The sequence below is a fragment of the Polynucleobacter brandtiae genome (assembly GCF_002797575.1).
GTDB classification, from domain to species: Bacteria; Pseudomonadota; Gammaproteobacteria; order Burkholderiales; family Burkholderiaceae; genus Polynucleobacter; species Polynucleobacter brandtiae.
This window is the reverse complement of sequence record NZ_PGTX01000005.1, coordinates 1-109,446: the sequence shown is the minus strand read 5'-3', so window position 1 is coordinate 109,446 and position 109,446 is coordinate 1. Positions and strand designations below refer to the sequence as shown.

At 45.5% G+C, this 109,446-nt stretch carries 104 protein-coding genes and 3 tRNA genes; 82 read left to right on the top strand and 25 right to left on the bottom strand.

The annotated features are described in order from the left end of the window. Positions 1–74 precede the first annotated feature (74 nt). Together B0G85_RS09285 and B0G85_RS09280 are read right to left on the bottom strand one after the other, a co-directional pair. A complete protein-coding gene (locus B0G85_RS09285) occupies positions 75–311 on the bottom strand; it encodes a hypothetical protein (RefSeq protein WP_100380177.1) in 237 nt (78 codons plus the stop codon). Further along, on the bottom strand, positions 308–961 hold the full coding sequence (locus tag B0G85_RS09280) for a glycosyltransferase family 2 protein (protein ID WP_100380176.1): 654 nt from the start codon (positions 959–961) through the stop codon (positions 308–310). Before B0G85_RS09280 ends, B0G85_RS09285 begins: the two co-directional genes overlap by 4 nt. 246 nt (positions 962–1,207) lie before the next feature. Between B0G85_RS09280 and B0G85_RS09275 the strand changes: the two genes are divergently transcribed. Beyond that, positions 1,208–2,107, top strand: coding sequence for an LpxL/LpxP family acyltransferase (locus B0G85_RS09275; protein WP_157799313.1), 900 nt, complete (start codon positions 1,208–1,210; stop codon positions 2,105–2,107). A 159-nt stretch (positions 2,108–2,266) separates the two neighbouring features. Beyond that, positions 2,267–2,893 carry a carbonic anhydrase gene (locus tag B0G85_RS09270; protein WP_100380174.1) on the top strand — a complete coding sequence of 209 codons (627 nt, stop codon included), beginning with the start codon at positions 2,267–2,269 and terminating at the stop codon, positions 2,891–2,893. Between the two features lie 15 nt (positions 2,894–2,908). Here the strand turns inward: B0G85_RS09270 and B0G85_RS09265 are convergent, their stop codons facing one another. Beyond that, positions 2,909–3,157 (bottom strand): DUF2789 family protein, encoded by a 249-nt coding sequence (locus tag B0G85_RS09265; protein ID WP_100380173.1) that lies wholly within the window; start codon positions 3,155–3,157, stop codon positions 2,909–2,911. A 69-nt stretch (positions 3,158–3,226) separates the two neighbouring features. Then, positions 3,227–3,685, bottom strand: a complete 459-nt coding sequence (locus B0G85_RS09260; RefSeq protein ID WP_100380172.1) for a ferritin-like domain-containing protein — start codon at positions 3,683–3,685, stop codon at positions 3,227–3,229. Positions 3,686–3,826: 141 nt separating this feature from the next. Here B0G85_RS09260 and B0G85_RS09255 point away from each other — a divergent pair, with 141 nt between their 5' ends. From B0G85_RS09255 to B0G85_RS09235, 5 genes are all read left to right on the top strand, one after another. Continuing rightward, positions 3,827–4,381, top strand: coding sequence for an NADPH-dependent FMN reductase (locus B0G85_RS09255; protein WP_100380171.1), 555 nt, complete (start codon positions 3,827–3,829; stop codon positions 4,379–4,381). Positions 4,382–4,460: 79 nt separating this feature from the next. Continuing rightward, on the top strand, positions 4,461–4,895 hold the full coding sequence (locus B0G85_RS09250) for a hypothetical protein (RefSeq protein ID WP_157799312.1): 435 nt from the start codon (positions 4,461–4,463) through the stop codon (positions 4,893–4,895). 43 nt (positions 4,896–4,938) lie between these two features. After that, positions 4,939–6,009 (top strand): flavodoxin family protein, encoded by a 1,071-nt coding sequence (locus B0G85_RS09245; RefSeq protein WP_100380169.1) that lies wholly within the window; start codon positions 4,939–4,941, stop codon positions 6,007–6,009. 172 nt (positions 6,010–6,181) lie between these two features. Further along, on the top strand, positions 6,182–7,054 hold the full coding sequence (locus B0G85_RS09240; RefSeq protein ID WP_100380168.1) for a PAS domain-containing protein: 873 nt from the start codon (positions 6,182–6,184) through the stop codon (positions 7,052–7,054). A 7-nt stretch (positions 7,055–7,061) separates the two neighbouring features. After that, positions 7,062–7,997, top strand: coding sequence for a sensor histidine kinase (locus B0G85_RS09235; RefSeq protein ID WP_100380167.1), 936 nt, complete (start codon positions 7,062–7,064; stop codon positions 7,995–7,997). A 5-nt stretch (positions 7,998–8,002) separates the two neighbouring features. Here B0G85_RS09235 and B0G85_RS09230 read toward each other — a convergent pair whose 3' ends face one another. Next, positions 8,003–8,665, bottom strand: coding sequence for a response regulator (locus B0G85_RS09230; RefSeq protein ID WP_100380166.1), 663 nt, complete (start codon positions 8,663–8,665; stop codon positions 8,003–8,005). A 183-nt stretch (positions 8,666–8,848) separates the two neighbouring features. On the opposite strand from B0G85_RS09230, the gene B0G85_RS09225 reads away from it, so the two are divergent. The 4 genes from B0G85_RS09225 to B0G85_RS09210 all read left to right on the top strand — a co-directional run bounded on the left by B0G85_RS09225 (position 8,849) and on the right by B0G85_RS09210 (position 17,740). Then, a complete protein-coding gene (locus tag B0G85_RS09225; protein ID WP_157799311.1) occupies positions 8,849–10,354 on the top strand; it encodes a FimV/HubP family polar landmark protein in 1,506 nt (501 codons plus the stop codon). Positions 10,355–10,578: 224 nt separating this feature from the next. Then, positions 10,579–12,333: a ShlB/FhaC/HecB family hemolysin secretion/activation protein gene (locus B0G85_RS09220; protein WP_157799310.1), complete on the top strand. Its 1,755-nt coding sequence runs from the start codon at positions 10,579–10,581 to the stop codon at positions 12,331–12,333. 41 nt (positions 12,334–12,374) lie between these two features. Then, positions 12,375–16,826, top strand: a complete 4,452-nt coding sequence (locus B0G85_RS09215; protein ID WP_100380163.1) for a two-partner secretion domain-containing protein — start codon at positions 12,375–12,377, stop codon at positions 16,824–16,826. Between the two features lie 221 nt (positions 16,827–17,047). Continuing rightward, positions 17,048–17,740, top strand: coding sequence for a hypothetical protein (locus B0G85_RS09210; protein ID WP_232726013.1), 693 nt, complete (start codon positions 17,048–17,050; stop codon positions 17,738–17,740). An 11-nt stretch (positions 17,741–17,751) separates the two neighbouring features. Here B0G85_RS09210 and B0G85_RS09205 read toward each other — a convergent pair whose 3' ends face one another. Then, positions 17,752–18,378, bottom strand: coding sequence for a class I SAM-dependent methyltransferase (locus B0G85_RS09205; RefSeq protein ID WP_100380161.1), 627 nt, complete (start codon positions 18,376–18,378; stop codon positions 17,752–17,754). A 485-nt stretch (positions 18,379–18,863) separates the two neighbouring features. Here B0G85_RS09205 and B0G85_RS09200 point away from each other — a divergent pair, with 485 nt between their 5' ends. The 6 genes from B0G85_RS09200 to B0G85_RS09175 are packed head-to-tail and all read left to right on the top strand — an operon-like array spanning position 18,864 to position 25,692. Then, the gene (locus B0G85_RS09200; protein ID WP_100380160.1) at positions 18,864–20,045 is read left to right on the top strand and encodes an ABC transporter permease; all 1,182 of its coding nucleotides are present in this window, start codon (positions 18,864–18,866) and stop codon (positions 20,043–20,045) included. Next, entirely contained in the window at positions 20,045–20,830 is a 786-nt protein-coding gene (locus B0G85_RS09195) for an ABC transporter ATP-binding protein (RefSeq protein ID WP_100380159.1), read from the top strand. The genes B0G85_RS09200 and B0G85_RS09195 overlap by 1 nt, the downstream gene beginning before the upstream one ends. Then, positions 20,827–21,759, top strand: coding sequence for an MlaD family protein (locus tag B0G85_RS09190; RefSeq protein ID WP_100380158.1), 933 nt, complete (start codon positions 20,827–20,829; stop codon positions 21,757–21,759). Before B0G85_RS09195 ends, B0G85_RS09190 begins: the two co-directional genes overlap by 4 nt. After that, positions 21,756–22,382 carry a PqiC family protein gene (locus B0G85_RS09185; protein ID WP_100380157.1) on the top strand — a complete coding sequence of 209 codons (627 nt, stop codon included), beginning with the start codon at positions 21,756–21,758 and terminating at the stop codon, positions 22,380–22,382. Before B0G85_RS09190 ends, B0G85_RS09185 begins: the two co-directional genes overlap by 4 nt. A 14-nt stretch (positions 22,383–22,396) precedes the next feature. Continuing rightward, positions 22,397–23,182, top strand: a complete 786-nt coding sequence (locus tag B0G85_RS09180; protein WP_100380156.1) for an SDR family oxidoreductase — start codon at positions 22,397–22,399, stop codon at positions 23,180–23,182. A gap of 5 nt (positions 23,183–23,187) precedes the next feature. Continuing rightward, entirely contained in the window at positions 23,188–25,692 is a 2,505-nt protein-coding gene (locus B0G85_RS09175) for an ABC transporter permease (protein ID WP_100380155.1), read from the top strand. Between the two features lies 1 nt (position 25,693). Here the strand turns inward: B0G85_RS09175 and B0G85_RS09170 are convergent, their stop codons facing one another. Genes B0G85_RS09170 through B0G85_RS09155 form a run of 4 tightly spaced genes read right to left on the bottom strand, consistent with a single transcriptional unit; the run spans position 25,694 to position 27,953 of the window. Further along, the gene (locus B0G85_RS09170; protein ID WP_232726012.1) at positions 25,694–26,233 is read right to left on the bottom strand and encodes an RDD family protein; all 540 of its coding nucleotides are present in this window, start codon (positions 26,231–26,233) and stop codon (positions 25,694–25,696) included. 25 nt (positions 26,234–26,258) lie between these two features. Then, positions 26,259–26,921, bottom strand: coding sequence for a DUF3106 domain-containing protein (locus B0G85_RS09165; protein WP_232726011.1), 663 nt, complete (start codon positions 26,919–26,921; stop codon positions 26,259–26,261). 1 nt (position 26,922) lies between these two features. Further along, a complete protein-coding gene (locus B0G85_RS09160) occupies positions 26,923–27,387 on the bottom strand; it encodes a DUF3619 family protein (RefSeq protein WP_100380154.1) in 465 nt (154 codons plus the stop codon). Continuing rightward, positions 27,384–27,953 (bottom strand): RNA polymerase sigma factor, encoded by a 570-nt coding sequence (locus tag B0G85_RS09155; protein ID WP_100380153.1) that lies wholly within the window; start codon positions 27,951–27,953, stop codon positions 27,384–27,386. The genes B0G85_RS09160 and B0G85_RS09155 overlap by 4 nt, the downstream gene beginning before the upstream one ends. A 195-nt stretch (positions 27,954–28,148) precedes the next feature. Here B0G85_RS09155 and B0G85_RS09150 point away from each other — a divergent pair, with 195 nt between their 5' ends. The 6 genes from B0G85_RS09150 (at position 28,149) to B0G85_RS09125 (ending at position 34,857) form a co-directional block, all read left to right on the top strand. Continuing rightward, positions 28,149–29,936 carry an acetolactate synthase 3 catalytic subunit gene (locus B0G85_RS09150; protein WP_100380152.1) on the top strand — a complete coding sequence of 596 codons (1,788 nt, stop codon included), beginning with the start codon at positions 28,149–28,151 and terminating at the stop codon, positions 29,934–29,936. After that, complete coding sequence (ilvN, locus tag B0G85_RS09145; RefSeq protein ID WP_100380151.1) at positions 29,936–30,427, top strand: acetolactate synthase small subunit; 492 nt, start codon at positions 29,936–29,938, stop codon at positions 30,425–30,427. The genes B0G85_RS09150 and ilvN overlap by 1 nt, the downstream gene beginning before the upstream one ends. A gap of 55 nt (positions 30,428–30,482) precedes the next feature. Next, the gene (gene ilvC / locus B0G85_RS09140; RefSeq protein ID WP_100380150.1) at positions 30,483–31,499 is read left to right on the top strand and encodes a ketol-acid reductoisomerase; all 1,017 of its coding nucleotides are present in this window, start codon (positions 30,483–30,485) and stop codon (positions 31,497–31,499) included. Between the two features lie 23 nt (positions 31,500–31,522). Next, the gene (locus B0G85_RS09135) at positions 31,523–32,170 is read left to right on the top strand and encodes a phosphatidylserine decarboxylase (protein ID WP_100380149.1); all 648 of its coding nucleotides are present in this window, start codon (positions 31,523–31,525) and stop codon (positions 32,168–32,170) included. Between the two features lie 24 nt (positions 32,171–32,194). Beyond that, positions 32,195–33,058 (top strand): CDP-diacylglycerol--serine O-phosphatidyltransferase, encoded by an 864-nt coding sequence (gene pssA, locus B0G85_RS09130; RefSeq protein WP_100380148.1) that lies wholly within the window; start codon positions 32,195–32,197, stop codon positions 33,056–33,058. 251 nt (positions 33,059–33,309) lie between these two features. Beyond that, positions 33,310–34,857: a 2-isopropylmalate synthase gene (locus B0G85_RS09125; protein ID WP_100380147.1), complete on the top strand. Its 1,548-nt coding sequence runs from the start codon at positions 33,310–33,312 to the stop codon at positions 34,855–34,857. Here the strand turns inward: B0G85_RS09125 and B0G85_RS09120 are convergent, their stop codons facing one another. Then, positions 34,858–35,391: a lipid-binding SYLF domain-containing protein gene (locus tag B0G85_RS09120; RefSeq protein ID WP_100380146.1), complete on the bottom strand. Its 534-nt coding sequence runs from the start codon at positions 35,389–35,391 to the stop codon at positions 34,858–34,860. It abuts the gene before it with no gap. A 417-nt stretch (positions 35,392–35,808) separates the two neighbouring features. Between B0G85_RS09120 and rpsO the strand changes: the two genes are divergently transcribed. From rpsO to B0G85_RS08985, 26 genes are all read left to right on the top strand, one after another. Next, positions 35,809–36,078 carry a 30S ribosomal protein S15 gene (rpsO, locus tag B0G85_RS09115; protein WP_088527783.1) on the top strand — a complete coding sequence of 90 codons (270 nt, stop codon included), beginning with the start codon at positions 35,809–35,811 and terminating at the stop codon, positions 36,076–36,078. Between the two features lie 270 nt (positions 36,079–36,348). After that, the gene (gene pnp, locus B0G85_RS09105) at positions 36,349–38,514 is read left to right on the top strand and encodes a polyribonucleotide nucleotidyltransferase (RefSeq protein WP_100380144.1); all 2,166 of its coding nucleotides are present in this window, start codon (positions 36,349–36,351) and stop codon (positions 38,512–38,514) included. A 34-nt stretch (positions 38,515–38,548) separates the two neighbouring features. Continuing rightward, a complete protein-coding gene (locus B0G85_RS09100) occupies positions 38,549–39,550 on the top strand; it encodes an NAD(P)H-quinone oxidoreductase (protein WP_100380143.1) in 1,002 nt (333 codons plus the stop codon). An 18-nt stretch (positions 39,551–39,568) separates the two neighbouring features. Continuing rightward, positions 39,569–40,327 carry a triose-phosphate isomerase gene (tpiA, locus tag B0G85_RS09095; RefSeq protein WP_100380187.1) on the top strand — a complete coding sequence of 253 codons (759 nt, stop codon included), beginning with the start codon at positions 39,569–39,571 and terminating at the stop codon, positions 40,325–40,327. Positions 40,328–40,349: 22 nt separating this feature from the next. Then, on the top strand, positions 40,350–40,697 hold the full coding sequence (gene secG / locus B0G85_RS09090) for a preprotein translocase subunit SecG (RefSeq protein WP_100380142.1): 348 nt from the start codon (positions 40,350–40,352) through the stop codon (positions 40,695–40,697). 83 nt (positions 40,698–40,780) lie between these two features. Next, a tRNA-Leu gene (locus B0G85_RS09085) sits at positions 40,781–40,865 on the top strand. A 107-nt stretch (positions 40,866–40,972) separates the two neighbouring features. Further along, positions 40,973–41,332 (top strand): NADH-quinone oxidoreductase subunit A, encoded by a 360-nt coding sequence (locus B0G85_RS09080; protein ID WP_100380141.1) that lies wholly within the window; start codon positions 40,973–40,975, stop codon positions 41,330–41,332. A gap of 10 nt (positions 41,333–41,342) precedes the next feature. Next, positions 41,343–41,825 (top strand): NuoB/complex I 20 kDa subunit family protein, encoded by a 483-nt coding sequence (locus B0G85_RS09075; protein WP_011902891.1) that lies wholly within the window; start codon positions 41,343–41,345, stop codon positions 41,823–41,825. Positions 41,826–41,828: 3 nt separating this feature from the next. Then, positions 41,829–42,428 (top strand): NADH-quinone oxidoreductase subunit C, encoded by a 600-nt coding sequence (locus B0G85_RS09070; protein ID WP_100380140.1) that lies wholly within the window; start codon positions 41,829–41,831, stop codon positions 42,426–42,428. 3 nt (positions 42,429–42,431) lie between these two features. Next, a complete protein-coding gene (locus B0G85_RS09065) occupies positions 42,432–43,685 on the top strand; it encodes an NADH-quinone oxidoreductase subunit D (protein ID WP_100380139.1) in 1,254 nt (417 codons plus the stop codon). A gap of 23 nt (positions 43,686–43,708) precedes the next feature. Further along, a complete protein-coding gene (nuoE, locus tag B0G85_RS09060) occupies positions 43,709–44,215 on the top strand; it encodes an NADH-quinone oxidoreductase subunit NuoE (protein ID WP_100380186.1) in 507 nt (168 codons plus the stop codon). Beyond that, positions 44,212–45,510: an NADH-quinone oxidoreductase subunit NuoF gene (nuoF, locus tag B0G85_RS09055; protein WP_100380138.1), complete on the top strand. Its 1,299-nt coding sequence runs from the start codon at positions 44,212–44,214 to the stop codon at positions 45,508–45,510. Before nuoE ends, nuoF begins: the two co-directional genes overlap by 4 nt. A 33-nt stretch (positions 45,511–45,543) precedes the next feature. After that, positions 45,544–47,853 carry an NADH-quinone oxidoreductase subunit NuoG gene (nuoG, locus tag B0G85_RS09050; RefSeq protein ID WP_100380137.1) on the top strand — a complete coding sequence of 770 codons (2,310 nt, stop codon included), beginning with the start codon at positions 45,544–45,546 and terminating at the stop codon, positions 47,851–47,853. A gap of 8 nt (positions 47,854–47,861) precedes the next feature. Continuing rightward, entirely contained in the window at positions 47,862–48,935 is a 1,074-nt protein-coding gene (nuoH, locus tag B0G85_RS09045) for an NADH-quinone oxidoreductase subunit NuoH (RefSeq protein ID WP_100380136.1), read from the top strand. Positions 48,936–48,946: 11 nt separating this feature from the next. Then, positions 48,947–49,438, top strand: coding sequence for an NADH-quinone oxidoreductase subunit NuoI (gene nuoI, locus B0G85_RS09040; protein ID WP_100380135.1), 492 nt, complete (start codon positions 48,947–48,949; stop codon positions 49,436–49,438). Between the two features lie 21 nt (positions 49,439–49,459). Further along, complete coding sequence (locus B0G85_RS09035; protein ID WP_100380134.1) at positions 49,460–50,107, top strand: NADH-quinone oxidoreductase subunit J; 648 nt, start codon at positions 49,460–49,462, stop codon at positions 50,105–50,107. Then, a complete protein-coding gene (nuoK, locus tag B0G85_RS09030; RefSeq protein ID WP_100380133.1) occupies positions 50,104–50,412 on the top strand; it encodes an NADH-quinone oxidoreductase subunit NuoK in 309 nt (102 codons plus the stop codon). Before B0G85_RS09035 ends, nuoK begins: the two co-directional genes overlap by 4 nt. Before the next feature lie 2 nt (positions 50,413–50,414). Then, the gene (gene nuoL / locus B0G85_RS09025; RefSeq protein ID WP_100380132.1) at positions 50,415–52,472 is read left to right on the top strand and encodes an NADH-quinone oxidoreductase subunit L; all 2,058 of its coding nucleotides are present in this window, start codon (positions 50,415–50,417) and stop codon (positions 52,470–52,472) included. Between the two features lie 24 nt (positions 52,473–52,496). Then, positions 52,497–53,963 carry an NADH-quinone oxidoreductase subunit M gene (locus tag B0G85_RS09020; RefSeq protein ID WP_100380131.1) on the top strand — a complete coding sequence of 489 codons (1,467 nt, stop codon included), beginning with the start codon at positions 52,497–52,499 and terminating at the stop codon, positions 53,961–53,963. 10 nt (positions 53,964–53,973) lie between these two features. Then, a complete protein-coding gene (gene nuoN, locus B0G85_RS09015) occupies positions 53,974–55,479 on the top strand; it encodes an NADH-quinone oxidoreductase subunit NuoN (RefSeq protein WP_100380130.1) in 1,506 nt (501 codons plus the stop codon). A 103-nt stretch (positions 55,480–55,582) separates the two neighbouring features. Next, entirely contained in the window at positions 55,583–56,182 is a 600-nt protein-coding gene (locus B0G85_RS09010; RefSeq protein ID WP_100380129.1) for an NUDIX domain-containing protein, read from the top strand. Positions 56,183–56,247: 65 nt separating this feature from the next. Next, a complete protein-coding gene (locus B0G85_RS09005; RefSeq protein WP_100380128.1) occupies positions 56,248–56,781 on the top strand; it encodes a DUF1178 family protein in 534 nt (177 codons plus the stop codon). A gap of 109 nt (positions 56,782–56,890) precedes the next feature. Continuing rightward, on the top strand, positions 56,891–57,643 hold the full coding sequence (locus B0G85_RS09000) for a transporter substrate-binding domain-containing protein (protein ID WP_100380127.1): 753 nt from the start codon (positions 56,891–56,893) through the stop codon (positions 57,641–57,643). 62 nt (positions 57,644–57,705) lie between these two features. After that, entirely contained in the window at positions 57,706–58,350 is a 645-nt protein-coding gene (locus B0G85_RS08995; protein ID WP_232726010.1) for an amino acid ABC transporter permease, read from the top strand. 40 nt (positions 58,351–58,390) lie between these two features. After that, positions 58,391–59,122, top strand: a complete 732-nt coding sequence (locus tag B0G85_RS08990; protein ID WP_100380125.1) for an amino acid ABC transporter ATP-binding protein — start codon at positions 58,391–58,393, stop codon at positions 59,120–59,122. Next, positions 59,122–59,787, top strand: coding sequence for an amino acid ABC transporter permease (locus B0G85_RS08985; protein WP_100380124.1), 666 nt, complete (start codon positions 59,122–59,124; stop codon positions 59,785–59,787). The genes B0G85_RS08990 and B0G85_RS08985 overlap by 1 nt, the downstream gene beginning before the upstream one ends. A gap of 68 nt (positions 59,788–59,855) precedes the next feature. Here the strand turns inward: B0G85_RS08985 and B0G85_RS08980 are convergent, their stop codons facing one another. Further along, on the bottom strand, positions 59,856–61,376 hold the full coding sequence (locus B0G85_RS08980) for a CoA-acylating methylmalonate-semialdehyde dehydrogenase (RefSeq protein ID WP_100380123.1): 1,521 nt from the start codon (positions 61,374–61,376) through the stop codon (positions 59,856–59,858). A 141-nt stretch (positions 61,377–61,517) separates the two neighbouring features. Between B0G85_RS08980 and B0G85_RS08975 the strand changes: the two genes are divergently transcribed. The 4 genes from B0G85_RS08975 (at position 61,518) to B0G85_RS08960 (ending at position 65,570) form a co-directional block, all read left to right on the top strand. Beyond that, positions 61,518–62,639, top strand: coding sequence for an NADH:flavin oxidoreductase/NADH oxidase (locus B0G85_RS08975; RefSeq protein ID WP_100380122.1), 1,122 nt, complete (start codon positions 61,518–61,520; stop codon positions 62,637–62,639). Between the two features lie 87 nt (positions 62,640–62,726). After that, complete coding sequence (locus B0G85_RS08970) at positions 62,727–63,704, top strand: Bug family tripartite tricarboxylate transporter substrate binding protein (protein WP_100380121.1); 978 nt, start codon at positions 62,727–62,729, stop codon at positions 63,702–63,704. Positions 63,705–63,755: 51 nt separating this feature from the next. Continuing rightward, entirely contained in the window at positions 63,756–64,415 is a 660-nt protein-coding gene (locus tag B0G85_RS08965) for a SprT family zinc-dependent metalloprotease (protein ID WP_100380120.1), read from the top strand. Between the two features lie 72 nt (positions 64,416–64,487). After that, complete coding sequence (locus tag B0G85_RS08960; RefSeq protein WP_100380119.1) at positions 64,488–65,570, top strand: tartrate dehydrogenase; 1,083 nt, start codon at positions 64,488–64,490, stop codon at positions 65,568–65,570. Between the two features lie 12 nt (positions 65,571–65,582). On the opposite strand, the gene dnaQ is transcribed toward B0G85_RS08960, so the two are convergent. The 5 genes from dnaQ to B0G85_RS08935 form a co-directional block, all read right to left on the bottom strand. Further along, positions 65,583–66,302, bottom strand: coding sequence for a DNA polymerase III subunit epsilon (gene dnaQ, locus B0G85_RS08955; RefSeq protein ID WP_100380118.1), 720 nt, complete (start codon positions 66,300–66,302; stop codon positions 65,583–65,585). Beyond that, entirely contained in the window at positions 66,302–69,400 is a 3,099-nt protein-coding gene (locus tag B0G85_RS08950; protein ID WP_100380117.1) for an efflux RND transporter permease subunit, read from the bottom strand. Before B0G85_RS08950 ends, dnaQ begins: the two co-directional genes overlap by 1 nt. Then, positions 69,397–70,719, bottom strand: a complete 1,323-nt coding sequence (locus B0G85_RS08945; RefSeq protein WP_100380116.1) for an efflux RND transporter periplasmic adaptor subunit — start codon at positions 70,717–70,719, stop codon at positions 69,397–69,399. The genes B0G85_RS08950 and B0G85_RS08945 overlap by 4 nt, the downstream gene beginning before the upstream one ends. A 116-nt stretch (positions 70,720–70,835) precedes the next feature. Further along, on the bottom strand, positions 70,836–71,291 hold the full coding sequence (gene rnhA, locus B0G85_RS08940) for a ribonuclease HI (protein ID WP_100380115.1): 456 nt from the start codon (positions 71,289–71,291) through the stop codon (positions 70,836–70,838). Between the two features lie 9 nt (positions 71,292–71,300). Beyond that, on the bottom strand, positions 71,301–72,110 hold the full coding sequence (locus B0G85_RS08935) for a class I SAM-dependent methyltransferase (protein WP_100380114.1): 810 nt from the start codon (positions 72,108–72,110) through the stop codon (positions 71,301–71,303). A gap of 6 nt (positions 72,111–72,116) precedes the next feature. Here B0G85_RS08935 and gloB point away from each other — a divergent pair, with 6 nt between their 5' ends. The 7 genes from gloB to B0G85_RS08900 all read left to right on the top strand — a co-directional run bounded on the left by gloB (position 72,117) and on the right by B0G85_RS08900 (position 81,917). Then, positions 72,117–72,926, top strand: coding sequence for a hydroxyacylglutathione hydrolase (gene gloB / locus B0G85_RS08930; protein WP_198508793.1), 810 nt, complete (start codon positions 72,117–72,119; stop codon positions 72,924–72,926). Next, a complete protein-coding gene (locus B0G85_RS08925) occupies positions 72,926–74,329 on the top strand; it encodes a transglycosylase SLT domain-containing protein (protein WP_100380113.1) in 1,404 nt (467 codons plus the stop codon). Before gloB ends, B0G85_RS08925 begins: the two co-directional genes overlap by 1 nt. Before the next feature lie 38 nt (positions 74,330–74,367). Continuing rightward, the gene (locus B0G85_RS08920; RefSeq protein WP_100380112.1) at positions 74,368–76,251 is read left to right on the top strand and encodes a propionate--CoA ligase; all 1,884 of its coding nucleotides are present in this window, start codon (positions 74,368–74,370) and stop codon (positions 76,249–76,251) included. Positions 76,252–76,440: 189 nt separating this feature from the next. After that, the gene (gene carA, locus B0G85_RS08915; RefSeq protein ID WP_100380184.1) at positions 76,441–77,634 is read left to right on the top strand and encodes a glutamine-hydrolyzing carbamoyl-phosphate synthase small subunit; all 1,194 of its coding nucleotides are present in this window, start codon (positions 76,441–76,443) and stop codon (positions 77,632–77,634) included. Continuing rightward, positions 77,634–80,906, top strand: coding sequence for a carbamoyl-phosphate synthase large subunit (gene carB, locus B0G85_RS08910; protein ID WP_100380111.1), 3,273 nt, complete (start codon positions 77,634–77,636; stop codon positions 80,904–80,906). Before carA ends, carB begins: the two co-directional genes overlap by 1 nt. 9 nt (positions 80,907–80,915) lie before the next feature. Next, a complete protein-coding gene (gene greA, locus B0G85_RS08905) occupies positions 80,916–81,392 on the top strand; it encodes a transcription elongation factor GreA (RefSeq protein ID WP_100380110.1) in 477 nt (158 codons plus the stop codon). Between the two features lie 9 nt (positions 81,393–81,401). Further along, positions 81,402–81,917, top strand: coding sequence for a DUF4149 domain-containing protein (locus tag B0G85_RS08900; RefSeq protein WP_100380109.1), 516 nt, complete (start codon positions 81,402–81,404; stop codon positions 81,915–81,917). A 53-nt stretch (positions 81,918–81,970) separates the two neighbouring features. Here the strand turns inward: B0G85_RS08900 and B0G85_RS08895 are convergent, their stop codons facing one another. Then, a complete protein-coding gene (locus B0G85_RS08895; protein WP_100380183.1) occupies positions 81,971–82,621 on the bottom strand; it encodes a YhbY family RNA-binding protein in 651 nt (216 codons plus the stop codon). Positions 82,622–82,769: 148 nt separating this feature from the next. Between B0G85_RS08895 and B0G85_RS08890 the strand changes: the two genes are divergently transcribed. The 12 genes from B0G85_RS08890 to phoR all read left to right on the top strand — a co-directional run bounded on the left by B0G85_RS08890 (position 82,770) and on the right by phoR (position 95,946). Then, positions 82,770–83,444 (top strand): RlmE family RNA methyltransferase, encoded by a 675-nt coding sequence (locus tag B0G85_RS08890; RefSeq protein WP_100380108.1) that lies wholly within the window; start codon positions 82,770–82,772, stop codon positions 83,442–83,444. Positions 83,445–83,571: 127 nt separating this feature from the next. Further along, positions 83,572–85,449, top strand: coding sequence for an ATP-dependent zinc metalloprotease FtsH (gene ftsH, locus B0G85_RS08885; protein WP_198508792.1), 1,878 nt, complete (start codon positions 83,572–83,574; stop codon positions 85,447–85,449). Between the two features lie 27 nt (positions 85,450–85,476). Next, positions 85,477–86,340, top strand: a complete 864-nt coding sequence (folP, locus tag B0G85_RS08880) for a dihydropteroate synthase (protein WP_415836319.1) — start codon at positions 85,477–85,479, stop codon at positions 86,338–86,340. 50 nt (positions 86,341–86,390) lie between these two features. Next, positions 86,391–87,734, top strand: a complete 1,344-nt coding sequence (glmM, locus tag B0G85_RS08875) for a phosphoglucosamine mutase (RefSeq protein ID WP_100380106.1) — start codon at positions 86,391–86,393, stop codon at positions 87,732–87,734. Positions 87,735–87,794: 60 nt separating this feature from the next. After that, positions 87,795–89,228, top strand: a complete 1,434-nt coding sequence (locus tag B0G85_RS08870; RefSeq protein ID WP_157799309.1) for an alkaline phosphatase — start codon at positions 87,795–87,797, stop codon at positions 89,226–89,228. Positions 89,229–89,331: 103 nt separating this feature from the next. Continuing rightward, on the top strand, positions 89,332–90,354 hold the full coding sequence (gene pstS, locus B0G85_RS08865) for a phosphate ABC transporter substrate-binding protein PstS (RefSeq protein ID WP_100380104.1): 1,023 nt from the start codon (positions 89,332–89,334) through the stop codon (positions 90,352–90,354). 87 nt (positions 90,355–90,441) lie between these two features. Then, on the top strand, positions 90,442–91,428 hold the full coding sequence (gene pstC / locus B0G85_RS08860; RefSeq protein WP_198508794.1) for a phosphate ABC transporter permease subunit PstC: 987 nt from the start codon (positions 90,442–90,444) through the stop codon (positions 91,426–91,428). Beyond that, a complete protein-coding gene (gene pstA, locus B0G85_RS08855) occupies positions 91,425–92,291 on the top strand; it encodes a phosphate ABC transporter permease PstA (protein WP_100380102.1) in 867 nt (288 codons plus the stop codon). The genes pstC and pstA overlap by 4 nt, the downstream gene beginning before the upstream one ends. Positions 92,292–92,296: 5 nt before the next feature. Then, positions 92,297–93,136 (top strand): phosphate ABC transporter ATP-binding protein PstB, encoded by an 840-nt coding sequence (gene pstB / locus B0G85_RS08850; RefSeq protein WP_198508791.1) that lies wholly within the window; start codon positions 92,297–92,299, stop codon positions 93,134–93,136. 12 nt (positions 93,137–93,148) lie between these two features. Next, complete coding sequence (phoU, locus tag B0G85_RS08845; RefSeq protein ID WP_100380101.1) at positions 93,149–93,856, top strand: phosphate signaling complex protein PhoU; 708 nt, start codon at positions 93,149–93,151, stop codon at positions 93,854–93,856. Positions 93,857–93,858: 2 nt separating this feature from the next. Beyond that, the gene (gene phoB / locus B0G85_RS08840; protein ID WP_415836320.1) at positions 93,859–94,584 is read left to right on the top strand and encodes a phosphate regulon transcriptional regulator PhoB; all 726 of its coding nucleotides are present in this window, start codon (positions 93,859–93,861) and stop codon (positions 94,582–94,584) included. A 63-nt stretch (positions 94,585–94,647) separates the two neighbouring features. Beyond that, entirely contained in the window at positions 94,648–95,946 is a 1,299-nt protein-coding gene (gene phoR / locus B0G85_RS08835) for a phosphate regulon sensor histidine kinase PhoR (protein WP_100380100.1), read from the top strand. 51 nt (positions 95,947–95,997) lie between these two features. Here phoR and B0G85_RS08830 read toward each other — a convergent pair whose 3' ends face one another. Next, on the bottom strand, positions 95,998–96,207 hold the full coding sequence (locus B0G85_RS08830) for a hypothetical protein (protein ID WP_100380099.1): 210 nt from the start codon (positions 96,205–96,207) through the stop codon (positions 95,998–96,000). A gap of 443 nt (positions 96,208–96,650) precedes the next feature. Here B0G85_RS08830 and ppx point away from each other — a divergent pair, with 443 nt between their 5' ends. After that, positions 96,651–98,216 (top strand): exopolyphosphatase, encoded by a 1,566-nt coding sequence (gene ppx / locus B0G85_RS08825; protein WP_157799308.1) that lies wholly within the window; start codon positions 96,651–96,653, stop codon positions 98,214–98,216. A gap of 8 nt (positions 98,217–98,224) precedes the next feature. Here the strand turns inward: ppx and B0G85_RS08820 are convergent, their stop codons facing one another. Genes B0G85_RS08820 through B0G85_RS08805 form a run of 4 tightly spaced genes read right to left on the bottom strand, consistent with a single transcriptional unit; the run spans position 98,225 to position 101,470 of the window. Continuing rightward, complete coding sequence (locus B0G85_RS08820; protein WP_198508790.1) at positions 98,225–99,178, bottom strand: GNAT family N-acetyltransferase; 954 nt, start codon at positions 99,176–99,178, stop codon at positions 98,225–98,227. 40 nt (positions 99,179–99,218) lie between these two features. Then, on the bottom strand, positions 99,219–99,626 hold the full coding sequence (locus tag B0G85_RS08815; protein ID WP_100380098.1) for a diacylglycerol kinase: 408 nt from the start codon (positions 99,624–99,626) through the stop codon (positions 99,219–99,221). 9 nt (positions 99,627–99,635) lie between these two features. Then, entirely contained in the window at positions 99,636–100,664 is a 1,029-nt protein-coding gene (locus B0G85_RS08810) for a glycosyltransferase family 4 protein (RefSeq protein ID WP_100380097.1), read from the bottom strand. After that, entirely contained in the window at positions 100,661–101,470 is an 810-nt protein-coding gene (locus B0G85_RS08805) for a UDP-2,3-diacylglucosamine diphosphatase (protein WP_100380096.1), read from the bottom strand. Before B0G85_RS08805 ends, B0G85_RS08810 begins: the two co-directional genes overlap by 4 nt. Positions 101,471–101,555: 85 nt before the next feature. Here B0G85_RS08805 and B0G85_RS08800 point away from each other — a divergent pair, with 85 nt between their 5' ends. The 5 genes from B0G85_RS08800 (at position 101,556) to B0G85_RS08780 (ending at position 105,362) form a co-directional block, all read left to right on the top strand. Beyond that, the gene (locus B0G85_RS08800; protein WP_100380095.1) at positions 101,556–102,332 is read left to right on the top strand and encodes a lysophospholipid acyltransferase family protein; all 777 of its coding nucleotides are present in this window, start codon (positions 101,556–101,558) and stop codon (positions 102,330–102,332) included. Between the two features lie 64 nt (positions 102,333–102,396). Then, entirely contained in the window at positions 102,397–103,302 is a 906-nt protein-coding gene (gene ppk2 / locus B0G85_RS08795; protein ID WP_100380094.1) for a polyphosphate kinase 2, read from the top strand. Positions 103,303–103,426: 124 nt separating this feature from the next. Further along, positions 103,427–104,263, top strand: coding sequence for a CYTH domain-containing protein (locus B0G85_RS08790; protein WP_100380093.1), 837 nt, complete (start codon positions 103,427–103,429; stop codon positions 104,261–104,263). Continuing rightward, on the top strand, positions 104,260–104,841 hold the full coding sequence (locus tag B0G85_RS08785) for a chromate transporter (RefSeq protein ID WP_100380092.1): 582 nt from the start codon (positions 104,260–104,262) through the stop codon (positions 104,839–104,841). The genes B0G85_RS08790 and B0G85_RS08785 overlap by 4 nt, the downstream gene beginning before the upstream one ends. Further along, positions 104,838–105,362, top strand: a complete 525-nt coding sequence (locus B0G85_RS08780) for a chromate transporter (RefSeq protein WP_100380091.1) — start codon at positions 104,838–104,840, stop codon at positions 105,360–105,362. The genes B0G85_RS08785 and B0G85_RS08780 overlap by 4 nt, the downstream gene beginning before the upstream one ends. Before the next feature lie 2 nt (positions 105,363–105,364). Here the strand turns inward: B0G85_RS08780 and B0G85_RS08775 are convergent, their stop codons facing one another. Together B0G85_RS08775 and B0G85_RS08770 are read right to left on the bottom strand one after the other, a co-directional pair. Then, on the bottom strand, positions 105,365–107,452 hold the full coding sequence (locus B0G85_RS08775) for a TonB-dependent receptor (protein WP_100380090.1): 2,088 nt from the start codon (positions 107,450–107,452) through the stop codon (positions 105,365–105,367). A gap of 103 nt (positions 107,453–107,555) precedes the next feature. Next, a complete protein-coding gene (locus tag B0G85_RS08770; protein ID WP_157799307.1) occupies positions 107,556–107,894 on the bottom strand; it encodes a hypothetical protein in 339 nt (112 codons plus the stop codon). Between the two features lie 83 nt (positions 107,895–107,977). Between B0G85_RS08770 and B0G85_RS08765 the strand changes: the two genes are divergently transcribed. From B0G85_RS08765 to B0G85_RS08750, 4 genes are all read left to right on the top strand, one after another. Continuing rightward, positions 107,978–108,054 (top strand) — tRNA-Pro (locus B0G85_RS08765). Between the two features lie 33 nt (positions 108,055–108,087). After that, a tRNA-Arg gene (locus B0G85_RS08760) sits at positions 108,088–108,164 on the top strand. Between the two features lie 46 nt (positions 108,165–108,210). Further along, the gene (locus tag B0G85_RS08755) at positions 108,211–108,501 is read left to right on the top strand and encodes a nucleotidyltransferase family protein (RefSeq protein WP_100380088.1); all 291 of its coding nucleotides are present in this window, start codon (positions 108,211–108,213) and stop codon (positions 108,499–108,501) included. Next, the gene (locus B0G85_RS08750; protein ID WP_198508789.1) at positions 108,498–108,854 is read left to right on the top strand and encodes a HepT-like ribonuclease domain-containing protein; all 357 of its coding nucleotides are present in this window, start codon (positions 108,498–108,500) and stop codon (positions 108,852–108,854) included. The genes B0G85_RS08755 and B0G85_RS08750 overlap by 4 nt, the downstream gene beginning before the upstream one ends. Positions 108,855–109,446 lie beyond the last annotated feature (592 nt).

Below are 109,446 nucleotides of genomic sequence, written 5' to 3'. Positions count from 1 at the left end.
ATCTGGGAATCGGTAAATTTAGAACGTTTCATGCAGAACTCCTCTAATTGAGAAAATTCTACCTTCAAGGACGGTTAACCTAGGGGACGATTACCCTGATATGCAGGGCGAATAATTTTGTCATACCAGGGCCCATCACAAATGGCATCTAATACGATGCGTTGAAAACAGTGATCGTTTTGAACTGGCCAGTCAGTTTGGGTTGTTTTAGCCAGTATTGGCATGACATTCTTAGTAAGATGCAGATAGCGCTCGATATGAATTGCGTGTGATTTTTCTTCAGAAAGCAATGTAAGTGGTAATTGAGTCAAGATTCATCCACAAGAGGCGCATTACTAGCGAGGTGATCATATTTCAGGAAATTCTCACGATGTCTTCTGTAAAACAATAGTCCCTCGTTTAGGCTAGTTACTGTTGCACCTGCTTTCTGCATTTCATCCCATAAATGCCAGTCTTCCTGTGGATGAATGCCGTCTGTATATCTTTTTTTATAACCGATTCTTTTACCAAGCGATGCTCTATACAGCATTGACCCGTGATGTTTGCCTGTACGGTCCCAATACAAATCACCTTGATGGGCAATAGTTTCGCCAGGTACTCGATCATGAATTTCTTCTTTAAATTCACCCGTGACGACAATATCGTACGTCACTACATCAGTACTATATTTTGACAATAACTCGATTGCATCGGATCGAAGCCAGTTATCTGCTCCAATGAAAAGAGCATATTCGGTATCAATCGTCATTAAAACATCATGGAAATTGTCAACCGTGCCTAAATTATTAGGTCTCAGAATATATTCAATGTCTGGATATAGCTCAGGCAAGTGCTTGCAATCAAATGCACCATCATCTACAAACACTATTCTTTTTGGGGCAACAGTTTGAGATAGAAGAGACTCGATGCAGTGGGCTGCAAGATGTCCATATTTATAAGAAGCAATAACGACAGTAATCATGTCAAGAATTTTAGACCATATTTAAGTGTAACTATTTCACAAGCTCCCAGTAATGCACACCTGTGATGCTTTTGGTTTGGGACCCTTATCTACATTTTTGACTAAACCTCTTAATGGGTATGGTTATTACTGTCTTATTAGAGCTATCAAGACAACCATAGCCACACAGCTAGGTTTGCTTGCTTGGTCGCCAAACTCTGATGGAGATTTTCTTAAAAGATCCCAACCCCCAGGAAACCTTACCTTTTGTGGTTGCAAGCTGGTTTCTTTACCTATTACGTTCAATACCGCTTAATATGGCTAGTGCTATTTTTCTTACTAAGACTTTTTAGCGCTCTTCCGCTGGCCATACTTCAAATAGTAGGCGGAGCTGTAGGCATAGTAGTCTACTGGTCCTCTCCAAGATACAGGGCACGGTTAAATACAAACCTGACAAGTGCTGCAGACCTTCATAGATTTAAGCCTCAGTATCTTAAGGCGGCAATTTCAGCGGGGATGATGTTTGGAGACAGCTTATGGATTTGGCGCCATCAAGATGCCGTATTGGCTAAGACAAAAATTGAAAATCGAGATGAGCTGATTTATCTAGCAAGTAACAAAAATGGACTGATTGTTCTTGCCCCCCATTTCGGCGGCTTTGAAATTATTCCGCATATTTTTACTCAAGAGATCAAGACGACTGTCATGTATCGACCGGCTCGTTTAAGTTGGATTAATCAGCTAATGACAAAAAGCCGTCATAGCTCAAAAATACAATACGTCCCAGCTGATATCAATGGAGTAAGACTTGTCAGAAGGGCCTTGAATAACGGTGAGGTTGTCGGAATCGTAGCCGACCAGGTTCCTAGTGCTCGGGATGGGGTGTGGGCTACATTCTTTAATCAAAGCGCTTATACAACGAACTTTCCCTATAAGCTGAGTCAAAAAAGTCAGGCTGTAATCATATACATTACAGCAGAGAGACTGGCTCTTGGTAAGGGGTGGCGATTTCATACTCAACTCGCTAAGCCGCAACCCCCAAATGATCCAGTCTTTGCCGCAAATGAAATGAACAATGCGTTTGAGGAAATGATTTTATTGAACCCCACACAATATTTATGGTCCTATAACCGCTATAAAAACCCATTTGGGATAGTGACTGGATAAGAGTCAATTGGAATTTTTCGGTATTGGGTGTGCAAGTGAGGGCATTGAGATGATCATTGCCTCACCATTGACCCACCATTGACCCACCATTGACCCAATTACTTATCGCATCATTACTTTTTACTCTTTTTCTTAAGGAGCGGTGACAAAGCATGCTAAATGATGGACATTTTTAATTCAGATCAACAGTTGAGTCAGGTTTCACCGCAAGATGCGCTAGAGCGTCTTATTGCCGGTAATGCCCGTTTTCTGGCGGAGCAGTCATCAACCCCTACATTAAAGCAGCACCTATTAAATAAGCAGGCAAAGGGACAGCAGCCTTACGCTACTATTTTAGGTTGTAGCGATAGTCGAGTCCCGCCCGAACTCATCTTTGATGCTTGGCTAGGGGAATTATTTGTCGTACGTAATGCGGGCAATGTTTTAGGGCCTTCTATATTAGGCACCCTACAATATGCTGCTCGCCATCTTAATACGCAACTATTTGTCGTGATGGGCCATGAGGGTTGCGGCGCAATTAAAGCGGCCATTAATTATCAATTTAATGCTGAGCGCCAACCTGAAGAAATTGAATCTTTGCTCGATGAGATTACCCCCGCATTAAGGGGTTTGGAGTCCGATCAAGATCCAGAGACCTTGGCAACTCAGGCCGTTGAGGCGAATGTTCGCATGACAGTCAAGAGACTTGCTGAAACACCTGAAGGTCAGAGGCAAATAGCAAATGGCGCCAAGCTCATTGGTTCGGTCTACGATATTGAGTCAGGTATTGTGCGATTCTTGGACTAAGTACTTTTTAAGCGCTTATGTTGCTAACAGGGGCGCTCGCAACACTAAATTTAGGTGGTCCACTATCTGAGCCCAATCCGCATCTTGCTTAATAGAATCTTTTAAAAATTGAGCCTGTTGATGCGTCCAAAATGGCGCGTCTTCCAAAAGAATATCTGCCCGTAAGGGTTTATGCATTTGGATAAATTGATAAATGCCTTCTGGATCTGCTGATAGACCAAGCTGAGAAAATAACTCAGCAAAACGAGGGGGATAGTCATTCATGGAGGATGTCGATTCGTTAGTAAATTGAATTGAACTTATTATTGAGCCCTATGACAGAGCTAGGCTTAGTTATGCACCAAACGGATGAATATCTCCTGGGGCTCTGAGCATTTTGTTGACCTCATCAGTATGCATCTCCTCTGCAACAATGAGTTCCCTGGCGTATTCTTCAAACAATATTGATTTATCTTCACTTTGACTCAGAAGTAGGTAGTACAAATTCTTGGTTTCAGTTTCATGAGCGAGTGATTCTCGCAAGATATCGCCGATATTGTGATTATGAGACTCTAAGAGTGGGCCAATGGCTAGCGATGGGTGACCACCCAGCAGGGTTACCATTTCACCTGCACGCCTCGCATGCACGAGACTTTCCTCAGCTTGATCCTTAAGCCAACTAACTATGGGAATACGGTTGTAGCCATAAATCATCAACTGATAATGGGTATATCGAACCACACCTGCCAGTTCGTATTCGATAATTTTGTTGAGTGTATCTAAAACCGCAACTTGATCTTTTTCTTGGAACATCTATTTCTCCTTGATTGTTGGGTATGTTTTTACCTTACTCTTAATTTATGTCATGGTCATTAAAACAATTTATTTTGATTGATTGAATTAAGCGCATATTCGGAGTAGGGTGAAAGCTAGGCGTAACTCAAAAAGGCTTTGATGACTACATATACAGTTTGTGTGATTGTGGGTAGCTTACGTAAAGATTCTCTCAATAAGCGATTGGCTCATGGCCTAACAAGGCTGGCTCCTCAAAATTTTCAATTTCAATTCGTTAACATCGGTGATTTACCGCTGTATAACGAAGAGGATGATGCCAATCAAAGTCTCCCAGTGAAAAGGGTGAAGCACGCGATTGAAGAGTCAGATGGAGTTTTATTTATTACTCCCGAATACAACCGTTCCATACCGGGAGTGCTAAAAAATGCACTAGATCATGGATCTCGGCCGTACAGCCATAATTCATGGAGCAAAAAGCCTGCAGGAATTATTGGCATCAGCTTAGGCGCTATGGGCACCTCAATGGCGCAGCAGCACCTTCGTAATATATTGGCCTACTTGAATATGCCGACCTTAGGGCAGCCGGAAGCATTTTTAAAGATGAGTGATGATTTCTTTACGGAAGATGGCGATATTGGAGAGGACAGTCGTTCCTTCCTTCAGGACTGGATGAGTCAATTTACGAAATGGATAGCGTTACATTCAAAAAAATGAAGGAAAGGTTGGATATGTAGTATCTCCCGTCAATTTTGACTAAACCAAACAGTATTGCAGGCTAGCGAAAATCAATTCAGTGAAAACAGTCTTACATTCGATGCTAGGCACCATTACATTCTTAATGGTGCTCCTCTTTTTAGGGACCTCTTTAGCGACACAATTTTTCTATTCACAGGAAGATATCTTGCAGACTAAGATATTGATCTTAGAAAGCATGCCTTATTTTTTAATCACTTTAGTTTCTGCTGGAATACTGGGGCTGTTTTTAAGTAGGGGGAGAGTAGAGGTCGTCATTGCTGATAAAAAGAAAAGAATGCTATTCATACTGCTCATTTGTACTTTAATGCTCTGGCCACTGGCTTACTTTTTAGATCAATTTGCTAGAAACCATTCCTTTAACTTAGCCTATGACGCAATGCAATCGACGGAATATGGCTTAGATTTAATCATTCTTACTTTACTCGGCTTAAATTTTAGGGATGGCGCTAAATTAGTTGCTCATGAAGCATAGTTTTTGATCGTTAATTCTTTAACTACATCGAATAAAGGCATATATGACTAAACCTCGCAAGGGTCAATCTCCACCGGTATTAGGGCGAAATGAATTTCATCTGCAATTTCATCGATCCTTTATTGACCCAACTTATCAAGCAGTTAAACATGAAATTAGCGCTATTGAGCAGATCGCATGGGAAAACTATATTAATGGTCATAAGGCCCCCTTTACTAAAAATGCAGGCCCTGAGTTTGTTGATCCAGACTATCAACTATCAGAAGAGTGGAGCGCTACCCGTGCTAGCCTGATAGCTGCAGAACTAAAACAAAAAGACCCTAGCACCCAATCTAGAGTGTTGTTGATATGCGGCTCTGCCAGAAATGATGGTAGCTGTGCCGGTGAAATCTCTAAAACATTTCGACTGATTCAGATCGCTGCTCAGACATTGAAAGAACGTGATATCGAGGTCGATATTCTTGATCTAAGCTTGCTCACCTCGGATTATGACAAGCATATCTATCCCTGCAAAGCCTGTGCATCTACCGCAATGCCCTTATGTCATTGGCCATGTAGTTGTTACCCCAATTATGGTCAGCGTCAAACCAATGATTGGATGGCTGAAATTTATGAGAAATGGGTCTCAGCACATGCAGTGATTATCATGACGCCTGTTTATTGGTATCAAACTCCAAGTGTTTTAAAGTTAATGATAGATCGCTTAGTTTGTGCGGATGGGGGTAATCCTGATCCGACAAGTACATCAGGTAAAAATGCTGAAAAAGCAAAAGCACTAGAGCTAGCAGGCTGGTCTTACCCTAAGCATCTTGCTGGTAGGGCCTATGGATTGGTAGTGCATGGTGATGTTGCCGGGATAGAAGGAGTTCGCAGAGGCTTATCTGATTGGCTTGACTGGATGGGCTTAATTGATGCTGGTGTTCTTTCTCGTCTGGATAGATATATTGGTTATTACGAATCGTATGCCCAAAGCCATGATGCGCTTGATGCTGATACTGCCATGCAAGAGGAGGTAAGAAACGTAGCAAGCGCGGTAGCTCATGCTGTTCATGACATCAGAGCAGGAACTTTATCAGTGCCAGATGCTGGATTGGTTCGACCTCGACCAAAGTAAGCTTGCGATGATTTTGATTGGTAAGGGTAGTCGCTATTATTTAATAAGGCGTTTAAGTCATGTAATAGCTATCTTTGTAAGTAATGGCCTCTGAAATCAGGTGAAAGTGCCAAAAGGGCGTATAACAGTTGTTTTCCTCCTGAGTTTCTAAAATGCAAGGTATTGGCTTCTAATGACTTTTTCCCATATGAATTTAGATAAAAAGCTTCTTAAAAAATCCTTTTCGATTCTTTTGCCGGCACTGCTTGTTGTGGGAATTACTTTATATTTGCTATCGCTTAGTGGTTTAAATTATCGAAATGATGATCCCCTAGAGGGCAAGCCACTGATTGCATACCCTCCTTATTACCCCATTGAATCCAATAAAAAAGGTATGTTGTACTTAGATAAGAATAAATTTATCGCCGCTTGTGATTACTTCACTCTCCATCCCAGCCCTAAAGCCATTGCTGATTTAATCTACCTTGGGCAAGCAAACGATATTGCATCGTTACTCGAGGGCAAGGAAAGTAAATGTTACCAAGACCTCATGCTGAGCTCTCCCTTCGTAGACCCCAAGAGTATTACCGAGGAGAAGGAGAGAATTTTTCAAAACTACATCGATATTGCCAATGCTATTGCTGTAACAACTTATGGAACTGATGCTGAAATCGTAGTCTACGATGTTCGCAACCCATTACGCTCTGTAGTACTCAGTGAGAACTCATTGGCTGGGCCCACTCAGATTGGTACTGCAATATCGCCCTTTGGCCTAGAGGTTATTAAAAACTATGCTTTATACGAGCGCACTGGAAGCAGTTTTACCAGTTTTTTATTGACTGGCGATGGAGGTAAAAAACTTAAATCTACTGTGATTCCTCTTTTTAATAAACGTTACGGCTTAGTGGGTCTCATGTGGATCAATATCGACATTACGAAGTTTGGAAAGAGCGCGAACTCTCCTGAAGTGAAGGTCTTTTTGCAAAATTATGCAAAGGTTGTTCCGAATGACAGGATTGAAGAGCTCATTAAGCTCTCTAAGTCCGGATCATTAGAAGAGAAATAGGTTGGTAATGTTATTTTTAACAGGCTATGGCTGGCTTTTAATCACGCTTTGCGGATGTCTGCTGACGGGTGTGATCTATGCGTACTTCACTGGGCACGAGGCCGTAAAACCTTTTTTATGGACTTGGGCTGCTTTATTGGCGCTTCTGGTAATTTTTCAAGATGTATTAATTCAACTTGAAATCAATTTTTCAGCGATAGTCTTACTCGTTCTTTTTTGTTTTATCGTCTTTATCTTTTTTGAGGTGTCAGATAACGCTAAGATAAAAGAAGAGGTGGCTCGAATTTTAGAACTATCTAATGATCGGCTAGATGAAGAGCGCAAGATTATTTCTATTGAGTTGCACGACAGCCTTAATCCGAAATTGATACTTGCGAAACAAAAATTAGTCATCGCGTTAAAAAAGAATGACCTTCTTGTAGCGAGTGAAGATATTCATCACGCAATTGATTACATCAATAGTGCTTATCAAGACGTTAGAAACATTATTTGCAATACGCGCTCAGAAATCGTGGAATCAATCGGCCTTACGGTTGCATTGGAGTCGTTAATTGGGCATTACAAAGGCGTGTTCGACAAGCCGTCTATTGCTCTTGAGCATAATTTACCTAGGCATCCTAATTTACCCAAGAACGTGTCCCTTGGCCTTTTCAGAATTCTTCAGGAAGCAATTATTAATGTGATCAAGCACGCTGAAGCTGATCATCTATACATCAATATTTCTGAGAACAAGCAAATTTATGCCGTTACGATCCGTGACAATGGCAAAGGCATTGGTTCACTAAGTGGCATGAGTAAAGATGGTATCGGCCTAATTGATATGCGGCGAAGGGTAAAAAAGCTGGGTGGGGACCTCAAAATAGAGGTGCCACCTCAGGGGGGTACTGTACTTTCTTTTTCATTTCGTGCGCCAGAGGTAAAAATGATCATCGATCGGAATTAGCCAACCTAATTAATTATTTTCTTATCGCGCTTTATAAGTTCAGTGTTAACCAAGCCATATTTGATGGCCAGTTTTGTAAACTCCGGCAAAGTTTCAATACCTAGTTTTTCTTTCATCACTTTTTGATAGATAGTGATGGTCTTGTATGAAACATCCATTGTTGTAGCCACTTCTTGTGCTGTCATGCCGTCAGCAAGATGCTTAAAGGCGCTGAGCTCTTGTGCGCTGAGAAGCCTTCTGGGGTTCAAAGGGTGAATGGTTTCTTTGGCCAATTGTTTGGCAATCTCTGAAGAGTAGTAAGCCTCCCCGTTGGCTGCTTTACTAATGGCATGAATTAAATCGTTGATTTCATCTTTTCGGATAAAAGCGAGGACTCCAAGGCGATATGCGCGCTCAACAATCCATTCATCGTCAAATTGAGACAAGATAATAATCTTGGATTTGGGGTCGTGCTTTAAGAGCTCTTCAGCCATATCTAGACCATTTATATCTTCATTAAACCGTAAATCGAGCACCATGACGTCGGCTTTTGACTCTAAAAAGTTTTGTCTGAGCTGTTTCAGCGTATTACTCGTGCCTACAACTTCAATCTGCTCTTCTTGTAGAACGGCTTTGAAACCAGCAATGAGTAGTTGATGATCATCCGCTAAGAAAACTTTGATTTTCACGATGCTTGCCTGTTAGTTTTTTAAAATACTGTTTTACCTGAACAAATTTACTTTATCAACCTAATGTTTCATATTGAGGCTATTCATAAATAATTTAATTGATCAAAATAGTCTATTAAATAACATTTTTAGGTAATATCATGGCATAGCCTAATTATTAGGGTCAAAATAAAGGGGCTTTTCGTGCGGTGCTTCGTAACAATAAACCCATCGGCCCATCATATTCAGCGCCTCTCGATTGGCATGTACGAGGCTCATTGCTCATTCATTCAGAGGCTGAGTCGATCCATTGGATTTGACTTTGTAAAACTACTTTGCTGCATTTGGCTCTGGAGCGGTTTTACAGCGCAGGCGATGACTTTGGGTTCACCCCAGATTCTTTCTCAGCCAGGTCAACCCTTGAGAGTTGAAATTCCCATTCAAGTTTCGATTGATGAAGCGGGCGCTTTACCTTCTCTGAAATCGATTGCCTCTAACAAAGCTGAATACGAACGTTTGGGTATATCAGCTAGAGTCTTAGAATTCAATATACAGTCACAAGTATTGCGCAACCCTCAGCAGCAGTTGCGGATACTGCTTGAATCCGTTGAACCTATTCCTGTATCTGCTGGTCCTTTTATTGATTTTTTAGTAAAACTCAGTTGGTCGTCTGGAAGTATTCATAAAGTCATCACCTTGCTTATTGGGGATGCCCAAAATATTTTAGTAGGACCGGGTGAGACGCTGTCAGAGATTGCCTCAAAAATGGCTCCTGAGTTTGCGGGAGCCAGCCTTAATCAGGCAATGATGGCGCTATTTAAAGAGAATCCAGATGCTTTTGCTAGCGGTAGTATCAACTACCTACAGGCTGGGGTTGAATTAAAGAAGCCTAGCCTGGCACTATTAAAGTCCATCAACCCTTCAGAGGCTGATCGATTTGCAGTCGAGGCGAATACACAATGGCATGCCGCACAGAATGCCAAAAAAGCAAAGCCAACTTTAGCGCTGGCAACAGAGCAGGGCAATCCCCCTCCCTCTCAAGATAGACTGAAAATTGCTTCTCAAACAATAAGCAATACAAAGCAACTCTTGTATACCGAGCAATTGGTTGAACAAGAGCTTCTGTATGCTCAGAATAAAGCCCACATAGTGGAGTTAGAGAAAAACATTGCAACGCTTCAGATTTTGCTGGATGGCGCTAAAGTGAGGCCAAAGAGTACCGGTGAGCAAAGCAGTCAGTTTGATTTTATTGGCGTAAGCCCAGAAATATTGATGCCTATTTTTATCGCGCTCATCAGTCTTTTATCTTTTGTGCTGTTAATATTTTTAGTTCTCTATGTCGGCCGTTTTGAAATCAAGTACTTCACTCAAAGATTCAGACGGCACTCTAAATCAGCAAAATTAGAAAAGTCATCAACAGCAGACAGTAAGCAAGGGGAAGCAGTTCAGCGGGTTGGCCCAGTATTTTCTGGCGCCAGTCTTGATCCTGCAGCAGGGGATCGGGAGCTATCCCATTCAGTTGTAGTCAATCTCCCGGCTGAATTCTTGAGGTTAAAGCTGAATCTAGCAAAGGCCTATATCAAGATTCATGATTTGGATTCAGCTCAAATATTGCTGGAGGAGATTTTGCAATTTAGTGGCGCTGTTGACTCCGCTGTCACTTTGGAGTGCCAAGTGATGCTTATGGAGCTTTTGCAAAAGAAAGGCTAAAAAGCACTTTTTAGCCTTAAAACAGGCTTTTGGCCATCAGTAATATTCGTTTTTCTTCTGAGATAACGCAAATTACATGCATATTAAGTCATTACTTACCTATATTAATTACTTATATGTACTAAGACTTCCAATATATTACGTTAAATAGTAAAATATTGTCATTGAAGAGGATAAATGTCACCTTTGTGACAGCTTGAACTTCATGTCCAATTGGAGGTAAAGTGCGCCCCGTTTTAGTTTTATCCCGACCCCAAAGTCATTCTCACCATGCTTCACGGTGGGTAAGTGCTATTGCCAAATTAGTAGGCTATGGGTTGGTATTTACTGTTATTGGGCTTTTCTCCCGAGTGACTTTTGCACAGCAATTGCCAACAGCTGGAACGGAAATACAGCAAATTACGCAAATTCCTCCGCTGATTAAAGCGCCGCCTAAATTGGATGTGGAAATAAAAGCGCCTGAGGTAATTAACGTACCAAGCAATGCCAGAAAAATTGAGATTAAAAGTATTCAAATTAAGGGTATCAAAAATATAGCTGCGGCTGACCTTATTGCTGCCTCTGGTTTTGTACCTAATAGCATGTTGAGTTTTGAAGAGCTTAAAAATCTCACGCAAAAAATGGTTGCCTATCTTCATGAGAAGCAATATTTTGTGGCCCAAGTATTTTTACCTCCACAGGCCATCTCAGATGGCGTGGTTATCTTTGAGGTGATGGAGGGTAAATATAGCAAAGTTGAGCTTAAGGGTAATGGTGTTATTCCTAAGGCAATGCTGACAGCGTTAATGGGTAAGGTGAAGAGTGGAGAGCCTATTAAGGCGAATGACCTAGAGCGTGGCCTTCTACTAGTATCAGATTTACCGGGAGTATTGGTTTCATCAAACCTGAGCCCAGGGCAAGTTACGGGCACTTCAGATTTAGTTGTTGAAGTTGAGAAAACGGCCTTGCTCAGTGGGAGTGTTGATTACGATAACTTTGGCAACACCTATACCGGAGTCAATCGGGTTGGGGGCACGCTCAATATTAATAATCCATCAGGCAATGGCGATATTGTGACCTTAAGGGCGCAGACCTCGGCAGTGGGGATGAACTATGGCCGTGCATCTTATCAAGGCCAGGTGGATGTATTTAAGCCTGGCATCGCTTTAACCAGTATGCAGTATCAGTTAGGGCAACAGTACCAAAGCCTTTCTGCTTATGGCAGAGCCAATATTGCTAGTGTATACACAGGTTACCCCGTTATTCGTTCACGCGATGCCAATCTCAACATGTTGCTTAATTTTGATCTTAAGCAACTAAATGACAATGTACGCGCCACTAATACGATGACCCCTAAAAAAGCTGAAGTCGCTTCTTTTAATATAAATGGTGACTCAAAAGATCAATTGCTAGGTGGCGGTTTTAATACTTACTATTCCAGCTTTAGTGTTGGCAATATTGTTTTACAAAACCAACAGTCTATTACTAATGATGCTCAGTATGCCCAGACTAATGGCACTTTCAATAAGCTGTATTTGAATACCACTCGCTTACAAAATATTGCAGGACCCCTGTCTTTATATGGCGCGTTTAGAGGACAGTTTGCTTCTAAAAATATGGATGGTACAGAAAAGATGGGTTTGGGAGGTGCAAATGGTGTACGCGCTTACCCTGAAGGGGAGGGATATGGTGATCAGGGTTATCTCCTCAATATTGAAGCCCGTGCTAATGTGCCCAATCCATTTTCAATCATGCCGGGGCAATTACAGCTCATCGGATTTTTTGATAATGGCTCCATTATGTTTAATAAAAATCCTTGGCCTGGCGCAGGGATTAATAACCATCAGACGCTCAGTGGCGCTGGAGTGGGTCTGAACTGGACATCTCAAAATAATTTAGTGTTGAGATCGTATCTTGCGCACAAGGTGGGTGGCGCGGCTCCTACTTCAGCGCCAGACCAAACCTATCGTTTTTGGGTTCAGCTCATTCAGTACCTATGAAGATCAGCCCCCACAAAACTTTCCACACTTATAGCTGATATATGAACACTGCCTATAAAGTTCTGTGGAATGCACGCACTCATAATTATGTCGTTGTCTCTGAGTTAGCTAAAGGACGCTGTAATAATTCCGTATCGATTAAGGATGGTGTTGCGGGCAATATCTTTTATCGCTTTCCGATCAAGCGTATTGCGTTTGGGGTGCTGCTCACGCTGGGCACAAAGTTATTTGCTGCTCCCCTTGGGGGAATGGTAGTCGATGGCAGCGCCTCTATTGCGAGTAGTGGTAACAAAACCATCATTACGCAGAGCACTCCCAAAGCAGTGATTAATTGGCAAAGCTTTGATGTAGGCGCGGGTCAAGCTGTCCAATTTATACAGCCAAATGCTAGCTCAGTTGCGCTGAACCGTGTCATTGGTTCTAGTCCAAGTAATATTCTGGGGAGTATTAGCTCTAATGGTCAGGTATTCCTCATTAATCCAAACGGAATTTTGTTTGCGCCTGGATCTTCTGTTAATACTGGTGGCTTTGTCGCTTCTACGTTAGATATTAGCAATACGAATTTTAAGAATGGAAACTACCAATTTAGTGGCAACAGTGCAGCTGGGGTGAACAACCAGGGCACTATTAATGCAGATGGTGCTTATGTCGCATTATTGGGTGCACAGGTCAGCAATACTGGCCTGATCTCTGCAAAAATGGGAACGGTTGTACTTGCTGCTGGTAAGTCTGTAACGCTCGATTTAGTCGGCGATGGTCTACTCAAAGTGACAGTTGATCAAGGCGCAGTAAATGCCCTAGTGAAAAATGGTGGCATGATTCAGGCTGATGGGGGCCAGGTCATCATGACTACCCAATCTGCCGGGGCTTTATTAAATACCGTTGTAAACAATACGGGAGTCATTCAGGCGCAAACGCTTAGCGAGGTAGGTGGCAAGATCTATCTACTAGGTGATATGCAGTCTGGTGTAGTCAATGTTGGTGGCACTTTAGATGCTTCTGCCCCTAAAGGGGGCAATGGCGGAAAAATAGAAACTAGCGCCGCAACGGTCAATATTGCTAACAATGCAAAAGTGAGCACACTTGCGCCGAGCGGTAAAACAGGCGAATGGCTGGTTGATCCGGGTGACTTTAATGTGGGTGGCGCAGGCAGCAATATTTCTGGGGTCACCCTTGCATCTAATTTAGCTGATAACAATGTCACCATTCTTTCGAGTGCTGGAACGACTGGCGGTGCAGGTAACGTCAATGTAAATGAGAGTGTTACTTGGGGCGCAAATACCAACTTAACATTGACAGCTAGTAACAACATTAATGTCAATTCTAATATTTTGGCTACGGGTGCAACTGCTGGACTCTCCCTTAATTCAAATACTGCCAATGGTACTGAATTAGCAAGTGGCTCAGGAACTCTCAATATTGCCCGTGGCAGCTCTATTAGCTTACCCAATGTTTCATCCGCCCCCGGTGCTGCATTAAAACTGAATGGTGTAGCCTATTCAGTGATTAATACACTGGGCGCACAGGGTAGTACATCAGGAACTGATTTGCAAGGTTTGAGTGCAACAGGGCATTACGCTTTAGGTAGCTCTATTGATGCTTTATCTACTAGCACTTGGAGTGGTGGAAAAGGCTTTACACCGATCACTGGTTTTACTGGAGTGCTCAATGGTATGGGGCACTCTATTAACAACCTCACTATTAATAGACCTGCTGAAAGTTATGTTGGGTTGTTTGGTGCTGCCGCTGGGGTGATCACCAATTTAGGGGTGGTTAATCCCAGCATCACAGGATCGACATACGTTGGCAGTATCGTTGGCTCTTTAAATTTAGCCGCAGGCGACTTTAGCTATAACTACTCCACGGGTGGCTTTGTTAAGGGCGCTGATGTAGGTACTTATATTGGGGGCCTAGCTGGTTTTGCAGCGATTACAGCTGGTGATTTTAAGAACAACTATTCCACAACCTCGGTGGGCATTCCTGGTACGGGTACTTTTCATGGGGGTCTAGTTGGAGAGGTTGCCATTACTTCAGGTAACTTCAAGAACAATTACGCTACCGGCGATGTCACTGGCGGTACTTATCAAGGTGGTTTAGTAGGTATCGCTACCGTTACAACGGGTAACTTTACCGATAATTACGCTACAGGCAAGGCAACCGGCACAACCTATGTAGGTGGCCTAGTAGGTGCAATGACAGTTACTACGGGTACGTTTAGTGATAACTACGCTACAGGTAATGCTTGGGGCACAACCTATGTAGGTGGATTGTTAGGTGCTAGCACTGTTACTACCGGTAGTTTTTTAAATAGTTACGCTACAGGGCGTGCTGACGGCACTACCGGGGCAGGCGGACTAGTAGGAACGAGTACTGTTACTACTGGTAATTTTAGTAATAACTATGCCAGTGGTGTAGTCACAGGCGCGGCTCCAGGTGGTTTGACTGGTGCTAGTACGGTAACGACGGGTGCATTAACAAATAGTTTTTGGAATACGGAAACATCAGGGATTGCTGCTACAGCCGGAAGTATTGGTACGGGTGTGACAACTGTACAGCTAGCTGCCTCACCTATTTTTAGTGCCTGGGATACTAGCAAGTGGCTCATTATTCCGGGGCAATTACCTATTTTGCGTAGTGTGATGACGCCATTGATCGTGACTGCGACTAACGCTACGAAGACTTATGACGGCCTTGCTTACAACGGCAGTGCAGGCGTAACTTATTCCATTACACCTGACTTTAACTTTCTGAGTGTTGCCAATCTAGCCTATACAACTCAAAGCGGAAACATCAATGCTGGAGCCTACGCAATTGCACCCACTGGACTTGTTAATACAACCAGTCAGTCTGGTTACAACATTACGTATGTGCCTGGAACACTAGTCGTTAATAAAGCCAATGCGGTAGTGACCGCCAATAGTGGCAGTGGTACCTATACCGGTGTGAATCAAACCGTCACTGGCTTTAGTGCGAGTAACTTGGTCAATAGTGAAACCGCTGCAGTACTGACTGGGGTATCTGCGAGCGGCACCGGTAAAGATGCCGGCAGCTATGCCAGCACCGCTATAGGCACGGATAAGAACTACAACTTAAGCTTCCAAGCAGGTAGCTTAGAGATTGCTAAAGCCAATGCGGTAGTGACCGCCAATAGTGGCAGTGGTACCTATACCGGTGTGAATCAAACCGTCACTGGCTTTAGTGCGAGTAACTTGGTCAATAGTGAAACCGCTGCAGTACTGACTGGGGTATCTGCGAGCGGCACCGGTAAAGATGCCGGCAGCTATGCCAGCACCGCTATAGGCACGGATAAGAACTACAACTTAAGCTTCCAAGCAGGTAGCTTAGAGATTGCTAAAGCCAATGCGGTAGTGACTAGCAACAACCTAATAACGACATATGACGGTACTCAGAAAAATCTATCGGGTTATGTTGTTAAAGATACTAACGGTAAACTTATAATAGATACATTAGGTGTCTCAGACATCGACGTTTCAGCTATTAATGTGGGATCTAGCATATTGCGTGCATCTGGTATGTTGCCTAATTACAATTTGAAGTTCACTGATGGTGTGCTGCAAATTACACCCGCTCCTTTAGTCATTACTGCGGCAAGCTCAACTAGTATTTACAACGGCGCCATTCAAAGCAATACAGGTGCCACTGTTTCTGGCTTAGTTGGCTCTGATTCTGTAAGCAACTTAGCTATTACTACTAGCGGATCACGCCAAAACGTTGGTACTACAGTAACAAACGCAATGGCTAACGGAACGATTGCCTCTAACTACAGTATTACTTACGTTGCTGGTGGCCTAGTAATTACACCTGCAAGCGTAACAGTTACTGCAGATAGTGCAGCGGTGTTATATGACGGGGCTATTCAGTATCTTAATACCTATACAGCATCGGGAATGGTGGGCAAGGAGCGCACATCAGTTCTCACAGGAATTACCGCAGGCGGATCGGGTACCAATGTTGGGCTCTACGTTAATACGTTATCTGGAGGTACCAACCCAAATTACAATATTACTTTCGTTAACGGCATCTTAAGTATTATTCCAGCTACGCCTAAGACAGGGCTGACTAGCTATAAAGCAACCTTGATTGCTGGTTCTATCGTGCTAACTCCGGTAAACACAATGATGACCTCCAGCCAAGCTAATGGCGCACTGTCAAAAACACCAAACCCCACATCAGGGGACTTGGATGGAATGACGATCGATACCCCCATCAATCTTTCTGACGCCCTTAATCATAATCCCGCTGGCTCAGGTATGGACAGCTCTAGGGGTGTTAAAGAGACTGCTAATGTGAGTAAAGAACTCAACACTATCAGTAGTGATTTAAATATTGCCCTGGAGAATATGTTGCGAATGCTCGACTCTAAGACTCTGGTTGATAGTTACGTATCAAAAACGCTTTTCTCGCCCCCCACAGTAAAGTCGCCGTACGATGGATTTATTAAGTTTGCCATGGACAACCAGATTGGTTTATAGGCTCGTATACCCCTAAATTCTTTGTGTTTAGATGTATTTGAGTGAGCTTGAAAAAGATTTGAAGTTTGCACAGGTCATTAATGCCTCACTTAGTTAGAAACCTATTCTTCGAATGGCTTTATACCAATGAGCGGATGATCAGTTTATTTAGACGAGAATCTTAACGATAAAGAAATCGAGCTCAGAAATTTCAATAGGTATGTATATTAATTAATCCAATAATGAAATACACCTACATTATGTTAATGATGATCCCTTTAGCTAATGCAGTAGCTGAGGAGAGGCTCAGCGCACATTCTGTAGAGTTTGAAAAAATAAGCCAGGAATGTCATTTTCAATTTCAGCAATCCCAGCAATCTGAAGGCGCTCAGCAAGCAAATAGTTCCGCAAAGGTCGACACAATATTTGATGCTTGCATGAGTGCAAGGGGTTGGTCATCTCCAAAAGGAAATCCATCTCAAGCGATGCTCGATGATATTCAGGAGCTGATTAAAGCCTCCATTGTTAAAATGAAGGCAAGTCAAGAGGCTACTTGTGTAGACCCTACTTTAAAGCTGTATTACGAAAGGAGTAGCTGCCTAGGAGATCAAATTACTTTTGAGCAATTAACGGATTCAAGCAAAATTACGCCCGCACAAAAAGAGGTGCTGATCAAGCAAAGAGCAGCTGTTGCCGTTCATCAAAAGGAGGGTATTGAATTTAGTCGGCAGGTCGGCGGTGTCATGGGCGGCAATATTGCAGACCTGATGGAGACATTATTGACCCCGCAAAACGATCAGAATAATTTAGATCTATACAGCGGTAAGATTACTTGGGGTGAATATAACCAAGTTAGAAAGTCGATAGCTACAAAATTTAGAGAAACTATCAAAAATTTAGAGCAAGTAGATCCGATTAAACCTTCACCTTTTTAGACGAGGTATTTTTAAGGCCCGTCTTTACGCCAAACAGTGGCTAACCATGGTTGCTGATGGCGGGGCAGGTTAGGCGGGCGATAGAAATGCTCAAGCTCTACAAACCCGGCAGCCATGACGTAATGACGCCAGGTTTCAATATCGTAATATGCGCCGTATCTCCCACTGCCTGTACTTTCTTCATTATGACCATGGGGGTTAGATGCAAACATCACTCCACGGGGCTTCAGAGCTAGGTTGATTTCTTTCAAAACGCGAGAGAGCTCTTGAGCTGGAATGTGAAATAAGGAGGCATTTGCATACACACCATCAAAGTACTTCGTAGGTAAGTCAAGCTTGAGGAAGTTTTGTTGCCACACCTCGCATCCAGTATCAGCCCGTGCTAGTGCCACAGCCTGCTCGGCGCCTTCAAGACCAATAGCCTGATGGCCTAATTCAGATAAGGTCTTGAGATCACGTCCGGGCCCACATCCAAAATCAAGCAATGTAAAGGGTGGGGACCTCTCAAGATATCGCAATAAGGCTGCAATGTTCTGACTAACATCATGGTTTTGGGTGCCTTCACGATAATCTCTCGCATGCTCGTTATAGTGCGCGATAGTGGCATTAGCAGCGCGTATCGATTCTGGTGTGTTCAATTGGTGTACCTTGATCCTGGATTTGGCGCTCGGAATAATATAAGTTCATTATGAAGCGATTGATTGGTGTAATGGTCTGAATCTACTGAGTAAAACGGGCGACTATCGATACGAAAATGACATCCCCAGTTGGCTGACTGTTGGCTGACTGCCGTCGGATTGTTATCGGATTATTATCGGATTGTTCAGCACCTCAAATTAATCAATGAGATTTTGAATCTATGCGATTAACTGTTTTTTTACTCTATATAAATCAATAAGTTAGATGCTTTTCGAGGCTGTCTAAATAATACAAAAGCAAATAACAAAGCCTCTGCATTGATTAGCGAAAAGACTGCTCAGTCAGCTTGTTTGCCATCCAAGGGATCATGGGTACAGTTCCTGCCAACCGCAAAATCTTTCATTGATCCAAGTTGCAGCAGTAGTCCTTTTTTCATTTTTACTGAATTCATCATCCCTTCATGTAGATCCCTTATAGTTCATGTATGAGTATTTCTGTCACTTCTGCAGCTATTTCCAGCCCCCCAGTGGTGATGTGGAGCCAAACCGATGCCCATATTGCCAAGGTTGTGCTATCTGGCAAGATTGATGTGTACTCCTTGGGCGGTATTTGGACTCAAATCTCTGCTGCCCAGACCGCTTGGCTAGGCTCGGTAGACAAGAGTGATGCACCAGAGAAAACGCTGACCTTTGATGGGTCTCAGATTGCCTCAATAGATGGTGCGGGGATTGCATTTCTGATTGACCTTGAGAGAGCGCAACAAGAAGCCGGTGGCAAATTTGAGGTGATAGGTCTGGACGCACGTTTCCAGCCGATGTTGCATGCATTTGATCCAATTAATCTTTTGTTTCCAGCGCCAACGATTGAGCCCAAAAGAAACTTTATCGTCAGCACCGGAATGGCTACGCAAAATCTCATTGATGATGCGCTAGGGTTGATTACGTTTACTGGACACCTGGCATCTGATCTTATTTGGTCTGTTTGTCATATTAAACAGGTGCGCTGGGGTGACTTTGTCAATACAGCAGTTCAAGCAGGAATTGCAGCACTCCCAATTGTGGGTTTAGTTTCTTTTTTGATCGGCGTCATTCTTTCCTTTCAGGCTGCGATTGGCATGGCGCAGTTTGGCGCAGTCTCTTTTGTAGGGCCCTTGGCGGCATTGGGCATTGTTCGAGAAATGGGCCCGCTTATCACCGCTATTTTGCTTGCTGGCCGCTCATCAGCTGCCTTTGCTGCTGAGATTGGGACAATGACAGTCAATAGCGAAGTAGATGCTTTAGTTTCTGGAGGCTTAAGCCCCATTCGATTCTTAGTTGTGCCTAGAGTACTTGCCGGAATTTTAGTGGCACCGATTTTGACTTTATTTGCCGACATCGTCAGCATCTTTGCCTCGATGGTCACCATGCTTGCTTATGGCGTTCCATTTATTAATTTCTATAACGGCATGCTTAACGCAGTCGGCTTAGAAGATATCGGATCAGGCCTCATTAAGGCGACTCTGTTTGGAGTGGTGATTTCTGCAGTGGGTTGTTTGCGAGGCATGCAAACCGGTACTGGCGCTGCTGCAGTGGGTATCTCTGCTACGCGGGCGGTGGTTAGTAGCATCGTGATGATCGTTTTGGTTGATGGCATCTTTGCATTCATCTCCTATAAGACGGGCTTCTGATGAACACCTCAGTTACCACCAGCGCTCCAAGTATTGCTATTGACGTACAAAACCTGACGGTGGGGTACGGATCTAACGTGTTGATGCAAAACCTCAATTTCTCTGTGAATTCAGGTGAAATCTTTGTCATTCTTGGGGGCTCTGGTTGCGGTAAATCCAGCCTATTAAAAAATCTGTTTGGTCTTTATCAGCCCCTAGCAGGTGATGTCTTGATTGAAGGTCAAAACATCACTAAAGCCCTTGGTATAGAGCGTCAAAAGATCATGACGAGCTTTGGCGTGATGTACCAGCAAGGCGCTCTATTTGGGTCAATGAATTTGCTCGATAACGTCACGTTATTTATGCAGGAATACACCCAGCTAAGCCAAGACCAAATGGATTTGTTGGCGCGCTGTAAATTAGACTTAGTCGGGCTGTTGCCTTATGAGGCTTACATGCCTAGTGAGATCAGCGGAGGCATGCAAAAAAGGGCAGCGATTGCCAGAGCAATGGCTTTAGACCCTAAAATTCTCTTTTTGGATGAACCTTCTGCCGGGTTGGATCCTATCACTTCTGCTGACCTAGACAGCACTATCATTGATCTGTCTAAAAATCTGGGCATTACCTTTGTGATTGTGTCTCATGAGTTAGCAAGTATTTACGCTATTGCAGATAAAGTCATTATGTTAGATAAGGGTGCCAAAGGCATCATTGCGCAAGGAGATCCTAAGGTATTGCGAGATACCAGTAAAGATCCTCGGGTGCATCAATTTTTTAATCGCATTATGAGCAAGGACGCGGCATGAGCAAAAACTCCAATCCCAATTACTTCCGCTTAGGCGTTTTTGTGCTGGCTGCGATCGGCGTATTAATTGCCTTGATTCTCATTTTTGGATCTGGTCAATTTTTTAAACAATCATTTACGGTGGAAACCTACATTAAGCAATCGGTTACCGGTCTGGATACGGGCGCTGCCGTTCGCTTCAGGGGGGTGAAGATTGGCCAAGTTACCTCGATTGGTTTATCGGGTGTTCTGTATGAAGAGGACATTCCTTTTCAGGATCGCCGGCAATATGTTGTGGTCAGAATGCAAATTATTGGTGAAAAGTTGACCGAGAAAAAGATTGCAGAATTTGTGAAGAACAACTTACGTGCACGCATTAAATCGATGGGGATTACGGGCGTGAACTATGTTGAATTTGACTTTGTCTCAAAAGATCCTGATTACAAGCCTTTGCCGTACGGTTGGACCTCTGAATATCCTGTAGTTCCCTCATTACCTAACCAAGCAGATCAGATTCTGACGGGAATACAAAAAATGCTCGAGGCAGTCAATCATTTGGACATTAATGGGACGCAGAAAAAATTCGATGATTTACTGACGAACTTAAATGCGGTAATGGTCGGCGATAACAAGCAGGGTGGCGGTCTCGTAAATTCAGTAAAGGACCTCAATATCCTGCTAGCACGCATGGCTAAGGTGACCGATAAAGATGAATTGAATATCCTCATGCGGGAATTAGTTGGCACGATGGCTGCATTGCGCCAGACGATGACCAGCATTCAGGGTGACACTAGCCTTACTATTGAGAATCTGAAGCAAACCAGTGAGCAGCTCAATGAATTTACTCGAATTGCGAGCCAATCCCCTTCCAGTCTGATTTGGGGTGAGCCACCACCAAAAATTGTGCTCCCCATGAATGGAACCCAAGGACAGTCTGGAGTACAAAAATGATCAAATATATTGTCAGCGCTCTAGCATTGTGCGTGTTAGTATCTTGCGCGCTACCTACCCGTGCCCCTATTACGCCCAGTAGTTGGCTTCTGGCTCCCGAGCGAACTGGTCAGGCCTACAAACCCCGCACTGATTATTGGTTAAAGATTGGCGCTGTGACGGTTGCCCCACCATTTGATGGCAAGTCATTGGTCTATCGATTGGGTGATCAGCGCTATGAAAAAGACTTTTATAACGTGTACAGCAGCATTCCCGCCGAGATGTTTGCAAGTGCTGAACGACAGTGGCTCTATCAAGCTGGTATTTTTTCAGCAACATTAGGTCAGGGTAATAGCTTTTTCCCTTATTACACATTACAAGCTACAGTAAATGCGCTGTATGGTGACTATCGAGTAAAGCCAGAGGCCGTGGTGAGTGTAGAGTTCTTTCTGAGTGTCGAGACCGGCGGCAAACCTAACGCATTGATCGGTGCAAATCAATACACCAAGCGCGTAACCCTGAAAGACAACACTCCGCAAGCATTGGTTCAAGGTCAGCAGCAAGCCCTCGCAGAGATTTTTAAAGAGTACGAGGCGCAGCTATACCAATATGCTGGTAATCTGCCAAAGCCATTTGGAAATTAATCGTTGAGGAAAATATGAATTTAGGACTCACAGGAAAAGTAGCCTTAGTGTTGGCTTCAAGTCGTGGTTTGGGGCAGGCCATGGCCGTCTCTTTGGCGCAAGAGGGTGTGAAGGTTGCGGTTACCGGACGGAATGCAGATGGCCTAAAAAAATCAGTGGAGATGATTGAGGCTGCCGGCGGTAAAGCACTGGCCCTCATCTGGGATTTATCGGATGCTACCGTAATCGATGGCCTTGTCACTCAAGTGGAGCAAGTGTTGGGTCCGATTGATATTCTGATTAACAATACGGGCGGTCCACCGCCAACCCCTGCTGCAGGTCAAGATCCTGCTTTATGGCAAAAGAGCTTTAATGACATGGTGTTGTCTTTAATCGCGATTACTGATCGAGTGCTACCCGGAATGCGTCAGCGTAAATGGGGGCGCATTATCACCAGTACCACATCGGGCGCTATTGCTCCGATTAAAAATCTGGCCATTTCTAATACCCTGCGGGCGGCATTATTGGCTTGGTCTAAAACTTTAGCTGCAGAAGTGGCGGCCGAGGGCATAACAGTCAATGTCATCATGCCAGGTCGTGTGGCTACTGATCGACTGCGTCAATTAGATGAGGCACGTGCTCAGCGTGAAAATACAAGCTATGAGGCAGTAGTGCAGTTGAGTCTGAAACAAATTCCGATGGGCCGCTATGGTGATCCTCAAGAGTATGGTGACGCTGCTGCATTTTTGGCGAGTCAAAATGCCTCCTTCATTACCGGGTCAGTATTGCGGGTCGATGGCGGTCAAGTGCAGGCTGTGTAATTGCCGTGTTCCTTAATGGCTTTCATCGGATTCAGAGGAACTTTAGATCTAGTGAGTTAGTGTGGCTCTTGGTCGCACTGACACTGTCAGTTGCCGCCTTATCCAGTGTTAGTTTTTTAGCAGACCGCATGCAGCGTACTTTTCAGCTTGATGCTCGCCAACTGCTAGCTGCTGATCTTTTACTCGTAGCCGATCAGCCTTTACCTGAACGATTTTTTCAAGAGGCCAAAGATCGTCAACTGCAGATTGCCCAAACTATTGTGTTCCCCAGTATGGCAACTACAGGATCACAAAGTAAGTTAGCTTCTCTCAAAGCAGTCAGTGCGCAATACCCATTACGCGGGCAGTTGCAAGTTTCTGTAGCACCAGTATCGACTACCGCCACCACCCCCGCTGCCTCAACTACGCCTGACAAGGGGTCTGTGTGGCTAGATCCAGCAATGATTGCTAGCCTAAATATCAACGTTGGGGATACGATTTCTCTAGGTGACAGAACCTTCATTGTCTCTGGCGTACTTGAGCGGGAGGTAGATCGTGGGGCTGGATTTATGAATTTTGCGCCACGCATCATGATGTCCTTAGAAGATCTTCCCTCTACGGGTCTGATTGGTCTAGGAAGCCGGGTGACCTATCGTTTGCTATTGGCAGGTAGTGACTCGGCGATTACTCAGTACGAGACCTGGGCCAAGCAATGGATTGCATCAGAAGATCTGCGGGGTCTACGGATTGAAACGCTGGAGAATGCCCAGCCGACGATGCGTAAAACCTTAGATAGGGCAGAGCGCTTCTTATCTCTAGTGGCCTTACTCACAGCAATGGTTGCAGCAGTTGCGATTGCCTTATCAGCACGTCGCTATGTCCTCAAGCAGGCAGATGTCTGTGCGGTCATGAAGTGTCTAGGCGCAAGCCAAGCGGTCATTCTTAAATCTCAATTAACCATACTGGCTAGCTTGAGTTTATTTGCTGCCATCATGGGCTCTGCTATTGGCTTTGCTATTCAAGAAGTATTGATGCGTATTTTAGGTAACCTGGTAATAGCAGACTTATCCATGGTGTCCATTTGGCCTGCCATCTGGAGCATGCTCTTCTCCACTTTTTTACTCATCGGTTTTGCTGGCCCCCCGTTATTGAGCTTAGTTACTATTTCACCGATTCGTTTAGTGCGAAAAGAACTGGGTGTTATTAATATCCGGGTGGTGTGGGTAGCCCTTTTTGGCCTCACTACTTGCTTAGCCTTAATTGCGGTAGCGGCCCAGGACTGGAAGCTGACTTTCTGGATTAGTCTCAGCTTTGGCCTTGCCGTACTTTTATTTGCAGTCTTAGCAAACTTATCTTTACGTTTATGTAGCGCCTTATTTTCAAAATGGGGTGCAAATAATTTTGCTTTGCGCTTTGCTCTCACTTCGCAAACGCGCAGTGCTGGATTTGCAGTAATGCAAATTACTGCCTTAGGGATTGCTTTAATGGCGCTGCTGATGATTCTATTACTAAGGCAAGATCTGCTAGCGACATGGCAAGGTAGTATTCCTGTGAATGCGCCCAATCGCTTTATGATTAATGTTCAAGCGTCGCAAAAGGAAAGTATTAGCAACACCCTCAGTACTGCGGGGGTGGATAAGCCCTCCTTTTATCCCATGGTGCGCGCTCGTCTCATTGAAGTGAATGGGGCCAGTATTGTCCCAAGCGATTATGCGGAGGATAATGCGCGCCGCTTAGTGGACCGTGAGTTTAATCTTTCCTATACAGAGCAATTACCAGAGGGAAATCGTATTACGGCAGGCCGCTGGATTTCTGGTGGAGCTCCAGAAATTTCATTAGAAGCGGGTATTGCGAAAACCTTAAAGCTCAAGTTAGGCGACCAAATGACTTTTGAAGTTGCTGGTGAGCGCGTTGTCGCGCCGATCACTTCATTGCGCAAACTTGATTGGGGTTCTATGAAAGTCAATTTCTTTGTCATCTTGCCCCCGGTGCTACTTAGTGATTTACCGCAGTCTTGGATTACCTCTTATTACCAAGATCCTGCCAAAGCGGGACTTGATTTTCAGTTGGCACAGTCATATCCCAATCTCACCATTGTGGATGTTGCTTCATCGTTAAATCAAATACAGAATGTGCTAGACCGACTCTCTTCAGTACTATCTCTACTGTTTACTTTCACAATTGCCGCGGCAATTTTAGTATTGGTTTCTGCTATTGCCGCTACGCAAGATGAGCGCTTTAGAAGTGCTGCCTTACTTAAAGCAGTAGGAGCATCACGCCGCTTACTAGGCAGAATTGCGATTACTGAGCTCTTGTTAATTGGTATTTTGGCTGGCGCCTTAGCTGGCCTAGCTGCTGGTATTGCCGCTTGGGCTTTAGGGCGCTTTGTTCTAGAGATTGAATTCAATGCTTTTGCGCAATCTTTAGGCATGGGCATTGCGTTTGGGGTTACTGCATGTCTTTTAGCGGGCTATCGCTTTCAGAAAAGAATCCAAAATGCGACTGCGATGGAATGCTTGCGTGAGATTTAGTTTAGACGAGAGTAACCCGGTTTTTTGGCAGCTCAACTAAACGTGTTTTAGAGAAGCGGTCTGGAAAACTTTGACGAGACAAGGGATTTACTCGGTCTAAATAGATGGTCACTGGCCATAGAAATAGTGCAACAGCGAAGAGCATTTCAATAATTTGCCATTGATGTAATTCCAGGGCCCATTGTAAAAGTACGCAAGGGACAATCCAAAGTGAACCAAGAGCATAGCGCCAGATGGCCTGCCTACGTGTCACATTAAATCCATTGAGATCAACCATACGGATTCTCCAAGTTTGCATGGCCAAGGTTTGGCCTGACTTAGTCCAGTACCAAACAAAGTAGACACCAAGCACAAGATACAAATACAAAAAGGAAAGCCAGCTAGGTAGTGCGATATTGAAAAGAATACCCAGACCTAAATTGGGCAGTAAAAAAGTAAGGGCAATTACACCCAGTAACACCAGTTGCTCATACAGCGCGCAAGATACGCGTCGCCAAAATTGCGGTGAAGGCAGGGCATTGAGTTCAGTTGGCGTCATCATGACTTATGGTGTGCTTATGGAGTGCTTATGGGGTAGCGCCGGCGCCGCCACTATTGTTGTTAGTGACGCCGTCATTGTTTGTATTGGGTGCATTCTCCGGCAGAGCTTGAATGGCAGCTGGCAGAGTAGGGGCTATGACCGATTTTTGACTGACGGTATGTTGCTGCAATGTAGGTGCATTGACTGCTGTTGGCTTCTTTTTATTTAATTCCTGTTGGGCCAGCTTTTTCTTTTGTTCATCACTGAGCTTTTGATAGGCACTCCATGCCTCTGCTTTTTGTTCGACTGGAAACTTGAGGCTAGTAAGGTAATTTTCACGAGCGAGCCGGCGGTTTTTTTGGGATAAATTCGACCATCCCATCATGCGAGATTGCAGTCGTTGCTGATCGGCCTGACTCATTTTTGGGTAAAGATTAGAAACCTGAATCCACTTTTTGCGGCTATCGGGAAGCATGTAGTCCCAATCATCTTCTAGGGGTGCCAGGATTTTTTGTTGTTCAGGCTTTAAGCCCTCCCAAGTACCATCGGGCTTCTTTTCATAGGTGTTAGCTGCTTTTGCATGCGCTCCAGTCGCGCTTTGGCCATAAACGCTATTGCTTGCACTGAGTCCGAATACAGAAAGCGCCAGTATCAACAGTGCGTTGATCGCAATGGCAGTTCTCAGTAGTCTTAATGATTTAAAAATCACTTTATTTAGATAAATCTAGACTGGATTTATCAGAGTCGGCAGGGGCGCCATTCTTTAGGAAGCCCAAAAAGCCGCTATCAGCGTAGGCATCTGGGGGCACTTCGTCTGTTAAAAGTGCTGCATCGAGCTCAGCAATGTCGTTGATACGTGAATCTTGCTGCCATTGGGCGATACCGATCATGCCGAACACCAAAACGATTAGCGGGGCAATCCAGCCAACGTTATTCCAAAAAGAGCGTGAACCTGATGTTGGGGACCATTTACCCATGACGCCAGCCAAAACAGGCTGTTGGATGCGGATTTTTTCTGATTTCTTAACAGAGAGTGCCTTCAAGCGCGCAGCGTAGAGGCGATCTTTGATGCCGGCTGGCAGGGATTGAGATCCATGACTTAAAAGGGCGGCAGTAGCCAAGCCAAATTGGTCGACTTCATTTGAGTCTAGGAGGTCTTCATTAGTCCGGTTCACAGCGTAATTCCTTTTAATTTCAATGCTTTAGCTAGAGCCTGAGTGGCTCTTGAGCAGTGGGTTTTGACGCTACCTTCGCTACAACGCATAGCGAGAGCAGTTTCAGTAATACTCAGCTCATCCCAATAACGCATCAGGAAGGCTTCTCGTTGACGGGCAGGCAATTTTGATATTTCTGACTCCAAAGCCTGTAATAGCTGACTTCGCTCTAGTCGATATGCCCCATCTTGGTGAATTTCACTATCATCTGGGGCTGAAAGGGACTCCAGGGGATCGAAATCATCACTTTCATCGACCTTCTTGCCCATGCTGGAGAAGAGCGTAACCCAGGTGTTGCGAACCTTTTGCCGTCTAAACCAGTCATGAATGCGGTTTTGTAGGATTCTAGTAAATACCAGCGGGAGTTCTGCTGCAGGGCGATCCCCATACTTTTCTGCTAACTTGATCATGGCATCTTGAACAATGTCTAAGGCAGCATCATCATCACGGACGGCATAAACCGCTTGCTTAAAGGCGCGCTGCTCAATGCCACTTAGGAAGTCAGAAAGCTCTTGGGGTGAAGCCATTAAACAGATTAGACCTGAATCGGGAGGAATTGGCCCATATTAGGGGTTTGCTATAGAATATACGGCTTACTACCAAGATTTTCATTTACGAAATGGTTTTTTTGGTAGCAGCGCCGCTCGAACTCAGGCCACAAGCAAGAGACAGGGCAGACCAATCAATTTTTTGCCGAAAATTGCAAAGGACGAAAGAGAAAAATGAATACAAGCAGCGCAGAATTTTTAGCCAGTCAGGCTAACAAAGACATAACAAACCCCAATTCCGTAGAGCCGGTTCCAGAAATTATTGGTGCCGAGATGCTTGTGCGTGCACTGCACCACGAGGGAGTCGAATTTGTTTGGGGTTACCCAGGCGGTTCAGTACTCTTTATCTACGATGAAATTTTTAAGCAAGATAAGTTCGAGCACATTTTAGTGCGTCACGAGCAAGCAGCAGTTCATGCGGCTGATGGCTATGCGCGTGCTACCGGTAAGGTGGGCGTTGCTCTAGTTACTTCCGGTCCTGGCGTTACTAATGCCGTTACTGGTATTGCTACTGCTTACACCGATTCGATCCCTTTAGTGATCATTAGCGGTAACGTGCCTACTTACGCCATTGGTGAAGATGCGTTTCAAGAGGCTGATACAGTTGGTATTACCCGGCCGATAGTCAAACATAACTTCCTGGTGAAGGATGTAAAAGATCTTCCACTGGTGCTTAAAAAAGCTTTTCATATTGCGCAGACCGGTCGTCCAGGGCCCGTACTGATTGATATTCCTAAAGATATCTCTGCTGCGAAAGGCCCTTTTGTTTATCCAGAAACGCTAGAGATGCGTTCGTATAACCCAGTAGTAAAGGGGCATAGCGGACAAATTCGTAAAGCAGTTTCTTTGTTGCAAGAAGCAGAGCGCCCCTATATTTATACCGGTGGCGGTGTGATTCTGGCAGATGCCGCTCCTGAATTAAAGGCCTTTGCTGACTTACTGGGCTACCCAGTAACTAATACCTTAATGGGTCTTGGTGGATTCCCCGGCACTAGCCCACAATTTTTGGGCATGTTGGGAATGCACGGAACCTACGAAGCCAATATGGCGATGCAGCACAGTGATGTGTTGATTGCGATTGGTGCACGCTTTGATGACCGCGTGATTGGTAACACTGCTCACTTTGCTAGTAATCCCCGTAAGATCATTCACATTGATATCGACCCTTCAGTGATTTCTAAGCGGGTAAAGGTGGATGTGCCGATTGTTGGCAACCTCAAGGAAGTATTGCAGGAGATGACCGCTCAGCTCAAAGTTGCTGGCCCTCGCAAAAATGACGCAAAAATAGCTGCATGGTGGGATCAAATTAATGAGTGGCGTAAAAAAGATTGCTTAAAGTACGACGAAGCTTCTCAGATTGTGAAGCCGCAATACGTTGTTCAAAAGTTATGGGAGCTTACGGGCGGCGATGCATTTATCACCTCTGACGTAGGTCAACATCAAATGTGGGCTGCGCAGTTCTATAAGTTTGATAAGCCACGTCGCTGGATCAACTCTGGTGGCCTGGGTACTATGGGTGTTGGCTTGCCCTACGCTATGGGTATCAAGAAGGCATTTCCGGATAAAGATGTTTTTGCCATTACTGGCGAAGGATCTATTCAGATGTGTATTCAAGAGCTTTCTACCTGCAAGCAATACAACACACCGGTGAAGATTGTGTCTTTGAACAACCGCTACCTCGGTATGGTCCGTCAGTGGCAAGAGTTGACTTACAACAAGCGTTACTCGAGCTCATACATGGACTCATTGCCAGATTTCGTGAAGTTGGCCGAAGCCTTTGGACACGTTGGTATGCGTATTGAGAAAAAATCAGATGTTGAGGGTGCGCTCAAAGAAGCAATTCGCTTAAAAGATCGCACAGTATTTATGGACTTCCAGACTGACCCAGAAGAAAACGTTTGGCCAATGGTTCAAGCGGGTAAGGGCATCACTGAAATGCTCTTGGGTAGCGAGGAACTGTAATGCGACACATTATTTCTGTACTGATTGAAAACGAACCGGGCGCTTTATCACGCGTGGTGGGATTATTTTCTGCACGTGGCTATAACATTGAGTCTCTGAGTGTCGCTCCCACTGAAGATCCTTCACTTTCTCGCATCACGATTGTGACTTTTGGCTCTGATGATGTCATCGAACAAATCACTAAACATTTAAATCGTTTAGTGGAGGTGGTGAAAGTGTTTGATTTGAGCGAAGGCCCTCATATCGAGCGTGAGTTGATGATGATCAAGGTGCGCGCCGTAGGCAAAGAGCGTGAAGAGCTTAAACGCACAACGGATATTTTCCGTGGTCGCATCATTGATGTGACGGATAAGAGTTACACCATTGAATTAACTGGTGACGGAAGTAAATTAGACGCCTTTATTGATTCGATTGATCGTGCATCGATTCTGGAAACTGTTCGTTCAGGCGGTTCTGGTATTGGGCGCGGCGAGCGAATTTTGAAGGCATAATTTTTTTAACTGATTCATTACAGCATTACTACTTATTTCAATACAAGGAAAGAGCATGAAAGTTTTTTACGATAAAGATGCGGATTTATCCCTGATCAAGGGCAAAAAAGTAACCATCATTGGTTATGGTTCACAGGGTCACGCACACGCATTGAACCTCAGAGACTCAGGCGTAAACGTAACCGTTGGTTTGCGTAAAGACGGCGCTTCTTGGAGCAAAGCAGTGAATGCTGGTTTGACAGTAAAAGAAGTGACTGAAGCAGTAAAAGATGCCGACGTTGTGATGATGCTATTGCCAGATGAGCAAATTGGCGATGTTTACAATAAAGAAGTGCATGGCAACATTAAGCAGGGCGCTGCGCTTGCTTTTGCTCATGGATTTAATGTCCATTACGGTCAAGTTCAGCCGCGCGCTGACTTAGATGTGATCATGATTGCCCCAAAGGCTCCTGGGCATACCGTTCGTGGTACCTATGCACAAGGTGGTGGCGTTCCCCATTTAATCGCTGTGTACCAAGATAAATCTGGTTCAGCACGCGATGTTGCTTTGTCTTATGCGACAGCTAATGGCGGCGGTCGTGCTGGCATTATCGAGACTAACTTCCGCGAAGAAACAGAGACTGATCTATTTGGTGAGCAAGCGGTTCTATGTGGCGGCGCTGTGGAGTTGATTAAAGCAGGTTTTGAGACTTTAGTAGAAGCCGGTTACGCCCCTGAGATGGCTTACTTTGAGTGCTTGCATGAACTCAAGTTAATCGTAGATTTAATTTACGAAGGTGGCATTGCTAACATGAACTACTCCATCTCCAATAATGCAGAGTATGGTGAGTATGTCACTGGCCCACGCATCGTTACTGAAGAAACAAAAAATGCAATGCGTCAGTGCTTAAAAGATATTCAGACTGGTGAATACGCCAAGAGCTTTATCTTGGAAAACAAAGCAGGCGCACCTACCTTGATTTCTCGTCGTCGTTTAAATGCAGAACATGACATCGAAGTAGTCGGCGCTAAGTTGCGTGCGATGATGCCGTGGATTGCTAAAAACAAATTAGTCGACCAGACTAAGAACTAAAACCGAAAAGGCTCAGAACAAAGATGATGTATCCGCACCCCATTATTGCAAGAGAAGGTTGGCCGTATTTGGCTTTAGTGGGGGGTGTTACATTGCTTGTGCACTTTCTTGCGGGCCTTGCTTGGTCCTGGCCGCTTTGGATTATTTTCTTCTTTGTTCTGCAGTTTTTTCGTGATCCCCAACGTATTCCTGCTTTAGGTCGTGACCTGGTTTTATCGCCAGCCGATGGCCGCATCGTTGTGGTGGAAAAAACCAATGATCCATACGCAGGTCGTGAAGCGCTGAAAATTAGCGTGTTCATGAACGTCTTTAACGTCCATTCGAACCGAAGTGGGGTCAATGGACTAGTTAAAGAGATCCAGTATTTCCCTGGTAAATTTGTTAATGCCGATTTAGATAAAGCGTCTACAGAGAATGAGCGCAATGCCGTGGTGATTGACGCCAACGGGCAAACTGTGACTCTCGTTCAGGTGGCTGGCTTAATCGCTCGTCGCATTCTTTGCTACACCCATGTGGGTGATCGACTCACTGCGGGCGAACGCTATGGCTTTATTCGTTTTGGTTCCCGGGTCGATGTTTACCTTCCTCTGACTGCAGAGCCCTTGGTGAGCGTAGGTGATAAGGTATTTGCCACCAATACCGCCTTGGCTCGTGTGCCTGGCTTAGATTAATCTAGTACTGTTACCGGAGCTACTTTGCCAACATTTCGCCGTCGTGGTCGTATCGATCGTAGTCGTCTTTCCTCAAAGTCCGCTGAGCGTAAGCAGGATGACTGGGCGGAAGAGCTTGGCGATGCAGTAGATTTTGAAGTGGAAGAGTTGCACGAAGGAAGGCCGCGCAAACGCAGTAAGGGCATCTACCTTTTGCCTAATGCATTTACGACCGCAGCGCTGTTTTGTGGATTTTTTGCCATCGTTAATGCCATGAATCACCAGTTTGAGACTGCCGCGATCGCTATCTTTGCCTCGCTCGTTCTCGATGGTATGGATGGCCGCATAGCACGTATGACAAATACCCAAAGTGCTTTTGGTGAGCAGTACGATTCTTTAGCTGACATGGTTTCTTTTGGAGTGGCGCCTGCCTTAGTCGCGTATGAGTGGGCACTTAAGGATATGGGTAAATTAGGCTGGCTCGCTGCCTTTACCTACTGTGCAGGTGCCGCTTTGCGCCTGGCTCGCTTTAACGTCAATACTACAGTTGTCGATAAGAAGTTTTTTCAGGGCTTACCAAGTCCTGCGGCTGGCGCTTTGATGGCTGGCTTTATCTGGCTCGCTGATGATAATAAAATCCCGGTACGCGATACCGCTATTCCTTGGATCACCTTCTTTTTGGCCATTTATGCTGGTTTGACGATGGTCTCTAATGCTCGTTTTTATAGTGGAAAAGCGCTGGATGTGCGCTACCGCGTGCCCTTTGGTGTGATGGTGTTGATGATTCTCACCTTTGTATTGATATCCTCCAACCCGCCTCTTACCTTATTTGGTTTATTCGTTATCTACTCGATTTCAGGTTATGTCATATGGGCTTGGGAGCGCTTTAGTGGGCACCGTATTAGCTAAGCTCTGGTAAAGATTTGGCTAATTACAAATAATTGGGTTATATTGAAAGTATGTTGATTAATTCTTACCCCTTACATGAGCTCCTTCTACTGGCGCTAAGCTTACAGCTTGGGGCAGGTAAGGCCTGAGTTAATGAGATTGAAATAATTCATTAACCACCAAATACCAGCCCCAGCTTATAGCTGGGGTTTTTGTTTTAAAGAACCTAATTTTAAAAAATATCCAAAGCAATATTGAACCGGAGAGTAGTGATGAGCGATAAAGTAATCATTTTTGACACCACCTTACGTGATGGCGAGCAATCCCCTGGCGCCTCGATGACAAAAGATGAAAAGGTTCGTATTGCTCGCCAACTAGAGCGCCTGAAAGTTGACGTCATTGAAGCTGGTTTCGCAGCCAGTTCTGAGGGTGATTTTCAGGCGATCTCGGCAGTAGCCGCAGCCGTTAAAGACTCGATTGTGTGCTCACTTGCGCGTGCCAACGACAAAGATATCACTCGCGCAGCAGATGCTTTAAAGGCAGCTAACGCTAAGCGGATTCATGCCTTCTTGGCTACCAGTCCATTGCATATGGCAGTGAAATTGCGCATGTCTCCTGAGGAAGTATTAGAGCAAGCAAAACGATCTATTCGTTTTGCCAGAAACTTGGCCGATGATGTGGAGTTCTCTGCAGAGGATGGCTATCGTTCAGAGATGGATTTTTTATGCAGAGTCGTTGAGGCCACCATTAAAGAGGGTGCTTCTACGATTAACATTCCGGATACCGTTGGTTACGCCACTCCGGAGCTGTATGGTGAATTTATTAAAACCTTACGCACCCGTGTCCCAAATTCTGATAAAGCGGTATGGTCAGTGCATTGCCATAATGATTTAGGGATGGCGGTAGCGAACTCTTTGGCAGGAGTCAAGATAGGCGGAGCGCGTCAAATTGAGTGCACGATTAATGGCTTGGGTGAGCGAGCTGGTAATACTGCGTTAGAAGAAATTGTCATGGCCTTACGTACACGTAAGGATTACTTTGATATGGTTTGCGGCATCGATGCAAGTCAAATTGTTCCATCATCGAAGTTGGTCTCTCAAATTACTGGCTTTGTCGTTCAGCCCAATAAAGCGGTTGTTGGTGCCAATGCATTTGCACATGCCTCAGGCATTCATCAAGATGGCATTTTGAAGAATCGCGAGACATATGAAATCATGCGCGCAGAAGATGTAGGTTGGGCGGCCAATAAGATCGTATTGGGCAAATTATCTGGTCGCAATGCTTTTAAACAGCGTTTGCATGATTTAGGAATTGCTGTTGAAGCAGAGTCAGATTTAAATGACGCCTTCGTACGCTTTAAGACATTAGCTGATCAAAAAGTGGATATATTTGATGAGGATATTATCGCCATCATGTCAGATTCTGCGACAGCGGAAGCGGGTGAGCATTACCACTTTGTCTCCTTAAGTCAGCATTCTGAAACTGGCGAGCGCCCAAAAGCTAAAGTGACTTTTAGGATGGGTGAGCATGAGGTGAGTTCTGAGGCTGAGGGTAACGGCCCGGTGGATGCCAGCTTAAATGCGATTGAGGTACTGGCTCAAAGCGGGGCAGAACAGTTGCTTTACTCTGTTAATGCCATTACTTCTGGTACGCAGTCACAAGGTGAGGTTACTGTACGCCTGACCAAGGGCGGGCGTATTGTGAATGGCGTTGGTACTGATCCTGACATTATTGCTGCTTCTGCTAAGGCCTATTTATCTGCTCTGAATAAGCTGCATGATCCCAGCTTAGTCAAGATCAACGCTCAGATGACACCCTAATTAATTTAGGGTGCTGTCTTTGTAGTACTTGGTTCCTTTGCCCGTAATTTCGGCTGCAAGTCCAGAGTCAGTTAGCTGGTACATCAATACGCCAGGAGCGACAACTACAGCATCTTGGTACGCATCGCCATCATTTTGATATTTAGCGGCAGCGGTGACTTGACCACCAAAAGTCCAGCCTGAGTTGATAAAGTCGTTCATCGCGGCAGCGGTTTGAAACACGAATACATTCTGGAAAGTTTTTATTCCAAATCCGAGCCCAGCTTGGATTTCAGCCATATTCATATAGGTTGCTTTTTTGTTGGCATTGTTGATGACTACACCGCTACCGGTGCCTCCACCAGCAATCAGAATCTTCATGCCAAAATTACTGAAGGTCGCATAACCTGCAGCTCTATCGATGGCCTCTCGTGCTTTGGGCGATACTTTGTAGAGCTGTGCGAGAGTGGCTTGGTTTTTTTTGAGAATCTCTTCCCGCTGCTGAGAAATAGTCTTATCCGATGCAAACGGATTTGAAAACTGAGCAGATGCCATTAAAGGGCAGAGAAAGATCAGCCCTACGGCTAGTTGGAATATGAATTTTAGGGGCACAAGAACCTTGATTGTGTAGAGGGAAATTGAATAACTCTTTGTACACTACGGACTATCTTACGAGCGGTTGACTGGGGAGTAGTCAGGCAGAATAAGCAGAATAAGCAAAGTAAGCAGTCAAATTTTCATTAAAAACACCTTAAATGGCCCGTTTTGTGAAAATATGCGAACTTTTCCTTAGCTGTATTGCGGGGCTTGAGGCCGTTGATCCCACTGTAATCAGCCCAAATGCAGGGTTTTATCGCTAATCTGCTACAATTTAAGGGCTTTGATTTGTAAAGCTTTTTTGTTTCATTTTGTTAATAACGCACGACACAAATTGGGTGAGAGCTCAGGTGTTCGCAAGTAAGGAGTATGAAAATGGCAGTTGCTGATATTAAAACGGCGGAAATCGTCAAAGATAACGCGCGTAGCGCAAACGATACGGGTAGCCCTGAAGTGCAAGTTTCATTGCTAACAGCCCGTATTAACGAACTAACACCCCATTTCAAGGTTAACGCTAAGGACCATCATAGCCGTCGTGGCTTGTTGAAGATGGTTTCACGTCGTCGTCGCCTTTTGGACTACCTCAAAGGCAAAGACTTGGGTCGCTATCGCGCATTGATTGAGAAATTAGGCCTGCGTAAGTAATTCTGATTGGTATGTAATGCCATCTATCTTAGGGTTGTTTCTTTGTTGAATCAGCTTTAAGAAGGTGGCATGTTTTTTGGGCGGTTGCAGATTATTTGTATAGAGGATCGTGTCATTCCAATGAGTTTCTGGGCTTAGTAAGTCAGTGCCTCCCTGGAATGACATTCTTTGCAATCTTCAAGCGCTCCAGTGTTGTCGTGACACTGCTTTATCCCACGACAAGCATGTAATCCATGTGGCTTATGTGTGAACAATTTGGAGAAGATCAAAATGACTATGTTTAACAAAGCAGTAAAAACCTTTCAATGGGGCAATCACCAGGTAACAATGGAAACAGGTGAGATTGCTCGTCAATCCGGTGGCGCTGTCATCGTGAATATCGACGACACAGTCGTCATGGGCACAGTGGTAGCCTCTAAGTCAGCCAAGCCTGGACAGTCTTTTTTCCCGTTGACTGTTGATTACCTAGAAAAAACATATGCCGCTGGAAAAATTCCTGGCGGCTTTTTCCGTCGCGAAGGTCGTCCATCCGAAGGTGAGACACTGATCTCCCGTTTGATCGATCGCCCATTGCGTCCTTTATTTCCAGAAGGCTTCTTAAATGAAGTTCAGGTTGTAATCCATGTTTTATCGATCAACCCTGATGTGCCTTCAGATATTCCGGCTTTAATCGCTGCTTCTGCTGCGTTAGCTATTTCCGGTATTCCGTTTGCTGGCCCCGTTGGTGCGGCACGCGTAGGTTATGCAAATGGCCAATACCTGTTGAACCCAACCCGTCCCGAGCAAGCCACTAGTGAGATGGACTTGATCGTTGCTGGTACACAAGCTGCAGTATTGATGGTGGAATCAGAAGCCAATCAGTTATCAGAAGAAATCATGTTGGGCGCAGTGGTATATGGCCATGACCAAATGCAGACAGCTATTAATGCTATTAATGAATTGGTTAGCGAAGCTGGCAAGCCAGAGTGGGATTGGACTGCAGCCCCTAAAGATGAGCCATTCATTGCTAAGGTTACCGCTTTGGCTGAAGGCCCATTGCGTGAGGCATATCAGATTCGTCAAAAGGGTGCACGTTCAGACAAGCTAAAAGAAACCACCAAGACTGTATTAGCCAAGTTGGCTGAAGAGGGTGATGTTGATGCGGTTGCTGTGAACGATATTCTTTTTGAAATCGAAGGCAAGATTGTTCGTAGCCAAATTTTAAATGGTGAGCCACGCATCGACGGCCGTGATACACGCACGGTTCGTCCAATCGAAATTCGTAATGGTGTATTGCCACGTACGCACGGTTCCGCATTATTTACCCGTGGCGAAACTCAAGCTTTGGTAGTCGCTACTTTGGGTACTGCGCGTGATGAGCAAATTATTGACGCCCTCGAAGGCGAGTACCGTGATCGCTTTATGTTCCACTACAACATGCCTCCGTTCGCTACTGGCGAAACAGGTCGTGTAGGTAGTCCAAAGCGTCGTGAAATTGGTCATGGCCGTTTAGCTAAGCGCGCATTGATTCCAGTATTGCCAAGTGCAGAAGATTTTGCTTACAGTATTCGTGTGGTATCCGAGATTACTGAATCGAATGGTTCTTCATCAATGGCTTCTGTTTGTGGTGGTTGTTTGGCCATGATGGATGCTGGCGTTCCAATCAAGGCGCACGTTGCTGGTGTTGCAATGGGCTTAATTTTGGATGGCAATCGCTTTGCTGTATTGACCGATATCTTGGGTGACGAAGATCACTTAGGCGATATGGACTTTAAAGTAGCCGGTACTGCAAATGGTATTACCGCTTTGCAAATGGATATTAAAGTTCAGGGCATCACTAAAGAAATCATGCAAGTTGCGTTAGCGCAGGCTAAAGAAGGCCGCTTACATATTCTAAGCAAGATGCAAGAAGCGATGGGTTCAGTTCGTACAGAATTGTCTGAGCATGCTCCGCGTATGGTGTCGTTCAAGATTCATCCAGACAAAATCCGTGAAGTTATCGGTAAAGGCGGCGCAACAATTCAGGCTTTAACTAAAGAAACCGGTTGCAGCATTGACATCAAAGATGATGGCACGGTAACCATTGCCTCAACCAGTGCTGAGGGTATGGCTGAAGCCAAAGCCCGCATTGAAGGCATTACTGCTGAAGCTGAAGTTGGCAAGATCTACGAAGGTCCTGTAGTGAAGCTGCTTGAATTCGGTGCGTTGATTAATATCCTTCCAGGTAAAGACGGCCTGTTACACATCTCTGAAATTTCAAATGAGCGTGTAAAAGAAGTAAAAGATTATTTGCAAGAAGGTCAGATTGTACGTGTGAAGTTGTTAGCTGCTGATGAGCGTGGTCGTTTACGCTTATCCCTCAAAGCTGCCATGGCTGAAGAGGGCGGTACGATTGCTCCTTTAGCTGGTGCTGATGAAGCTGCACAAGCTAACCCAGCTTCTGATGAAACTGCATAAGCAATACTGAGTAAAGATTAGAGCGGAAATCGTTATGCGCGTAATTGAGATCAAAGAATTTGGTGCGCCGGAAATGCTGGTACCTAACATCCGTCCCGACCTGGTGGCTCCGGCTGCTGGCGCGGGTGAGATCTTAATTAAAGTAGCTGCTGCAGGAATTAATCGTCCGGACGTATTGCAACGAAAGGGCTTTTACCCTGTGCCAGCTGGCGCATCTGATATTCCTGGCCTAGAAGTCGCCGGTGAAATCATTGGCGGCGATTTAGCCCATGCAGATAATGTATTTGGGCTGAAGCTGGGTGATCGCGTTTGTGCTTTGGTGCAGGGCGGCGGTTATGCAGATATGTGCCTAGCTCCTATCGCGCAGTGCCTACCCTATCCTAAAGGTTTTACAGATCAAGAGGCTGCAGCTTTGCCTGAAACGTTTTTCACTGTATGGAGTAATGTCTTCATGCGTGGTGAGCTTGCGCAGGACGAAACGTTATTAGTGCAGGGCGGTTCAAGTGGAATCGGCGTAACTGCCATTTTGATTGCTAAAGCCTTAGGTCACAGAGTATTCGTAACTGCAGGGACCGATGAAAAATGTGCTGCCTGTATAGCCTTAGGTGCGGACTTAGCAATTAACTATCGGTCGCAAGATTTTGTGGAAGAAGTTAAAAAAGCAACGGATGGTAAGGGTGTAAATGTCATTTTAGATATGGTCACCGGCGCCTATGTTCAGCGCGAGATCGATTGCTTGGCTGATGATGGCCGGATTGTGATCATTGCCATTCAGGGTGGATCAAAGGCGGACGTTAGCACCAATCAAATTTTGCGTCGTCGCTTGACGATCACAGGCTCTACTTTGCGCCCACGTCCGATTGCCTTTAAAAAGCAAATTGCACAACAGCTGCACGAGCGTATTTGGCCTTTGCTGGATGCGGGTAATTTAAAGCCAGTGATTTATAAAACATTTACTTTGGATCAAGCGGCAGATGCTCATGCCTTGATGGAATCATCTGAGCACGTTGGTAAGATTGTTTTAACTGTTTCATGATTGCCTGAGTTAGATTTCATGCGACCACTTATTATTATCGGCAACTGGAAAATGCATGGCAACCTTGCCAGCAATTCTGACTGGGTAAAAACGGTTTGTCGCGGGATGGAGCAAGGTATGCCTGCAGGGCGTCAATATGCGGTGTGCGTACCATCGCCGTACTTGGCGCAGTGCGATGCATTGATCAAAGACTGCTCGCTCGCTTTTTTGAGTTTGGGTGCGCAAGATGCTTCTGCTTTTGCAGCTGGCGCTTATACGGGTGATGTTGCTGCATCGATGTTGAAAGAATTAGGATGTGCTTATGTGATTGTTGGGCATTCTGAGCGCCGTCAGTTTCATTATGAGACTGATGAGCAGATAGCTGAGAAAGCCTTACAAGTACTTGACAATGGTATGACCCCAGTGATTTGCGTTGGTGAGTCTGCTGATGAACGTAATTCAGGACGTGAAGTGGAAGTGGTACGCAGTCAGATTGCAAGGCAGGTTGCTGTGTTGCAAGATCGCTTAGCGGATTGTTTAATTGCCTACGAGCCTCTTTGGGCAATTGGAACCGGTAAAGTTGCTAGCGCTCAGGTTGCTCAGGATATGCACCGTGCAATTCGCTTGCAATTAGCCGAGTTTAATGAAGATGTAGCATCCCATGTGGGAATTTTGTACGGAGGCAGTGTCAAACCTGACAATGCCGTTGAATTGTTTGCAATGCCCGATATTGATGGTGGATTGATTGGGGGGGCTTCATTAAACTCCCAGGATTTTTTAGCTATTTGTCAGGCCTAGATTTTTTATTTGGAGATAAGCCATGGAATGGTTTAAGACTTTACTGATTGTTTTGCAGGTGATTTCAGCATTAGCTGTAATCCTGCTTGTGTTACTTCAACAGGGTAAGGGCGCAGATATGGGTGCCGCCTTTGGCTCGGGTTCATCTGGTAGTCTATTTGGCGCTAGTGGATCGGCTAATTTTCTATCTCATGCAACTGCAGTCTTTGCGGCGGCCTTCTTTATTTGCACTCTGGGCATTACTTGGATTGGAAATAAAAAAGAAGTGAGTCCCGGTGTACTTTCTGGAACAGTGGCTCCAGTAGTTGCACCTGCGGCCGCTCCGCTTGTGACACCTCAGGATCCAAGTAAGCCGGCGGTTCCGAAGTAAATACCGTTTTTTTGGTGTTGCTAGGGTGTTTTATGCTGTGGGGAAGTAGTGCAATGCAGTAGAATTGACATGTTTTACAAGATGCCGACGTGGTGGAATTGGTAGACACGCTATCTTGAGGGGGTAGTGGCTTAGGCTGTGCGAGTTCGAGTCTCGCCGTCGGCACCAAAATTGTGTTTTTATGGGGTTAAAGTTGGCGCTAAAACGCAACTTACTAGACTCATTGATAATTGGAAGTAACATATGCCAAATTTGGCTAATGACTCAGGGCTATTTTGAATCTCGCTAATTATTTTCCTGTTTTGCTGTTTATCCTTGTAGGTATTGGGGTTGGTTTAGTCCCAATGTTCCTCGGAAAAATCTTGGCTCCTTCAAAGCCAGATGTAGAGAAGCTGTCTCCTTATGAGTGCGGTTTTGAGGCATTCGAAGATGCCCGCATGAAATTTGACGTGCGCTATTACTTAATTGCCATCCTCTTCATTCTATTTGACTTAGAAACAGCCTTTCTGTTTCCGTGGGGCGTTGTTCTGCGTGATATCGGCTGGGCTGGATATGCCTCGATGGTGGTTTTCTTATTTGTATTTATTGTAGGTTTTGTGTACATCTGGAAAAAGGGCGCCCTCGACTGGGAGTAACGATAAGCATATGGCACTTGAAGGCGTTCTAAAAGAAGGATTTGTGACCACTACAGCGGATCAGTTAATTAACTGGACGCGAAATGGCTCTTTATGGCCCATGACCTTTGGCCTAGCTTGCTGCGCTGTTGAAATGATGCATGCTGGTGCTTCTCGTTATGATTTAGACCGCTTTGGCGTGGTTTTTCGTCCATCTCCGCGCCAATCCGATTTGATGATTGTGGCTGGCACTTTGTGCAATAAGATGGCCCCAGCCCTTCGCAAGGTCTACGACCAAATGCCTGAACCACGTTGGGTCATCTCAATGGGTTCCTGCGCCAATGGCGGTGGTTATTACCATAACTCATATTCGGTAGTGCGCGGCTGCGATCGTATCGTACCAGTTGATATTTACGTTCCTGGATGCCCTCCTACAGCTGAAGCATTGATCTACGGAATTATTCAGTTGCAGTCGAAGATTGCACGTACCAGCACTATTGCACGGAAAGCTTAGGCCATGTCAGATCGCTTAGTTCAACTGGCAGCTAACTTAGAGAAGGTTCTAGGCAAGCGAGTGCAGTCTATTGAAACTGCCTTAGGTGAAGTAACTATTGTTGTGAATGCTGATGCCTATCTTGAATCAGCAATGCTTTTACGTGATGATCCCTCGCTTGCTTTTGAGCAATTAATTGATTTGTGTGGCGTGGACTATCAGGATTACAAAGAAGGGCAGTGGGTTGGTCAGCGCTTTGCTGCGGTTTCTCATCTCTTGTCACTGGCACATAACTGGCGCTTACGTGTGCGTGTATTTGCACCCGACGATAGTTACCCTGTAGTTGCATCGCTTACCTCAGTATGGGCTGTTGCCAATTGGTTTGAGCGTGAGGCGTTCGATCTGTATGGCATCCTTTTTGATGGCCATGAAGACTTGCGTCGCATCTTGACGGATTATGGTTTTATCGGTCACCCCTTCAGAAAAGATTTCCCTATCTCAGGCAATGTAGAAATGCGCTACGACCCAGAGTTAAAGCGAGTTGTCTATCAGCCAGTAACGATTGAGGCGCGTGAGATAACGCCGCGTATCGTTCGTGAAGAGCAGTACGGAGGTCCGGTTTAAGTTATGGCGCAAATTAAGAACTACACCCTCAATTTTGGTCCTCAACATCCTGCGGCACATGGTGTTTTACGCCTAGTGCTTGAGTTGGATGGAGAGGTCATTCAGCGAGCGGATCCGCACATTGGTTTATTGCATCGTGCTACGGAAAAATTAGCTGAAACACGTACTTGGATTCAGAATGTTCCGTACATGGATCGTTTGGATTATGTATCGATGATGGCCAATGAGCATGCCTATGTCATGTCTATTGAAAAGTTACTTCAGGTAGATGTGCCTTTGCGTGCGCAATATATTCGCGTGATGTTTGATGAGCTAACGCGCTTGCTGAACCATCTTTTATGGATTGGTTGTCATGGTTTAGACGTTGGTGCGATGGCGGTGTTCTTGTACGCCTTCCGTGACCGTGAAGATATCTTTGATATGTATGAGGCGGTATCGGGTGCACGTATGCATGCTGCTTACTATCGTCCGGGTGGCGTATATCGTGATCTGCCAACAGAAATGGCGCAGTTCTCCAAATCCAAGATTCGTAGCGCATCTGCGATTAAGCGTTTAAATGAAAACCGAAGCGGTTCCTTGCTCGATTTTATTGAATCCTTTTCAGGACGATTTGATGCGAACGTTGATGAGTACTGCAACCTGTTAACTGATAATCGTATTTGGAAGCAGCGCTTAGTCGGTATCGGTGTTGTGACACCTGAGCGCGCTTTGCAACTAGGCTTTACAGGTCCGATGTTACGTGGCTCTGGTATTGAGTGGGATTTACGTAAGAAGCAACCCTACGAAACCTATGACAAGTTAGATTTTGATATTCCTGTTGGCGTGAATGGCGACTCATACGATCGTTATTTGGTGCGCATGGAAGAGATGCGCCAATCCAATCGAATCATCAAACAGTGCGTTGCCTGGCTTAAAGCGAATGACGGCCCAGTCATGAGTGATAACCATAAGGTTGCCCCTCCAAAACGGGTAGATATGAAAACTAATATGGAAGAGTTGATTCATCATTTCAAACTCTTTACAGAAGGTATGCACGTTCCGAATGGCGAGGCTTATGCCGCTGTTGAGCATCCTAAGGGCGAGTTTGGTATTTACTTGATTTCTGATGGTGCTAATAAGCCATATCGTTTAAAAATTCGGGCTCCAGGATTTGTACATCTTTCCGCAATGGACGAAATGTCACGCGGACACATGCTGGCAGATGCCGTAACTATTATTGGTACTCAAGATATTGTTTTCGGGGAGATTGACCGCTAATGCAGCGTGCCAAGGATGAATACATGACAACAACAATTGCACTCTCCGAAAAAACGCTCGCTGATATTGCGCGTAATGTTGCTAAATATCCTCCAGAGCATAAGCAGTCTGCAGTGATGGCTGCATTAATTGCGGCACAAACTGAAGTGGGCTGGGTTTCTCCTGAAGTAATTGAGACTATTGCCCAAATCTTAGAAATGCCAACGATTGCTGTCGATGAGGTTGCTACCTTCTACAACATGTATGACACCAAACCGGTTGGTAAATATAAGCTGGTGATTTGCACCAACTTACCCTGCCAGTTAAAGCATGGCGAAACTGCTGCAAGCCATTTGAAGAAAACTTTAGGCATTGGCTACAACGAAACTACTTCTTGCGGTATGTTCACCTTGAAAGAGGGCGAGTGTATGGGCGCTTGTGGAGACTCTCCTGTGATGTTGGTAAATAACAAGCGTATGTGCAGCCTCATGAGTAACGAAAAAATTGACGCTTTACTGACTGAGTTACGAGCAGAAGGAAATGCAGCATGACCAGCTTGCACGGTAGGCATATTAAGCCCCTCATCCTAGCTGGGCTGAATGGCGAAAATTGGCGCTTAAAAGATTACGTGAGTCGTGGCGGCTATCAACAGCTTAGCCGCATCATTAGTGAAAAAATGACGCCTGATGCCATTATTGCGGAGTTAAAAGCATCCTCTCTTCGTGGTCGCGGAGGCGCAGGCTTTCCTACGGGGCTGAAGTGGAGTTTTATGCCGCGCCAGTTTTCTGGTCAGAAGTATTTAATTTGCAATAGCGATGAAGGTGAGCCCGGGACATTTAAAGACCGAGACATCATGCGCTATAACCCACATGCATTAATTGAAGGCATGATTATTGGTGCTTACACCATGGGCATTTCCGTAGGGTACAACTATATTCATGGTGAAATTTGGGAAACGTATTCTCGTTTCGAGGAAGCGCTAGAAGAGGCCCGTGCCGCAGGCTTCTTGGGTGACAAAATTTTAGGAAGTGATTTTAATTTCCAGCTACATGCCTCACCAGGTTGGGGTGCGTATATTTGTGGTGAAGAGACTGCGCTTCTAGAGTCATTAGAAGGCAAAAAAGGGCAGCCACGCTTCAAGCCACCATTTCCAGCAAGCTTTGGCTTGTACGGTAAGCCAACAACCATCAACAATACTGAGACGTTTGCTGCTGTGCCGTTCATCATGGCGATCGGTGGCCAAGCTTATTTAGATTTAGGTAAGCCAAATAATGGGGGCACTAAGATTTTCTCCGTATCTGGCGATGTTGTATATCCAGGTAATTATGAGATTCCCCTTGGTACGCCCTTTGCAGATTTGCTCAGACTTGCTGGCGGTATGCGAGATGGTCGGACTTTGAAGGCAGTTATTCCTGGTGGTTCTTCTGCGCCTGTAGTTCCTGGCTCGCAGATGATGGATGTGACAATGGACTATGACAGCATTGCAAAAGCAGGATCAATGCTTGGATCTGGCGCCGTTATTGTGATGAACGATACGCGTTGCATGGTTCGGGCTTTAGAACGCTTGTCTTATTTCTATCACGAAGAATCTTGCGGTCAATGTACGCCATGCCGCGAGGGTACTGGTTGGCTGTGGCGCATTGTCAGCCGTATTGAACATGGTCAGGGTCGCCCAGAGGATTTAGATTTATTAAACGATGTAGCTGCCAATATTCAGGGCCGTACAATTTGCGCCTTGGGTGATGCTGCAGCGATGCCAGTGCGTGGCATGTTAAAGCACTATATGGATGAATTTGCGTATCACGTGGAACATAAGCGCTGCTTAGATTCTGCGCAACCTTTATAAAAGATACTGAGTACGGGATAGCTTAAAGTGAGCATGGTCGAAATCGAATTAGATGGTAAGTCAGTAGAAGTTCCGCAAGGTTCGATGGTGATGCATGCCGCCAATAAAGCGGGCACTTATATTCCTCATTTTTGTTATCACAAGAAATTATCCATTGCTGCCAATTGCCGCATGTGTTTGGTAGAGGTTGAGAAAGCGCCTAAGCCATTACCTGCTTGCGCAACACCGGTGAGCCAAGGGATGAAAGTATTCACGCATTCTCCCAAGGCAGTTGAAGCCCAACGCTCTGTTATGGAGTTTTTATTAATCAACCATCCTTTAGATTGCCCAATCTGCGATCAGGGTGGTGAATGTCAGTTACAAGATTTAGCGGTCGGTTATGGCAAGTCCAATTCTCGCTATGATGAAGAGAAGCGGGTAGTTTTCCATAAAAATGTTGGCCCGTTGATTTCGATGCAGGAAATGTCACGCTGTATTCACTGTACCCGTTGCGTTCGTTTCGGACAAGAGGTCGCTGGAGTGATGGAGTTAGGCATGGTCAATCGTGGCGAGCATTCTGAAATTACTACTTTTTCAGGTCAAACAATTGATTCCGAGTTGTCTGGAAACATGATTGATATTTGCCCGGTGGGTGCATTGACTAGCAAGCCATTTCGCTATGCCGCACGTACATGGGAATTAGGTCGCAAGCGATCTGTCAGTCCACACGATAGTTTGGGTAGTAACACTACCGTTCAAACAAAAGCAAATAAAGTCATGCGCGTTGTGGCTTTAGAAAATGAAGCTATCAATGAGTGCTGGATCAGTGATCGCGATCGGTTTGCTTACGAAGGGCTTAACAGCGCAGATCGTATTACTGCCCCGATGGTGAAACAAGGTGGCGAGTGGTTGGAGACCGATTGGGAATCTGCCATGACTTATGTGGCTAATTCATTAAAGACGATTGCCGCAGAGAGTGGTCCTGAAGCAGTAGCTGCACTTGCTCACCCCATTTCTAGCGTTGAAGAATTACATCTTTTACAGAAACTCATTCGAGGTTTAGGTTCGAGCCAAGTTGAGACCCGTTTGCATCAAATTGATGTGAAGGGCGCACCTTCTACCCCTTGGTTGGGAATGCCAATAGCTAAACTCGATGAATTAGATCGTATCTTGGTAGTGGGTAGTTTTTTGCGCAAAGATCAGCCATTAATTGCTGTTCGTTTGCGTGCGACTGCCAAACGCCATTTGCAATTGCTTCGTATTGATGCGGGCGGCGATGATTGGTTAATTCCAGCGGTTGGAAGTATTGCTGCCGTACCAAGCGCCTGGGTTAAGGAATTAAGTGAAGTGGCATCTGCTGTTTCTATTGCGAAATCTATCTCGATGCCACAGGGTATCGAGCTTGTAGCGATTTCTCCAGCGGCTCAATCGATTGCAGATAGACTGCTGTCGGGCTCTTCAGTAGCGGTGTTAATCGGTTCGGCTGCTCAGGCACATCCTCAGGCGGCAAGCTTGTTTGCGTTGGCACAATTTATTGCCACTCACACTGGCGCTACCTTAGGCTTTCTCCCGGTCGGCGGAAATGCAGTAGGGGCAAGCTTAGTGAAAGCAAATAGCGCTGGTGTCGATGCCTTGCTCTCTGGTGAGCGCCGTGCTGTGTTGCTAATGAACTTAGAGCCCGATGTTGATTTGCCAAACCCCCAATATGCTCGTGCCGCTCTAGCTAAAGCAAACACCGTAATCGCGCTAAGTGCTTATCGCAGCCCTGATTTACTGGAAGTTGCGGATGTCATTTTGCCGATTACACCATTTACTGAGACGGTATCTACTTTTGTGAACGCAGAAGGGGTTGTCCAAACAATTCAGCCTGCGGTTAAACCTTTGGGCGACTCTCGCCCGGCCTGGAAGGTGCTGCGTGTTTTAGGTGGCTTGCTAAATTTAGATGGATTTTTATTTAATGCGCCTGAAGAAGTTCTCGGTGAGGCCTTGTCTGAAGACTATTGCTCGCTGTTAAATAATCAGGGCACTGCATCCGTCAGCATGACTCCAGTAGGTACTGGTCTGGAGCGCGTATCCGATATCGCTAGTTATAGCGGCGACTCAATTGTGCGTCGTTCACCAGCATTGCAATTAACTCGTGATGCAAAACGCGGTAATCAAGTTGGTTTAGGGCAAAAGCTATTTACGGAGATGGGCTTAAAAGAGGGTGATGCTGTTCGGGTAACTCAAGGATTGCTCTCTGTTGATATGCCGGTAACACTAGAGCGTAATCTGGCTAGTCATGCAGTGAGGGTTTCTGCTGGGACTTTAGCTAGCGCGCAATTAGGGTCGATGTTTGGTCCTGTAACCATTAGTAAAGTTTAGGGGCCAAGATGGATCATTTCTTGACCCTAGTCACCACCCAAGGTGAATCTATTTTTGGTTCGCTCTGGCCAGCAGTCTGGGCCTTAGTTCGAATCGTCATTATCGTATTACCGATGTTTGGAGCGGTTGCATACCTTACCTTGTGGGAGCGTAAGCTAATCGGTTGGATGCATATTCGTATTGGGCCTAATCGAGTTGGTCCATTGGGTTTGTTGCAGCCTATCGCAGATGCTTTGAAGTTGTTGATGAAGGAGATTATTTCTCCTGCGCAGGCCAGCAAAGTATTGTTCGTTATTGCTCCTGTGATGGTGATCATGCCGGCATTTGCCGCTTGGGCAGTGATTCCTTTTCAGGCAAAGATGGTGCTTGCTGACGTGAATGCAGGCTTACTCTATGTAATGGCCATCTCTTCTATTGGTGTTTATGGCGTGATTTTGGCTGGTTGGGCATCAAATTCTAAATACCCATTTCTGGGTGCTATGCGTGCTTCAGCTCAGATGATCTCTTATGAGATTGCCATGGGCTTTGCTTTGGTTACAGTACTACTCACTTCAGGCTCTTTAAACTTAAGCGCGATTGTTGCCTCTCAAGAACAAGGTTACTTTGCTGGTTTGGGCCTGAATTTTCTTTCGTGGAATTGGTTGCCTTTGTTGCCAATGTTCTTAATCTACTTCATTTCTGGCGTCGCAGAAACAAACCGCCATCCATTTGATGTGGTGGAGGGTGAGTCCGAAATTGTTGCTGGTCATATGGTGGAATATTCCGGCATGGCATTCGCGATGTTCTTCTTGGCTGAATACGCCAACATGATTTTGATTGCAGCCTTGGCTTCAACATTATTCTTAGGTGGTTGGTTGCCAATTGTGGATTTACCAATTTTGCGCGACATACCAGGCTTCTTCTGGTTGTTCGGAAAAACTTTTTTCCTTTTGTCATGCGTTATTTGGCTACGTGCTACCTTGCCCCGATATCGTTATGACCAGATCATGCGCTTGGGTTGGAAGATCTTTATTCCGATCTCAGTATTTTGGGTCGTTGTCGTTGGTGCATGGGTTGTTTCCCCATGGAACATTTGGAAATAAGTTGATCAATCATGTTTAAGAAAATTTCCCAATTCCTTGATAGCTTGATGCTCAAAGATATTTTGACGGGCATGGCTATTACCGGTCGCTATCTGTTTAAGCCTAAGATTACGATTCAGTATCCTGAAGAAAAGACTCCTCAATCCCCACGTTTTCGTGGCCTGCATGCTTTGCGTCGCTATGAGAATGGCGAAGAGCGTTGCATTGGTTGTAAGTTGTGTGAGGCAGTTTGCCCAGCCTATGCCATCACCATTGAAACGGCAGAGCGAGACGATGGTACGCGTCGAACTAGTCGCTATGACATTGATTTAACAAAGTGTATTTTCTGCGGCTTTTGCGAAGAGGCCTGTCCTGTTGACGCTATTGTTGAGACCAATATTTTTGAGTACTTTGGCGACAAACGCGGAGATCTTTATTTCACTAAAGACATGTTGTTAGCCGTTGGTGATCAGTACGAAAAAGATATATCTGTGAACCGTGCTGCTGATGCCCCTTATCGTTAATCGAGTTAAGAACAACAATCCATGACATTCGATTCTGCTTCTATTTTTGCTGTATTTTTCTATGCGTTTGCTGGGCTGTTAGTCATTTCAGCATTGCGTGTAGTTACTGCTCGCAACCCCGTACATGCTGCATTATTTTTGGTGCTCGCATTCTTCTGCGCATCCGGTTTGTGGATGTTGCTCAAGGCCGAGTTCTTAAGTTTGGCATTGATTCTGGTTTATGTGGGCGCTGTCATGGTCCTCTTCCTATTTGTTGTGATGATGCTCGATCTTGATGTTGAGCACCTTCGTCGTGATTTTAAGAAATACCTCCCGGTTGCTTTTTTAATGGGTGCAGTGATTGTTCTTGAGCTGTCTATTGTCCTGATTCGCAGCTTTGTTGGCACCAGTACGCCGGTCCAACCTATGCTGGAAGAAATCATGGCGAGCAATACTCAGGCTTTGGGAATGTTGATTTTTGTAGACTACGTCTACGCATTTGAGGTTGCTGGTGTTATTTTGTTGGTAGCGATCATTGCTGCTGTAGCGCTGACCTTACGTAATCGCAAAGATTCCAAATCCCAAAACATCCATGAGCAAGTGAATGTCAATGCAGCTGATCGCATGCGTATCGTGAAGATGGATTCTGATATGGGTGCCAAGCAAGACGCTCGAGGAGAGAAGCAATGACTATTACCTTAGCGCATTACTTAGTATTAGGTGCAATTCTGTTTGCAACAAGCATAGTGGGTATTTTTTTAAACCGTAAGAATGTCATTGTGCTGTTGATGGCAATTGAATTGATGTTGCTCTCGGTGAACATGAACTTTGTTGCCTTCTCTCATTTTTTGGGTGATATGGCGGGTCAAGTATTCGTATTCTTTATTTTGACTGTGGCTGCTGCTGAGGCGGCAATTGGTCTAGCAATTTTGGTGGTTCTCTTCCGTAAGGTAGACACCATTAATGCTGAAGACCTTGACCATCTAAAAGGCTAGTCATGCAATTTACTTTAACACTCCCTCTTCTTTGCGTAATTCCTCTGGCGCCATTGTTTGGCTCTCTCATCGCCGGTTTGCTGGGTACTAAATTAGGCGGCAACCGAATTGGTCATGGTGCCTGTCAGTTCGTTACGATTTTGGGTGTGACGATTGCATTTGTATTGTCTTGCTTTGTGTTGGTTCAGGTTAATGATGGTTTTTATTTCAATGGCTCCGTTTATCGTTGGATGGAGCTAGGTGAGCTGAACTTAGATATTGGCTTCTTGATTGACCCTTTGACGGCGACCATGATGTGTGTGGTGACTTTTGTGTCCTTGATGGTTCACATCTACACCATTGGTTATATGCGGGGTGAAGAGGGCTACAACCGCTTCTTCTCCTACATCTCACTCTTTACCTTTGCTATGTTGATGCTGGTCATGAGTAATAACCTTCTGCAGCTATTTATTGGCTGGGAGGCAGTAGGTGTCGTTTCCTATTTGCTCATTGGTTTTTATTACGAGCGTCAAACAGCAGTATTTGCCAACATGAAAGCGTTCTTAGTCAATCGTATTGGTGACTTTGGTTTCATCTTAGGTATTGGTCTTTTATTAGCCGCTACGGGTTCAATGAACTATGACGTTATCTTTTCTCAGAATTCGAATCTGGCAGCACAAGTCCTGCCTGGCACAAGCTGGAATCTACTGACGGTTATTTGTATCTGTCTTTTCATTGGCGCGATGGGTAAATCGGCCCAATTCCCACTCCATGTTTGGTTGCCAGATTCTATGGAAGGCCCAACACCAATTTCGGCATTGATTCATGCGGCTACGATGGTTACTGCTGGAATCTTTATGGTTTCCCGCATGTCCCCGTTATTTGAATTATCAGACGTAGCTCTAAGCTTTATTTTGGTGATCGGTTCTATTACCGCACTCTTTATGGGTTTCTTAGGCATTGTTCAAACAGATATCAAGCGTGTTGTAGCTTACTCAACACTATCGCAGCTGGGTTACATGACAGTAGCCTTAGGCGTATCTGCCTACCCAGTGGCTATTTTTCATCTGATGACCCATGCTTTCTTTAAGGCCCTATTGTTCCTTGCGGCTGGCAGCGTTATTTTAGGAATGCACCATGAGCAGGATATGCGCAAAATGGGCGGGCTTTGGAAGTACATGCCAATTACTTGTCTGATGATGCTGCTGGGCAACTTGGCTTTAGTTGGCACGCCTTTCTTTTCTGGCTTCTATTCAAAAGACTCGATTATTGAAGCCGTTGCAGCTAGCCATCTTCCGGGATCGGGATTTGCTTATTTTGCGGTAATGGCCAGTGTTTTTGTAACAGCACTGTATTCATTCCGTTTATATTTTTATGTATTCCATGGCAAAGCGCGATGGGGTCATACGGATTCACATGCGCACGATCACCATGATCATGCAGAACAGGGTGATGATCATGCTCATCATGGCTTAGCTCCCGGCCAGAAACCCCACGAATCTCCCCTTGTTGTGACGCTGCCATTGATTTTATTGGCTATCCCATCGGTGATTATTGGTTATTACACAATTACGCCCCTGTTGTTTGGTACTTTTTTCGGCGACTCCATCTTTGTAGATATTGCTAGACATCCTGCCATGAAAGAAATTGCCGAAGAATTTCATGGTCCAGTAGCAATGGCTTTGCATTCCCTCACTTCGCCAGTTTTACTTCTGGTTGTACTGGGCGTATTCACGGCAGCAATTGGATACTTATGGGCTCCTAAATTACCTGGTGTTGTTGCCCAGGCTTTAGCGCCATTTAAAAAGTTATTAGATAACAAATACTACCTTGATGATTTCAATCAGAGGGTATTTGCTAAAGGCCTGTTATGGATAGGCGGCGTGCTGTGGCATCGCGGCGACCAGCAAGTCATCGACGGCTTTTTAGTGAATGGTAGCGCCCATGCAGTAGGGCGCCTATCTTCTGTAATCCGTCATTTGCAATCCGGTTATTTATATCACTATGCCTTCGCAATGATTGCAGGCTTAGCAGTATTGTTGGCTTGGGTTTTGTATGCTTATCTGCCTTTTGTTCGCTAGACCTATGTTACGTAAGTACCCATCATGATTCTTTCATTTGCCATCTGGATCCCGATTTTTTTCGGCATCATTATTTTGTTTTACGGCTCAGATAAGCCTAGCGCTGGTGTCCGCTGGCTAGCGCTTGTCGGTGCAGTTTTAGGTTTTATTGCTACGCTCCCATTGGTAATTGAATTTGATGTAGCTAATGCCGGAATGCAATTTGTCGAGAAGATTAACTGGATTCCTCGATATGACGTCAACTATTACCTGGGTGTTGATGGGATCTCTGTTTGGTTTATTGTTTTGACCGCATTTATTAATATTTTTGTAGTGATTGCCGCTTGGGAAGTCATTGATCAGAAGGTGTCCCAATACATGGCTTCATTCATGATCCTCTCTGGACTGATGATTGGCGTTTTTGCCGCCTTGGATGCCTTGCTTTTTTATGTTTTCTTTGAGGCAACGCTCATCCCAATGTACATCATCATTGGCGTATGGGGTGGTCATAACCGAATTTATGCTGCGTTCAAATTCTTTCTCTATACCTTGCTTGGCTCTTTATTAACTTTGGTTGCGATGCTGTACTTGTACAACGTCACCAATACCTTTGATATCTTGGCTTGGCACAATGCCCGCCTTGATGTCGTTGAGCAAATCCTGTTGTTTTTTGCCTTCTTCATGGCCTTTGCTGTCAAGGTGCCAATGTGGCCATTGCACACTTGGTTGCCTGATGTCCACGTCGAGGCGCCTACGGGTGGATCAGTAGTGCTAGCAGCCATTATGCTCAAGCTAGGAGCGTATGGTTTTCTGCGTTTCTCATTACCGATTGCTCCAGACGCGAGCCAGTACCTCGGACCCTTCATTATTTTCTTGTCTTTGGTGGCCGTTATTTACGTTGGTGCCGTTGCATTAGTGCAAAAGGATATGAAGAAGCTAGTTGCTTATTCTTCTGTAGCGCACATGGGTTTTGTGACATTGGGATTCTTTCTCTTTAGTCCTTTGGGTATTGAGGGCGGCATTGTGCAAATGATCTCTCATGGTTTTGTTGCTGGTGCCATGTTCCTCTCGATTGGCGTTCTCTACGACCGGATGCACACTCGACAAATTGCTGACTATGGTGGCGTAGTTCATCGCATGCCTGCCTTCACAGCATTTGCTGTATTGATGGCAATGGCGAACTGTGGCTTGCCATTTACCTCCGGCTTTGTTGGTGAGTTTATGGTTATTTTGGCCGCGGTTGATTATGACTTTACGATTGGCTTGCTGGCATCTACTGCGCTTATCTTGAGTGCTGCCTATTCTCTTTGGATGGTCAAGCGGGTATTTTTCGGCGCCATTACCAACGAACATGTCGCGGCCTTGAAGGACCTCAATGCGCGCGAGTATCTGATGATGTCAGCACTGTCTATTTGTGTGATTGGTATGGGCGTTTATCCAAAGCCATTTACTGACATTATTCATCCGGCTGTAATCAATCTACTGCAGCATGTTGCTGTCAGCAAAATCTGAGTAAAAGTACATGCAAGCATTCGACCTATTAGCCGTTCTGCCAGAACTCGTTTTACTGATTGCCACCAGTTTTTTATTGGTTGCCAGTGTCTATGTTCCTGAACGCCAGCTTGCAACTCCAGGGGTAGAGCAGGATATCTTCCATACACCTCGCGGTGTTGGATTTGTATATTTTTTCACTATCATTTTGCTGGTCTATTTGATTTTTGCGTTCATTGGCCGCATGGGTGATGTTTCATTAGTGGCTATGAATGGATTATTCCAATCAGACCCATTTTCTAATTTGTTAAAAGCTTGCTCGTGTGCTGCAGTCTTGGTGAGCTTGATCTATTCCAAGCAATACTTGACAGATCGTGCCATGTTCCGCCCCGACTTTATAGTCTTAGCCTTGTTGGCCTTGCTAGGTCAATTTGTGCTGATCTCCGGCGCTAATTTACTCACCCTTTATTTGGGTCTGGAGTTGATGGCTTTACCAACCTATGCTTTGGTAGCCATGCGCCATAACAGTGAGAAAAGTGTAGAGGCGGCGATTAAGTATTTTATTTTGGGAGCCCTAGCTTCTGGCTTCTTGTTATACGGCATGTCAATGCTATACGGAGTTACCGGTTCACTTGATTTAATTGAGATTTTCAGAACCGTTGCGGATCCACGCGTTAATCATTTGGTAATGGCTTTTGGCTTGGTATTCATTGTGTCTGGGCTCGCTTTTAAGTTGGGTGTTGTACCGTTTCACATGTGGGTGCCAGATGTCTATCAAGGTGCGCCTACTGCAGTGACCCTCATGATTGCAGCTGCGCCTAAGCTTGCTGCCTTTGCACTGCTGTTCCGCCTGCTGGTTAATACCCTATTGCCGCTCGTGGACGACTGGCAGCCAATGCTGGTCTTGTTAGCTGTTCTTTCTTTAGTGATCGGCAACGTCACTGCGATTGCGCAAACCAATTTAAAGCGCATGCTAGCCTACTCAGCGATTGCGCAAATGGGTTTCGTATTGCTCGGTATGTTGTCGGTATTTGATGATCATGCATTTAGTGCCTCTATGTTTTACGCCATCACTTACGTTTTGACGACGCTGGGAAGTTTTGGGCTCTTAATGCTGTTATCACGCAAAGGTCATGATTGTGAAACTTTGGATGACCTAAAAGGTTTAAACAAAAATCATCCTTGGTTTGCATTTATTGGGCTAGTGATGATGTTCTCTTTGGCGGGTATTCCGCCGACTGTGGGTTTCGCTGCTAAGTTGGGAGTATTGGAAGTCTTAGTGGATGGTGGGCATACATTTATTGCCATCATTGCAGTAATAGCCTCCTTAATCGGCGCCTTCTACTACCTAAGAGTCGTTAAAGTAATGTATTTTGATGAGCCAGTACTTCAACATCCAGTGCAGATATCGGGGTCAGGTGTTGCTCGTGGGCTTTTGGGTCTTAATGCAATTCTTGTCCTTGCCCTAGGTATTTTCCCATCCGGTTTGATGGATGTTTGTCTTGATGCTATGCGCCGTACTTTATTGGGCTCATAGTTGCCGTGATGCTAATGAGTAGCAAAAAGGCTCCTACGGGAGCCTTTTTGCTTTCTGTCATTTATTTTTTGTAAGATAGCCTATTAAACAAGGACAGTAATTCATGACTGAAAAATCATTCAAAGATCTTCCTGTTGGTGATCAACACTTGAGAGAAGATCGTCTCTCCGGTGAAGACATTTATGGCGGTATTTTCTTAAACATGAAGCGTGACCAAGTGAGCTTACCGGATGGTGGTCAAGCAGTACGGGAGTACCTTACGCATCCCGGAGCAGTTGCAATTCTTGCAATACTGGATGATGGTCGGGTATTAATGGAGCGACAGTATCGCTATCCTATCGCTAAGGCTTGCATTGAGATTCCCGCTGGAAAGTTAGAGATTGGTGAGGATCACTTGCTTTGTGCTCAGCGGGAGCTAAAGGAGGAGACGGGATATACCGCGAGTAAGTGGAGTTATATACGACGTATTCATCCTGTGATTTCTTATTCGACAGAATTTATCGATATCTATCTTGCGCAGGATCTGGTATCTGGTAAGAGCCACTTGGATGCAGAAGAGTTTTTAGATGTATTTGCTGCACCGTTAGAGCAGTTACTTGAGTGGGTGGAGCGGGGCGATATTACTGATGTCAAAACGACAATTGCTACATATTGGCTGGATCGCTACCGTCAGGGTTTGATCGCCCCAACACCTTTAGACTGAGGTTTTCAGGAATCCTATTAAAATAGATCTATTGAATTTGATACTTTTGCCCCGATATAGGTCTTATGAAAGTTTATAACCTCGCTTGCCCCACAGATCACCGATTTGAGGGGTGGTTTGCCTCTGAGGCAGATTTTCTTGCTCAGCAAGATGGGAATATTTTGGTTTGTCCACTATGTGATAGCTCTGGCATCATCAGAATGCCTTCTGCACCGCATATTACTAAATCTGGATCGAGTAAAGACACGACCTCGACTTCTACCGAATTGACTGTTGCCAGTCTTGGCGGCGCCATTGAGGGAGGAAAATTAGCGGGATCTCCTAGTGGGGACGTGATTGCCTTAACGGATAGCGATCATTCTCATTTAGAGGCTCAGGTTCAAGCTGCCTTCTTAAAGGGAATGCGTGAATTAATGGGTGCGTCTGAGGATGTAGGCAATTCTTTTGCGGATGAGGCTAGAAAAATTCACTATAAAGAAGCCCCTGAAAGAAGTATTCGGGGTCAAACCTCGCTAGATGAAGCTGAGGCTCTACGTGATGAAGGTATTGAGATCATGGCTGTGCCAATGCTGCCAGCCTTTAAAAACACCCTGCAGTAGCCTGTTCCTGAGCTTAAGTCCCAGTGCATTCAGAGCGGGGTCAAAATCCCCTATACTGTTTTGATGCCCAAGATGGGCCTCACTACACAATAGAACCGGAGTAACACCTATGAAGCGCTTAATTACAGCACTATTCGCCGCAATTCTGGCGCTGACCATCTTAGGCTGCTCTAAATCTCCAGATTCTAAAGAAATTAAAGTAGCCGTTTCCCCAGCATCTCCCCCCATGTTATTTGACGATAAGGGTCAAATTATTGGCGTGGATATGGATCTTTTTCAGGGCTACTGTCAGTCACGTGCTTGCACGTTCAAAGTAACGCCCTATGACTGGGCTGGGATGTTGGGTGCCGTCTCTAGTGGTCAGGCTGACGTAGCTTTCTCTGGTATTTCTATTACCGATAAGCGTAAAGAAGCGATGGATTTCTCGCAGCCTTATTATGATAATTCTTGGCATCTAGTTAGCATGAAGAATAAGAACATTCAAATCACTGATTTAAATCAACTTAAAAAGTACTCTATCGGCTACCCGCGTGGCATGGCCTATGACGATCTGATTAAGAATGAGCTTGCGCCAAAAGGTTACTACTCACTGAGCAAGGTAAAACTTTATCCGTCTTATGCAGAGGTAGTTACAGACTTGCAAAATGGTAATTTAGATCTGGCCTTTATTGAAGAGCCCGTTTTTCTCAATTATCAAAATAAACTGAATCTATCCATTCAGAGTAGTTATGAATTTAAAGGCTTCGATAAGCTGGGCTTTGCTTTTGCAAAAGGATCCAAGCTTCGCGATGACTTTGACAAATACCTCACTGAGCTGGGTCCAGAAAAAATCAAGGTGATTTTAGATAAGTGGATGAAGTAATTTCCCTGCAGAATCATTCTTAATCATTAGCTGGTGATTCGAAAGCTTATTCCGTGAATTTCTTGGATATTCTTGCGCAGCTGGCGCAAGGACTGCTTTATACCGTAATGGTTACTCTGGTTTGCTCTGCGACCGGGTTTGTTATTGGTCTAGCGCTGGTCAGCTTGCGTCGGCTAGAGCTACCCTGGGTGCGATTGCTGATTGATATCTATACCTATGTCTTTCGGGGTGTACCAGTGCTTGTTTTGCTTTTTATGGTGTACTTTGGCCTACCGAGTATTGGCCTCAAAGTACACCCCTTAATGGCGATGGCCCTGAGTCTGGGGTTGGTGGCATCAGCCTACTTGGCAGAAGTCTTTCGTGGCGCATTTAACTCGATTGATGTTGCTGAAGTCCTTGCTGCAGAGGCGATGGGAATGTCTCGGCTACAAATCTTGCGATATATCGAGTTACCGCAGATGCTCCGTTTCTCTTTGCCGGGAATGGTGAATGAGTTCACCTCTGTTCTAAAGTACTCACCGTTTGCCTATACCGTCGGTATTCCTGAAATTACAAAGCAAGCCATGACATTAACTGCAACAACATTGCGCGGTATAGAGGTGTACCTCGCTGTTGGCGTTCTTTACTTTTTGATTTATCGAGTCTGTTTACTAGGAGTGCAGTCCTTGAATAAGCGCTTTCAAATTCCGGGGATGAATCCAGCATGATTCCCAGCATCCAAGCCAAAAACTTTTATGGAGTTATTGCGTGGCATTAATCCAAGTTCGTAATTTGGTAAAAGAGTTTGAGGGGCAAACTGTTCTGTCAGACATTCATCTCGATCTTCAGGAAGGGGATGTGCGGGTATTGATGGGCGCTTCTGGTTCTGGAAAGTCAACTTTACTGCGCTGCTTAAATCGTCTTGTGGAGCCGACATCTGGATCTATTCTTTTTAGGGGCAAAGAGATTCTAGGTCCCGATGTAGATGTGCGGGAGCTGCGCAAACAGATTGGCTTTGTTTTTCAACAGTTTGCTTTATATAGTCACCTTACCGTGTTGGATAACGTCACCTTAGGTCTGCAAAAATTGCAGGGCATGAATAAAGCGATGGCTAAGGAAAGGGCGTTATTGGAGCTATCGCACTTCGATATGATTGCCCATCAAGACAAATACCCCTCGCAGATTTCAGGTGGACAAAAGCAACGCGTTGCCATTGCCCGTGCGCTGGCAATGGACCCAGCGGTACTCGTACTTGATGAGCCGACTTCAGCTTTAGATCCAGTAATGTCAAGGGATGTTGCTGACCTGGTCAATCGACTTCATGGCGAGGAAATCACCATGATCTGCGTGACCCATGATCTCCATTTTGCTCGTAACATTGCCGATACAGTGATGTTTTTAGATCGCGGCGTTATTCGTGCGGATGACTGTATTGACGTATTAAGTCAACATTCAGACCCCATCATTCAGGCGTTTTTTCAGAATGAGAAAAAATTCTGATGGCTGCTTGGAGCTCTTTTACTAGAGATCTTCTGGAGCAGATGCCCTTGATTTTGACTGGCTTGCTCAATACGCTTCAGCTTGCTGGGCTCGTAAGTATTTCTGGATTGCTTTTGGGTATTGTGGTGTTTTATTGCACTCTGAATAAAAGCCCGGTTGTTTGTAGCATTACAAATGCATATATTTCCTTCTTTATCGGAATGCCATTAATCGTTTTATTGTTCTTGATGTATTACGGTCTACCGCAGTGGAATATTCGACTCTCGCCATTTGCGGTAGCTTTCATTGGCTTTACTTTTAATGTAGCTGCCTATAACGCGGCCTATTTAAAAACGGCTTACAACGGTCTCGATAAAACTCAGCTAGAGGCTGCTAGCGCCCAAGGATTTAATCCATTGCAGGTATTTCAGTGGATTACATTGCCACAAGTGATCCGCCTATCTGTGCCGGCACTTACTAATCAAGTGATCTCCAATTTAAAAGATAGTTCCGTTGCTTTTCTGATTCAGTACACCGAGTTCTTTGCCCGCGTTCAAGAGTTAGCCGCTACTAATTTTCAGTTTTTTAAGGCCTATTTAATGGCAGCCCTTGTTTATCTTGCACTTGTCTCAGCCATTGTTTTATTAGCACGTGCGATTGAGCGCCGTTATTTCATACCTGCATAGATTATGGGAACAAAAAAATAGCAGCCCGAAGGCCGCTATTCATTTTCTAGTGAAGCGTTTCTAGCGTATTACTTTGAGGTTGGCATCGCAAATTCAGCGCCCTTAGCGATACTCTGGGGCCAGCGCTGCATGACACTCTTTTGCTTGGTATAGAAGCGAACACCTTCTTTGCCATACGCATGCATATCGCCAAAGATGGACTTCTTCCAGCCACCAAAACCATGCCAAGCCATTGGTACCGGAATAGGTACATTAATACCGACCATACCAACTTGAACGTGACGTGCAAATTCTCGCGCAATATTACCGTCGCTTGTGAAGCAGGCCACACCATTACCAAATTCACAAGAATTGACTAAGTTCAGCGCTTCCGCAAAATTAGCTACGCGCAAGCAAGACAAGACTGGCCCAAAAATTTCTTCTAAATAGATCTTCATATCTGGAGTGACGTTATCAAATAGCGTGCCACCAATGAAGAAACCATTCTCATTGCCGAGCACTTTCAGGCCGCGACCGTCTACCAATAGTTTTGCGCCTGAAGCGACACCACTCTCAATATAGCCAGTAATACGCTCTAGAGCTGCTTTAGTCACAATCGGACCCATCTCCGCATCTAACTCCATGCCATTTTTGACTTTGAGGGTTTTTGTACGCTCAATTAATTTAGGCATGATTCTTTCAGCGGCATCACCCACCAACACTGCTACAGAGATCGCCATACAGCGCTCGCCAGCAGATCCGTAAGCAGCGCCAATCAGTGCATCAATGGCTTTATCCATATCCGCGTCAGGCATGATGACCATATGGTTCTTAGCGCCACCGAGAGCTTGTGAGCGTTTGCCAAAGTGGGCGCAACGCTCATAAAGATAATTTGCAATTGGAGTCGACCCAACAAAACTGACTGCTTTCACATCAGGGTTTTCGATCAAAGCATCCACCGCTTCTTTATCACCCTGAACAACGTTAAAGACGCCGTCTGGCAACCCAGCCTCAGTCAGGAGTCTAGCCATAAACAATGAAGCAGTTGGATCGGTTGGGCTTGGCTTCAAAATGAAGGTATTGCCGCAGGCGATTGCTACGGGAAACATCCACATTGGCACCATGACTGGAAAGTTAAATGGGGTAACACCAGCAACCACACCTAAAGGTTGGCGCATGACCCAATTATCAATATCGGTAGAAACTTGTTCTGTGTAATCGCCTTTGAGCAGCTCCGGAATACCGGTTGCAAATTCTACGATTTCAATACCTCGGGTCACTTCGCCTTGGGCATCAGTAAATACCTTGCCATGCTCAGCGGTGATGATGGCAGCCAGTTCGTCGCGATGTGCATTTAGCAGCTCTAGGTACTTGAACATAATCCGTGCGCGACGCAGTGGGGAGGTTTGGCTCCAGGTCTTAAAGGCAGTTTGAGCGACAGCTACTATCTCGTCAACTTCTTTACGGCTTGCTAGCGCCACTCGTCTTGCAACGATGCCTTTGGTTGGGTTAAAGACGTCGGAAAAGCGACCATCTTTGGGATTAATGATCTTGCCACTAACAAAGTGGCCGATATCTTCATTTGATTCAAAGGCTTGCGGTGCATTCATCATATTTTTTAATAATCTTTTGCTGGTTTTAGGTTCAATTCAAGGGTTTAGGCAAATGCCCGCACGACTTGATGGTCTCGTTTATCCTACACCTTCTATTTTATCGCTTACAGCAATTTTTAGTTATTTAAAGGTTTCCTCATGAGTCTGCTCTTTTCTACCTATGCCTTGGGCTCTCCAAAAGGCCCCCTCACGCTCGCAAACCGCATTGTAGTGGCGCCAATGTGCCAATATTCAGCGGTCAATGGGGAGGCTCAGGACTGGCATTTAATGCATTGGGGTAATTTATTGAATAGTGGCGCAGCGCTTTTCATCATTGAGGCCACAGGCGTTACTCCTGAGGGCCGTATTACGCCAGCCTGCCTTGGCTTGTGGGATGACCGAACCGAGGCGGCACTGCAAGATAAGCTGAGTAGGGCCCGCAAATTAGCCCCTGCAACACCAGTATTCATTCAGTTGGCCCATGCAGGTCGCAAGGCTTCTAGTGCGACGCCTTGGGATGGTGGTCAACTACTGTCCATGGCGCAGGGTGGGTGGGAAGCCGCTGCACCCTCAGCAATTCCCCAGTTGGATGGAGAACGCTTACCCCATGAACTCTCTACAGGGGAGCTCAAAGAGTTAATTGCAGCATTTGTGATGTCAGCCAAACGTGCTGATCGAATTGGTATTGACGGAATTGAGCTGCACGGTGCTCATGGGTATTTATTACATCAGTTTCTTTCTCCAATCGCCAATCAGCGAACAGACGAGTACGGCGGTTCTTTTGAAAACCGCATTCGCTTTCCTTTAGAGCTATTTAAAGCGGTACGTGCCGCTTATCAAGGTGTCTTAGGTATTCGAATATCCGCAAGTGACTGGATCGAGGGAGGTTGGACTCCTGAAGAAACGGCTGATTTTGCAACGCAGCTTAAACCTTTGGGATGTGATTTTGTTCATATCTCTTCAGGTGGTATTTCTCCTTTACAAAAGATCGCCATCGGCCCGCGCTATCAAGTGCCTTTTGCTAAGATAGTGAAAGACCAATCTGGTCTGCCAACAATGACGGTAGGTCTTATTACTGAGCCCCAAGAAGCGGAAGATATTTTGCAGCAGGGTGATGCGGATTTAATTGCCCTAGCCAGAGCATTTTTATATAAGCCACGTTGGGGCTGGGAAGCTGCCGCTGCTTTAGAGGGTGTTGTGCCCTCCAATGAGCGCTACTGGCGTTGCTTGCCTCGTGCAGCCCAGGCTATTTTTGGTAATGTCAAAGTAGGTCAGCGGTAGGCGGTAGGCGGTAGGCAATAAACAGAATGCAGCTTGAGGCCCTGTGAAAGCAGAGTCATCAATAAAAATATATTTCAGGAGATCCATATGAACTACCTTCCAATAGCGCAACGTTTTTTAGTAATAGCTAGCTTAGCATTAGGAATAAGTGTTGCTCAAGCACAGACATTTCCCGACCGCCCGATTTCGCTGATTGTTCCCAACCCGCCAGGTGGTTTGGTGGACACCTCTGCACGCTTGTTAAGTGAGCCCCTCTCGAGAGTGATTGGTCAACCGGTTATTGTTGACAATAAGCCAGGTGCTAGTGGAAACACTGCATACCAGTATGTTGCTAAGGCTAAACCTGATGGCTACACCTTATTAATTTCATATTCCGGATATCACGTCGGCAACCCTGCCTTGATGGATAAATTACCTTGGGATCCGATTAAGGATTTTTCTCCCATTGCATTGTTAACTGTTTCAACAAATGTAATTGCGGTCCATCCATCTGTACCAGTGAATAATTTAAAAGAATTTATTGCTTATGCAAAAGCAAACCCAGGAAAGCTCAATTACGCCTCACAGGGTAATGGTTCTGTTTCTCATATCGGTACAGAAATCTTCAAGCAAAGCACGGGCATTGATATGGTTCACGTGCCTTACAAAGGGTCTGGACCAGCAGTGCAGGACGTTTTAGCCGGTCAAGTGCAAGTCTTCATTACAACGCCGCCGTCAGTGATGCAGCATGTACAAAGCGGCAAGCTTAAAGGATTGGCGGTAACCGGAAAGATTAGGCATCCAGGAATGCCCAATGTACCTACGACTGCTGAGGCGGGTCTACCAGGTTTTCAGCTAGAATCCTGGGTCGCTTTATACGCTCCCGCTGGAACACCAGCCCCTGTGGTCGCAAAACTGACAGAGTCAGTGAAAAAAAGTTTAGCGCTGCCGGAAGTTAAAGAGCGCTCAGATGCGGCTGGTGTAGAGCTACGCTACCTTACGCCAACAGCCATGGATGCTCTACTAAAGAAAGAACTTCCATATTGGAACAAGGCCATTAAATCAGCTAACATCACGCTTGATTAAATAGCCGCACCGGCAAAGATCCCTCACAACACTAAACTGAATACACCATTAATGAAGCAACATTCTGTAAGAGAGGCCTGGTTAGAAGATGCGGTAAAACACTTAGAGCCAGTATTCTCTAGGGCGGGCTATGCTATTCCTCCAGTCCGTGTGTCGTGTGGATTTCCGGCATCGAGCAGTCCGAGAACTACGCTGGGGCAATGCTGGCCCCGTGAGCGCTCTGGAGGCGGGGTTAATGAGATTTTTATCTCTCCAAAATTGGATGACCCGGTCCAGCTGCTCGATACCTTAGTGCATGAGCTCTGTCATGCCGTGGATGATTGTTTTAGCGGCCATGGTGAGGATTTCAAAGGAATTGCTCAAACTGTGGGTCTGGAAGGTCCTGCCCGAATGGCGCATGCTACTGAGGAGTTGGTAGTAAGACTCATGATGATCAGTCAAGAGCTTGGACCATACCCCCATCAAGCCATCAGCTTTCCTCCGCCACGCCCAAGTAATACCAGTCGAAATAAAGCCAAATGTGGTCAGTGCGGTTATGAAGTCACGCTACTTAAAAAGTGGGCCACCTATGGTGCTCCAATTTGCCCAAAAGATAATATTCGTATGCAAGAAGCAGTGATGGAAACGATTGAGAATACCGAAGATCACAACATTGAATCTGTGACAGGCAAAAAAACTAAGTCAGACGATATTCGTCGGGCTATTAGCTAGAAAAAACACAACACCGCTGCCAATATTGAAGTATCTAATGCAATAGAAGGAAGAGAAGGAAGAGAACGTTATATGAATACAAAGAAAATATTTAAGAATCCTCAGATTGCCGTAATCGCAGGTGATGGCATTGGAAAAGAAGTAATGCCAGAGGGCTTGCGTGCTCTAGAGGCAGTCAATAAGAAATTTAATATTGGGATGCAGTTTGACCATTTTGATTTTGCTAGCTGTGACTACTATTTGAAGCACGGCAAAATGATGCCAGACGACTGGTTTGATACGCTCATGCAGTATGACGCTATTTTCTTTGGCGCAGTTGGTATGCCCGATATTCTGCCGGACCATGTTTCCTTGTGGGGTAGCTTAATTCAGTTCCGTCGTGGCTTTGATCAGTATGTGAATTTGCGTCCTGTGCGACTATTACCAGGTGTGCCATGTCCGTTGGCTAATCGCAAGCCAGGTGATATTGATTTCTTTGTAGTGCGTGAAAATACCGAAGGTGAATACTCTAGCGTTGGGGGAAAAATGTTCCCTGATACCGATCGTGAGTTTGTGATTCAGGAATCTATTTTTACTCGTCAAGGCGTTGATCGTATTCTGAAGTATGCCTATGATTTAGCACAGAGCCGCCCTAAAAAGCATTTAACCTCAGCGACCAAATCGAATGGCATTGCAATTACGATGCCTTACTGGGATGAGCGAGTTGAGACTATGGCTAAGCAGTTTCCAGAGGTAAGAACGGATAAGTACCATATTGATATTTTGGCGGCGCATTTTGTAATGAACCCTGATCGCTTTGATGTTGTGGTAGCCAGTAACTTATTTGGCGATATCCTGTCGGACTTAGGTCCAGCCTGCACCGGAACAATTGCGGTTGCGCCATCGGGAAGCATTAACCCAGAAGGTAAGTTCCCATCATTATTTGAGCCTGTCCATGGATCTGCGCCGGATATTTACGGCAAGATGATTGCCAATCCTATTGGTCAGATCTGGAGTGGATCTATGATGCTGGACCATCTAGGTTACCCAGAGGCAGGACTGGCCATCTTTACTGCTATTGAAAAGGTTTTGGCGGAGGGTAAGTCTTTAACCCCAGACTTAGGCGGTAGCGCTAAGACAGATGATTTGGGTAAGGCTATTGCAGCAGCAATTTAATGCCGGCAACCACTAGTTGCTTGTCACTGCAGTACTGAGAGGACTCCAAACGGAGTCCTTTTTACTGGCCTTCGCAATCTCAGCTAGGATAATTTCATGGAGCTGACAATCTTCCGTATTGGCCTTTAGCAACTTAAATGAGGAGGGCAGGGCCTTGATCTGCCCTGAGGCATCAGTACCCACCGTGTAATCAATTAGATCAATAGAGAGATCTTCCTGACCCCGTGTCATCGCTACGTAGACTTCGGCTAGCAGTTGAGCATCTAATAGCGCCCCGTGTAGCGTTCGATGTTGATTGCTGATTGAGAAGCGTTCACACAGCGCATCTAGTGAGTTTCGTTTTCCGGGGAACATTTGACGGGCATCTATTAAGGTGTCTGTTACCTTAGAAGCTAGACCTCTGAAAGTTGGCCGTTTTAATAAGGCAAATTCACTATCAAGGAATCCTAGGTCGAAGGGGGCGTTATGAATAACAACCTCAGCCCCATCTACAAACTCGATTAATTCTTCCACGATGTTGGCAAAAATAGGTTTGTCTGATAAGAATTCACGAGAGAGGCCATGAACAGCATAGGCGCCAGCATCAATATCTCGTTCAGGATTGATGTAGTAATGAAAAGTGCGCTCTGTGAGCTTGCGGCCAATCATTTCTACGCAACCAATTTCAATAATGCGATCACCCGTGGCGTGACTCAGTCCAGTTGTTTCAGTATCGAGGATAACTTGACGCATTAGGTGCCTTCTAGTGCAGATTGGGGAATTTCCATTGGACCTTTACCTGCATATTTATCCAGGAAGAGATAAATCACTGGCGTAATAATGAGGGTAACAAATTGAGAGAGAATAAGCCCACCTGCCACACTGATACCTAATGGTTGACGAAGCTCTGCTCCGGCACCTATTCCGAGGGCGATCGGTAGTGCCCCCATTAACGCCGCAAAGGTCGTCATCATGATCGGGCGGAAACGCAGAATACAGGCTTCACGAATCGCTTTCTCGGGCGACATGCCTTGATTCCGTTGCGCATCTAAAGCAAAGTCAATCATTAAGATGGCATTCTTTTTCACAATACCGATCAAAAGCAAAATACCGATAGAGGCAATGATGGTTAGCTCAAATCCAAAGATGCGAAGTGCCAAAATTGCACCGATGGCAGCTGAAGGTAAGCCAGCCAAAATAGTCAGCGGATGAATGTAGCTCTCGTATAAAACACCCAGCAGAATATAAATCACTCCCAAGGCAGCAAAAATCAAAATGAGCTGACCCGATTGATTGCTCTTAAATACCGCAGCATCTCCGCCATAGCTGGTAATAATAGAAGAGGGTAATTGAATTTCTTTGGTGTATGCCTCAATCTTTGCAGTAGCGTTACCTAAAAATACATCAGGAGCTAAATTAAACGAAAGTGTCACTGCTGGTATTTGACCCAGATGGTTGACAGCTGTAGGGCCCACAGATCGAGTGAATGTAGCAACACTGGATAAGGGAATTAACTTATCAGTTGCGCGGCCACGAACGAATATCTTATTTAGATCCGTTTCATACTGACGATCATCTTCGGCCGCTTCCAAAATAACATAGTAGGTGTTGACCGGCGTGTAGATCGTCGAGACTTGTTTTTCCCCGTAGGAGTTATAAAGCGCAGCGCGGATGTCGGTAATGGTAACGCCGGCACTAGCAGCCTTTTCTCGATCAATATTGACTTTTACATTAAGGCCTTTTAGCTGAGAATCGCTAGTGACATCACGAAAAATGGGATCAGCACGCATCTTCTGCATGAGCTTATCAGCCCACTCATTAACGCCCTCAAAGCCGACGCTTTGTAATGTGAACTGGTAACGACTTTTACTGCTACGTCCGCCTAGTTGTAAATTTTGAACAGGGCGCATATAGACCTGTAGACCTGGTATTTCTTTAAATTGATTGCGCAGGCCTTCCATTACCTTTGCCATTTTTTCTCTATCGCCCTTAGGCTTGAGAACAACAAATATTCTGCCAGTATTACTACCCGAGCTCGAACCTCCACCAACAATGGAGATTGAGCTGGCTACGTTAGCATTCCTATTTACTATTTCAGCTGCTTGATCTTGAAGAACGCGCATCGCCCTAAAGGAGATGTCTTCAGACGCTTCAGTAGTAACGGTAATCTGCCCAATGTCTTCTTCGGGAAAAAATCCTTTGGGACTATTAATGAATAAAACAACAGTAATCACAAAGGTAGATAAAGCACCCCATAAAACAATCTTGCGGTGTTTAAGCGCTAAATCTAAATAGTGAATATAAGAATCAAGCATCCAATTAAAAAAGCGGTCAAACAGCTTATTAATTGCATATTCCTTAACGACATGTCCGGGCTTAGGTAAGAAGCGGCTGCATAGCATTGGCACAACAGTGAGTGAGACCACTGCAGAAACTAAGATCGATAAGGAAACGACAACAGCAAATTCTCTAAATAGCAGTCCAATAGGACCGGGCATAAAAAAGAGGGGAATGAATACCGCGACCAAGGAGATGGAAATAGAGATGATCGTAAACCCCACTTCTTTACTGCCCTTTAGGGAGGCTTTGAGTGGATCCATGCCTTGCTCAACATAGCGCATGATATTTTCTAAAACGACAATGGCATCGTCCACCACCAATCCCACTGCTAAAGTGATGCCGAGCAGAGAGATGTTATCTAAGCTGTAGCCTAAAAAGTAGAGCAAAAAGAAGGCGCCAATTAATGAGATCGGCAGGCTGATAGAGGGGATAACAGTTGCGGCAATATTTTTTAAGAACAAAAAGATCACCAGAACTACTAGCAAGACAGTTAAGGCCAGCGTTAAATTAACATCATGAATTGCCTCAATAATAGACAGAGAGCGATCATTGGCTAGTTGAAGTTGCACTGAGTCAGGCATCTGCTTTTGCAGTTGTGGCAACAGCTCTTTTACAGATCTGACAACATCAACCGTATTTGCATTGGGTTGGCGTAAGACCGCGATTGCAATGGAGCGCTCACCGTTAACAGTGGCCAGGGTTTTAATGTCCTCGTAGCTCTCAATGACTTCAGCAACATCCTTGAGGTAGATCGGTAATCCGTTTTTCTGGCTCACAATCAGATTGCCAAATTCTTCTGGCCGCACTAATTGCGGATTTGCATAAATCGTAATTGATTGGCGAGGCCCATCAAGAACGCCTACCGGGCTATTGGAGTTGGCTTTATTGATTGCAGTAGCCAAGTCATCCATTGTGAGATTACGGTTACCTAAGGCATCTGGACGAACTCTGACCCGAACAGCGTAGCGCTTAGCTCCATAGACAAGTACTTGGGCAACGCCGCTAATGGTTGACAAGTTTGGAGAGAGTAGATTTTCTGCATAAGCATTTAAATCAGAAAGACTAATGGAGGGAGACTGCATTCGCACAACCAGAATGGGAGTGTCTGCCGGATTGACCTTGCGATATGACGGTGGCACGGTCATTTCGATTGGTAAACGCTTCTGCGCGCGGAGCAGCGCTGCTTGAACATCTACAGCAGCCTTATCAATATCTCGATCGTTATTAAATTCCAAGGTAATGCTGGTGCTACCAAGCGAGTTAGTAGAGCTAATGACCTTTACGCCATCGATTGTTGAGAATTCCTTCTCTAGGGGCAACGCAACTGCAGAGGCCATGTTCTCAGGTGAGGCGCCTGGTAGTGAAGCGCTAACAGAAATAACAGGCGTATTAAAGCTGGGTAGGGCGGCAACGGGAATGTTTAAATAAGCTATCGCCCCAGCGATAACAGTAGATACAGAGAGCAATACCGTCATTACCGGACGGCGGATGCATAGCTCAGATAAGTTCATTTCTTGTCAGCAGCCGAAGGGGTTAATGTTGGGGTGGCTTTCTTTTGCTCGGCAGACTTAGCTTCTTTTACCTTGCTGCCAGGACGTAAGTTTTGTTTACCTTCAACAACCACTCTATCGCCTGGCTCAATACCAGTGATGACAGACGTGCCTTGATACTCATAAACTACTTTAATTGGTTTTGGACTAGCTTTACCATCTCCATCTACCGTGTAAACAAGTCTACCCCGAGGGCTAATGACAATTGCTTCGGATGGCACTGCAAGCACTCCCTGTAAATTATTAGCTACCAGTGAAACACGTGCAAATTGCCCCGGCAGCAGAGTCATCGCTTCGTTCGGTATCTGCGCCTTTACACGCACGGCGGCAATGGATGGATCCACTTGATTGTCGATGACCAATACCTTACCTTCAAATACTCTTTTGCTGCCTTCGCCCACCGTCACTTTTACCGTTAGGGGCTCACCATCTAATTGATTTTCCAATAACACCGGGATATCTTTTTCTGGAATCACAAACTGCACATTAATAGGATTCAATTGGGTGATGGTGACCATCGAGCCCACACTAGAAGTGGCGGTTGAGCTAGTGGCAGTTGTGACCACATTACTAGCCTGCACCAATGATCCTGGAAACACATTGATGATGCCTGCGCGCCCGTTAATGGGTGATCGTATGGAATCAAAAGAAAGTTGAACTTCAGCAGAGCGAGCAGCAGATTGTGCTGCTTTAGCGTTGGCAAAAGAGGTTTCGAGACCCGCCTTTGAAATAAAGTTTTTGGCAACTAATTCCTTGGCACGCAAATACTGGCTTTGGGCGTCATTTGCTAAAGCGCTTAACCTGTCAAAGTTTGCTTTGTCGTTACGATCATCTAGAGTGAATAGCAGTTGACCCTGCTTCACTTCCTCACCATCTTTAATATGGATTTTGCTGACGGTATTTGTCACCATTGGACGTATATCAACGATGCTATTAGAAACAATCGTGCCAGTTGCTTCAATGATGAGCGGGATATCTTTTTTATCTACCGTTATCGTGGTGACGGTAACCGGACCGCCTGCTTTTGTAGATACCGGGAAGAAATAGTCGTATGTTTTTGAACCGGCATACAAAATAATGAGTAGAAAGAAGATTCTCCACTTGTATTTAAGCGCAAATGCTTTAGCGGTTGCGTAGTTAATATTGCTTACTTTAAGGAACCAGGGGGAGACGGTGGGTGTGACTTTTTGCCAGAGCTTACAAAGGCGGGCTTTGACTCTATTTCTGAGGGCGGGGATCTTGGCTACAGCCTTGTCGAGTGTGGATTCAATTTTGGACACGGTCTCGGCGCTTTTCTATGTTTTATATGGGTTTGATGGGCAATTTATCGCCTCATTACAGCTAGACTATTCTCTCACAAGCTAGCGTAATATGAGTTCCACAGGGCTTGATTCAATCAAGTAAGAAATTCCTCTACACCCCGGTTTGCTAAAAGATCTGCAAGCTCATTTCCGGGGTGGCCATCATGACCGCGTACCCAATGCCAAGAAATCTCGTGATCCGGCAGAAGGGCATCTAATTCTTGCCATAAATCAGCGTTTTTAACGGGAGCCTTACTGGCAGTCTTCCAGCCCCTTTTTTTCCATCCTTCAAGCCATTCTGTAACCCCTTTTTGCACATACTGGGAATCGGTCCAGAGTTCTACGGAGCTTCTCTGTTTTAGGGCTTTGAGCGCATGAATTACAGCGCTAATCTCCATACGATTGTTGGTGGTGTGTTTTGTGCCGCCGTGAATATGCTTTTCATGGTCTCCAGAGCGCAAAACTGCCCCCCAGCCACCAGGCCCAGGATTGCCTTTGCAGGCGCCATCGGTGTAAATCACAATATGGGGAAAGTTAGTGGAATTGGGCATAGCGTTCTGTCACTTAGTCTTAGGGGTTTTGAGGTTTTGGCGGGTTTCTGATGCCGGACTCAGTTGCCCGAGCACTGGAATACGTTTGCTTTGAATCCGACCAATCAGCCTGATGCCGGGTTGGCGCTTAATGGCAGAAACCAAAAACACGGCACCAAAAATAGGCCACCATCGGTTACCCATGGGTTCTAAAAAATCCATCCTAGTCATGCCAGGCTCACTACTGAGCGGGAACTTATAGCATCCAAAATGGCCTCGATCCAGCGAAAAATTGAGCAACTGTAACCAGTCTTTAATCCGAATTAGACTGATAAATTGCCCATCTCGGGGCAAATAGGGCGAGCCAACTAAACGGCTAAAGTACTGGCGCGCACCCCAAAGGCTGGCCGGATTAAAACCAGAAATAAGCAATCGACCTTCTGGACGCAAGACGCGCTCTGCCTCACGCAAGATTTGATGGGGATCAGCTGCAAATTCTAGTGCATGGGGTAAAACTAATAAATCGATGCTTTCAGAGGCAAAGGGAAGTTCATTGGAGCTCCCTTCGATTTGGTGACCATGAAAGCCATCGATCCGCTTTTGACCATCTTTTGCATCGAGCAGCAGAGCCTGAAGTGGCATTCGGTTTTCTGCCAAAGTATTCATTTGGGGTAAGCCGATCTGTACCGCATGAAATCCAAAGACATCGGCCACAATGTGATCAACACACGCCTGCTCCCAAGCAAGCACGTATCTCCCAGGCGGAGACTGTAGCCACTTTTCCCATGAACTCCAGGGTGGTGCAGGCTTCTGATGGGGGGTTTGTGGGGTTGGTATCATGATCGTATGGTGAAGAATACTTTAATGCAGGTTTGGCCGATACCGGCTTTTGATGACAATTACCTTTGGTGCATCCATGATGGCCAGTCTGCACTGATTGTGGACCCAGGCGATGCTGCCCCAGTGTTGCAGTATTTGTCCGATCACAAGCTGACCTTGACGGGTATCTTAATTACACACCACCATGCGGACCACACTGGGGGCATATTAGCCTTACTGGATGTCTTGGGCTCCCATATTCCGGTATATGGACCGGCGCATATTGATATTCCTGGACGCACTCAAGCCATGATGGAGGGCGATCAATTAACCATCGCAGCTCCCGGTATCAGCTTTAAGGTTTTTGAGGTGCCTGGCCATACTTTGACCCACATCGCTTACTTTGCGAATATGCAGGCTAATGTAGAGGAGCCCATGCTGTTTTGCGGTGATACCTTATTTGCCTCTGGTTGTGGCCGATTGTTTGAAGGTACGCCCACACAAATGAGTCAATCTTTAACAAAGTTTAGCGTTTTACCAAAAAATACTTTGGTGTACTGCACCCATGAATACACCCTGTCCAACATTCGTTTTGCGTTAGCCGTAGAGCCTAACAATGCCAACCTGATTAACTGGGCTAACACAGCGAGCAAGTTGCGTGAGCAACAGCTACCCACCTTGCCAACGACGATTGGGCAAGAGTTACAGGTCAATCCATTTATGCGCTGTGATCAGGCAGAGGTCATAGACTGTGCGCTGCGCGTCTCCGGGGAAAAATCTTTGCCATCACCAGCGCACGTTTTGGCAGTGATTCGAGCCTGGAAGGATCGATTTTGATGCTGTGGCGATTTGCAGGAGTACTGCTAATTGCCTTGCTGTCTGGCTGCGCTAGTACTGGGGATTGGTCCTCTGACACCTCCACACGAACTGACCCACGCGCTGCTAAAGCTAAGCGAGTGAACTTAAAGAATCAGTCCGTAAGCGATTTATACGCACCTTCAAGTAACTTATGGATTCGGATTCGGGATGGCTTTGAGATGGAGCCAATGAGTACGCCCCTAGAGATTGAGCAAGTCCGTTGGCTGGCCGCACGCCCCGATTATGTTCATCGATCGATGACCCGTTCCTCTCGCTATCTTTTTTATATTGTGCAAGAAGTCAATGCGCGCAATATGCCTACTGAGATTGCCTTGCTTCCCTTTGTGGAAAGTGCTTTTGTTACCCATGCCAAGTCTAGCGCTAAGGCAGTGGGTTTATGGCAATTTATGCCTGCCACTGGCAAAGATTTTCAGCTAACGCAAAATCTCTTTAGGGATGAGCGCCGAGATGTACTGCAGTCGACGGATGCCGCTTTAGATTATTTGCAGCGGCTTTACAAACAGTTTGGTAGTTGGGAGCTAGCCTTAGCGGCTTATAACTGGGGTGCGGGTAATGTTGCCAAAGCTCAAAAGCGTAATATCGCAGCGGGTTTGCCAACAGATTATTTGAGCTTGAAAATGCCGAGCGAAACGCGAAACTATGTGCCTAAGCTAATGGCATATCGCCAGATCGTTTTAGATCCGCAGGCGTACGGCATAGTTTTACCTGACCTTGAAAATCATCCTTATTTTGTTGCTTTAGATGTGGGTAGAGATATTGATGTTGCGCTGGCTATTCAGTTGGCCGAGATTCCTGCCGAGGAGTTTCAAAGCCTTAATCCGTCTTTTGATAAGCCAGTCATTCTGAGTAATGCAAATCAGCAAATTTTATTGCCTTTCGGGCATGCAGAAATCTTTCAGGAAAACCTCAAGCGCTATACAAAACCCCTGTCATCTTGGTCTGCAGTCAAGGTCACCAAGACCGAAGGTGTTGATCAGGCCGCTAAAACTTTAGGCGTAGATGTCGATACCCTAAGAGAGGTCAACAATATCCCCAAGGGGATGCGCATTCGCTCGGGATCCATTGTTCTTGTTCCGAAGGGTAGCCATCGGGATGGGGACATATCAGTGGCTATGGCTGAAAATGCCAGTTTAAATTTGGATAAGTCGGCTCCTCCGACTGCTAAGAAGTGTGCAAAGGGTGCGAAATGTGCTGCGGTACAAGTAAAAAATAGCGCAACTAAGGGTAATTCCCCTCCAAAAAATGCTGCAACTCAGCATAAGTCCGTATCGACAGGGCTTGCAAAATCTGCGAAAAATAGTACTTCGGCTACCCCTATGGCTAAGACTGCTAGCAGTAAGGGAGTCAGCAAAATTCAGTGATATTTCAGTAACTTTAGTCATATTTTCGAAGGTGAAGCATGTCCTACAAATCAGAACACGAGCGCTCCATTCAAGACCCAGATAGTTTTTGGGGGGAGCAGGCAAAACGCATTCACTGGGAAAAGCCTTTTAAACAAGTTCTGGATTATTCAAACCCACCGTTTGCAAAATGGTTTGAAGGTGGATTAACCAATATTTGTTTTAATGCCGTAGATCGCCATTTGGCCGATCGCGCTGATCAAATCGCTTTAGTGGCGGTCTCTACCGAAACCAATCAAGAAAAGACCTTTACGTTTAAAGAGCTTTACGAAGAAGTCAATCGTATGGCCGCCATCTACCAGGCTAATGGCGTAAAGAAGGGCGATCGCGTGTTGATTTATATGCCCATGGTTGCACAAGCGTGTTTTGCCATGTTGGCTTGCGTCAGAATTGGTGCCATTCACTCGGTGGTTTTTGGGGGCTTCGCCTCTCATAGTTTGGCCTCACGTATTGATGATGCCCAACCTAAAATGATTGTGACAACTGAGGCGGGCGCGCGAGGTGGCAAGGCGGTTCCTTATAAGCCTCTGCTAGATGAAGCAATCAATTTGGCCACCTGTAAGCCTGAAAAAGTGTTGATTGTGAATCGGGGTCTGATTGAGTTCACCACCGTAGCTGGTCGTGATTTAGATTATGCGGCTGAGCGTCAAAAGCACCTTCATGATTTGGTGCCTATTGAGTGGGTTGATGCAACTCATACGAGTTATATTTTGTACACCTCTGGCACCACTGGTAAGCCTAAGGGTGTGCAGCGCGACACTGGTGGATATGCAGTAGCACTTGCTTCAAGTATGGATCATATTTTCTGTGCAAAGCCAGGCGAGACTTTCTTTTGTACCTCGGATATTGGCTGGGTTGTCGGTCATGGTTACATTATTTATGGGCCATTAATTCACGGTATGGCGACCATCATGTATGAGGGCACGCCTTTGCGCCCTGACGCTGGAATCTGGTGGGAGTTGGTAGAAAAGTACAAGGTGTCGGTGATGTTCTCTGCGCCGACAGCAGCGCGAGTTCTTAAAAAGCAAGACCCTGCATTTTTGACCAAATACGACCTCTCAAGTTTGCGGGCTTTGTTCTTGGCTGGAGAGCCTTTAGACGAGCCCACGGCAACCTGGATTCATGGTGCGATTAATAAACCCATCGTAGATAACTACTGGCAGACCGAAACGGGTTGGCCAACCCTGGCTATTCAGCGTGGTGTAGAGGTCATGCCACATAAGTTCGGATCCCCAGGCCTTCCCTCTTTCGGCTTCAATATGAAGCTGTTAGATGATGCGAATGCTGAGGAGTTAGGCCCGAATAAGAAGGGGGTCATTGTGATTGAGGGTCCCTTACCCCCTGGATGCATGCAGACAGTGTGGGGTGATGACAAGCGCTTTATAAGTACTTATTGGGAGACTATTCCTGGTAAGACTGTTTATTCCACCTTTGATTGGGGTATCAAAGACGATGATGGTTACTTTTTCATCTTAGGCCGAACGGATGACGTGATTAACGTTGCCGGCCATCGTTTGGGTACTCGTGAGATTGAAGAGAGTATCTCTGGGCACGCCAATGTTTCAGAAGTAGCGGTTGTTGGTATTGAGGACAAACTGAAAGGGCAGGCAGCAATTGCCTTTGTCATCCCAAAGGATGCCTCAAATACTGCCACCCTAGAAGCCGAGTGTATGAAGACGGTTGATAGTACCTTGGGCGCTATTGCTCGTCCTGGCCGTGTTTATATCGTGACTGCTTTGCCAAAGACCCGTTCAGGGAAGATTGTGCGCAGAGCACTTCAGGCAGTAGCAGAAGGCCGCGATCCCGGGGATATCAGCACCATGGAAGACCAAACTGTCTTAGCTCAAATTAGAGGCGTCATTGAGCAAAGGCCCCCAACTTAGCCTCTAACGGCATTGTAGAGTGGAAATTTAGGGGTTTAGGGTGTAAAACTGGTATCATTGCTAGGTTCAAAACTTAATAATTTACCCTAGCGCTTAAAGACACTCACCTTCCGCACAAACAGTCCTGGGTTGGTCTTTTTGGGGTGTTGAGCGTCGGATGGAGCAGGGACTGGAGATGGTTTGTCACCCTTGCTTCCTTCTTTTCCCCCCGCCGTATTGGCTTTAGCCGATGGCTCTTTATTTCCTGGTCTCAGTATCGGCGCCCCTGGCGAAACGACTGGTGAAGTGGTATTCAATACCGCTTTAACAGGCTATCAAGAGATCATTACCGATCCTAGTTATGCGCAGCAAATCGTTACATTGACCTATCCTCACATTGGGAATGTTGGTGTCAATGGCCAGGATGCCGAATCAGATCACATTCATGCAGCTGGTTTGGTAATCAAGGACCTCTCTAAGCGCGTCTCCAATTTTCGTTCTGAGGAGAGTTTGGATGTTTATCTCGCTAAAGCAGGAGTTGTCGGTATCTCTGGTATTGACACACGCAAACTTACCAGAATGCTGCGTGACAAAGGAGCCCAATCAGGCGCTATTGTTGCCGGCAAGATGGGCGATGACATGCAAGCACTCAGCACAAAGGCTCTTGCATTAGCAAAAGCGTTTCCAGGGATGTCTGGATTAGATTTGGCCAAAGTAGTAAGTGCTAAAAAGCCTTATCAGTGGCGCGAAGCGGAGTGGAATTTGCATGGCGCTGAAGACAAGCCTGCCTACGGCACTCTGGATCTGAGTAGACCTATTAAAAAAGTGGTGGCCTATGACTTTGGTGTGAAACGCAATATTTTGCGTATGCTGACCGAGCGTGGTTGTGAACTTACCGTGGTACCTGCGCAAACTAGCGCGGCAGAGGTATTGGCAATGAACCCTGACGGCGTTTTCTTCTCTAATGGCCCTGGTGATCCCGGTCCTTGTGATTACGCTATTGCTGCTGCAAAAGAAATCATTGAAAAAGGCATTCCAACTTTTGGCATCTGTTTGGGGCACCAAATTATGGGCTTGGCCGCTGGTGCTAAAACGTTGAAGATGAAGTTTGGGCACCATGGCGCCAACCATCCAGTGAAAGATCTCGATACTGGGCGCGTTGCCATCACTTCTCAAAACCATGGCTTCGCTGTAGATGCCCATTCCTTGCCAGACAATATTCGGGTGACGCACGTTTCTTTATTTGATGGATCATTACAAGGCCTTGCTTGGAAAGATAAGCCCGCTTTGTGTTTTCAGGGTCATCCAGAAGCTTCTCCTGGGCCTCACGATATTGCCTATTTGTTTGATCGTTTTGTGGAGCTAATGAATAGCGCGCAAGTTAGTAATAAAGGGGGCAAATAATGCCTAAGCGTAGTGATATTAAAAGCATCTTAATTATTGGTGCTGGTCCAATCGTGATTGGTCAGGCTTGTGAGTTTGACTATTCAGGTGCACAAGCTTGCAAAGCATTGCGTGATGAGGGTTACAAAGTCATTCTGGTAAACAGCAATCCTGCAACCATCATGACCGATCCGGAAATGGCAGATGTTACCTATATCGAACCCATTACCTGGGAGGTTGTAGAGCGCATCATTGCTACTGAAAAACCAGATGCCATTTTGCCAACGATGGGTGGGCAAACCGCTCTGAACTGCGCACTCGACTTGCATCGCCATGGCATTCTTGAGAAATATGGTTGTGAGTTAATCGGCGCTTCACCAGAGGCAATTGATAAGGCAGAAGATCGTCAGAAATTTAAAAATGCAATGACCAAAATTGGTCTAGGGTCTGCTAAGTCTGGTATTGCCCATTCAATGGATGAGGCGCACGAAGTGCAGCAACGCATTCAGAAAGAGACCGATAGTTTGGGTTTCCCAGTAGTGATTCGTCCTTCATTTACGATGGGTGGATCCGGTGGTGGCATTGCCTACAATCGTGAAGAGTTCGAAGAGATTTGTAAGCGCGGCTTAGATTTATCTCCAACAGGTGAGCTCTTGATTGAAGAGTCGCTATTGGGCTGGAAAGAATTCGAAATGGAAGTCGTGCGCGACCGTGCCGACAACTGCATCATCGTTTGTTCTATTGAGAACTTAGATCCAATGGGTGTGCATACCGGTGATTCCATTACCGTTGCGCCAGCGCAGACCTTAACGGATAAAGAGTATCAAATTTTGCGTAACGCTTCAATTGCTGTTTTGCGCGAAATAGGGGTAGATACTGGGGGCTCTAACGTACAGTTCTCTATAAACCCAGAAGATGGACGCATGATCGTCATTGAGATGAATCCGCGTGTATCCCGTTCATCTGCTTTAGCGTCCAAGGCAACGGGTTTTCCGATTGCGAAAATTGCCGCTAAGCTGGCGGTGGGTTACACCTTAGACGAGCTCAAGAATGATATTACTGGTGGTGCAACCCCCGCTTCTTTTGAGCCATCTATTGATTATGTTGTTACAAAGATTCCTCGCTTTGCATTTGAAAAATTCCCGCAAGCGGACTCTCGCTTAACAACGCAGATGAAATCGGTCGGTGAGGTGATGGCGATCGGCCGTACCTTCCAGGAGTCCTTCCAAAAAGCGTTGCGTGGTTTAGAGGTAGGTGTTGATGGTTTAGATGAGTTTTCAACTGACCTAGACGATATTATTCGAGAAATCGGTGAACCAGGTCCAGATCGCATTTGGTATTTGGCAGATGCCTTCCGCATGGGCATGGGTTTAGATGAAATTTTTGCTGAGACCAAAATAGATCCATGGTTCTTAGAGCAAATTGAAGAGCTGATCACGATGGAAGCAGAGCTCAAGCTTCGGAAGATTGATAGCTTATCCGCTTTAGAGTTGCGTTTCATCAAGCAAAAAGGATTTTCTGACCGCCGCTTGGGTAAATTATTGGGAGTTGATGCCTCTTCGGTTCGGGCAGCACGTCATCGCTTAAAGGTAGTGCCAATTTTTAAGCGGGTGGATACCTGCGCTGCAGAATTTTCGACTAACACTGCCTATTTGTATTCGACTTATGAAGCTGAGCATGGTGAGTGTGAATCTCAGCCGTCCAGCAAAGATAAGATTATGGTGTTGGGTGGTGGACCCAATCGAATTGGGCAGGGTATTGAGTTTGACTATTGCTGTGTTCACGCAGCGCTAGCACTTCGCGATGATGGTTACGAAACGATTATGGTGAACTGCAACCCAGAAACGGTTTCTACTGATTACGATACTTCGGATCGACTGTACTTTGAGCCTCTGACTTTGGAAGACGTATTAGAGATCGTTGCTATTGAAAAGCCTAAGGGTGTAATCGTGCAGTACGGTGGTCAAACGCCTTTGAAGCTTGCACTCGATCTCGAGGCTAATGGTGTACCGATTATTGGCACATCTCCAGACATGATTGATGCTGCCGAAGACCGTGAGCGTTTTCAAAAGCTGTTGCATGAGTTGAACTTACGCCAGCCACCAAATCGAACTGCCCGCGCTGAGGATGAGGCACTTAAGCTTGCTGAGGAAATTGGTTATCCATTAGTTGTTCGTCCATCCTACGTACTAGGTGGCCGTGCAATGGAAATCGTGCATGATGGAAGAGACCTCGAACGTTATATGCGTGAGGCAGTCAAAGTTTCTCACGACTCTCCGGTGCTCTTGGATCGCTTTTTAAATGATGCCATTGAGTGCGATGTTGACTGTATTAGCGATGGACAACGCGTCTTTATTGGTGGCGTGATGGAGCATATAGAGCAGGCTGGTGTCCACTCTGGTGATTCAGCATGCTCTTTGCCACCATATTCTTTATCAGATGAAACCGTTGCAGAGATTAAGCGTCAAACTGCGGCGATGGCAAAAGGCCTGAATGTCATTGGTCTGATGAATGTACAGTTTGCGATTCAGAATGTAGACGGTAAAGATGTCATCTATGTGCTTGAAGTGAATCCCCGCGCTTCCCGAACTGTGCCGTTTGTATCTAAGGCAACCGGTTTACAGCTAGCCAAAATAGCGGCGCGTTGTATGGTTGGTCAGACCCTGAATCAGCAAGGCATTAAAGAAGAGGTTAAGCCACCTTATTTCTCTGTCAAGGAAGCGGTATTTCCGTTTAATAAGTTCCCTGGCATTGATCCGATTCTGGGGCCTGAGATGCGCTCTACAGGTGAGGTGATGGGCGTTGGTAAAACCTTTGGTGAGGCGCTGTTTAAGTCACAACTCGGTGCGGGAATTAAGCTACCTAAGAGCGGAACAGTGGTGCTGACAGTGAAGGATAGCGATAAGCCTAAAGCAGTTGAAGTCGCCAAGCTGTTGCATCAACTGGGATTTCCGATGGTGGCTACGAAAGGTACCGCAGCTGCAATTGAGGCTGCTGGTTTACCGGTGCGCGTGGTGAACAAAGTAAAAGATGGTCGCCCCCATATTGTGGACTTGATCAAAAATGGTGAAATCTCATTGGTTTTCACAACAGTAGATGAAACGCGTACTGCAATTGCGGATTCACGCTCCATTAGAACCACTGCTCAAGCTAATAACGTGACTTACTACACCACTATCAGTGCTGCTCGCGCTGTAATGGACGGGTTGTTAGCATCTCAAAACGGTAGCAAAGAGTCTTTAGAAGTGTATGCCCTGCAAACACTGCATAAAACGCTTTCTCATTTAAGTTAGACTGGAAATATGAACTCTATCCCCATTACTAAAAACGGCGCAGAACTTCTCAAAGAAGAGTTACAGCGCTTAAAGCATGTTGAACGTCCAGCAGTGATTATTGCCATCTCTGAAGCGCGTGCTCAGGGCGATCTTTCTGAGAACGCTGAGTACGATGCCGCTAAAGAAAAGCAAGGATTTGTTGAGGGACGTATTCAGGAGCTTGAAGGTAAGCTGTCTGCTGCCCAGGTAATTGATCCTGCCTCTTTAGATGTTAATGGCCGTATCGTATTTGGCGCAACTGTCGATCTTGAAGACTTAGAAGATGGCACGAAATTCACATATCAAATCGTAGGCGATGATGAGGCCGATATTGCCTTTAATAAAATCTCTATTAGCTCTCCGATTGCGCGTGCTTTAATTAGCAAAGAAGAGGGTGATGTTGTAGCGGTTCAAGCACCGGCAGGCAATCGTCAAGTCGAGATATTGGCTGTGCGTTACGTTTAAAGGGCTTGTATGACCGCCTTAGATAGACCGCATCACTTAAGCGCTCAGCGACTCTTTACTCTGATCGCAGGATTATGGGTAGGCAGCCTCATCACGGTAGGCTATCTTGTGGCACCAGCCATCTTCAGTACGATGACCGATCGTCAAGCTGCCGGCATGGTTGCAGGTAGCATTTTCAAGATCGAAGCTTATCTTAGCGTCACCGTCTGCATCGGCTTGATGGTGTTAGCTAATTTATTGGTAAATCGGGGTCTTCATCAATTCAGGCTGATTCGTTGGCTGTTACTAGTCATGTTGTTTTGTTCTATTGGCGCAGCCTTTGTATTCATCCCTTGGATGAATACCCTCAGAGATAACGCGCTAACGCAAGGGATGCCCGTCATGCTTTCACCATCGGCTACCCTGTTTGGGAGGCTGCATGGCGTGTCAAGCGTTCTGTTTATGCTGCAGAGTACCTTAGGTATTTTTCTAGTATGGAAATTAACCCGTACGACTGCCAGAAGCGCAAGCCACGCTGTATCTTAGGCATTAAAAAACGCCGACTAGCGGCGTTGATCTTAAATTGAGGTAATTGGCTTTTAAGAGCCCAGTGTTTTTTTCTTGGTGCTGCTCATGCGTACTTTGCGCTTTTTAATCGGCGCTGCTGCAGGAGCTGCTTTACGGTAGCCAGGTGACGACCAGCCAATTTTGGACTCAGCAGCATCTGCGCGTAATACTCGCTTCTTGGGGGCTGCAGTTGTAGCAGTTGTAGCGCTTGCCGTCTTGACTGCCGCAGCTCTGGTAAAGGGCGACTTGCTAGCAGCAGAGCGTCTATCGGACCTTTCGGAAGTGCTAGTCCGAATACCCTCTTTAGATGAGGTGCGAACACCCTGTCGTTTGGTGCGAGGTGCTTGTAAGGACTTTTTGGTCTGCTTGTATGATCTGCCTAAATTGAGTAATGCAGTATCAATTTCTGCTTTTGGTTTCCAGATGACCAGAAGTTTGCCAATATGTTGCACTGGTGCGGCATCGAGTTTGTCGCAGAGCTCTTCATACATCGCTATGCGGGCATCACGTTCATCACCAAAAACACGAATTTTGATTAGGCCATGATGGGCAATAGCCAGCTTTGCCTCTTTAATTACTGCTGGAGTGAGGCCATCGCCACCGATCATGACAACAGGACTGAGGTCATGGGCTTGTGTTTTTAGCGATTTTCGTTGTGCGGGGGTAATGGTAAGTGCGGTCATGGGTCGATGATAGAGCATTCAGACTTGTAAAACAGGGCTTATGCCCCCAAATAGGGATATATAAATTAGTAATTCAGTGATTTACGGTCGATTCCTTTTGCCTTCGTAGCGATAAAGAAGGAAAATAGACCCCGAAAGTGAGTACCTTGTGGCAAAGAATAAATTTAATAAAAGTTGGTTACAGGATCACCTGCAAGATCCTTATGTCAAGATGGCTCAGAAAGAGGGCTATCGTGCTCGAGCAGTCTATAAGCTCAGTGAGATTGATGAGCAAGATCACCTGATTAAGGCGGGGATGACCGTAGTGGACCTGGGTAGTGCTCCAGGAAGCTGGTCTCAGTACGCGCGTAATCGTCTGACAGAACTAGGAAAAAATAACCCCCAAATTGAGTCTGGTAAGCCTGACGGCACCATTATTGCGATTGATATTCTTCCGATGGAGGAGATTGCAGACGTGAGTTTTATTCAGGGTGACTTTCGTGAGGATGAGGGCCTCCAGGCTCTAGAGGCGCTGTTACCAGCCAATTCTGGGGGAAAAGTAGATTTAGTACTCTCAGACATGGCGCCCAATCTCTCGGGAGTGGGAGTAGCTGATGCAGCGCGAATGGCCTTCTTGGCTGAAATCGCCCTCGATTTTTCTCTTGTGCACCTCAAGCCGGAGGGGGCTTTGCTCATCAAGTGCTTTAACGGTAGTGGCTATAGTCAAATCGTTGAGTCGTTCAAAAAAGTCTTTAAAACGGTTGCCTCCCGAAAGCCGAAGGCATCCAGAGCACGCTCATCGGAGATCTTCCTTTTAGGTAGAAACCTCAAGTTGCCTAAATAACCCCTTGAATATAGGGGATTATTAAATAAAACCCCGTCTAGCACTTGAAAAAGCCTGGTAGTAGAATCAAATACTTATTTATAGCAATCCGCTTTAACTCCCGGATTAATCCGGCAAAGGTCTCCTTTTGAATAGCAATATGTTGCAAAAAATCGGTGTGTGGCTCATTGTGGGCTTAGTCTTGTTTACTGTTTTCAAGCAGTTCGACAAGCCTAAGGAACAGAATCAGGTCACGTATTCCCAATTTATGGACGACGCTAAGGCTGGTAAAGTCAGGCGCGTGGATGTGCAAGGACGTACCTTGCAGGTAACCCCAAACGACGGTAGTAAGTATTCCATCATTACGCCAGGCGACATTTGGATGGTAGGCGACCTGATGAAGTACGGCGTGCAGGTAACGGGCAAAGCTGACGACGAGCCTAATTTATTGGTTTCTGCTTTGTACTACCTAGGACCTACTTTATTGATCATTGGATTTTGGTTTTTCATGATGCGCCAAATGCAAGGTGGCGGTAAAGGTGGCGCATTCTCGTTCGGTAAATCCAAGGCGCGCTTGATCGATGAAAACAGCAACACTGTGACCTTTGCAGATGTGGCAGGTTGCGATGAAGCCAAGGAAGAAGTCTTCGAAATTGTGGACTTTCTCAAGGATCCTCAGAAATTTCAGAAACTGGGTGGTCGTATTCCGCACGGTATCTTGCTCGTTGGCCCTCCTGGTACAGGTAAGACTTTGATAGCTCGTGCCATTGCTGGCGAAGCGAAAGTCCCTTTCTTTGCGATCTCGGGTTCTGACTTTGTTGAGATGTTTGTAGGCGTTGGCGCATCTCGTGTGCGTGACATGTTCGAGAATGCTAAGAAGAACTCTCCTTGCATCATCTTTATTGACGAGATTGACGCTGTGGGTCGTCATCGTGGCGCCGGTATGGGTGGCGGTAATGACGAGCGTGAGCAAACATTGAATCAGATGTTGGTGGAGATGGATGGCTTTGAAAGCAATAGCGGCGTTATCGTTGTTGCTGCAACCAACCGCTCTGATGTATTGGACCGCGCCTTGTTGCGTCCAGGACGTTTCGATCGCCAGGTTCATGTTGGCCTGCCAGATATTCGTGGTCGTGAGCAAATTTTGCAAGTGCATATGCGCAAAGTTCCAATTGATCCAGACGTTAACGCTGCTGTGTTGGCGCGTGGTACCCCTGGATTTTCAGGGGCAGATTTGGCGAACTTGGTAAATGAATCCGCCTTGTTTGCAGCCCGTCGTAATAAACGCGCGGTAGACATGAAGGACTTTGAGGACGCTAAAGATAAGATCTACATGGGCCCTGAGCGTAAATCTGCAGTCATGCGCGAGGAAGAGCGTCGCAATACGGCTTATCACGAGTCTGGGCATGCGGTGGTGGCTAAGTCATTGCCAAAGGCTGACCCTGTCCATAAGGTTACTATCATGCCCCGTGGCATGGCTCTGGGTGTGACTTGGCAGCTACCTGAGTTTGATCGTGTGAACTTATACAAAGATCGCATGATGGAAGAATTAGCGATTCTATTTGGTGGTCGCGCAGCAGAAGAAGTGTTTTTGAACTCCATGAGTACGGGTGCTTCTAATGACTTTGAACGTGCTACCAAAATGGCAAGGGATATGGTGACTCGTTACGGCATGAGCGATAGCTTGGGCACAATGGTCTATGTGGATACAGAGTCTGAGAGTATGTTCGGCCGCCAAAGCTCAAAGACAGTTTCTGAGTTGACTCAACAAAAAGTTGATGCAGAAATACGAGCACTAGTTGATAGCCAGTATGCTTTGGCTCGATCTATTCTGGAGCAAAACCGTGACAAGGTTGAGGCTATGGTCGCCGCTTTGTTAGAGATGGAGACTATTGATGCTGAGCAGATTACAGACATCATGGAAGGTCGTCCACCGCGCATGCCCAAGTTACCGGCTGCTACTACGTTTGGAAACTCTGCAGGGACAGCAGGACCTGCAGCTGGTAGTGCACCAGCGACTGCTTAGTCTTTTATAAGCCAACTTACTTAGTAGATGATGCATAACACTTTGCCCGCAACATGGCGTTGCGGGCATTTTCTTTTTGACTTTAGCAAGCGTAGGCGACCCTTGGTTATGGGCATCTTGAACACTACTCCTGATTCATTCTCAGATGGCGGGAAGTTTCGTAGTGTGACTGATGCGATAGCCCAAGCGGAGCGCATGATTGCTAACGGGGTAGACATCATTGATATCGGCGGCGAGTCTACTCGACCGGGTGCTGAACCTGTTTCTTTACAGGAAGAGTTGAGCCGTGTCTTGCCGGTGATTGAGGCGCTAAAAAATTGCGGTGTCGCACTGTCGATTGATACCTACAAAGCAGAAACAATGCGCCAAGCGCTGAAGTTGGGCGTTGACTGCGTAAACGATGTTTGGGCGCTAAGACAGGAGGGCGCTGTAGATGCTATTTTAGAAAACAGGGCTGACCAACCATGCGGCATTATCTTGATGCACATGCAGCGTGATCCACAGACAATGCAATTTGATCCGCATTATCAAGACGTCATTGCTGATGTGAAATCATTTCTGAATCAACGTGCGGCGCACTTAGTAGAAAAAGGCGTTGCTCCTGACAGCATTGTGATTGATCCTGGCTTTGGATTTGGTAAGAGTCTTGAGCATAATCTACAGATGCTTGCTCAATTTGAGCAATTCTCGCAATTAGGTTATTCCGTTTTAGCAGGGATTTCTCGCAAGTCGATGTTGGGTAAGTTGACGGGACGCGATACAAACGAAAGAGTTGCTCCTAGCATTGCTGCGGCCATTCTTGCGGCAGATCGAGGCGCCCGGATTATCCGAGTACACGATGTTCAGGAGACAGTAGATGCACTCAAGCTCTGGGAGGCTGTTCAAGACTAGTGCTGTCGTATCTGCAAAGCTTGATGGCAGTAAGTTTTATAATCAACTCCATGAAAAAACAATACTTTGGTACTGACGGTATTCGCGGTGAAGTAGGGCAATTTCCGATTGTCCCTGAGTTCATGACGCGCCTTGGATATGCTGCTGGCAAAGTATTAACCCGGGCTGCCAAACCGGGAGAGCGCTGTAAGATTTTGATTGGTAAAGACACGCGGGTATCGGGCTATTTGTTGGAGGCCTCCTTGGAGGCGGGTTTTGCAGCTGCTGGGGTGGATGTCATGCTTTGCGGCCCTATTCCGACCCCAGGGGTTGCTTACCTCACTAAGGCTTTACGGCTCTCTGCAGGCCTAGTGATTTCTGCATCTCATAATCCATATCAAGATAACGGCATTAAGTTCTTTTCTGCGATGGGCGATAAGCTTTCAGATGATTTTGAGCTAGCAATTGAGGCTGAGCTAGAGCTACCAATGGGCTGCGTTAGCTCTGAAGAGCTAGGTAAAGCCTTTCGTATTGATGATGCGGCAGGGCGCTATATCGAGTTTTGTAAGTCTACCTTTCCGGGAGAGTTGAATCTCAAGGGAATGAAATTGGTTGTCGACTGTGCCAATGGCGCCTCTTATCACATTGCTCCTCATGTTTTTCATGAGCTAGGGGCCGAAGTAATCTCTATCGGAGTGAGCCCAAATGGGCGCAATATTAATGATGGGTGTGGCGCTACTGCGCCAGCAGCTTTAGTTGCCAAGGTCAAAGAAGTAGGCGCCGATCTGGGTATTGCTCTAGACGGTGACGCAGACCGCCTGCAAATGGTCGATGCTACTGGGCGACTGTTTAATGGAGATGAATTACTTTACGTCCTTACTAAAGATCGCATTGCCAGAGGGCAGGCTTTAGGTGGTGTTGTGGGTACCTTAATGACCAACTTGGCTGTAGAAAATGCCATTAAAGAGTTTGGTATTGAATTTGAGCGTGCCAATGTCGGCGATCGCTATGTCTTAGAGTTACTCAAGCAAAAGGGGTGGATATTAGGCGGTGAAGGTTCTGGGCATTTACTCTGCCTAGATCAGCATTCCACCGGTGATGGCACCATTGCAGCGCTACAAGTGTTAGCTGCCATGATTCATCACAAGCAAACTCTGGCGCAGTTACTAGGGACAGTCCAGATTTTCCCGCAGGTGCTACTCAATGTTCGCTATCGGGCTGGTTATAACTGGACAATAGACGAAGCCCTCCAGGCTCAGATCACACTAGTTGAGAGCGATCTAGAGGATCAGGGTAGGGTATTAATTCGTGCATCTGGCACGGAGCCTCTTTTACGGGTGATGGTTGAGACGAAAGATGGTGATGTTGCTATGAGTGCTGCTAAGAGTATTGCTAACCTGGTGCCAACTATTTAGTCGTTACAGGTAATCCCTTTAGAGGTGAGGGTAACTTAAAATTTAATGAGAGAAATTCATTTGAAATCTAGATTATTGCTGTGGGGTGCATTACTCTTATTCGGCCTCGTACACATTACTCCAGTAAGCGCTGAGAGCGCTCTAACGAAACCCAAAAACATTATTATTTTATTTGCTGACGGCACCACTAGTGCTCAATACGAGTTTGGTCGCTATTCCAGTTCTCAATTGCGTCAACAGCCTTTTGCTATTACTGATGTTGTGATGGCTAAGGGCAGCTATCAACTTATGAGAACGGAATCTGCCAATTATTTTGTAACGGATTCAGCTGCGGCAGCATCTGCAATGTCCACAGGTTACAAAGTAAATAATGGGGTGATTTCGGTAACTCCAGATGGGAGCATGCCGCCAACCTTAATGCAGATTGCCAAACATCAAGGTAAGCGGATTGGTTTGATCAGCACGGCCCCCATTCATGATGCCAGCCCGGCTGCTTTTAGTGTGCATGCAAAATCACGTCGCGACCATCAATCTATCGTAGACCAATATGTTGCCCTTGCGCCCGAAGTATTGATGGGTGGAGGTACGAATTTCTTCTTACCTAATTCAGTGCCAGGCGGAAAACGCCAAGACGGCAAGAATGTAATCGAGGTATTACAAACTCAGGGTTATCAATATGTTAATTCGCCTGCTGCACTTTCTCAGGTCAATTCTTCAAAGGTATTGGGATTATTTGCGGACGAAGATTTAGACTATGAGATTGATCGCAATCCACAAGAAACGCCTAGTTTGGCCCAGATGCTTACCATCGCTCTGCAGGCATTGAGTATTAGTAATAAAAAATCTAAAAATACTGGCTTTGTTTTATTTGCTGAGAATGAAAACACTGATTCTGCCGGCCATCAAAATGATGTTGCTGCATTAATGCGAGATTTATGGGCATTTGATGATGCCGTCAAGATCGCTATTGAGTTTCAGAAAAAGAATCCAGATACCTTGATTATTGTGACTGGAGACCATGAGACGGGTGGATTTGCTCCGACTTATGGCCGTAAAAATCTAGGGCCTGCAGGTACGGCCAATTATTTGAATGTGAATGTAGCTCAATTACAGCAAATTGAGCAATTTAAGATGTCGCTTGATGAGTTTTCGAAGAGATATAAGGCACAGATAAAGCAGTCTAAAAGTCTTCAAGAGTTAGATACCTTCCTCTCAAACTTACTACAACAAGGCTTTCCTGGCTTAACTTTAGATGACGATTTGCGTCAAAAGATTCTTACTGCGGGACAGCTAGGGGCGAATTCAAATTACCTACCCTCAAATATTCTTGCCTTAGCCATTGCTCGACAAACAGGTTTTTATTGGGCTAGCTCTGGGCATACGCCTGCACCCGTTACTGTAGCCGCGATTGGTCCAGGAGCACACCTTTTTAAGGGGTATGAGGACAATACCGCTTTTGCCAAGAAATTGCAGGCCCTACTAGGGCAAAAATAGACATCAACATCATTAAAAATGTGTTTTGTCATAAAAGCGTCATAGATAGCCCGTATCGTTCTAATAACGCGATATTGCGTTATTTATCTGAGGACAGATCTATATGAAATCTTTTTTGAAAACAGCGCTAGTGATTAGCGCAATTTCAATTGCTCCAGCTGCTTTTGCATTAGATATGACTGGCGCGGGCGCAACTTTTCCTTACCCTATTTATGCTAAGTGGGCCGAGGCTTATAAAGCGAAGACTGGCAATAAATTGAATTATCAATCCATTGGCTCATCCGGTGGTGTCAAACAAATTAAAGCCAAAACAGTAGATTTCGGTGCAACCGATAACCCAGTTAAATTTGAAGATTTAGAAAAAGATGGCTTAGTACAGTTTCCAGCAATTATTGGTGGTGTTGTGCCAGTCATTAACATCGAAGGTGTGAAGCCATATGAGCTGAAACTCTCACCAGATACACTCTCTGACATTTTCCAGGGTGCAATCACTAACTGGAACGATAGACGTATCGTCCTAAATAACCCAGGTATGAAAATGCCTGATTTGCCAATTACCGTAGTGCATCGCGCTGATGGATCGGGCACAACCGCTATCTTTACGAATTACTTGGCTAAAGTGAGTCAGAACTGGAAAGATTCCGTTGGAGAAGGCGCTGCAGTGAAGTGGCCAGCAGTATCTTCAGTGGGCGGTAAAGGTAATGAGGGGGTAGCGGCAAACGTTCTGCGCGTCAAAGGAGCAATTGGTTACGTTGAGTATGCTTATGCCAAGAAAAACAAAATGACCAGCGTTTCCATGAAAAATAAGGATGGACAATTTGTTCAGCCTGATGATGTGACCTTTGCAGCAGCTGCAGCCGGTACTGATTGGTCAAAGGTTCCAGGTATGGGTACATTTATTACTAATGCTCCTGGTGCAAAATCATGGCCAATTACTGGTGCTTCATTCATTCTCGTATACAAGACACCTGAAAATAAGACTAACGTTGCTGAAGTCCTCAAGTTCTTTGACTTTGCTTTCAAAGATGGCAAGAAGATGGCTGAAGAGCTCGATTATGTTGCGATGCCAGATGAGACTACAGACTTCATCCGTAAGAATGTATTTACAAAGGTAGTAACTAAGTAAAATAGACCAAGTGTCTACTTTAGTGATCGATGTAAAACAGCCCCACTTATCGTGGGGCTGTTTCAATATTTAATAAGTGTATTGATGATGGAATTAACTCAGTCTCATTCAGCACCAACACCGCAAGCTTTGCGTATCGCAAAGTTACAGCGTGTGCAGGATTTTTTATTTCATCGGATTACTCAATTTTTTGCCTTATCAGTCTTAATTGCCTTAGTGGGAATTATGGTGTCTTTGGCTAGCAATGCCTGGCCTGCACTCAGTACTTTTGGGATCGGTTTTTTCTTTACCCAAGAGTGGGACATTGTGAATGGTGAGTTTGGTGGATTAATTGCAATCTACGGCACCTTGGTCACCTCTTTAATTGCTCTGCTGATAGCCGTCCCATTGAGCTTTGGGATTGCTGTATTTTTGACTGAGCTTTGCCCATCCCCTTTGCGTAGACCCTTAGGTACCGCAGTGGAACTACTCGCTGCCGTTCCATCGATTATCTACGGAATGTTTGGTCTATTTATTTTCGCTCCATTATTTGCTGACTACATTCAGCCGGCATTAGCCGCCACTTTAGGTCAAATTCCGGGCTTTGGTATTTTATTCTCTGGTGCTTTTAACGGAATCGGTATCTTGTGTGCCGGCTTAATCTTGGCGATGATGATTCTGCCTTTTATTGCTTCTGTGATGCGTGATGTCTTTGAAATTGTTCCCCCGGTTCTTAAAGAGTCAGCTTACGGTATCGGTTGCACCACTTGGGAAGTAGTCAAAAATGTTGTGCTTCCGTATACCAAAGCAGGTGTTATTGGTGGTGTGATGCTGGGCCTAGGCAGAGCGCTTGGTGAGACGATGGCGGTTACCTTTGTGATTGGTAATGCCCATCGCTTGTCCCCATCTCTATTTGCACCAGGTACATCAATTGCTTCAACGCTCGCTAACGAATTTGGTGAGGCAGAGGCGGGCAATCATTTGTCGTCTTTGTTTGCGCTGGGCCTAGCCCTCTTCATTATTACTTTTATTGTCTTAGCCTGCGCCAAGTGGATGTTAAGCAGCATGGAGAAAAAGCAGGGATTAAAAACATGAACAATTTTTCTAATATTGATCCAAGTATTTTTGCAAAACGTAAGCGTAAAAATAGGATTGGCCTGACCTTATCCACCGTTGCGATGACTCTGGGTATGATTTTTTTGATGTGGATTCTTTCTGTACTGTTTTTTAAGGGATTTTCTGCATTGGGTTTAAGTCTCTTCACGCAAAGCACACCAGCCCCTGGCTCTGAAGGGGGTGGCCTAGCAAATGCCATTGTCGGCAGCTTAATGTTGGTTGGTTGCTGCACCATAATTAGTACACCGATTGGCGTATTGGCAGGGCTATATCTTTCCGAGTACGGTGATCGTAGTAGGATTGCTGCTATAACCCGATTCGTTACTGACATTATGTTGTCTGCCCCATCGATCGTTATTGGTCTGTTTGTGTATGCATTTGTTGTCGCTCAAGTAAGGCATTTTTCTGGCTGGGCGGGCACCATTGCATTGGCTTTGATCGCTATTCCTGTAGTGGTTCGTACAACTGAGAATATGTTGCGTTTAGTTCCAGGAAGTTTGCGTGAGGCGGCCTATGCCTTAGGTACGCCTAAATGGAAGGTGGCTTTTATGATCACCTTGAGGGCGGCCCAAAGTGGTGTGATGACCGGTATTTTATTATCCCTTGCTCGGGTGAGTGGTGAAACAGCGCCCTTGTTATTCACGGCACTGAATAACCAATTCTTCTCTACTAATATGAATGCGCCCATGGCCAACTTACCGGTAGTGATATTTCAGTTTGCGATGAGTCCATACGACAACTGGGTTGAGCTAGCTTGGGGCGGAGCCTTATTAATCACTTTCGCAGTCTTGGGTCTGAATATCCTGGCTCGCGTAGTATTTCGTCAGAAGGTTCAAGGATGAGTAATATGAAAACAATGTTTGATTTAAGGCAGTCTGATGGTCAGGAAGTTAGCGTCGATTCAAATGGTAATCAAGCCCCCTCTCAAGTGGCGGTTAATGCCCTTGAAGTGCGTAACCTCAATTTCTTTTATGGGTCATTTCAAGGTCTAAAAGATATCAATCTCAATATTGAGCAGGGTAAAGTTACTGCGTTTATTGGGCCCTCTGGTTGCGGTAAGTCGACTCTACTTCGAACTTTCAATCGAATGTATGACCTTTACCCTGGGCAGCGTGCAGAAGGGGAGATCAGTTTTTATGGTCAAAATATTCTCGAATCAGGGCAAGATTTAAATTTACTCCGCTCTCGAATTGGAATGGTTTTTCAAAAACCGACTCCTTTTCCAATGTCAATTTATGAAAATATTGCCTTTGGGGTGCGCCTATATGAAAAGCTTTCACGCTCTGAAATGGATGAGCGAGTAGAGTGGGCCTTAAACAAAGCTGCTCTGTGGAATGAGGCTAAAGATAAGCTTAATCAAAGCGGTCTATCCCTATCGGGCGGCCAGCAACAGCGCTTATGTATTGCTCGCAGTGTTGCGGTTAAGCCCTCAGTGATGTTATTAGATGAGCCAACTTCAGCATTAGACCCTATCTCTACCGGCAAAATTGAGGAATTAATTAATGAGCTTAAGCATGAGTACACGATTGCGATTGTGACCCATAATATGCAGCAGGCAGCCCGCGTTTCAGATTACACGGCCTATATGTACCTTGGCAATTTAGTAGAGTTCGGTAAAACAGATGAAATTTTCATCAAGCCACAGCGCAAAGAAACCGAAGATTACATCACCGGCCGTTTCGGTTAATTGGAGAAATAAATGCCAGATAAACACCTTTCGTCACAATTTGATGCCGATTTAAATTCACTTTCCAGTCGCCTGTTGGAAATGGGCGGGCTAGTAGAGTCTCAGATCTCAAATGCTATGCGTGCTTTCACGCAAATGGATGTTGAGACTTGTAACCTCGTCATTCAAAATGAAAAGATGGTTAATGATCTGGAAATTCAGATTGACTCCGCTTGTACTGAATTGATTGCTCGCCGCCAACCTACTGCCCGTGACTTGCGTTTGGTGATGGCGGTTTCAAAAGCGATTACCAATCTTGAGCGTGCTGGCGATGAGGCTGAGCGTGTAGCAAAGAGAACTAAGCGTTTGATTGAGTCTGGCACGGCTCACAATATTAATGTTGCAGAGATTCGGCTATCTGGTCAGATGGCAATTTCATTATTGCGCCGAAGTTTAGATGCGTTTGCACGTTTAGATACGATTGCTGCAGCTGAGGTAGTAGAGGAGGATCGTCAGATTGATGAGGAGTTTAGAGCCTTTGTTCGTAAGCTAATCACCTATATGATGGAGGATCCACATACCATTACAGCAGGTTTAGATATGCTAACGATAGCGAAAGCCATCGAACGTATCGGTGATCACGCAAAAAATATTGCAGAGTTCGTAATATATGTTGCCAAGGGATCTGATGTGCGGCATATGCCTCGTGAAGAATTAGTACGCGAGGCCAATAAGCCCTGAGCATGGAAATTGTCCAGCGGATTTTAGTAGTGGAAGATGAGCCGTCAATTGCTGAGCTTATTTCTATTAATTTGAGCCATGCTGGCTATCAGGTTGAGAAGGCCCTTCAAACTGAAGTTGCCCTCAACATAATGCAAGAGTCATTGCCCAGTCTTTTGATTTTGGATTGGATGCTACCTGGCAAGTCTGGAGTTCAATTTGCTAGAGAACTGCGTGCAAATGAACGCTTTAGAAGTCTGCCTATATTGATGCTAACCGCTAAAAGTGACGAAGCGGACAAAGTATTGGGTCTGGATTCAGGTGCAGACGATTACGTTACCAAGCCCTTTTCACCTAAAGAGCTTGTCGCGCGGGTGAGGGCTATCTTGAGGCGCCAGCTTCCTTTGGAGGAAACGGGCTCCGTCCCATTATCAGTCGGTCCTTTGAGATTGGATCCCTTATCTCACCGCGTTACTATTGTGATCCCGGATTGTGATTCTGCGACGGTCTCCTTGGGTCCAACGGAGTATCGGCTTCTTCAGTTCTTGATGTCAAACCCAGAAAGAGTCCACTCCAGGGCTAGTCTACTGGATAAGGTTTGGGGTAACGAGGTCTATATCGAAGAGCGTACGATCGATGTTCATATTAAAAGACTGCGAGCAGCATTAGCCCCCACTGACAGCGATCGTTTTATTGAGACAGTGCGTGGAAGCGGCTACCGCATTACCAAGATTCCCACCCAAACCTAGGCCGTGATTCGCTAACTTACGACGTTTTTTAACCGCGAATCTCGAATGCTCTAAGATTGCGGTATGTTATCTATTTTCACTCGGTTTATAACCCTCGTTGGTTTGGCGTTTATAGCTGCCTTCATTGTTCAGTCTAATTGGGGAGGCAGCTGGGCTATCGCCACGGGGATTGCCACCCTGGCAATTCCCTTGATTTATTCTTATATCAATTTAGCCAGGCTCAAAAATCACATCCTCCAAGATACGGTTGACACTATGCCTCTGGCTAGTGGCTTTTGGGAAGAGGTTTTCTTTCGACTACAGCGCTTAGTGAAGAACTTAAAACAAGAAATAAGAACAGTGGAGCAGCAGCATGCACGTTTTATAGAAGCCTTTCAAGCGTCTCCTAATGGCATCGTGATGCTAGATGATCAGGATCAGATCGAGTGGTGCAATGCAATCGCCGAACGTTTTTTTGGATTGAAATTTAAGCGTGATGCAATGCAAAGAATTAATTTCTTATTACGTCGCCCAGAGTTTATTCAATATCTCAACAAGCGCCATTTTGAAGCCCCTCTATTGCTAGAGCGCATGGGTCCGGCAGCAAACTTAAGCTTGCTGTTGCAAACATTCTCATTTGGTGACAAGCGTCACCTTTTATTGGTGCAGGATGTAACAGATTTACAAAAAGCGGATGCTATGCGTCGCGATTTCGTAGCTAATGTTTCCCATGAAATGAGAACCCCAATCACTGTATTGATGGGTTTCTTGGAGACTATGCAATCGATTGATCTGGATAAGTCTCAGCGAGATCAGTACTGTGAGTTGATGATGTCACAGGCGCAGCGGATGAAAAGCTTGGTGGAGGATTTATTGACTCTTGCTAATTTAGAGGCCAACACCTTGCCAGCGCCTATGCAGGCTATCAAGCTAGAGGCAGTAATGGCTTTATTAAAGAATGATGCTGAGGCACTTTCACAAGGTCACCATACCTTTAACTTTGATCTTGAGAGCCCTAAAAATTTAATGGGAGATGAGCGAGAAATTCTTTCGGCATTTAGTAACTTAGTATCCAATGCGGTTCGATACACACCTGATGTTGGGTCGGTTAGCGCTAAATGGTCTGTCAATGCAGAAGGTCAGGGCGACTTTTCTGTGACAGATACGGGGCCAGGCATTGCGTCAGAGCATTTATCACGCCTAACAGAGCGATTCTATCGCGTCGATCGTAGTCGATCTCGAGATACTGGCGGTACGGGTTTAGGTTTGGCAATTGTGAAGCATATTGCCAATCGTCATCAAGCTCAATTAATTATCGAGAGTACTCCTGGCATCGGTAGCACCTTCACACTGCGTTTCCCAAAAGAGCGGATTGCAAGCTAAACAAAATCATTAATCCTGATTTTATTCTTTATTCTTTATTATTTTTATTAGCTATTCCTTCCTATCTTTTTTCTTTGCTTTCTGCTTCTTAGATTCCTTCGGGAGCTTATCTAGTTTACCGTTTGCATATAAGCACCACACCTTAATTTCTTCTAGTAGCTCTACAAGATCCTCATAAGGTAGTTTTTTAAAATCAATTAAGCTGATAGATCCAGATTCTTGAAGCTGCACTACCGCATCTTCATAGTGATATTTGCTCATCGAGTAAGCGCCCTTAAGTTAATGCTTTCAAATGAATACTCAGACCATATCAAGCTAATATGACATTCTGAAGTCAGCTTATTTGAAGGTAGGCATTAAGTTGTCATATTCTTGGATTAGGATTCGAATATGAATGTATTGATCGAAAAACATCGCTTCCTTATTACTTGCCCATGCTGTCAAGAAGTCCAAATATTAAAGGTGCAAGATTGTCTTTCGGAGTAGTTTTATCGTTGTCCATCTGAGCCCCACTATTAAAGACCGTTTCAGGGGGCCGATGCATTTTTTGCGGCTACGGTAGTCCAACTTGCTTTAATCCTGAGAAAAATCTTGCGTATTGGTACTTTGTTCCAACGTTTGCTGATTTATTGGTGGATAAGCTCTAGTTATTGCATAAAATAGATCCTTTCAACTAGCCCGCTACCTTTTCCCCTGGAAATGCCTTGACCCTATTTAAAGATGCTTCCGATGACGACTATTTAGACCTAGTTGCCGCAGTTGACCTAGGCTCGAATAGTTTTCGGATGCTGGTAGCTCAAGTTGTTCAAACTCCCTCTGGCACTCAGCTTCGACCAATTGATACTTTGCGAGAATCCGTTCGCCTGGCGGCAGGTCTTACAGATAACAAATTATTAGGTAGTGAGGCCTATCTGCGTGGCCTAACAGCGATTCGTCGTTTTGGTGAGCGCATTCGGGGGTTTGATCCTGCTAGAGTGCGGGCAGTAGCAACCAATACCCTACGCGTAGCTAAGAACGCTCCCCAGTTTATTCGGGATGCTGAGGCAGCCTTAGGCTTTCCAATTGAAGTCATTGCAGGGGTCGAGGAAGCGCGCCTGATTTATATTGGTGCAGCCCATGAAGTGCCCTCAGTCCAAGGCAATCGCTTGGTAGTCGATATCGGCGGTGGTTCGACGGAGCTGATCATTGGTAAGGGCTACGAGCCTAAGCTAATGGAAAGTCTGTATATGGGCTGTGTTTCTCATAGCTTGCAATTTTTCCCTAAAGGCAATATTGATCCTCACGCATTTAGGGAGGCCGAGTTGGCGGCAAGGCGGGAAATTCAGGTCATTTCCAGCGCGTACCTCAAAAGTGGCTGGAAGCAGGTTATCGGGTCGTCTGGCACGGCACGCGCTCTGGCAGATTTGATCAGCGAGAATCATTTTAATAGTCAGGCCGATGATGGCTTATCAATGGGTCGCGTCAACGGTAGCAGTGGGTTAATAACCCGCGAGGGCTTGCGAGCGATGAAAAAACATCTTCTCAAGTATGACCATGTTAATAAAGTAGAGTTGCAGGGCTTAAAAGATGACCGCAGAATGGTCTGGCCAGGCGGTCTTGCCATCATGATTGCCATTTTCGATGAGCTCGGTATTGATAGCATGGAAGTAACCGATGCTGCTTTGCGTATCGGCGTTCTTTATGACTTACTGGGTCGATCACAGCATGACGATATGCGCTACGTCACAGTAGAGCAATTCATGCAGCGTTATGCAGTAGATCGTGAACAAGCGAAACGGGTGAGTGAATTAGCCGCAGAATTTTTAGGCCAGCTTCCAAAGCCCAATTCTGAAAGTAGGGATGACAATATTGCATTACTACAGTGGGCAGCCAACTTACATGAGATTGGTTTGTCTATTTCTCACAATGGCTACCACAAGCATTCTGCTTACATTGCCGGTAATGCGGATATGCCTGGTTTCTCAAAAAATGATCAGGCTCGATTAGCGGCATTATTGATTGGACATGCTGGTAAATTGGGGAAGCTTGCGCATAATGCTAGTTTCCAGGACTGGCGGATGCTGTTTTGTCTCAGACTTGCTCAAGTTTTATGTCGCGGCCGCAGTGATGCGAATTTACCCAAGGTAAAACTGTCGGAGCATGAAGGTGTTTATGCGGTGAGTCTATCCAAAGAATGGACGAGTAAACATCCCTTAACTGAATTTAGCTTATTAAAAGAGGCCGCCGAGTGGGAGCGTGTCGGCCGACCTTATAGGATTACCTTAAAGTAGCTTGAAACTTAAGCACCAAAAAAGTGTTTTGCATAGCGGGGATTAATTTCCGATAGGCGCAACATAGTTAAGACGTCTGCAGTATTAAAGTCTGTATCCCATGCTGGAGCACTACAGATCTTGGCACCCAGTTTGAGGTAGCCCTTAATTAGTGGGGGTGGCTCAACATCTAAGCCTCCGTTAAGGCGGTCTAATGGTAGTGGTAGACGAGGAAAGGCATGATTTTCAACCGGTGCCATTTGATCATTACTGAGTGAGTTATAAAAGCTTGCTGCAAAATGCCCCCCATCTGCCATCGGAATACTGGCACACCCCAGCATAATCTCATAATCGTGTTTGAGCATGTATTGCGCGAGGCCACTCCATAAGGCCATGATGACGGCGCCTGAGCGGTAGTCCATATGAACACAGGATCTGCCCAGTTCAACCATTTTTGGACGTAGGTGATTAAGGCGGGTGAGATCAAATTCAGAATCTGAGTAGAGACGACCAATTTCTAGGGCTTTGTGGGGAGGCAGTACGCGATAGGTACCTACAACTCTGAGTGTCTCTTCATCACGAATCAGGAGATGGTCGCAATAAGCATCAAAATCATCAACATCTAAACCTTCAACATGGTGCGGGAGATTTGCACCCATCTCCTCAGCAAATATTTTGTAACGTAGGCGCTGTGCCTCTTTTACTTCTGCCGGGCCGCTTGCCCAGGAAATGCTTAATGCGGGCAGCTTTGATTTTGCTACCGCTTTTACTACTCCTTTTGCCATGACGACTACGGGTTCAGGTGCCACATGATCTGCTCTAGAGCGGATTGCAAATTTCTTACCAAATAATTTTTTAGCTAGTTTTTTGGAAAATATTTTCTTGATAGCGCCGGCTTGTATTTTTTTAAATGCTTTGGGTTTTTGCTCAAAACGTGAGCTAAAAATATCAAATGGAGAGAATGGATTTGGAAGATCTGCCATGATTTAACCTCTTAGTAATGTAATGGATCGTAAAAGTCTTTTATGACGATTGAATGACAATGGGTAAGCTGATCGTTGCCCACAAAAGGGCTGAAATGAATAGGGCAAGCATGACTGCAGCTGAGCCAAAATCCTTTGCTCTTTTGGATAGATCATGATGCTCAAAGGAGATGCGATCTATGGCTGCCTCCACACTAGAATTTAAGAGTTCAACTACGAGTACCATCACTAAGGAAGAGATCAGAATGGCTTTTTCTAATGGGCTAATTGGCATTAGTAGCGCTAAGGGTGTGAGTAATACTAGGAGCGTTAATTCTTGTCTAAAAGCACTCTCTTCTTTAAAAGCATAAACAATGCCGCACCAAGAGTTTTTAGCGGCATGCCACGCTCGTGTAAGTCCGCGGTTGCCCTTGTGGGGGTTCTGATCAATGTGATAGGGGGCGCTCACAATGCAGGCCTAAGCGATAGCGGTTTGGTGTACTGCTGTTGAAGGAACGGGCTTGAGGTGATTTGCAAACTGTTCTGAGGCTGCTCTCCAGGAGAATTTCTCAGCATGTGCCCTAGCAGTTTCTCGGGGAATTTTTAATGCCTGCATACAGGCCACTCGCAAATCATCATGCATTGCCCCAGCGGGTGAGGTGCCCAGTACATCAATCGGACCCGTTACTGGGTATGCTGCAACGGGTGTTCCACAAGCCATTGCTTCTAATAGAACTAAGCCAAAGGTGTCTGTTTTGCTCGGAAAGACAAATACGTCTGCCGCAGCATAAACCTTTGCCAACTCTTCTTGCTGTAAAACACCTAAGTAATTAATGTTGGGATATTTTTCTTGAATGCCAGCCATTGCTGGGCCATCACCCACCACCCATTTAGATCCTGGAAGATCAATTTCTAAAAAGGCATTAATATTTTTTTCTACCGCCACGCGACCCACATATAAAAATATAGGGTGTGCAGTATTCAGTGCTTTGGAGGCCTGTATTTTGAAGATATTTAAATCCACGCCACGAGACCATAAAACGACATTCTTAAAACCGTAGTCCTCTAAGTCTTTTTTAACAACAATAGTAGGGGCCATAACGGCCATAGAAGGCCCATGAAACCAGCGTAGAAAAGTATAGGTCCAGGCTAGTGGAATGCCAATACGTGCTTTGACATACTCTGGAAAGCGGGTGTGATAAGCGGTAGAGAAGGGTAGGTTATTTTTAACAGCATAGGAGCGGGCTGATAGACCTAAAGGTCCTTCAGTCGCAATATGAATCGCATCCGGTGCAAAGGCTTTTATCTTCTGAGCAACCCGTTTTCCTGGAAGGATCGATAAAGAAATATCGGGATAGGTTGGACAGGGAATGGTATTGAAGTCATTGGGAGTAATCATTTCTACTTCATGCCCCATAGCGACTAATTCTGCGCAGGTTTGCTTGAGGGTTCGAACTACGCCATTCACTTGGGGATCCCATGCATCGGTAACGATCATAATTTTCATGTTGTGGCCTCTAAGGTGGGTAGTAAGGTATTGGATGGGGAAATCACTTCTGCTTCCTCTACTGGATCACCTTTAATGTGAGTCCAATAAATCAGTTTGAGTTCGCCGCTGGTGGTTTCTACTAGCGCAGAAAGGCTTTCAACCCAATCACCATCATTGCAATAAAGTAGGCCATCAATTTCCCGAATCTCGGCCTTGTGAATATGGCCGCAGACTACGCCATCACATTCGCGAAGACGCGCTTCTCTGGCCATGATGTGCTCAAAATCAGCGATGTAGCTCACTGCATTCTTTACTTGGTGCTTAAGGTATTGAGATAGAGACCAATATTGCAGCCCCATTTTGACTCGAACCCTGTTGTAGTAGCGGTTGATGTAAAGAATAAAGGTGTACAAAGAGTCGCCTACATAGGCTAACCACTTGGCGTACTGCATGACGCCATCAAAAAGATCGCCGTGGGTAACCCAAAGCTTGCGACCATCTAAAGTGGTGTGAATCACTTCCTCTACTACTTGAATATCCCCAAAGGACATGCCAAAGTACTGTCTTGCGCTTTCATCATGGTTTCCGGGAACATAAATGACTTCCGTTCCTTTTCGCGCTTTACGTAATAGCTTTTGGACAACATCGTTATGGGATTGGGGCCAGTAGAAGGTTTGCTTTAGTCTCCACCCATCAATAATATCTCCGACCAGATAAAATGTATCTGCTTCGTTATGTTTTAAAAAATCGAGGAGGTAGTTAGCTTGACACCCTGCTGTTCCCAGGTGTACATCTGAAATCCAAATCGCTCTGTAATGCGTCATGAGAACCTATTAGGCCCGCCCTATGTGTAAGCCTCATGACATTTATGTGTCAATTGCATGACTTGTTTTATATTAACGATTACTCATGAATTCCTCCCATTACAATCCACGCCAAAAGATACCCTCTCAAATAAAGCAATTTTGGATATGGGCCTTATTAGCAGTACATATTTTGTGTGGTGTGGGTACGCTTTGTTTTGTTTTTCCTTTTTTGGATCGCCTGCATAAGGATCAAAAAATTCAAAAATGGTCTCACCGTTTGCTAGTGATTCTTAATATAGAGCTATTGATTCATGGTGCGGGAACGGCAATAAACTCCCCGTATTTGATGGTCTCAAACCACATCTCTTGGTTAGATATCCATGCTATCAATGCGTTCAAGCCGATTCGGTTTGTCGCTAAATCCGAGGTAAAAGGTTGGCCTATTTTTGGCTGGATGGCGGTTCAACTGGGCACTGTTTTTATCCAGAGGGATAGTGCGCGGCATGCGAAGCAGGTAGGCAGTCAGATGGCCGTAGTTCTTCAATCGGAGTCTGTCTGTATTTTTCCCGAAGGGACGTCCACCAATGGCCAATCAGTATTGCCATTTAAGCCTAATCTCTTTGAGTCAGCGATCATTTCACGAAGCTTGACTATTCCCTTGGCTATTCAATATAGGTCAAAAGTAAGCGGTTTAAGAACAGAAATCCCTGCTTTTATTGGGGATATGGGTTTATTAGAGTCTATGGCCAAAATCATTGCTACATCAGACTTGCAGGCCCATTTAACCTTGTTGTCTGCATATTCTTTTGATTCAGGGGGGGCTCTCGACCGAAAAAAATTAGCATCTTTCTGTCAAGAATCGATTGCTCAGGCCATTTAAAAGAAGCTTTAATGAAAATGTCATATCCTTGGGCTATAAATAAAGCATGACTAAGGATAGTTAAATGACATCAAAACATCACGAGATGGCCGAGTGGTATCGCCGTGCCCAAGAAGAAATTCTCGACAGCATGGATGAAGAGCTCGAAATGGAGCTCGATGATGACCGCATGTCACCAGATGGAGAATCAGGCTCCGGAATGTCTCGACAGGTCTACTTTAAAGAGCTCTTTCGTCTCCAAGGTGAATTAGTCAAGCTTCAAGACTGGGTGGTTGAGAACAAGCTCAAGGTCGCTGTTCTATTTGAAGGTCGTGACTCTGCCGGTAAGGGTGGGGCAATTAAACGTATTACTCAAAGGCTCAATCCCCGCGTATGCAAGGTAGTGGCCTTGCCTGCACCAAACGAGCGTGAGAAGACACAGTGGTATTTTCAGCGTTACATTTCTCAGTTACCTGCAGGTGGTGAGATTGTTTTGTTTGATCGTAGTTGGTATAACCGCGCCGGCGTTGAGCGGGTGATGGGCTTTTGTACCGACTATGAGTATGAAGAGTTCTTAAGAACGGTACCAGATCTTGAGCGCATGATGATCAGCTCCGGAGTCATTCTGATTAAGTATTGGTTTTCAATTTCAGATGAGGAGCAGTACAACCGCTTTATGATGCGCATTCACGATCCTTTAAAGCAGTGGAAGCTGAGCCCGATGGATCTGGAGGCTCGTCGTTTGTGGGAGGCCTACACCAAAGCCAAAGAGACTATGTTAGAGCGTACGCATATTCCTGAAGCCCCATGGTGGGTTGTAGCAGCAAATGATAAGAAAAAAGCGCGCTTAAACTGCATTACTCACTTGCTTGATCAAATTCCCTACAAGGAAATTGATCATCCTGTCATTACCTTGCCAAAACGGGTTCACAACCCAGATTACCTGCGTGGCCCGGTCCCCCCTCAGATGTATGTGCCTGAAGTGTATTAACTGCGCTTTACAAGCCGATGCATAGTCAATGACTAGATAACTCTACGAGTCAATGACCAGATAACTCTATGACTCAATGAGTCACTCAGGCTAGACAATGTTAATCTCTTACTAATATTAGGAGATGAATGAAATGAAGGCAGCAAAGCTAATTACGAATCGCGAATTTAAGCTACTCATCAAGCCCCAGGGCTTAGATCGTAGAAGCCGAATAGCTGCCTTAAGTGATCAAATACTTTCATTTTGTCAAAAAAGTAAAGTGGAGTTCTTTCATCTTGACAATGCCACGACGGGCTTGCGCAATATCTACTTTTACGACACTCCTGGTGAAGACTTTCGCCGTAATAATGTGATCTTGCGTGTGCGAGAATCGCGCCAAAATATTTGGGTAGATGATTGGTGTGAGGTCACCCTAAAATGTCGCTCAGGCGATCTTTCGCAAGCCACTCAATTTAACCCTGCACCTAAAAAAAGTATTCAATCCCGCTTACGCCTCAAAGAGGAAATCTTGCGTGGTGATGCACTGGGGTCTCATCGAGCAATTTATTCAAATAATGCAATATTGGATGCAGTACCGATTGATAGCTTATTTGAGGGAACCTTTGCTAGCGTTGCCAGGTACTTCCCCGGTATGCTCATGCTACCTATTGATAAAAAAACCCCTGTCAGAATTGTAGGTGGGCGGACCAATAAAGTGTTGGAGGCTTGCCTGCCTATTGGTAATTTAGTGTTTGGTGATGGGGTTCAAGCGCATTGTGAAATTGCTATTTGGATGAAAAGTGTCGGCGATCCTATCGTGGGCGAACTGGCCTTCTCCTATCGAGTTAACAATAAAAACAGATTGCAAGTAAAGGCACATCAGCGGGCAGATACATTTTTCAAGAAGCTTCAATTGGAATTAGCAGATAGCCTAGAGATCGGTAGCACCAAGACAGCATTAATTTATGGAAAGCCAGAATGAGTGCTTTGCCTGATCATCGGGCGGAGCTTACTCAATCCCCTAAGGCTACAAAGCTGATTGATCTATTTACGCAGTTTCTTTTGATTGGGGCTATCAGTTTTGGCGGCGGAATTATTGCCTATGAACGAATCTTGCTGGTAGAAAAACGCCAGTGGCTATCCGCCGATCAATTTATGGCGTATTTAGCGATCAGCCAAACGATGCCAGGACTTAACTCTGTCAATCTTGCTGTTTTAGTGGGCAATCATTTACGAGGTCTAACTGGAGCAATCTTAGCGCCGCTAGGTTTAATTTTTCCTGGTTCATTATTTATTTTGGGCGTGGGTGTTATTTACGTCAGTCAAGTCAATCATCCACTAGCTAACATTGTTCTAGGTGGTATTGCAGCATCAGCCACCGGCTTATTGACTGCGATTACTTACCGTATTGGCGATCAGCATTGGAAGCACATTAAATCGCTGAGTATTATTGCCAACACTTTTTTACTGATGAGTATTGCTAAGCTATCTCTCCCATTGGTCCTATTGATCATGGCGCCCGTGGCGATCTTCCTCTATCGCCCCGGTAAAACTGTATGAGTATTTATGTTCAACTCATTTCTAGTTTTGCCATGCTCTCTGTATTAGCAGTTGGTGGCGGAACAGCCGTATTGCCAGAAATGCAGACCCTCTTAGCACAGCAATTTGGTATCAGTCATGAGCAATTTATTCATATCTATAGCATTGGTCAGTTAGCGCCTGGCCCAAACATGCTGATGATATTGTTAATTGGCTATCAGATTGCTGGCTTCATTGGTGCGGGTTTAGTTTTATTATCATTTTTTCTACCATCTAGCATCCTGTGTTTGTCTGTTGGTCGCTTGTGGGATCGATTTGGTGAAAGCCCTTGGCGAAGAACGTTACAAAGCGCCCTAGAGCCTATCTCTATTGGCTTGATGTCTTCAGGCGTATACGCTGTTGCTAAAGCATCCATCATTAGTCCTGCTTCTGCTGCTCTTGCTTTAATTACCTTTTATCTTATTTTGAAAACCAAGATTAATCCTGTTTTCTTAATACTGGGCTCTGGTGTCTTGTGTGCTGTGATGAGTGCGTACGTATAGCATCAGAAAGTTCCGCGTAAACCTATCATTAAGCTTCTGCCGGGCTGTGGTGCGTATAGTCTGACTGCCATCGGTGTTGTTGCATATCGGATTTGTTCATTGAGTAGATTTTTGAGATTCATATAAACGGTCCAATTGACCTCTCTCACTCTTTGGGTATAAGAAATACCTGCGTTCAAAAGGTTATAGCTTGGTGCGGGTCCTTGCTCCCAAGAGGCAAGTCGATTTTGCTGATAGCTATAAATATAAGTCGCATTACTTAGCCAACCATTTTTCTGATGGGCTAGCTCTACACCTAGGCGTGGAGCAGGTTGTAGCGGAAGATTGCCACCAGCATCAAAAGTTCCCTGTGAGGCATCAGCAAATGCGCGACTAGCTAGGCCGGTTTGATTCCAGTTGTAAGTTAGCTCACCTTCAATACCCTTAATCGTCGCACTAGCTTGTTGTGCTGTCACTACGTTAAATCCACTGGATGTGATGGCATCCCCTGTGTAGAAACCATAAATATAGTTATTAAACCGATTGGCATAAGCACTTGCCTTCGCTCTGATGAGGCCGCTGGTTTTTTGAAGATTGAACTCTAGGTTATGTGATGTTTCTTTATTGAGGTTGGGATTGCCAATATCAAATGTAGCGGTGGATTCATGTGCGCCATAGGAATAGAGTTCTTGTGCGCTTGGCGCGCGCTGCGATACCGTGTAGGCAATTCCTGCACCTTGCCCCGGTGAGTAGTTCCATAGGCCGCCAGCCGAGTAAGAGAATAAATTGAAACTTCGATTCTGCAGGCTAATGCTCGGTGTAGAGTTCCCAATACTCATTACTTCAGATGTGAGTTCTGTTCCAAGGTTTGGCTTCTGAGCGACATTGTTATAGCGCAATCCTAAATTACCCTGTAGCGAATGCCACTTTCCTTCCTCAATCCAAAAGAAGGCGCTAGAATTTGTTTTAGTGGGTGGGACGATTGCATAGCTACCAGTACTTAACTCTGTTGCATTGAGCGAGGCCGCTGATACTTGAGCCCCTACAATGCCTTTCCAACCAGCAAGTGGGTTATGGGCTAATTCAAAGCGCGCTTCATTAGCAATATTTTTCCATTGCGATGCTGCTACACCAGCATTCGTAAATTCAGTGTGGCTGTAATCAGAATTGGCTGCACTAAATTTAAATGACGAAAACCCATCAAAAGGATCACGTGTTTGATGTTGAAGGTCATAGCGATTCTGCGATTGCTGAATATAGCCACCCTCAGGAGTGGGTATGCCGTAGTTATTATTCAAGCGTTCCACAGAAACACCGGTATAGCCAGATTGCCCAATATGAGACACGCCAACACCGAGGTTATTTTGATTGCTAGATGAATAGGGTAATTTGCCACTGTAGTTATTGCCACCATTCCCACTGGGTGGCACAGTCCATCCTCCCACAGGCTCACCTTGTGACTGTGTTGAGTTACCGGGGATCCGATAGTTGTTAGCATTGTTGATGGCGGTATCTACGTGAACGGCAACTGCTCCAAAAGCACTATCAAGCTCTAAGGCGCCCGCTCTGCCAGTGTTGACTGTTTCGTAACTAGAGTTAACGGCACCCGTTGGTCTGTCAGGAAGATTTGTCAGGATTCGATCATTGACAACGTTGACTAAGCCACCACTGGAGCCAGAGCCATAGAGTAGGGCCGCAGCGCCACGTAAGATTTCGACTTGATGGGCATTTTGCATGTTGTTTCCGACGGCATGGTCTTGCGAAATGTTGCTGACATCGCCTACGGATAATCCATTTTGCAAAATTTGCACTCGAGAGCCCTCCAGCCCCCGAATCACGGGACGAGAAGATCCAGCACCATAGCCAGTGGCGCTTACCCCCAATTCATTTGCGAGCGTTGCACCTAGAGTGGAGCCCAGTTTATTCAGAAGCTCGTCACCTTGCAGGATCTTGGTAGGCGTCAAAATGCTCTGGGTTGCTTCTTGTGCTCCAGTTGCGGTGATTTCAAGGCTAGGACTTTCAGCCTGAGCAAACGTGTTGCCCACAAATAAGGCGCAGACTAGCAAGGCTATTGCCTTAGATCTTGTAAAAAAATGATGTGAAGAATGCATTTATAACGCCTTACCTTGCATTGCCCAATGCTAGCTGGGCAACTGATAGTTCAATAAACAGATTGGCCATGATGATGCTTGACCATAAGAGGATTTACTGAGTCTAGGTAAGGGTAGGTGGTGCTCGGGTTTGGTATAGCCCGACAGGAGAGCGAGCAAAATTTGGAATTTCTAGTGGTTCAACAACGACAAATGATGAGCTAAGGCCAATGGGTAGCCGGTGATCTGCGGCTATAAATCCAGCAAGTGTTAAGGCGTCTAGTAAATGACAAGCTGCAGAGCTATGGCCCAATGTGGGGCTCTGGTCGGCGTAGCTGATGACAGCCTTTTCTTGGACGATTCCGGAGTGTGAAATGCCATGAGCAAAGCCTATCCAGTGATTGCCTAATACGCTCGCAAATAAAAAGCTCAGGGCAATAAGGCCTCTGATTTCTTTATTCAATTTGCTTGTAAATAAGGCTCTCATGCACGCATATTACAGGATTTGCCCCCGACAGCAAACGCGGTGTACAATATCGATTCCGTCGGAGTGTAGCGCAGCCTGGTAGCGCACCTGCTTTGGGAGCAGGGGGTCCAAGGTTCGAATCCTTGTACTCCGACCACTTTCCCCTTTAGTAAGATAGTCCCAGTACACACTGCCTATAGCTCAGCTGGATAGAGCAACGCCCTTCTAAGGCGTAGGTCGCACGTTCGAATCGTGCTGGGCAGACCAAATCTTCTATCTTGATCTTTGTATTAATAGCTGGATAATCAATAACATGAAGCCCTCTGTTGCCATGAATGCCAACCGTGCCGAGATTCGCTCAATTATTGAAGCGCATCATGCTAGTAATGCACGCGTTTTTGGTTCAGTTGCCAATAGCACCGATATTGATGGTAGTGACTTAGATGTCTTGATTGATCCTACTGCCGAAACAACCTTATTTGATATTGGCGCAATCCGCTATAAATTAAAGCAATTATTGGGTGTTCCGGTGGATGTTTTGACGCCTAATGCTTTGCCAGAAAAGTTCCGCAACTCAGTGATTGCAGGCTCAATGCCAATATGACGCGTGATCCACAGCGTTTACAGGGCTATTTAGAACACATTCTTGAGGCTGTAAAGCGCATAGACGGCTACTGTGCCGATATTGATGAAGTCGGTTTTATCAGTAGCCAATTAATTCAAGATGCGGTGATTCGGAATTTCGAAGTAATTGGCGAGGCAAGTAAGAATATTGAGCGCCATTTTCCTGAATTTTTAGCTAAGCATCCTGAACTTCCTTTGTTGGCTGCCTATGAAATGCGCAATGCATTGGCACATGGTTACTTTAAGGTGGATCTGCAAATTGTTTGGAAAACAATCGAGATTAATCTACCTAACCTTGAAACCCAGATAACAAAAATAATAAAAGATCAGTAAAAACAAGGCCAAGTTTGCTGGTTCGAATCGTGCTGGGAAGGCCAATTTTATAAATTGAAAATAGCGTAATCGATTGGTTCTCACTGTAATCGGGTCGGATTCGTTGGTAGGGCTGATCTTGTGGTGTCGGTTTGACCCGACTCCAAATGGGGTGGGGCTAATATTACTCAGTGCTGATGGTTGCTTGGGGCTGATTAGTTAGTGTCGGTTTGACCCGACGCCAAATGGGTGGGGCCTCAATAAGCAACTAGAGCTAAAACCACCTTATTAAACGTAGTTTATAAAGTTCTATTCAAGCCTTTACAGAGTCTATTATTAGATATAAGTTTAAGGATACAACTAGGTTAGTACTGGTTTTAACAATATAAATTATAAAAATTCATGTCATCAATCACTAAGTCCTTGGTTTACTATGCACAAAAGATTACCAAGGCGGGTAGTGATGATTTTTATGTTTAAATATTATCCCGCTTTCATCCTTCTGTAGTTCCTAGTCATGGTGACCTGTCCTGGGATTTTCAGACCAAACTAATTTAGAGATAATGACTCCTCCTTGACTAAAAGGAGTAGTACATGAAGAGAGCCCGATTTA

Excerpts from the sequence above, each read along its gene's own strand:
- B0G85_RS09280 (WP_100380176.1), bottom strand. The coding sequence starts at position 961 with ATGATTACTGTCGTTATTGCTTCTTATAAATATGGACATCTTGCAGCC.
- B0G85_RS09270 (WP_100380174.1), top strand. The coding sequence starts at position 2,267 with ATGATGGACATTTTTAATTCAGATCAACAGTTGAGTCAGGTTTCACCG.
- B0G85_RS09265 (WP_100380173.1), bottom strand. The coding sequence starts at position 3,157 with ATGAATGACTATCCCCCTCGTTTTGCTGAGTTATTTTCTCAGCTTGGT.
- B0G85_RS09260 (WP_100380172.1), bottom strand. The coding sequence starts at position 3,685 with ATGTTCCAAGAAAAAGATCAAGTTGCGGTTTTAGATACACTCAACAAA.
- B0G85_RS09255 (WP_100380171.1), top strand. The coding sequence starts at position 3,827 with ATGACTACATATACAGTTTGTGTGATTGTGGGTAGCTTACGTAAAGAT.
- B0G85_RS09245 (WP_100380169.1), top strand. The coding sequence starts at position 4,939 with ATGACTAAACCTCGCAAGGGTCAATCTCCACCGGTATTAGGGCGAAAT.
- B0G85_RS09240 (WP_100380168.1), top strand. The coding sequence starts at position 6,182 with ATGACTTTTTCCCATATGAATTTAGATAAAAAGCTTCTTAAAAAATCC.
- B0G85_RS09235 (WP_100380167.1), top strand. The coding sequence starts at position 7,062 with ATGTTATTTTTAACAGGCTATGGCTGGCTTTTAATCACGCTTTGCGGA.
- B0G85_RS09215 (WP_100380163.1), top strand. The coding sequence starts at position 12,375 with ATGAACACTGCCTATAAAGTTCTGTGGAATGCACGCACTCATAATTAT.
- B0G85_RS09210 (WP_232726013.1), top strand. The coding sequence starts at position 17,048 with ATGAAATACACCTACATTATGTTAATGATGATCCCTTTAGCTAATGCA.
- B0G85_RS09200 (WP_100380160.1), top strand. The coding sequence starts at position 18,864 with ATGAGTATTTCTGTCACTTCTGCAGCTATTTCCAGCCCCCCAGTGGTG.
- B0G85_RS09195 (WP_100380159.1), top strand. The coding sequence starts at position 20,045 with ATGAACACCTCAGTTACCACCAGCGCTCCAAGTATTGCTATTGACGTA.
- B0G85_RS09190 (WP_100380158.1), top strand. The coding sequence starts at position 20,827 with ATGAGCAAAAACTCCAATCCCAATTACTTCCGCTTAGGCGTTTTTGTG.
- B0G85_RS09185 (WP_100380157.1), top strand. The coding sequence starts at position 21,756 with ATGATCAAATATATTGTCAGCGCTCTAGCATTGTGCGTGTTAGTATCT.
- B0G85_RS09180 (WP_100380156.1), top strand. The coding sequence starts at position 22,397 with ATGAATTTAGGACTCACAGGAAAAGTAGCCTTAGTGTTGGCTTCAAGT.
- B0G85_RS09170 (WP_232726012.1), bottom strand. The coding sequence starts at position 26,233 with ATGATGACGCCAACTGAACTCAATGCCCTGCCTTCACCGCAATTTTGG.
- B0G85_RS09155 (WP_100380153.1), bottom strand. The coding sequence starts at position 27,953 with ATGGCTTCACCCCAAGAGCTTTCTGACTTCCTAAGTGGCATTGAGCAG.
- B0G85_RS09150 (WP_100380152.1), top strand. The coding sequence starts at position 28,149 with ATGAATACAAGCAGCGCAGAATTTTTAGCCAGTCAGGCTAACAAAGAC.
- ilvN (WP_100380151.1), top strand. The coding sequence starts at position 29,936 with ATGCGACACATTATTTCTGTACTGATTGAAAACGAACCGGGCGCTTTA.
- ilvC (WP_100380150.1), top strand. The coding sequence starts at position 30,483 with ATGAAAGTTTTTTACGATAAAGATGCGGATTTATCCCTGATCAAGGGC.
- B0G85_RS09135 (WP_100380149.1), top strand. The coding sequence starts at position 31,523 with ATGATGTATCCGCACCCCATTATTGCAAGAGAAGGTTGGCCGTATTTG.
- B0G85_RS09125 (WP_100380147.1), top strand. The coding sequence starts at position 33,310 with ATGAGCGATAAAGTAATCATTTTTGACACCACCTTACGTGATGGCGAG.
- B0G85_RS09120 (WP_100380146.1), bottom strand. The coding sequence starts at position 35,391 with ATGGCATCTGCTCAGTTTTCAAATCCGTTTGCATCGGATAAGACTATT.
- rpsO (WP_088527783.1), top strand. The coding sequence starts at position 35,809 with ATGGCAGTTGCTGATATTAAAACGGCGGAAATCGTCAAAGATAACGCG.
- pnp (WP_100380144.1), top strand. The coding sequence starts at position 36,349 with ATGACTATGTTTAACAAAGCAGTAAAAACCTTTCAATGGGGCAATCAC.
- B0G85_RS09100 (WP_100380143.1), top strand. The coding sequence starts at position 38,549 with ATGCGCGTAATTGAGATCAAAGAATTTGGTGCGCCGGAAATGCTGGTA.
- tpiA (WP_100380187.1), top strand. The coding sequence starts at position 39,569 with ATGCGACCACTTATTATTATCGGCAACTGGAAAATGCATGGCAACCTT.
- secG (WP_100380142.1), top strand. The coding sequence starts at position 40,350 with ATGGAATGGTTTAAGACTTTACTGATTGTTTTGCAGGTGATTTCAGCA.
- B0G85_RS09075 (WP_011902891.1), top strand. The coding sequence starts at position 41,343 with ATGGCACTTGAAGGCGTTCTAAAAGAAGGATTTGTGACCACTACAGCG.
- B0G85_RS09070 (WP_100380140.1), top strand. The coding sequence starts at position 41,829 with ATGTCAGATCGCTTAGTTCAACTGGCAGCTAACTTAGAGAAGGTTCTA.
- B0G85_RS09065 (WP_100380139.1), top strand. The coding sequence starts at position 42,432 with ATGGCGCAAATTAAGAACTACACCCTCAATTTTGGTCCTCAACATCCT.
- nuoE (WP_100380186.1), top strand. The coding sequence starts at position 43,709 with ATGACAACAACAATTGCACTCTCCGAAAAAACGCTCGCTGATATTGCG.
- nuoF (WP_100380138.1), top strand. The coding sequence starts at position 44,212 with ATGACCAGCTTGCACGGTAGGCATATTAAGCCCCTCATCCTAGCTGGG.
- nuoG (WP_100380137.1), top strand. The coding sequence starts at position 45,544 with ATGGTCGAAATCGAATTAGATGGTAAGTCAGTAGAAGTTCCGCAAGGT.
- nuoH (WP_100380136.1), top strand. The coding sequence starts at position 47,862 with ATGGATCATTTCTTGACCCTAGTCACCACCCAAGGTGAATCTATTTTT.
- nuoI (WP_100380135.1), top strand. The coding sequence starts at position 48,947 with ATGTTTAAGAAAATTTCCCAATTCCTTGATAGCTTGATGCTCAAAGAT.
- B0G85_RS09035 (WP_100380134.1), top strand. The coding sequence starts at position 49,460 with ATGACATTCGATTCTGCTTCTATTTTTGCTGTATTTTTCTATGCGTTT.
- nuoK (WP_100380133.1), top strand. The coding sequence starts at position 50,104 with ATGACTATTACCTTAGCGCATTACTTAGTATTAGGTGCAATTCTGTTT.
- nuoL (WP_100380132.1), top strand. The coding sequence starts at position 50,415 with ATGCAATTTACTTTAACACTCCCTCTTCTTTGCGTAATTCCTCTGGCG.
- B0G85_RS09020 (WP_100380131.1), top strand. The coding sequence starts at position 52,497 with ATGATTCTTTCATTTGCCATCTGGATCCCGATTTTTTTCGGCATCATT.
- nuoN (WP_100380130.1), top strand. The coding sequence starts at position 53,974 with ATGCAAGCATTCGACCTATTAGCCGTTCTGCCAGAACTCGTTTTACTG.
- B0G85_RS09010 (WP_100380129.1), top strand. The coding sequence starts at position 55,583 with ATGACTGAAAAATCATTCAAAGATCTTCCTGTTGGTGATCAACACTTG.
- B0G85_RS09005 (WP_100380128.1), top strand. The coding sequence starts at position 56,248 with ATGAAAGTTTATAACCTCGCTTGCCCCACAGATCACCGATTTGAGGGG.
- B0G85_RS09000 (WP_100380127.1), top strand. The coding sequence starts at position 56,891 with ATGAAGCGCTTAATTACAGCACTATTCGCCGCAATTCTGGCGCTGACC.
- B0G85_RS08985 (WP_100380124.1), top strand. The coding sequence starts at position 59,122 with ATGGCTGCTTGGAGCTCTTTTACTAGAGATCTTCTGGAGCAGATGCCC.
- B0G85_RS08980 (WP_100380123.1), bottom strand. The coding sequence starts at position 61,376 with ATGAATGCACCGCAAGCCTTTGAATCAAATGAAGATATCGGCCACTTT.
- B0G85_RS08975 (WP_100380122.1), top strand. The coding sequence starts at position 61,518 with ATGAGTCTGCTCTTTTCTACCTATGCCTTGGGCTCTCCAAAAGGCCCC.
- B0G85_RS08970 (WP_100380121.1), top strand. The coding sequence starts at position 62,727 with ATGAACTACCTTCCAATAGCGCAACGTTTTTTAGTAATAGCTAGCTTA.
- B0G85_RS08965 (WP_100380120.1), top strand. The coding sequence starts at position 63,756 with ATGAAGCAACATTCTGTAAGAGAGGCCTGGTTAGAAGATGCGGTAAAA.
- B0G85_RS08960 (WP_100380119.1), top strand. The coding sequence starts at position 64,488 with ATGAATACAAAGAAAATATTTAAGAATCCTCAGATTGCCGTAATCGCA.
- dnaQ (WP_100380118.1), bottom strand. The coding sequence starts at position 66,302 with ATGCGTCAAGTTATCCTCGATACTGAAACAACTGGACTGAGTCACGCC.
- B0G85_RS08950 (WP_100380117.1), bottom strand. The coding sequence starts at position 69,400 with ATGAACTTATCTGAGCTATGCATCCGCCGTCCGGTAATGACGGTATTG.
- rnhA (WP_100380115.1), bottom strand. The coding sequence starts at position 71,291 with ATGCCCAATTCCACTAACTTTCCCCATATTGTGATTTACACCGATGGC.
- B0G85_RS08935 (WP_100380114.1), bottom strand. The coding sequence starts at position 72,110 with ATGATACCAACCCCACAAACCCCCCATCAGAAGCCTGCACCACCCTGG.
- gloB (WP_198508793.1), top strand. The coding sequence starts at position 72,117 with ATGGTGAAGAATACTTTAATGCAGGTTTGGCCGATACCGGCTTTTGAT.
- B0G85_RS08925 (WP_100380113.1), top strand. The coding sequence starts at position 72,926 with ATGCTGTGGCGATTTGCAGGAGTACTGCTAATTGCCTTGCTGTCTGGC.
- B0G85_RS08920 (WP_100380112.1), top strand. The coding sequence starts at position 74,368 with ATGTCCTACAAATCAGAACACGAGCGCTCCATTCAAGACCCAGATAGT.
- carB (WP_100380111.1), top strand. The coding sequence starts at position 77,634 with ATGCCTAAGCGTAGTGATATTAAAAGCATCTTAATTATTGGTGCTGGT.
- greA (WP_100380110.1), top strand. The coding sequence starts at position 80,916 with ATGAACTCTATCCCCATTACTAAAAACGGCGCAGAACTTCTCAAAGAA.
- B0G85_RS08900 (WP_100380109.1), top strand. The coding sequence starts at position 81,402 with ATGACCGCCTTAGATAGACCGCATCACTTAAGCGCTCAGCGACTCTTT.
- B0G85_RS08895 (WP_100380183.1), bottom strand. The coding sequence starts at position 82,621 with ATGACCGCACTTACCATTACCCCCGCACAACGAAAATCGCTAAAAACA.
- folP (WP_415836319.1), top strand. The coding sequence starts at position 85,477 with ATGATGCATAACACTTTGCCCGCAACATGGCGTTGCGGGCATTTTCTT.
- glmM (WP_100380106.1), top strand. The coding sequence starts at position 86,391 with ATGAAAAAACAATACTTTGGTACTGACGGTATTCGCGGTGAAGTAGGG.
- pstS (WP_100380104.1), top strand. The coding sequence starts at position 89,332 with ATGAAATCTTTTTTGAAAACAGCGCTAGTGATTAGCGCAATTTCAATT.
- pstC (WP_198508794.1), top strand. The coding sequence starts at position 90,442 with ATGGAATTAACTCAGTCTCATTCAGCACCAACACCGCAAGCTTTGCGT.
- pstA (WP_100380102.1), top strand. The coding sequence starts at position 91,425 with ATGAACAATTTTTCTAATATTGATCCAAGTATTTTTGCAAAACGTAAG.
- pstB (WP_198508791.1), top strand. The coding sequence starts at position 92,297 with ATGAAAACAATGTTTGATTTAAGGCAGTCTGATGGTCAGGAAGTTAGC.
- phoU (WP_100380101.1), top strand. The coding sequence starts at position 93,149 with ATGCCAGATAAACACCTTTCGTCACAATTTGATGCCGATTTAAATTCA.
- phoB (WP_415836320.1), top strand. The coding sequence starts at position 93,859 with ATGGAAATTGTCCAGCGGATTTTAGTAGTGGAAGATGAGCCGTCAATT.
- phoR (WP_100380100.1), top strand. The coding sequence starts at position 94,648 with ATGTTATCTATTTTCACTCGGTTTATAACCCTCGTTGGTTTGGCGTTT.
- B0G85_RS08830 (WP_100380099.1), bottom strand. The coding sequence starts at position 96,207 with ATGAGCAAATATCACTATGAAGATGCGGTAGTGCAGCTTCAAGAATCT.
- B0G85_RS08820 (WP_198508790.1), bottom strand. The coding sequence starts at position 99,178 with ATGGCAGATCTTCCAAATCCATTCTCTCCATTTGATATTTTTAGCTCA.
- B0G85_RS08810 (WP_100380097.1), bottom strand. The coding sequence starts at position 100,664 with ATGAAAATTATGATCGTTACCGATGCATGGGATCCCCAAGTGAATGGC.
- B0G85_RS08805 (WP_100380096.1), bottom strand. The coding sequence starts at position 101,470 with ATGACGCATTACAGAGCGATTTGGATTTCAGATGTACACCTGGGAACA.
- B0G85_RS08800 (WP_100380095.1), top strand. The coding sequence starts at position 101,556 with ATGAATTCCTCCCATTACAATCCACGCCAAAAGATACCCTCTCAAATA.
- ppk2 (WP_100380094.1), top strand. The coding sequence starts at position 102,397 with ATGACATCAAAACATCACGAGATGGCCGAGTGGTATCGCCGTGCCCAA.
- B0G85_RS08790 (WP_100380093.1), top strand. The coding sequence starts at position 103,427 with ATGAATGAAATGAAGGCAGCAAAGCTAATTACGAATCGCGAATTTAAG.
- B0G85_RS08785 (WP_100380092.1), top strand. The coding sequence starts at position 104,260 with ATGAGTGCTTTGCCTGATCATCGGGCGGAGCTTACTCAATCCCCTAAG.
- B0G85_RS08780 (WP_100380091.1), top strand. The coding sequence starts at position 104,838 with ATGAGTATTTATGTTCAACTCATTTCTAGTTTTGCCATGCTCTCTGTA.
- B0G85_RS08775 (WP_100380090.1), bottom strand. The coding sequence starts at position 107,452 with ATGCATTCTTCACATCATTTTTTTACAAGATCTAAGGCAATAGCCTTG.
- B0G85_RS08755 (WP_100380088.1), top strand. The coding sequence starts at position 108,211 with ATGAAGCCCTCTGTTGCCATGAATGCCAACCGTGCCGAGATTCGCTCA.
- B0G85_RS08750 (WP_198508789.1), top strand. The coding sequence starts at position 108,498 with ATGACGCGTGATCCACAGCGTTTACAGGGCTATTTAGAACACATTCTT.